84 protein-coding genes, 2 tRNA genes and 1 riboswitch are annotated in these 91,448 nt (G+C 60.6%); of the genes, 45 read left to right on the top strand and 41 right to left on the bottom strand.

Annotation, left to right across the window (positions count from 1 at the left end; all coding sequences use genetic code 11):
* Positions 1–128 precede the first annotated feature (128 nt).
* From HX792_RS28695 to HX792_RS28660, 8 genes are all read left to right on the top strand, one after another.
* Positions 129–1,208: a serine hydrolase gene (locus HX792_RS28695; protein WP_176999246.1), complete on the top strand. Its 1,080-nt coding sequence runs from the start codon at positions 129–131 to the stop codon at positions 1,206–1,208.
* Positions 1,205–1,519, top strand: coding sequence for an amidase (locus HX792_RS28690; RefSeq protein ID WP_176999245.1), 315 nt, complete (start codon positions 1,205–1,207; stop codon positions 1,517–1,519). Before HX792_RS28695 ends, HX792_RS28690 begins: the two co-directional genes overlap by 4 nt.
* 238 nt (positions 1,520–1,757) lie before the next feature.
* Positions 1,758–2,933, top strand: a complete 1,176-nt coding sequence (locus HX792_RS28685) for a M20 aminoacylase family protein (protein WP_176999244.1) — start codon at positions 1,758–1,760, stop codon at positions 2,931–2,933.
* 62 nt (positions 2,934–2,995) lie between these two features.
* Entirely contained in the window at positions 2,996–4,306 is a 1,311-nt protein-coding gene (locus HX792_RS28680) for a citrate-proton symporter (RefSeq protein ID WP_176999243.1), read from the top strand.
* Entirely contained in the window at positions 4,303–5,745 is a 1,443-nt protein-coding gene (locus tag HX792_RS28675; protein WP_176999242.1) for an amidase, read from the top strand. Before HX792_RS28680 ends, HX792_RS28675 begins: the two co-directional genes overlap by 4 nt.
* 64 nt (positions 5,746–5,809) lie before the next feature.
* Positions 5,810–6,568, top strand: coding sequence for an IclR family transcriptional regulator (locus tag HX792_RS28670; protein WP_176999241.1), 759 nt, complete (start codon positions 5,810–5,812; stop codon positions 6,566–6,568).
* Positions 6,569–6,758: 190 nt separating this feature from the next.
* Positions 6,759–7,337: a YceI family protein gene (locus HX792_RS28665; protein WP_176999240.1), complete on the top strand. Its 579-nt coding sequence runs from the start codon at positions 6,759–6,761 to the stop codon at positions 7,335–7,337.
* 1 nt (position 7,338) lies between these two features.
* Entirely contained in the window at positions 7,339–8,496 is a 1,158-nt protein-coding gene (locus HX792_RS28660; protein ID WP_176999239.1) for a phosphatidylserine/phosphatidylglycerophosphate/cardiolipin synthase family protein, read from the top strand.
* Between the two features lie 147 nt (positions 8,497–8,643).
* Here the strand turns inward: HX792_RS28660 and bglX are convergent, their stop codons facing one another.
* Positions 8,644–10,935, bottom strand: a complete 2,292-nt coding sequence (bglX, locus tag HX792_RS28655) for a beta-glucosidase BglX (RefSeq protein ID WP_176999238.1) — start codon at positions 10,933–10,935, stop codon at positions 8,644–8,646.
* A gap of 244 nt (positions 10,936–11,179) precedes the next feature.
* Between bglX and HX792_RS28650 the strand changes: the two genes are divergently transcribed.
* The 5 genes from HX792_RS28650 to HX792_RS28630 all read left to right on the top strand — a co-directional run bounded on the left by HX792_RS28650 (position 11,180) and on the right by HX792_RS28630 (position 15,344).
* Positions 11,180–11,788: a LemA family protein gene (locus tag HX792_RS28650; RefSeq protein ID WP_176999237.1), complete on the top strand. Its 609-nt coding sequence runs from the start codon at positions 11,180–11,182 to the stop codon at positions 11,786–11,788.
* The gene (locus tag HX792_RS28645) at positions 11,788–12,519 is read left to right on the top strand and encodes a YgcG family protein (RefSeq protein ID WP_176999236.1); all 732 of its coding nucleotides are present in this window, start codon (positions 11,788–11,790) and stop codon (positions 12,517–12,519) included. Before HX792_RS28650 ends, HX792_RS28645 begins: the two co-directional genes overlap by 1 nt.
* A gap of 28 nt (positions 12,520–12,547) precedes the next feature.
* Positions 12,548–13,276, top strand: a complete 729-nt coding sequence (locus HX792_RS28640; RefSeq protein WP_176999235.1) for a YgcG family protein — start codon at positions 12,548–12,550, stop codon at positions 13,274–13,276.
* A 31-nt stretch (positions 13,277–13,307) separates the two neighbouring features.
* Complete coding sequence (locus tag HX792_RS28635; RefSeq protein ID WP_176999234.1) at positions 13,308–13,925, top strand: TPM domain-containing protein; 618 nt, start codon at positions 13,308–13,310, stop codon at positions 13,923–13,925.
* Between the two features lie 216 nt (positions 13,926–14,141).
* Positions 14,142–15,344, top strand: a complete 1,203-nt coding sequence (locus HX792_RS28630; protein ID WP_176999233.1) for an SAM-dependent methyltransferase — start codon at positions 14,142–14,144, stop codon at positions 15,342–15,344.
* 82 nt (positions 15,345–15,426) lie between these two features.
* On the opposite strand, the gene HX792_RS28625 is transcribed toward HX792_RS28630, so the two are convergent.
* The 6 genes from HX792_RS28625 to HX792_RS28600 form a co-directional block, all read right to left on the bottom strand.
* A complete protein-coding gene (locus HX792_RS28625) occupies positions 15,427–16,326 on the bottom strand; it encodes a DMT family transporter (protein ID WP_176999232.1) in 900 nt (299 codons plus the stop codon).
* Positions 16,327–16,563: 237 nt separating this feature from the next.
* Positions 16,564–19,122: a TonB-dependent receptor gene (locus tag HX792_RS28620; protein ID WP_176999231.1), complete on the bottom strand. Its 2,559-nt coding sequence runs from the start codon at positions 19,120–19,122 to the stop codon at positions 16,564–16,566.
* Positions 19,123–19,252: 130 nt separating this feature from the next.
* Positions 19,253–20,221 (bottom strand): FecR domain-containing protein, encoded by a 969-nt coding sequence (locus HX792_RS28615; protein ID WP_176999230.1) that lies wholly within the window; start codon positions 20,219–20,221, stop codon positions 19,253–19,255.
* Positions 20,218–20,757: an RNA polymerase sigma factor gene (locus HX792_RS28610; protein ID WP_176999229.1), complete on the bottom strand. Its 540-nt coding sequence runs from the start codon at positions 20,755–20,757 to the stop codon at positions 20,218–20,220. The genes HX792_RS28615 and HX792_RS28610 overlap by 4 nt, the downstream gene beginning before the upstream one ends.
* A gap of 203 nt (positions 20,758–20,960) precedes the next feature.
* Positions 20,961–21,833: a dihydrodipicolinate synthase family protein gene (locus tag HX792_RS28605; protein WP_176999228.1), complete on the bottom strand. Its 873-nt coding sequence runs from the start codon at positions 21,831–21,833 to the stop codon at positions 20,961–20,963.
* A 27-nt stretch (positions 21,834–21,860) separates the two neighbouring features.
* Positions 21,861–22,643, bottom strand: coding sequence for an aldolase (locus HX792_RS28600; protein ID WP_176999227.1), 783 nt, complete (start codon positions 22,641–22,643; stop codon positions 21,861–21,863).
* 105 nt (positions 22,644–22,748) lie between these two features.
* Here HX792_RS28600 and HX792_RS28595 point away from each other — a divergent pair, with 105 nt between their 5' ends.
* Positions 22,749–23,276, top strand: a complete 528-nt coding sequence (locus HX792_RS28595) for a helix-turn-helix domain-containing protein (protein ID WP_176999226.1) — start codon at positions 22,749–22,751, stop codon at positions 23,274–23,276.
* Between the two features lie 141 nt (positions 23,277–23,417).
* On the opposite strand, the gene HX792_RS28590 is transcribed toward HX792_RS28595, so the two are convergent.
* On the bottom strand, positions 23,418–24,434 hold the full coding sequence (locus HX792_RS28590; RefSeq protein ID WP_176999225.1) for a DUF4917 family protein: 1,017 nt from the start codon (positions 24,432–24,434) through the stop codon (positions 23,418–23,420).
* Between the two features lie 123 nt (positions 24,435–24,557).
* Here HX792_RS28590 and yiaY point away from each other — a divergent pair, with 123 nt between their 5' ends.
* Positions 24,558–25,706 carry an L-threonine dehydrogenase gene (yiaY, locus tag HX792_RS28585; protein ID WP_176999224.1) on the top strand — a complete coding sequence of 383 codons (1,149 nt, stop codon included), beginning with the start codon at positions 24,558–24,560 and terminating at the stop codon, positions 25,704–25,706.
* Here the strand turns inward: yiaY and HX792_RS28580 are convergent.
* Entirely contained in the window at positions 25,673–26,860 is a 1,188-nt protein-coding gene (locus tag HX792_RS28580) for an MFS transporter (protein ID WP_176999223.1), read from the bottom strand. The genes yiaY and HX792_RS28580 overlap by 34 nt on opposite strands.
* 103 nt (positions 26,861–26,963) lie before the next feature.
* Positions 26,964–28,190 carry an aminotransferase class I/II-fold pyridoxal phosphate-dependent enzyme gene (locus HX792_RS28575; RefSeq protein ID WP_176999222.1) on the bottom strand — a complete coding sequence of 409 codons (1,227 nt, stop codon included), beginning with the start codon at positions 28,188–28,190 and terminating at the stop codon, positions 26,964–26,966.
* Between the two features lie 340 nt (positions 28,191–28,530).
* Here HX792_RS28575 and HX792_RS28570 point away from each other — a divergent pair, with 340 nt between their 5' ends.
* The 5 genes from HX792_RS28570 to HX792_RS28550 all read left to right on the top strand — a co-directional run bounded on the left by HX792_RS28570 (position 28,531) and on the right by HX792_RS28550 (position 33,900).
* Positions 28,531–29,205 (top strand): NAD(P)H-binding protein, encoded by a 675-nt coding sequence (locus tag HX792_RS28570; RefSeq protein WP_176999221.1) that lies wholly within the window; start codon positions 28,531–28,533, stop codon positions 29,203–29,205.
* The gene (locus tag HX792_RS28565) at positions 29,205–30,116 is read left to right on the top strand and encodes a LysR family transcriptional regulator (RefSeq protein ID WP_176999220.1); all 912 of its coding nucleotides are present in this window, start codon (positions 29,205–29,207) and stop codon (positions 30,114–30,116) included. Before HX792_RS28570 ends, HX792_RS28565 begins: the two co-directional genes overlap by 1 nt.
* 261 nt (positions 30,117–30,377) lie before the next feature.
* Entirely contained in the window at positions 30,378–31,571 is a 1,194-nt protein-coding gene (locus tag HX792_RS28560) for a CaiB/BaiF CoA-transferase family protein (protein ID WP_176999219.1), read from the top strand.
* A complete protein-coding gene (locus HX792_RS28555; protein ID WP_176999218.1) occupies positions 31,568–32,509 on the top strand; it encodes a hydroxymethylglutaryl-CoA lyase in 942 nt (313 codons plus the stop codon). Before HX792_RS28560 ends, HX792_RS28555 begins: the two co-directional genes overlap by 4 nt.
* 59 nt (positions 32,510–32,568) lie before the next feature.
* Complete coding sequence (locus HX792_RS28550; protein WP_176999217.1) at positions 32,569–33,900, top strand: MFS transporter; 1,332 nt, start codon at positions 32,569–32,571, stop codon at positions 33,898–33,900.
* Here HX792_RS28550 and HX792_RS28545 read toward each other — a convergent pair whose 3' ends face one another.
* Positions 33,901–34,389 carry a DMT family transporter gene (locus HX792_RS28545; protein WP_176999216.1) on the bottom strand — a complete coding sequence of 163 codons (489 nt, stop codon included), beginning with the start codon at positions 34,387–34,389 and terminating at the stop codon, positions 33,901–33,903.
* 68 nt (positions 34,390–34,457) lie between these two features.
* On the opposite strand from HX792_RS28545, the gene HX792_RS28540 reads away from it, so the two are divergent.
* From HX792_RS28540 to HX792_RS28530, 3 genes are all read left to right on the top strand, one after another.
* Positions 34,458–35,381 (top strand): LysR family transcriptional regulator, encoded by a 924-nt coding sequence (locus HX792_RS28540; protein WP_176999215.1) that lies wholly within the window; start codon positions 34,458–34,460, stop codon positions 35,379–35,381.
* 178 nt (positions 35,382–35,559) lie between these two features.
* The gene (locus HX792_RS28535; protein ID WP_176999214.1) at positions 35,560–36,201 is read left to right on the top strand and encodes a LysE family translocator; all 642 of its coding nucleotides are present in this window, start codon (positions 35,560–35,562) and stop codon (positions 36,199–36,201) included.
* 120 nt (positions 36,202–36,321) lie between these two features.
* The gene (locus tag HX792_RS28530; protein WP_016975135.1) at positions 36,322–36,849 is read left to right on the top strand and encodes a DUF4142 domain-containing protein; all 528 of its coding nucleotides are present in this window, start codon (positions 36,322–36,324) and stop codon (positions 36,847–36,849) included.
* Positions 36,850–36,903: 54 nt separating this feature from the next.
* On the opposite strand, the gene HX792_RS28525 is transcribed toward HX792_RS28530, so the two are convergent.
* The 5 genes from HX792_RS28525 to HX792_RS28505 all read right to left on the bottom strand — a co-directional run bounded on the left by HX792_RS28525 (position 36,904) and on the right by HX792_RS28505 (position 39,684).
* Entirely contained in the window at positions 36,904–37,329 is a 426-nt protein-coding gene (locus tag HX792_RS28525; RefSeq protein WP_176999213.1) for a low affinity iron permease family protein, read from the bottom strand.
* An 89-nt stretch (positions 37,330–37,418) separates the two neighbouring features.
* Entirely contained in the window at positions 37,419–37,919 is a 501-nt protein-coding gene (locus HX792_RS28520) for a methylated-DNA--[protein]-cysteine S-methyltransferase (RefSeq protein ID WP_176999212.1), read from the bottom strand.
* An 87-nt stretch (positions 37,920–38,006) separates the two neighbouring features.
* Positions 38,007–38,417 (bottom strand): type II toxin-antitoxin system HicB family antitoxin, encoded by a 411-nt coding sequence (locus HX792_RS28515; RefSeq protein ID WP_176999211.1) that lies wholly within the window; start codon positions 38,415–38,417, stop codon positions 38,007–38,009.
* A gap of 22 nt (positions 38,418–38,439) precedes the next feature.
* Entirely contained in the window at positions 38,440–38,622 is a 183-nt protein-coding gene (locus HX792_RS28510; protein ID WP_003189411.1) for a type II toxin-antitoxin system HicA family toxin, read from the bottom strand.
* A gap of 168 nt (positions 38,623–38,790) precedes the next feature.
* The gene (locus HX792_RS28505) at positions 38,791–39,684 is read right to left on the bottom strand and encodes a LysR family transcriptional regulator (protein WP_176999210.1); all 894 of its coding nucleotides are present in this window, start codon (positions 39,682–39,684) and stop codon (positions 38,791–38,793) included.
* Positions 39,685–39,779: 95 nt separating this feature from the next.
* On the opposite strand from HX792_RS28505, the gene HX792_RS28500 reads away from it, so the two are divergent.
* Positions 39,780–40,943 carry an MFS transporter gene (locus tag HX792_RS28500; RefSeq protein ID WP_176999209.1) on the top strand — a complete coding sequence of 388 codons (1,164 nt, stop codon included), beginning with the start codon at positions 39,780–39,782 and terminating at the stop codon, positions 40,941–40,943.
* Positions 40,940–42,121, top strand: coding sequence for an MFS transporter (locus HX792_RS28495; protein ID WP_176999208.1), 1,182 nt, complete (start codon positions 40,940–40,942; stop codon positions 42,119–42,121). The genes HX792_RS28500 and HX792_RS28495 overlap by 4 nt, the downstream gene beginning before the upstream one ends.
* A 72-nt stretch (positions 42,122–42,193) precedes the next feature.
* Here HX792_RS28495 and HX792_RS28490 read toward each other — a convergent pair whose 3' ends face one another.
* The 12 genes from HX792_RS28490 to HX792_RS28435 form a co-directional block, all read right to left on the bottom strand.
* Complete coding sequence (locus tag HX792_RS28490; RefSeq protein WP_176999207.1) at positions 42,194–42,562, bottom strand: BrnA antitoxin family protein; 369 nt, start codon at positions 42,560–42,562, stop codon at positions 42,194–42,196.
* 3 nt (positions 42,563–42,565) lie between these two features.
* On the bottom strand, positions 42,566–42,847 hold the full coding sequence (locus tag HX792_RS28485) for a BrnT family toxin (protein ID WP_176999206.1): 282 nt from the start codon (positions 42,845–42,847) through the stop codon (positions 42,566–42,568).
* Positions 42,848–43,076: 229 nt separating this feature from the next.
* Positions 43,077–43,150: transfer RNA gene (locus HX792_RS28480), tRNA-Gly, on the bottom strand.
* 205 nt (positions 43,151–43,355) lie between these two features.
* Complete coding sequence (locus HX792_RS28475) at positions 43,356–44,240, bottom strand: alpha/beta fold hydrolase (RefSeq protein ID WP_176999205.1); 885 nt, start codon at positions 44,238–44,240, stop codon at positions 43,356–43,358.
* 304 nt (positions 44,241–44,544) lie between these two features.
* A complete protein-coding gene (locus HX792_RS28470) occupies positions 44,545–45,237 on the bottom strand; it encodes a pseudouridine synthase (protein ID WP_176999204.1) in 693 nt (230 codons plus the stop codon).
* Complete coding sequence (locus tag HX792_RS28465; protein ID WP_176999203.1) at positions 45,237–45,449, bottom strand: cysteine-rich CWC family protein; 213 nt, start codon at positions 45,447–45,449, stop codon at positions 45,237–45,239. The genes HX792_RS28470 and HX792_RS28465 overlap by 1 nt, the downstream gene beginning before the upstream one ends.
* 47 nt (positions 45,450–45,496) lie before the next feature.
* Entirely contained in the window at positions 45,497–49,090 is a 3,594-nt protein-coding gene (gene uca / locus HX792_RS28460; RefSeq protein ID WP_176999202.1) for an urea carboxylase, read from the bottom strand.
* A 245-nt stretch (positions 49,091–49,335) separates the two neighbouring features.
* Positions 49,336–49,971 (bottom strand): urea amidolyase associated protein UAAP2, encoded by a 636-nt coding sequence (locus tag HX792_RS28455; RefSeq protein WP_176999201.1) that lies wholly within the window; start codon positions 49,969–49,971, stop codon positions 49,336–49,338.
* 9 nt (positions 49,972–49,980) lie between these two features.
* Complete coding sequence (locus HX792_RS28450; RefSeq protein ID WP_176999200.1) at positions 49,981–50,706, bottom strand: urea amidolyase associated protein UAAP1; 726 nt, start codon at positions 50,704–50,706, stop codon at positions 49,981–49,983.
* Positions 50,703–51,467 (bottom strand): ABC transporter ATP-binding protein, encoded by a 765-nt coding sequence (locus tag HX792_RS28445; protein WP_176999199.1) that lies wholly within the window; start codon positions 51,465–51,467, stop codon positions 50,703–50,705. The genes HX792_RS28450 and HX792_RS28445 overlap by 4 nt, the downstream gene beginning before the upstream one ends.
* A complete protein-coding gene (locus HX792_RS28440) occupies positions 51,464–52,279 on the bottom strand; it encodes an ABC transporter permease (protein ID WP_176999198.1) in 816 nt (271 codons plus the stop codon). Before HX792_RS28440 ends, HX792_RS28445 begins: the two co-directional genes overlap by 4 nt.
* Positions 52,280–52,291: 12 nt before the next feature.
* Complete coding sequence (locus HX792_RS28435; protein WP_176999197.1) at positions 52,292–53,359, bottom strand: putative urea ABC transporter substrate-binding protein; 1,068 nt, start codon at positions 53,357–53,359, stop codon at positions 52,292–52,294.
* 60 nt (positions 53,360–53,419) lie between these two features.
* A riboswitch (guanidine-I (ykkC/yxkD leader) is annotated at positions 53,420–53,521 on the bottom strand.
* Between the two features lie 313 nt (positions 53,522–53,834).
* Here HX792_RS28435 and HX792_RS28430 point away from each other — a divergent pair.
* The gene (locus HX792_RS28430) at positions 53,835–54,197 is read left to right on the top strand and encodes a hypothetical protein (protein ID WP_176999196.1); all 363 of its coding nucleotides are present in this window, start codon (positions 53,835–53,837) and stop codon (positions 54,195–54,197) included.
* On the opposite strand, the gene HX792_RS28425 is transcribed toward HX792_RS28430, so the two are convergent.
* Positions 54,194–55,306, bottom strand: coding sequence for an enoyl-CoA hydratase/isomerase family protein (locus HX792_RS28425; protein ID WP_176999195.1), 1,113 nt, complete (start codon positions 55,304–55,306; stop codon positions 54,194–54,196). The two genes, HX792_RS28430 and HX792_RS28425, sit on opposite strands and share 4 nt — an antisense overlap.
* Positions 55,307–55,442: 136 nt before the next feature.
* Here HX792_RS28425 and ung point away from each other — a divergent pair, with 136 nt between their 5' ends.
* The 4 genes from ung (at position 55,443) to HX792_RS28405 (ending at position 63,091) form a co-directional block, all read left to right on the top strand.
* Positions 55,443–56,135 (top strand): uracil-DNA glycosylase, encoded by a 693-nt coding sequence (ung, locus tag HX792_RS28420; protein ID WP_176999194.1) that lies wholly within the window; start codon positions 55,443–55,445, stop codon positions 56,133–56,135.
* 170 nt (positions 56,136–56,305) lie between these two features.
* Positions 56,306–58,309 carry a hypothetical protein gene (locus tag HX792_RS28415; RefSeq protein WP_176999193.1) on the top strand — a complete coding sequence of 668 codons (2,004 nt, stop codon included), beginning with the start codon at positions 56,306–56,308 and terminating at the stop codon, positions 58,307–58,309.
* A gap of 199 nt (positions 58,310–58,508) precedes the next feature.
* Positions 58,509–60,581 (top strand): hypothetical protein, encoded by a 2,073-nt coding sequence (locus tag HX792_RS28410; RefSeq protein ID WP_176999192.1) that lies wholly within the window; start codon positions 58,509–58,511, stop codon positions 60,579–60,581.
* Positions 60,582–60,832: 251 nt separating this feature from the next.
* Positions 60,833–63,091: an autotransporter outer membrane beta-barrel domain-containing protein gene (locus HX792_RS28405; protein WP_176999191.1), complete on the top strand. Its 2,259-nt coding sequence runs from the start codon at positions 60,833–60,835 to the stop codon at positions 63,089–63,091.
* A gap of 75 nt (positions 63,092–63,166) precedes the next feature.
* On the opposite strand, the gene HX792_RS28400 is transcribed toward HX792_RS28405, so the two are convergent.
* The 6 genes from HX792_RS28400 to HX792_RS28375 all read right to left on the bottom strand — a co-directional run bounded on the left by HX792_RS28400 (position 63,167) and on the right by HX792_RS28375 (position 72,104).
* On the bottom strand, positions 63,167–66,502 hold the full coding sequence (locus tag HX792_RS28400; RefSeq protein ID WP_176999190.1) for a hypothetical protein: 3,336 nt from the start codon (positions 66,500–66,502) through the stop codon (positions 63,167–63,169).
* Positions 66,503–66,665: 163 nt separating this feature from the next.
* Entirely contained in the window at positions 66,666–67,694 is a 1,029-nt protein-coding gene (locus tag HX792_RS28395; protein ID WP_176999189.1) for an AbrB family transcriptional regulator, read from the bottom strand.
* Positions 67,687–69,201, bottom strand: coding sequence for a tripartite tricarboxylate transporter permease (locus tag HX792_RS28390; protein ID WP_176999188.1), 1,515 nt, complete (start codon positions 69,199–69,201; stop codon positions 67,687–67,689). Before HX792_RS28390 ends, HX792_RS28395 begins: the two co-directional genes overlap by 8 nt.
* Before the next feature lies 1 nt (position 69,202).
* Positions 69,203–69,661, bottom strand: a complete 459-nt coding sequence (locus HX792_RS28385; RefSeq protein WP_176999187.1) for a tripartite tricarboxylate transporter TctB family protein — start codon at positions 69,659–69,661, stop codon at positions 69,203–69,205.
* A 130-nt stretch (positions 69,662–69,791) separates the two neighbouring features.
* Complete coding sequence (locus HX792_RS28380) at positions 69,792–70,775, bottom strand: tripartite tricarboxylate transporter substrate binding protein (RefSeq protein WP_176999186.1); 984 nt, start codon at positions 70,773–70,775, stop codon at positions 69,792–69,794.
* 36 nt (positions 70,776–70,811) lie between these two features.
* Positions 70,812–72,104, bottom strand: coding sequence for an OprD family porin (locus tag HX792_RS28375; RefSeq protein WP_176999185.1), 1,293 nt, complete (start codon positions 72,102–72,104; stop codon positions 70,812–70,814).
* A 236-nt stretch (positions 72,105–72,340) separates the two neighbouring features.
* Here HX792_RS28375 and HX792_RS28370 point away from each other — a divergent pair, with 236 nt between their 5' ends.
* Both HX792_RS28370 and HX792_RS28365 read left to right on the top strand, forming a co-directional pair.
* Complete coding sequence (locus HX792_RS28370) at positions 72,341–73,012, top strand: response regulator (protein ID WP_010212220.1); 672 nt, start codon at positions 72,341–72,343, stop codon at positions 73,010–73,012.
* On the top strand, positions 73,005–74,396 hold the full coding sequence (locus HX792_RS28365; RefSeq protein WP_176999184.1) for a sensor histidine kinase: 1,392 nt from the start codon (positions 73,005–73,007) through the stop codon (positions 74,394–74,396). The genes HX792_RS28370 and HX792_RS28365 overlap by 8 nt, the downstream gene beginning before the upstream one ends.
* Here HX792_RS28365 and HX792_RS28360 read toward each other — a convergent pair.
* Together HX792_RS28360 and HX792_RS28355 are read right to left on the bottom strand one after the other, a co-directional pair.
* Positions 74,390–75,211 carry an HDOD domain-containing protein gene (locus tag HX792_RS28360; RefSeq protein ID WP_176999183.1) on the bottom strand — a complete coding sequence of 274 codons (822 nt, stop codon included), beginning with the start codon at positions 75,209–75,211 and terminating at the stop codon, positions 74,390–74,392. The genes HX792_RS28365 and HX792_RS28360 overlap by 7 nt on opposite strands.
* A 36-nt stretch (positions 75,212–75,247) precedes the next feature.
* The gene (locus tag HX792_RS28355; RefSeq protein ID WP_176999182.1) at positions 75,248–76,189 is read right to left on the bottom strand and encodes a folate-binding protein YgfZ; all 942 of its coding nucleotides are present in this window, start codon (positions 76,187–76,189) and stop codon (positions 75,248–75,250) included.
* A 140-nt stretch (positions 76,190–76,329) separates the two neighbouring features.
* Here HX792_RS28355 and HX792_RS28350 point away from each other — a divergent pair, with 140 nt between their 5' ends.
* Both HX792_RS28350 and HX792_RS28345 read left to right on the top strand, forming a co-directional pair.
* The gene (locus tag HX792_RS28350; RefSeq protein ID WP_176999181.1) at positions 76,330–76,584 is read left to right on the top strand and encodes a succinate dehydrogenase assembly factor 2; all 255 of its coding nucleotides are present in this window, start codon (positions 76,330–76,332) and stop codon (positions 76,582–76,584) included.
* Entirely contained in the window at positions 76,568–77,014 is a 447-nt protein-coding gene (locus HX792_RS28345; protein WP_176999180.1) for a protein YgfX, read from the top strand. Before HX792_RS28350 ends, HX792_RS28345 begins: the two co-directional genes overlap by 17 nt.
* On the opposite strand, the gene nadB is transcribed toward HX792_RS28345, so the two are convergent.
* Complete coding sequence (nadB, locus tag HX792_RS28340; protein ID WP_176999179.1) at positions 76,983–78,599, bottom strand: L-aspartate oxidase; 1,617 nt, start codon at positions 78,597–78,599, stop codon at positions 76,983–76,985. The two genes, HX792_RS28345 and nadB, sit on opposite strands and share 32 nt — an antisense overlap.
* Before the next feature lie 462 nt (positions 78,600–79,061).
* On the opposite strand from nadB, the gene rpoE reads away from it, so the two are divergent.
* The 4 genes from rpoE (at position 79,062) to HX792_RS28320 (ending at position 82,913) form a co-directional block, all read left to right on the top strand.
* Positions 79,062–79,643: an RNA polymerase sigma factor RpoE gene (gene rpoE / locus HX792_RS28335; protein ID WP_003172477.1), complete on the top strand. Its 582-nt coding sequence runs from the start codon at positions 79,062–79,064 to the stop codon at positions 79,641–79,643.
* Positions 79,644–79,675: 32 nt separating this feature from the next.
* Positions 79,676–80,263: a sigma-E factor negative regulatory protein gene (locus HX792_RS28330; RefSeq protein WP_065882095.1), complete on the top strand. Its 588-nt coding sequence runs from the start codon at positions 79,676–79,678 to the stop codon at positions 80,261–80,263.
* Between the two features lie 15 nt (positions 80,264–80,278).
* The gene (locus HX792_RS28325) at positions 80,279–81,238 is read left to right on the top strand and encodes a MucB/RseB C-terminal domain-containing protein (RefSeq protein ID WP_176999178.1); all 960 of its coding nucleotides are present in this window, start codon (positions 80,279–80,281) and stop codon (positions 81,236–81,238) included.
* Between the two features lie 235 nt (positions 81,239–81,473).
* Positions 81,474–82,913 carry a DegQ family serine endoprotease gene (locus HX792_RS28320; RefSeq protein WP_176999177.1) on the top strand — a complete coding sequence of 480 codons (1,440 nt, stop codon included), beginning with the start codon at positions 81,474–81,476 and terminating at the stop codon, positions 82,911–82,913.
* Between the two features lie 66 nt (positions 82,914–82,979).
* Here HX792_RS28320 and HX792_RS28315 read toward each other — a convergent pair whose 3' ends face one another.
* Positions 82,980–84,413 carry a M48 family metalloprotease gene (locus tag HX792_RS28315; RefSeq protein ID WP_176999176.1) on the bottom strand — a complete coding sequence of 478 codons (1,434 nt, stop codon included), beginning with the start codon at positions 84,411–84,413 and terminating at the stop codon, positions 82,980–82,982.
* A 95-nt stretch (positions 84,414–84,508) separates the two neighbouring features.
* Between HX792_RS28315 and HX792_RS28310 the strand changes: the two genes are divergently transcribed.
* Both HX792_RS28310 and HX792_RS28305 read left to right on the top strand, forming a co-directional pair.
* A complete protein-coding gene (locus HX792_RS28310) occupies positions 84,509–84,748 on the top strand; it encodes a sulfurtransferase TusA family protein (RefSeq protein ID WP_176999175.1) in 240 nt (79 codons plus the stop codon).
* Between the two features lie 31 nt (positions 84,749–84,779).
* Positions 84,780–85,850, top strand: a complete 1,071-nt coding sequence (locus tag HX792_RS28305) for an AI-2E family transporter (protein WP_176999174.1) — start codon at positions 84,780–84,782, stop codon at positions 85,848–85,850.
* A gap of 114 nt (positions 85,851–85,964) precedes the next feature.
* Here the strand turns inward: HX792_RS28305 and HX792_RS28300 are convergent, their stop codons facing one another.
* Complete coding sequence (locus tag HX792_RS28300; RefSeq protein WP_176999173.1) at positions 85,965–86,438, bottom strand: peroxiredoxin; 474 nt, start codon at positions 86,436–86,438, stop codon at positions 85,965–85,967.
* A gap of 10 nt (positions 86,439–86,448) precedes the next feature.
* On the bottom strand, positions 86,449–87,009 hold the full coding sequence (locus HX792_RS28295; protein ID WP_176999172.1) for a glycine cleavage system protein R: 561 nt from the start codon (positions 87,007–87,009) through the stop codon (positions 86,449–86,451).
* Positions 87,010–87,282: 273 nt separating this feature from the next.
* Here HX792_RS28295 and dapA point away from each other — a divergent pair, with 273 nt between their 5' ends.
* From dapA to HX792_RS28270, 5 genes are all read left to right on the top strand, one after another.
* A complete protein-coding gene (gene dapA / locus HX792_RS28290) occupies positions 87,283–88,161 on the top strand; it encodes a 4-hydroxy-tetrahydrodipicolinate synthase (RefSeq protein ID WP_176999171.1) in 879 nt (292 codons plus the stop codon).
* 17 nt (positions 88,162–88,178) lie between these two features.
* The gene (gene bamC / locus HX792_RS28285) at positions 88,179–89,294 is read left to right on the top strand and encodes an outer membrane protein assembly factor BamC (RefSeq protein WP_176999170.1); all 1,116 of its coding nucleotides are present in this window, start codon (positions 88,179–88,181) and stop codon (positions 89,292–89,294) included.
* Positions 89,295–89,298: 4 nt separating this feature from the next.
* A complete protein-coding gene (locus HX792_RS28280) occupies positions 89,299–90,057 on the top strand; it encodes an MBL fold metallo-hydrolase (protein ID WP_176999169.1) in 759 nt (252 codons plus the stop codon).
* Positions 90,058–90,084: 27 nt separating this feature from the next.
* Positions 90,085–90,798 (top strand): phosphoribosylaminoimidazolesuccinocarboxamide synthase, encoded by a 714-nt coding sequence (gene purC / locus HX792_RS28275; protein WP_010212191.1) that lies wholly within the window; start codon positions 90,085–90,087, stop codon positions 90,796–90,798.
* An 83-nt stretch (positions 90,799–90,881) separates the two neighbouring features.
* Positions 90,882–90,971 (top strand) — tRNA-Ser (locus HX792_RS28270).
* Positions 90,972–91,448: the final 477 nt, after the last annotated feature.

Genomic DNA, 91,448 nt, shown 5'->3' with positions numbered 1-91,448 from the left:
CGCTGTAAGAGCGGAACCAATACCAGCCATCACCCAAATAACGGATATGCCCCCAACCCCCGGTCACAAAACCGTCATCCCCCTCATCTAGCCTCGCGACCACGAATGCCCCCCGTGAGTCCGTATCCATGTTCAGAGGCCTGCTATCCGTCGCCCTCCTGCTAGTCACCGTCACCGTTACCGCCCACGCCGAAACCTGGCCAGACAAGGACTGGGCCAAGGGCACGCCGCTCGCAGGCCCCGCTGTCGACGCCCTGAATGCCTACGCTTTTCCCCCTCGTGACGACACCACCCGCCAGGGCATCCGCACCGACGCGCTGTTGGTGATCCGCGACGGCGAAGTCATCTACGAACGCTACGCCGCGCCCACCACCGTCAGCACGCCGCACCTGACCTGGTCCGTCAGCAAGAGCCTGATGGCGACTGTATTGGGCGTGGCCTACGGCGAAAATCGCTTCAAACTGACCGACCCCGCCGCACGCTTTTACCCGCCGATGAAGCAGCATCCCAAAGTCACCATGGCCGACTTGCTGCACTGGGCGTCGGGCCTGGACTGGCAGGAAGACTATGAATTCGCCCCGCTGAAATCCTCGGTGGTGGCGATGCTTTACACCCGCGGCCGCGCCGACATGGCCGACTTCGCCGCCGATACGGACGCCGCCAGCGCGCCCGGCCAGGTGTTCCGCTATTCCAGCGGTGACACCAACATCCTGTCCGCCACGCTTAAAGGCATGCTCGGCCACAAGGCGTATATGAGCTACCCGTGGGACGCGCTGTTCAAACCATTGGGCATTCGTAGCGCCACCTGGGAAACCGATGCCGACGAGACGTTCGTGGCCTCGTCCTACGCCTACCTCACCGCCCGCGACCTGGCCCGCGTCGGCCTGCTGATGGCGCGCGATGGTCGCTGGGGCGAGCAGCAATTGCTGCCCAAGGACTGGGTCGCCTTCAATCGCCAACCCTTCACCAATTACCGGGCGGGCCAGGATGAGGCCGTGCCGGGTGGCCATTGGTGGCTCAATAAAGGTGCGCCGCGGCCTTGGCCGGATGCTCCCGGTGACACGCTCGCCGCCCTCGGCCACTGGGGACAGGCGTTATACGTGATGCCCGCCGAACACTTGGTGATCGTGCGCTACGGCGATGACCGCGACGGCAGCTACCGCCACAACGACCTGCTCAAGCACGTGCTCGCGGCGGTGCAACCATGATCCGTCGCCGGCCGTTTACCAGCGTGTTTCTGTTGCTGGTGCTCGCTTTGCTGGGCTGGATCTGGCACGAGCGCGTCAACCTGCAAGCCTTCCCGGACATCATCGCGGCGTACACGGCCAAGGAGTACTGCTCGTGCCGCTACGTCGAGAACAACCCGGCTGACTATTGCCGGGGCTACGTGAAGCAATACGTGCCCACCAGCGCGTTCAGCGACAACCCCGAGCGCAGCGAAGTCACCGCCAGCGGACTGGGCCGCACCCACACCGCCCGCTGGCTCGGCGACCGCCACGGCTGCCGCCTGACCCCCTGACCCCACTTTCCTGTGGGAGCGGGCTTGCCCGCGATGAGGCCAGTTCAGACGCTGCATGCGGTGACTGACCCACCGCCATCGCGGGCAAGCCCGCTCCCACAGGGTTCAGTGACCCACAGTAAAACACTGAGGTTCCACAGGGTGGAACCACCTTTGATTGTCCTCCTGCGCACATCGCGGTTAGCTGGCGGTGTGCAGCAAACAAGAACGGGAATACCCGCCTGTGAGGAGAATCACCATGCGCCCACACCAGCACATCCTGGATTGGCTCAGCGACGTTGCCGGCGACTTGCACGCCGTGCGCCACGACATCCACGCCCATCCTGAACTCGGCTTCGAAGAGAATCGCACCAGCGCACTGGTCGCCCGATCCTTAAAGGAATGGGGCTACGAAGTGCACACCGGCATCGGCAAGACCGGTGTGGTCGGTGTGCTGCGTAACGGCAGCAGCCCTCGTACCCTGGGCATTCGCGCCGACATGGACGCCTTGCCCATCATCGAAAACACCGGCGCGGCCTACACCAGCCAGCACGCCGGTTGCATGCACGCCTGCGGCCACGACGGCCACACCACCATGCTGCTCGGTGCCGCCCGTTACCTGGCCGCCACGCGGCAGTTCGACGGCACGTTGAACCTGATCTTCCAGCCCGCCGAAGAAGGCCAGGGCGGTGCCGAAGCCATGCTCGCCGACGGCTTGCTGGAGCGCTTCCCCTGTGACGGGCTGTTCGGCATGCACAACATGCCGGGCTTGCCGGCGGGGCATCTGGGCCTGCGAGTGGGGCCGATGATGGCGTCCCAGGATTTGCTCACCGTGACCCTTGAAGGCGTCGGCGGCCACGGTTCCATGCCGCACCTCACGGTGGACCCGCTGGTGGCGGCCGCGAGCATGGTCATGGCGTTGCAGACGGTGGTGGCGCGCAATATCGACACCCAGGAAGCTGCTGTGGTGACCGTCGGCGCCCTGCAGGCGGGCCAGGCGGCCAACGTGATTCCGCAGCAAGCGCTGTTGCGTTTGAGCCTGCGCGCACTCAACCCGACGATCCGCGAGCAGATGCTGGAGCGCGTGTTCGCCATCATCCACACCCAGGCCGCCAGCTTCGGCTGCACCGTGCAGATCGAGCATCGCCCGGCCTACCCGGTGCTGGTCAACCACCCCGAAGAAACCGAGTTCGCGCGCCAGGTCGGCGTGGCTTTGCTCGGCGCCGACGCGGTGGACGGCCACACCCGCACGCTGATGGGCAGTGAAGACTTTGCCTGGATGCTGCAACGCTGCCCCGGCAGTTACCTGTTTATCGGCAACGGCGTGTCGCGGCCGATGGTGCATAACCCCGCCTATGACTTCAACGACGACATCCTGCTGACCGGCGCCGCCTACTGGGGCGCGCTGGCCGAGAGCTGGCTCAAGCCTGCCTGACGTCCCTCACTTTTTTCTGCCGCTGGACCCTTTCCCACGTTCGGTTGAATGGAGTGTTCCTCATGCAGACTTCACACACAGGCGTCTCCCGCACCCGCCAGGTCGTGGCGGCCGTGATCGGCAATGCGCTGGAATGGTATGACTTCATCGTTTATGGCTTTCTGGCCAGCATCATCGCCCGGCAGTTTTTCCCCTCGGACGATGAGTACGCGTCGCTGTTGATGGCCCTGGCCACCTTTGGCGTGGGCTTTTTCATGCGCCCGGTGGGCGGCATCCTGCTGGGCATCTACGCCGACCGCAAAGGCCGCAAGGCCGCGATGCAGTTGATTATCCGGCTGATGACGGTGTCCATCGCGTTGATCGCCTTTGCACCTAACTACGCGGCCATCGGCATGGGCGCGCCGCTGTTGATCGTGGTGGCGCGCATGCTGCAAGGCTTTGCCACCGGCGGTGAGTACGCCAGCGCCACAGCGTTTCTGGTGGAAAGTGCACCGGCCCATCGCAAGGGCTTGTATGGCTCCTGGCAATTGGTGGGGCAGTGCCTGGCGGTGTTTGGCGGCGCGGCCATGGTGGCAGCGGTTACGCACTTCTTCTCGCCGGCAACGCTTGACCTGTGGGGCTGGCGCCTACCGTTCGTGTTCGGCTTGCTGATCGGCCCGGTGGGGCTGTGGATTCGCCGGCACATGGAAGACCCGGAGGCATTCATCGAAGCCCGCAAGCAAGCCACCGGCCCCGCGCCGAGCCTCATGCAGGTGGTGCGCGAACACCGGCGCAGCATTCTCGTATCGATGGGCCTGGCCTGTGGCGCAACGGTGTCGTTCTACGTAGTGCTGGTGAACATGCCGACCTTCGCCCACAAGAACCTCGGCCTGCCGCTGGACCAGGTATTGATGGTGCAGATGTTCGCGGTGGCGCTGATGACCGTGGTGATCCCGCTGTCGGGCCTGGCGTCCGATCGCTTTGGACGGCGGCCGGTGTTGATGGCGTTCACCCTGGCGTTTTTTGTGATGGTCTACCCGCTGTATGTGTGGGTGGCCGCCGCGCCATCCATCGAGCGCTTGCTGGTGATGCAGGTGCTGCTGTGCACGGCCATTGGCGGGTTCTTCGGCCCGGCGCCGACCGCGCTGGCCGAGCAGTTCCCCATCGAAGTGCGCTCGACGGGCGTGTCGGTGGCCTATAACGTGGCGGTCATGGTGTTTGGCGGGTTTGCACCGCTGATCGTCACCTGGTTGAGCAAGGTGCTGGGCACACCGGTGGCGCCAGCCTTCTATGTGTTGTTCGCGTGTGTGCTCACGCTGCTGGGCACTTACTGCATGCATGAAGCACCGCGAGCCAAGCAGCCGCAGCCGTTTTCGAAAGAGGTGAAGCCTTGAGTATTGTCGATTGGGATGCCACGCAACTGTCGCAGGCGATCCACGCGCGGCAGGTGTCGTGTGAAGAGGTGATGCAGGCGTATCTGGCACAGATCCAACGCTTCAACCCCGGCGTGAATGCACTGGTGTCGCTACGCGATGCCGATGAGGTACTGGCCGAAGCCCGGGCCTGTGACCTTGAGTTGGATCAGGGCCAGTCACGCGGCTGGATGCACGGCATGCCCCAGGCGATCAAGGACCTGGCGGCCACCCGAGGTTTGCGCACCACCTTGGGCTCGCCGCTGTTCGCCGAGCAGGTGCCGAGCGAAGACGCCATCAGCGTGGCGCGGGTGCGGGCCAGTGGCGCCATCATCATCGGCAAGACCAACGTGCCGGAATTCGGCCTGGGCTCGCACACCTACAACAGCCTGTTTGGCACCACCGGCAACGCCTATGATCCGCGCTTGAGCGCCGGTGGCAGCAGCGGCGGGGCGGCGGTCGCGTTGGCGTTGCGCATGCTGCCGGTGGCCGATGGCAGCGACATGATGGGCTCGTTGCGCAATCCCGCTGCATTCAACAACGTGTTCGGCCTGCGCCCGTCCCAAGGGCGCGTGCCCCACGGGCCGATGCCGGAACTGTTCGTGCAGCAACTGGGCACCGAAGGCCCGATGGGGCGCAGCGTGACGGATGTGGCGCGGCTGCTGAGCATCCAGGCGGGTTACGACCCTCGGGTGCCGCTGTCCTCCAGGGACGACGCCACTGTGCTGGGCCAGCCGTTGCAGCGTGACTTCAAGGGTGCGCGCCTGGGCTGGCTGGGGGATTACAACGGCTACCTGCCGATGGATGACGGCGTGATGAGCCTGTGCGAATCGGCCCTCGGCGACTTCACCGCGCTGGGCTGTGAAGTTGAAAGCTGCCAACCGGATTTCTCCCTGGCGCGCCTGTGGCGCTGCTGGTTGGTGCATCGTCACTGGCTGGTGCACGGCAACCTCGGCGCGGCCTACGCCAACCCGCAAAAACGCGCGCTGCTCAAACCCGAGGCGCAGTGGGAAGTGGAGGGCGGCCAGGGCTTGAGTGCCCAGCAGGTGTACCAGGCGTCGGTGGACCGTAGCGAGTGGTATCGCGCCCTGGCCAAACTGTTCGAGCGTTACGATTTCCTGCTGTTGCCCACCGCCCAAGTGTTCCCTTTCGATGCACAACAACCCTGGCCGCGCCTCGTCGGTGGGCGCGAAATGGACACCTACCATCGCTGGATGGAAGTGGTGATCGGCCCCACCCTGGCCGGTTTGCCCAGCATGAGCGTGCCGGTGGGCTTCAACCCACAAGGCTTGCCCATGGGCCTGCAGATCATCGGCCCGGCCCAGGCGGACCGGGCAGTGTTGCAGTTGGCCTACGCCCATGAGCAACTGACGCAATGGGTGCAGCGTCGCCCGCCGACCTGCCTTGAATCGACGCGTTGAGGCACGACCGGGCCTGTATCTTGCTGTGAACAATGATCATCCACCGGCATCAGGGAGATCGAACATGGAGACAGGCACGGTACGCTCGGTTGAACGCGCACTGGCAATCGTCGAGCTGCTGGGCGAACACCAGGCTCTGGGGCTGGAGGAATTGCACTACCTCACGCGCCTGCCCAAGGCCACGGTGTCGCGCATGTTGCTGACCTTGCAGGACCAGGGCTGGGTCTACCGCGGCTTGAGCGACCGGCGCTACCGCCTGCGGGCCCAGCGGCTGTTCGGTGACAGCCAGCAGCGCTTCAAGCGCCGGGTGGTGGAAAGCGCTGCGCCGTGGCTGCTGGAACTCAGCGAACGCACCGGGTTGGTGGTGGACCTGTCATGCTTTGATGGTGAGCGCCTCGAAGTCATGGAAAGCGCGATTCCCGGTGTGCTGCGCAAGCTGTATCCCAACAACTGCCAAATCGTCGGCCAGCACGCCAGCCTGTTTCATTCGGCCATGGGAAAGGCATGCCTCACGCAATTGCCGGCCGAGGAAGTGCAGCGCCTGGCGGGCCGTGACCATGTGGCGGCGCACGAACAGTACGATGCCTGCGAGAGAACCCAGCACCAGGGGTTTGGCCAGCGTACCGAAGGCTACTGGGAATACCCGGTGCGCCTGCCGTTCCTGATCCGCGCCGTGGCCTTGCCGGTACAGGCCAACGGCCGCCTGGTAGGCAGCATGGCGCTGCATTGGCCGATGCACCAGGCGCCGGTGGAGCGGGTGTTGAACCTGCACATGGCCAGCCTGGAGCAGACCGTGCGGGAAGTGCAGCGGGCGTTGGCCTGACAGTCACCGCCTCCTCACTGAAGGAATGGTGGTTTATGTGGGAGCCGGGCTTGCCCGCGATGCAGGCAACTCGGTCTGTCAGTGATACCCAGTCGATGCCATCGCAGGCAAGCCAGCTCCCACATTGGGTTTGCGTCGCTTGTGACATGCGCTTAAGGTTCGTTCAGGTTTTTCGTCCCACGAGTCTTCAATGTCCATCAAACCCCTGGCCTTCGCCCTGCTGGCCGCCGCTGCGGCGCCTGCCCAGGCCGACTGGTACCTGGATAACGAATCGTCACGCCTGTCGTTCGTCACCACCAAGAACACCGAAATCGCCGAAGTGCAGCGCTTCCTGGTGTTGCACGGCAAGGTCGACAGCAAAGGTGCTGCGCAGTTGGAAGTCGAGCTGGAGTCGGTCAACAGCGGCGTTCCCTTGCGCGACGAGCGCATGCGCAATCAACTGTTCGAGATCAAGACATTCCCCGACGCGCTGATCAACGCGCAGATCAACCTGCAGCCGATCAATGATTTGGCGCCCGGCGCGCAACTGGAGTTGCGCCTGCCGTTGGCCGTGACCCTGCACGGCAAGACCCAGACCTACAACGCCGAGCTGCTGGCCACGCGCCTGGATGACCGACGTTTCCAGGTGGTGACCCTGGAACCGCTGGTGGTGCACGCCGAGGACTTCGACCTGGTGCCAGGCGTGGCGGCGTTGCGCCAGGCCGCTGGGCTCGAATCGATCAGCCTGTCGGTGCCGGTGGGTGCGGTACTGATTTTCACGGCGCGCTGACATGAGCGGCGCAGTGTTCCCCTGGCGCAGCGCCAACCGTTTCGAGTTGTTGATCGACGGGCCACAGTTCTTTCCGCAGATGCTGGTGGGCATTGCCCGGGCCGAGCGCCAAGTCGATCTGGAGTTGTACCTGGTGGAAGCCGGCGCCTGCGCCGACGCCATGGTCAGCGCCCTGGTGCAGGCCGCTGAACGCGGTGTGCGCGTGCGTTGCCTGTTTGATGATTACGGCAGTCTGGCCTTTACCCTCGGCTTGCGAAAACGCCTGACCGACGCCGGTGTGGAGCTGCGCTTTTACAACCGCCTGAGCTGGCGTCGCTGGATGCGCAACCTGTACCGCGACCATCGCAAGGTGTTGCTGATCGATCAGGACGTCACGTTTGTCGGTGGCACTGGCGTCACCGATGAGTTCTGGACACCGGGGCAAGATCCCGCCGACTGGCATGAAGTGATGGTGCAGATCAGCGGCCCGCTGGTGATGGATTGGCAGGCGTTGTTCGACCGTCAATGGCATGCCAACGCGGCCCGCCGTGAGTGGAAACCTGCCACCCATTTTGGTTTGCCACGGTTGCCCAAGCTGCCGGCGACCGGTCCGGGTCTGGGCCGTGTCGCCTATGCCGACGCCCGTCAGCATCGCGACATTTTGCAGTCGCTGATTCGCGCCCTGAACAGCAGCCAGATCCGTATCTGGCTGGCCACGCCGTATTTCCTGCCCACCTGGAGCGTGCGCCGGGCCCTGCGCCGTGCGGCCGGGCGCGGGGTGGATGTGCGTTTGTTGCTCACCGGCCCGCGCACCGATCACCCGTCCGTGCGCTACGCCGGGCATCGCTATTACCCGCGCCTGCTGCGCTCGGGCGTGCAGATCTTTGAATACCAGCCGTGCTTCCTGCACCTGAAGATGGTGCTAGTGGACGATTGGGTCAGCGTGGGCTCGTGCAACTTCGATCACTGGAACCTGCGTTTTAACCTGGATGCCAACCTGGAAGCGCTGGACCCGGAATTGACGCTGGCCGTGGCGGGCAGTTTCGAGCGGGATTTCGAGCAGAGCCAGGCGGTGAGCCTGGAGGCGTGGAAGGCGCGACCGTTATGGCGGCGGGTGAAGCAGCGGGTGTGGGGGTGGATTGACCGGTTGGTGGTCAATTTGCTCGACCGACGCGGCTAAGAAGCACACCGCAAAACAAATGTGGGAGCGGGCTTTTGTGGGAGCCGGGCTTGCCCGCGATGCAGGCACCTCAGTGTGTCAGTCATACCGAGGTGATGCCATCGCAGGCAAGCCAGCTCCCACACAAGCCGGATTTACAGCCTTGGGTTACAGCAGTTCAAAGGTCTGCTGCTGCACATCCTGGGAATCCAGCCCGATCTGCACATTGAACTCGCCCGGCTCTGCCGCGTACTTGAGCTGGGTGTTGTAGAACTTCAAGTCGTCCTCGGTGATGGTGAAGTGCAACGTGCGTTCTTCACCGGCCTTGAGCATGACTTTCTGGAAGTTCTTCAACTCCTTGATCGGGCGGATCATCGAGCCCGCCACGTCCTGGATGTACAACTGCACCACGGTTTCGCCATCCACCTTGCCGGTGTTCTTGACGGTGACGCTGGCGTCGAGCTTGCCGGTCTTGTTCAGGGTGGTGGACGACAGCGCCATGTCCGACAGGCTGAAGCGGGTGTAGCTCAGGCCATAACCGAACGGAAACAGCGGCCCGGTGATGTCATCGAAGTACTGCGAGGTGTAGTTGCCCGGCTTGCCAGGGGTGAACGGGCGGCCGATGGTCAGGTGGTTGTAGTAGGTCGGAATCTGCCCCACCGAACGTGGGAAGGTGATCGGCAGCTTGCCCGACGGGTTGTAGTCACCGAACAGCACGTCGGCGATGGCGTTGCCGCCTTCGGTGCCGGCGAACCAGGTTTCCAGGATCGCGTCGGCCTGTTGGTTTTCTTCCAGGATCGACAGCGGACGGCCGTTCATCAGCACCAGCACCAATGGCTTGCCGGTGGCCTTCAGGGCCTTGATCAGGTCGCGCTGGCTTTGCGGGATGTTCAGGTCGGTGCGGCTGGACGACTCGTGGGACATGCCACGGGACTCACCCACGGCCGCCACGACCACGTCGGCGTTTTTGGCCGCCTTGACCGCTTCGTCGATCAACGCTTGCGGCGAGCGAGGGTCATCCACCACTTCCGGGGTGTCGAAGTTGAGGAAGTTGAGGTAGTCGACCACCGCCTTGTCATTGGTAATGTTGGCACCGCGTGCGTACACCAGCTTGCCTTTGCCGGCGAGGGCGTCGGTCATGCCTTTGAGCAGGGTCACCGATTGTGCAGGGCGACCGGCGGCGGCCCAACTGCCCATGATGTCGATCGGGGCATCGGCCAGTGGGCCGACCAGCGCGACGGTCGCGGACTTCTTCAGCGGCAGGGCGTCGTTCTGGTTTTTCAGCAACACCAGGCTGCGGCGCGCGATATCACGGGCATCGGCGCGGTGCAGTCGGTCTTCGGAATAGGTATCGGCCGGGTCATCCTCGGCCTTGCCGATGCGCAGGTACGGGTCCTTGAACAGGCCCATGTCGTACTTGGCAGCGAGCACCTCACGCACGGCGTTGTCGATGTCGCTCTGTTCGATTTCGCCGGATTTGAGCAAGCCTGGCAATTCCTTGCCGTACAGCGAGTCGTTCATGCTCATGTCGATGCCGGCCTTGATTGCCAGCTTCGCCGCTTCACGCCCGTCCTTGGCCACGCCGTGCTTGATCAGCTCGACGATTGCACCGTGGTCGCTTACGGCCAGGCCCTTGAAGCCCCAGTCCTTGCGCAGCAGGTCATTCATCAGCCAGGTGTTGGCGGTGGCGGGCACGCCGTTGATCGAGTTCAACGCCACCATTACGCCGCCCGAGCCGGCCTTGATTGCCGCGTGGTACGGCGGCAGGTAGTCCTGGTACATCTTGACCGGGCTCATGTCGACCACGTTGTAGTCGCGACCGCCCTCCACCGCGCCGTACAGGGCGAAGTGCTTGACGCTGGCCATGATGCTGTCGGCGTTGGCCGGGCTGACACCCTGGAAGGCCTTGACCATCACTTCGGCAATGCGTGAAACGAGGTAGGTGTCTTCACCAAAGCCTTCGGAGGTGCGGCCCCAGCGCGGGTCGCGGGAGATATCGACCATCGGCGCAAAGGTGATGTCGAGGCTGTCGGCGGCGGCTTCCTGGGCAGCAATGCGCCCGGAGCGGCCGATGGCGTCCATGTCCCAACTGGAGGCGAGCGCCAGGCTGATCGGGAAAATGGTGCGGTGGCCGTGGATCACGTCGTAGGCGAAGAACATCGGGATCTTCAACCGGCTGCGCATGGCCGCGTCCTGCATCGGACGGTTTTCCGGGCGAGTGATAGAGTTGAACGTGCCGCCGATGCGACCGGCGGCGATTTCCTTGCGGATCATCTCGCGGGGCATCTCGGGGCCGATGCTGATCAGGCGTAATTGGCCTATCTTTTCATCGAGGGTCATCTGCTTGAGCAGGTCGTTGACGAACGCGTCCTTGTCCTTTGGCGCGGCGGACCCTGTTTCGGCCCAGGCGGGGTGGCAGGCCAACGTGGCCACAAGGCCGAGCAAACACAGCTTCTTCATGAATATCCTTTCGTGGCGTACTGCGCAGCGACAAAAGGAACGCTGCTCGGCCAAAGTGTTTGGAACATATGTTGTTGTTCGAGTGTTATGTCAGACGAATGCAGCACACATCTGAACTCTGATTCGCGCAGGGCATCTTTTTAGCTGATTGGGTCGATGCATGCCAGTCGTGGTGGCGGATTATGCCCCAGGCGCACGATGTACAGGGTTATCAAATTTCACAGCAATGGTTGCGGAGAGACTTATGTCAGTTATTCAAGGATATCGCTGGGGCTTCAAGGCGGCGGCGATGCTGCTGATCGGTGCGGTGTTGAGCGGTTGCGGCATCAACAAGATCCCCACACTCGACGAACAGGCCAAGGCGGCCTGGGCCCAGGTGCAGAACCAGTACCAACGGCGTGCCGACCTGATTCCCAACCTGGTGGAAGTGGTGAAGGGCTACGCGGCCCATGAACAGGACACCCTCACCGCTGTGATCGAGGCGCGGGCCAAGGCCACGTCGATCCAGGTGGACGCTGGCACCCTGGACAACCCCGAGAAACTCAAGCAGTTCCAGCAAGCCCAGGATGGCCTGAGCGGTGCACTCAACCGGTTGATGGTGGTGTCCGAGCGCTACCCGGACCTCAAGGCCAACCAGAACTTCCTCGCCTTGCAATCGCAGCTTGAAGGCACCGAAAACCGGATTGCCGTGGCCCGTCGCGACTTTATCCAGGCGGTGCAGGCCTACAACACTGAAATCCGCACCTTCCCGGGCCGCCTGTGGCACAGCGTGATGTACAGCGACTTGCCGATCCGCGCCAACTTCGAAGCCACCAGCGCCGATGCTGATAAAGCACCGCAAGTGAAGTTCTGATGGGCGCACGGGGCTGGTTGTTCGCCGCCGTGCTGCTGTGCGGTCAGGTGATGGCGGCTGACACCCCGGTGTCGGTCGAGGCCTTGATCGCCGAGCAGTTTGCCCAGCTGGACGGTCGCATCGTCGACCGCGCCGGCCTGCTCGACGCCGCCAGTACGGCGGCGCTCAAGCGCACGCTGGATAGCCACGAGCAGCAGACCGGCGAGCAGATTGTGGTGGTCACCCTGGACAGCCTGCACGGCAACACCCTGGAAGACTTCGGCTATCAGCTGGGGCGTCACTGGGGCGTGGGCGAAAAGGGCAAGAACAGCGGCGCGTTGTTGATCGTGGTGCCCAAGGCACATCAAGTGCGGATCGAAGTGGGTTATGGCCTGGAAGATCGCCTGACCGATGCCCAGAGTTCAGTGATCATCAATCAGGTGATCATTCCCTCGTTCAAGCAGAACCGCTTTGCCCAGGGGATCACGGCGGGCGTGAACGCCATGGTCCAGGTGCTGGGCGGCAAGCCGGTGCACGCCAAGGCTTCGCACAAGGGCTGGGTGGGTTGGATCTTCGGGTTGGCGGCGTTGTTTGTGCTGGTGATCGGTTTTGTGGTGATCAAGTACGGACGCCGGACCACGCCCTCCGACGATGACGATGACGCCCCGCGCCCAGGCGACAGCGACAAGCGTTTCGATTCTGGCGGTGGCGGCGGCAGCTTCGGTGGCGCAGGGGCGACCGGCAATTGGTAGCCAGGCATTCACAGGCCAAGGGGGCATGATGCGAATAGTACGAATGGGCCTGGCGCTGCTGCTGTTGCTCGGCGCCATGATGGCCCAGGCGGCGCTCACCTTTCCGGCGTTGACCGGGCGGGTGGTGGACGATGCCCAGATGATCAACCCGGCCACGCGCCAGCAACTGACCCAGCAGTTGCAGGCGCTGGAGCAGGCCTCGGGCGACCAGATCGTGGTGGTCACCGTGCCCAACCTGCAAGGTGTGCCCATTGAAGACTTCGGTTACCAGTTGGGCCGCCAGTGGGGCATCGGCCAGAAGGGCAAGGACAACGGCGCGCTGTTGATCGTCGCCCGGGATGAGCGCAAGTTGCGCATCGAAGTCGGCTATGGCCTTGAAGGCGTGCTGACGGATGCGCAGTCGTGGGTCATCATCAACCAGGTGATCGCGCCCAAGTTCAAGGCCGGCAACTACAGCCAGGGCATCAGCGACGGCGTGGCGGCGATGCTGCAGGTGGTGGGCGGTGACCCGTTGGCGGTGCCGGCGCATGTAGCCGACGCGAACTTTGCCAAGGATAATCCCGGGTTTTCCATCGGCCTGTTCATTCTGCTGATCGGCGTCTTGTGGTTGTGCCATCGCATGGGCCTGCCAGTGGGCGCCATTCTCCTGGCCATCCTCAGCAACAGCGGGCGTGGCGGTAGTGGGGGGGGAGGCGGTGGCGGCTTCCGGGGCGGCGGCGGTGGTTTTGGCGGCGGCGGGGCTTCAGGCGGGTGGTAATGACAATAACTAAAAAAGAGCATCGACAACCATGGCATTACTGACTGAACACGAGCAGCGCCAAGTCGCCGAAGCGATCGCCCGCGTCGAGAAAACCACCGACGCCGAACTGGTGACCGTGCTGGCGGCGCGTGCCGACGACTACGCCTACATTCCGTTGTTGTGGGCCAGCCTGATCGCCCTGGTGGTGCCGGGCGTGGTGCATTACCTGTCCGGCTATTTGACCATGTACACCCTGCTGCTGGCGCAATGGGCGACGTTCATCGTGTTGTGCCTGGTGTTCCGATTGCCAAAAGTCACCACGCGGTTGATCCCCCGTTCGGTTCGTCACTGGCGCGCGTCCAACCTGGCGCGGCGCCAGTTCCTGGAGCAGAACCTGCACCACACGCTGGGCAGCACCGGGGTGCTGATTTTCGTCAGCGAGGCCGAGCGGTACGTGGAGATTTTGGTGGATGACGGGATTTCCCAGCGCCTGGATGACAGCCGCTGGGAGGTGATCGTCAAGGCGTTTACCCAGCAGGTGAAGCAGGGGCAGACGCTGGCCGGGTTCATCGCGTGCATCGAGGCCTGTGGCGAGTTGCTCAAGGTGCATGTGCCGTTGACGCAGACGCGCAATGAGTTGCCTAACCGGTTAATCGTGTTGGAGTGACCCTGACACACTGATCTCTCTGTGGGAGCTGGCTTGCCTGCGATGCGGGCAACTCGGTCTGTCAGTTAAACCGAGGTGATGCCATCGCAGGCAAGCCAGCTCCCACACAAGCCCGCTCCAAGGTGTGCTAATCGACCGTTGATCAAATAACCCCGTGCCCTCAAGCCCCATCCCCCCTAAAATGCCCGGCATTCCCTGCCCGAGGCGTTTTTGTTCATGTCTGTCACTGTTCAACCGGATCATCACGCCCAGTTCATCGCACTGCTGAGCGACAGCCTTGCGCAGAATGCTTTCATCAAGCTGGTGCTGGCCAAGTACGTCGGTGCCGAAGCCGAATTGCAGCGGCTGATCATCAAGCAGGTGGTGGTCAAGGAGCAGGCCTGCCTGTCGTTCGTGTACCGCTACAAGACCCGCGACATCACCAAGAACCTGCCCCTGGCCGACGGCGTGGCGGCGATTGCCGAGCTGTTGCCGGCCCAGTTCAAGAACGCGCACCTGTTGTCGCTGACCGATGAAGCCCAGCTGGAATACAGCAAGAAGAACAAAAGCTCACTGTTCAAAAGCAAGCCGCAGCAGTTGCGCGAGGCGCCGTCGGCAGAGCACAACCGTGAGAAGAACCGCTACCTCGACCTGAGCCGGCCGTTTCTCGCCGACCTGGGCGTGACCGACGCCAAGCAGGCGCTGATCCCGTCGATGTCGCGCAAGTGGAAGCAGATCAACAAGTTCATCGAAGTGTTCAGCCATGCGCTGACCTCGTCACCGTTGAAGCTGGACCAGCCGGTGCGCGTGGCCGATTTTGGTTCGGGCAAGGGTTACCTGACGTTTGCCATCCACGATTACCTGCGCAACACCCTCAAGGCCGAGGGCGAAGTCACCGGTGTGGAGTTGCGCGAAGACATGGTGACCCTGTGCAACACCGCTGCTGCGCGCCTGGAGCACCCGGGGCTGGTGTTCAAGTGTGGTGATGTGCGCAGCGTGGCGCCGAGTGAGCTGGACGTGATGATCGCGCTGCACGCCTGTGACATCGCCACCGACTACGCGATCCATACCGGCATTCGTTCCGGTGCGTCGATCATCATGTGCTCGCCATGCTGCCACAAACAGATCCGCCTGCAGATCCAGAGCCCGGTGCTGCTCAAGCCGATGCTGCAATACGGTTTGCACCTGGGCCAGCAAGCCGAGATGGTTACCGACAGCCTGCGCGCGTTGTTTTTGGAAGCCTGTGGGTATGAGACCAAGGTGTTCGAGTTCATCTCGCTGGAGCACACCAACAAGAACAAGATGATCCTGGCGGTGAAACGCGCGGAGCCTGTGGACAACGCGCAGTTGCTGGAGAAGATCCAGGAACTGAAGGCCTTCTACCACATCAGCGAACACTGCCTGGAAACCCTGCTGCGCGCCGACGGTTTCTTAAGCTGAACACACCCCCTGTAGGAGCCGGCTTGCCGGCGATGGCGGTGGTTCAGTCAGCACCGCTATCGCAGGCAAGCCAGCTCCCACATTAGATTGTGTTCGGCCTTGGAATTGGCGCGGGTTGTACGGCGGTTTTGCGCCCCAACATCACCGTCACGATCACCCCACACGCAAACAGCCAGGTAATTGGCTCGATATGCTCACCAAAGAACAACGCCGAAAACGCGATGGTGAAGAAGATCTGCAACAGCTGGATCTGGCTGACCCGTGCAATGCCGCCCATGGCCAGCCCGGCGTACCAGGCGAAGAACCCCAGGAACTGCGAGAACAACGACACATAGCCGAACGCCCACCAGGCACGCATCGAGATTGCACCTTGATGCTGCGCCGCCAGGTACCACACCGGGCCGATCAACACGGGTGTTGAGAGCACCAGCGCCCAGCAGATCACCTGCCAGCCACCCATTTCCTTGGCCAATCGGCCGCCTTCGGCATAACCCAGGCCACCCACGGCAATCGCGCCAAGCATCAGCAAGTCGCCGGCCTGGATACTGCCGGCGCCGGTGATCAACGCATAACTGAGCACCAACGCACTGCCGAGCGCGGCACAGGCCCAAAAGGCTTTGGACGGCCGCTCATGGGACAGCCAGGCGGCATACAGCGCCACGCACAGCGGTTGCAGACCGTTGACCAACGCGCCATGGGACGCCGGCAGGGTTTGCATGGCCCAGGCCGACAGCACTGGAAAGCCCAGGATCACACCGGCAATCACCAGGCACAGCCCGCGCACCTGGCGCCAGGTCGGCCAGCGTTCACGGCGCCACAGCAATAGCGCCGCCGCCGGGACCGCCGCGAACAGCGCACGGCCCAGGCCGTTGAGCAACGGGTGGATTTCCTGCACGACGATGCGCGTGAACGGCAGGGTCAGGCTGAAGATGATGACGCCCAGCAGGCCGAGGGCCATGCCGGTGTTTTCGCGCGAACTCATGGTGAGGGGACCGGGATCAAGAGGGCTTCAAGGGAAGCCCATCTAGCCACAACCCCCGGCAAATCAGGGCCTACAGCTGGGTGCGGATTTATCCGTACAGTTTCAAAAACTGCTGGGTGTGTGCAACGACAAAGATCCACTGTAGGAGCCGGCTTGCCGGCGATGCAGGCAACTCGGTTTTCAATTGGACCGAGGGGATGCCATCGCTGGCAAGCCAGCTCCTACAGGTGTGCGGGTTTAGAAGAAGCGCGTGACGCTGATCTTCGCATCGCGGCCCTTGGTGTAGGCGCGGTCGCCGCTCAGGGCCGGGCGGAAGTTGTTGTTGAACAGGTTGTCCACGGTGAAGTTCACCTCGGTGCCCTTGAGGTAGGCCTGCTGCGGTTTCCATTTGGCGAACAAGCCTTGGGTGTTGTAGCGCTTATTGCCGTACTGGTCATAGAACAGGTCGCCGACGCTGCTGCCCGGGCCACCGGAATAGCTGTCGCTGGGCAGGCGTTTGGTGGCGCCGATGAACTGGCCCATCCAGCCTACCTGCGCGTCCAGCGCCGGGATGTTGGTGCCGAGCACCAGCACCCATTTGGTCGGAGGAATATCCCGCGCGGCCACATCCGGCCCCCATGGGTTGGTGTAGGCGCCTTCGTGATCGCCCTTGGCATAGGCGAACGAAGCGGAGCCGAACAGGTAGGTGGAGTTGTAGAACGTTTCCAGCTCAAAGCCCTTGATCGTCAGCCCGCCGATGTTGCGGTAGTTGGACATCGCGCCGGGTGGGCAGGCGCTGGAGATGGTGCCGCCGTTGATGGCCTGGTTTTGGCAGCCGACGCCGGTAGCTTTGAAGATTTCGTCTTCGACCTTGTTGTGGAAGAAGGTGGTGCGCACTTGCAGGTTGTCGTCCCGGGCGATCAGGTTGTCGAAGCTGCTGACGCTGCCCACGCTGATCGAGGTGATGCGTTTCGGGTCGAGGTCGACGCTGGTGGCGGTGCGACTGCCCAGGCCCTGCACTTCGTATTGCTCGTCGATCACCGGGGCGCGCCAGGTCTGGCTCCAGTTGGCGAACAGCCCCAGGTTCGGGTTGACGGTCCAGAACAGCGCCAGGCGTGGCGACCAGCCGGTGTAGGTGCGGTCGCTGTAGTCGTGGCCGACGGCCGGGTCCGGGTTGTTGTAGTACGGCGCGTCGTTGCCTTCGCCACGGTTGCGCACGTGGTCGTAGCGCAGGGACGGTGTGATGGTCACATCGCCGATAGTCACCGCGTCCAGGATAAAGAAGCTGTTGGTATCGACCTTGCCGTGGGGCATGAAGCCCGGCTGGAAGTGCCCGTAGTTGTAGCGTGGGGTGTTGTAGGTGGCGCCGGGCATCCACATCTCGGTTTCGCGGATGTGCTTGCGGATCTGCCCGCCGACAGTGAGGGCGTGTTGCAACGGGCCGGTGTCGAACAGGCTGACGTTACGGACATCGAGGTTCTTGTCGGTGTAGGACGTGTCCATCTTGCGCCCACCGGTGGCCAGCTGAAAAAACGCGGTGGCGTCGCGCTCGTCCGTCTGCTCGGTGTTGGACTGCGAATATTTGACGGTCAGGTCCACCAGCGGGTTGTCCACCGGGGTGAACTCATACTTGCCCGACCACGTGGTGTCGACGGTGTCGCGATGGGCCAGAAAACGCTTCAACGCCCCTTCGTAGCCGTAGCGGTCGATGTTGGCCTGGGTTGGCGGCGTCGGGTAGCTGGCGGCGGAGAACGGCGTCCAGCGGTTGCTATGGGAGCGTGAATAGGAAAGGCCGACGCTGTGTTCCTCGCTGAGGTGCGCGTTGACCTTGAACAGCTTGCCGTCCACATCCTGGGCGGTGTTGGGCAGGCGCTTGGGGTTGATCGGGTACTGGTTGTTCTCGTTGGGCAGTTCGGCGGCCACCTTCATGTCGCCGCCGTCGCGTTGGGTCAGGTAGGCGAGGGCGTCAAAACGGCCGTCGTCGGTACGGCCATACACTGCGCCGCTGTAGACCTGTTCGTGGTCGTTGCTGGAGTAACCGTATTTGAGCATGGCGCCACTGTTGCGGCCGTCCTTGAGCAAGTCGGGGGCGTCCTTGGTGGTCATGTTGACCGTGCCGCCAAACCCGCCATTGCCGGTGAAGGGCGAGTTGGGGCCTTTCTCCACTTCAATGCTCTTGATCAGCTCGGGCTCGATAAACACCGTGCCTTGCTGGTAGCGCTCGAAGCCGCTCTTGGTGGCGCCGTCGACGGTCAGCGGTACGTCTTCGGCATCGCCGAAACCGCGGATGTTGATGGTCTGGCCACCGGGCTTGAGCGAGCCGCCCTGGCTGACACCGGGCAGGGTCTGCAACAGGCTGGGAATGTTGTTGGACTGGTAGCGGTCGATGTCTTCCTGGGTCAGGGTGGAACGGCCGACGGTGCTGGAGTTCACTTCCGTGCCGGTGCCGATCACGCTGAGGGTTTCCAACTGGATCGCACCGCTGTTGGTGGTTTTGCCTTCATCGGGGCGTACCACGTAGGTGGTGCCGACTTTGATCAAGGTGAACTCGCCGTTTTTCAGCAGGGTGCGGATCGCCACTTCCGGGGTGAAGTCACCGTTGAGTGCCGGCGCCTGCACGTTCTTGAGCAGGGTCTCATCGAACAGCAACTGGATTTTTGCCTGTTGCGCCACTTGGCTCAAGGACGTCGCCAGCGGCTGGGCGGGCAGTTGCAGCGTGAGCGACTCGGCATGGGCGCTGAGGCTGAATGCCAGGCAGGTGGCGATGATCGACGGTCGAAGAAACAGGTGCGAAACGTGGCAAGGCGCGCGAAACATGAAATCCCCCGGAGTGGCCAAACGGCCAAAAAGGCGTGCGTATCAAACGCAGACAGGGGGAAGACGGGGCAGGCAAAAAAATCCACACATGCGAATGCAAAATATTCTCAAGTGTGGGTTTTTTGCGGGGTTATTTGCTCGGTTCGATCCGCACGATGCCATCCGCTGACGGCACGGTTTTCACCGGAAGCAGGGCCGGCAGGGCGTTGAGCAGGGCGTCTGGGTCATTCACGTCCAGGTTGCCCGACACCTTCAACTGCGCCACCGCACGGCTCACCTGCAGCGGCGCCTGGGGGCGGTAAAGGCTCAATTCGTCGATCAGGCTGGCCAGTTCGCGATTGCGAAACGTGAGGTGCCCGCTCCGCCAGTCGGCGACTTCTTCGGCGTTCAGGCTTTGCTGCTGCAACGTGCCCTTGGCATAGCTGTAGGTGGCGCGCTGCTGGGCGCCGAGCAGGGCTACCGGGCTCTTGGGGTCCGGCTCGAAGGCCACCTGGCCGTGGGCCACGCTCACCACCAGTTGCTGCTGGCTGCGGCGCACATCGAAACCGGTGCCCACCACCCGCACATTCGCCTCGCCCGCCTGCACGTAGAGGGGCCGTTCCTTGTCGGCGGCCACTTCGATATAGACCTGGCCTTTGTCGAGATGAACGATGCGTTGGTGCGCGGTGAAGTCGATTCGCACGCGGGTATTGGCATTCACATACAAGGTGCTGCCATCGGGCAGGTTCAAGGTGCGCATGCCTTTGGCATGGGCGGCTACCTGGCTGTGGTAGAGCGCACGTGGGGCGTCGATAGCGCTGGCCATCACGGCGCAGACCAGGGCAGCAGCCACGGCCAGGGCAGGGCGCCACACCGACGGTTTGCGCTTGGGCAGCGCCACAGGTTTGTTCAGTTGCTGCAACTGGGCGAGGTCGGCCCACAGTTGTTCGAATTCGGCATAGGCGCGGGCATGGGCAGGCTCCGCTTGCCAGGCGGCAAAGGCTTTGCGGTCGGCACGCCCCGCCTCGTTGCGGTTGCGGGCAAACCAGCTGGCGGCTTGGGCATCGATGGAGTCGCTCTGCTCGATGTCCAGGGCGTCGATGTCGCTCAGGCGGTTCATTCTGGCTGCTCCGTGCCGGGTTCGTTGTGAAGGCGTCGCTTGCAGTGCAGCAGGGCAAAGGCGATGTGCTTTTCCACCATGCTGGTCGAAATGCCCATGCGCTCGGCGATCTGCGCCTGGCTCAAGCCTTCGAAGCGGTGCAGCATAAGGGCTTCTCGCCTTCGGGGCGAGAGTTCGGCGAGGACTTCTTTCAACTGTTCCAGGCGTTGCAAGCGCTGCGCGGCGGCCATGGGATCGTTTTGCTCATCGGTGACCGGCTCGGCGTCCATGTCGGCCGGATCTGAGTGGACGGTCTGCCGTACCTTCTGCTTGCGCCAGTGATCACGCAGCAGGTTGCGCGCCATCTGGAACAGAAACGCCCGTGGCTGCTCGACCTTGGCCCGGTCGCGGTAGTCCAGCCATTGGGTGAAGACATCCTGGGTCATGTCCGCGGCGTCGCTGGCGTTGTCCGTGCGTTTGCGCAGGAAATACAGGATATCTGTATAGAACCCGCGAAAGGCATCGGCCGACAACGGGTCGGGCTTGGGACGAGACATGGAGACCCTTCTTGAGGAAGCACGACGTAGAAAAGTCGTGAATGGTATCGAGAACCATTGTCATTTGTCTCTATGAATCGGATATCCCCTTCCAAAATTGTGCACGGGTTCCCTGTAGGGGCCGGCTTGCCGGCGATGCAAACACCTCGGTGTAATCGTTAACCGAGGTGATGCCATCGCCGGCAAGCCAGCGCCTACAAGGGTTAGCGCAGCAATGTTTTCAGCTGTTCGATCGCCGCTTCACCCAGCGGGAAAACCGGCAATCGAGGATCACCCGCTTCCAGCCCGGTCAACCGCAACCCCGCCTTGATCGTCGCCGGCAACCCACCTTTGAGGATGAACTCCAGCAACGGCAACTGGCGATAAAACAGCTCTCGCGCCTTGACCAGGTCATTGGCCAATACCGCCTCATACAAATCCAGATTGAGTTGCGGAATGAGGTTCGGCGCCGCCGTGCACCAGCCCTTTGCACCTGCCGCGAAGGCTTCCAGCGCCAGCGGGTTGCAGCCGTTGTAGAACGGCACCTCCGTCTGGCGATGCAGCTGATGCATGCGCTGAACATCCCCGGTGCTTTCCTTGACCATGGTTACGTTGGCCACCTGCTTGATGATGCGCAGGATCAGCGCCACCGACATGTCCGTACCACTGGTGGCCGGGTTATTGTAGAGCATGATTGGCACGCCGATGCTGTCGCCAATGGCGGCGTAGTGGGCGAGGATTTCCGCTTCACTGAGCTTCCAGTACGACGCCGGCAACACCATCACCACGTCGGCGCCGTTGGCTTCGGCGTAACGGGCGCGGCGCACGGCCTTGGCGGTGGTCAGGTCGGACACGCTGACGATGGTCGGCACGCGCCGGGCAATCTTTGCCAGGCTGAAGGCGCTCACTTCGTCCCACTCGGCGTCGCTCAAGTAGGCGCCTTCGCCGGTGCTGCCCAGGGGCGCGATGGCGTGTACGCCGCTGTCGATCAAGCGGTCGATGGAGCGGCCCAGGGCGTCAAGGTCGATGCGCTGGCCGTCGGCGCTGAACGGGGTGATGGTGTAGCCGATGATGCCGTGAATCGTTGGGCTGGACATAAACAGTCTCCGGTCAAAAAGGGGCAATCAGTTCAGGCAATCGGCGTGTTGGCGCAGGTTCTGCCGGGCGTAGTAATTGAACGCGGCGCCAAAGCGCTTGGGCTTGGAGATCCAGTCATGGGCCTCGCGCCCGAGTTCCGGCAGGATCGGCTTGATCGTACCCGCGGCCATCGCCAGCAACTGCAACCTGGCTGCGCGTTCGATCAACTGCGCGATCACGCAGGCCTCCTCGATGCTCGCCCCGGTGGACAACTGGCCGTGGTGCGAAAGCAGAATCGCGCGTTTGTCCCCCAGTGCCGCCGTGATGATTTCCCCCTCTTCATTGCCCACCGGCACGCCGGGCCAGGCTTCCAGGAACGCGCAATCCTCGTACAGCGGGCAGAGGTCCATGTGGGACACCTGCAGCGGCACTTCCAGCATCGACAGCGCCGCGATATGGGTAGGGTGGGTGTGGATGATGCAATTCACATCCGGCCGTCCACGGTACACCCAGGTGTGAAAACGGTTGGCCGGGTTGGGAATGCCATGGCCTTCCAGCACTTCCAGGTCTTCGTTGACCAGCAACAGGTTGCTCGCCGTGATCTCATCAAACCCCAGGCCCAGTTGCTGGGTGTAATAGGTGCCAGGCTGTGGCCCGCGTGCAGTGATCTGCCCGGCCAGGCCGGAATCGTGACCGTGCTCGAACAGGATGCGACACGTGAGCGCCAGCTTTTGCCGGTCGGTCCACGTATTATCCGCCAGGGTGTTTTGCATCTGGATCAGTGCTTGCTTGACCAGTTGGTCTTTGGGGAGTGCTAATGTCTTGGCCATATCGGGTGCCCTCGGTGGCTGCAAATGACACTAACGATGCTATATGACACTTTGTATCATTGGCAAGCATGGCTCTTGCCTTTCTGCAGGGATTAACCGCAGCACATGTCTATCCGTTTGAAACTATTGAGAAAAAAACTTGGCGTGACCCTGGAAGCCCTGGCTGAAAAATCCGGGATGACCAAGAGTTACCTGTCCAAGGTCGAACGCGGGCTCAATACGCCGTCGATTGCCGCCGCGCTGAAGCTGGCCAAGGCCTTGAACGTGAAGGTGGAGGAGCTGTTCAGCGAAGACAGTGTCAGCCTCGACAGCTACAGCCTGGTGCGCAGCCACGAACGCCCCGACACCTCGCCGGGTTACGCAGTGCTCGCCCACCAGGTCAGCGAGCGCAGCCTGCTGCCGTTCATCATCTACCCGCCGGCGGAGTTCACCGACAAGACCTTCAAGGAGCACGTGGGGGAAGAGTTTCTGTTCGTGCATGAAGGCCGGGTGGAGGTGGACTTCATGAACGAACGGGTGATTCTGGAACGCGGTGATGCGCTGCATTTCAATGCGCAGAAGCCTCATCGCCTGCGTTCGGTGGGCGATGTTCAGGCGCAGCTGCTAGTCGTAGTCCACAGCTCGGAAGACTGACTACGCCAATGACCTGAAATGCAATCCACTGTGGGAGCTGGCTTGCCTGCGATAGCGGTGGGCCAGCTTGCACATGGTTAACTGACAGATCGCTATCGCAGGCAAGCCAGCTCCCACAGTTGAGCGAAATCGCCCGTGAGATCAGCGTTCGACAGGGACGGACAGTGCAGGGTTGCCCAGCGCATGGGTGCGTGCTGCAAAGAACCTCAGTTCCACCCCCGTACCCTCGAACAACGCCGAATACCGCCGCTTCTGCTGACGAATAAACCCGTCACTGCGCCCCGACACCGAGATCGCCAAGGTCGATACATTCGCCTGGCGAATCGCGTCCACCAGGTGCTTGTCCTGCGCGCCCAGCTCATGGCCAAAAATGCACAGCGCCCCCTCATGGGTCAGCAACTGCTCATAACAGAACGACAGGTAATCCGAACTGCGGATGGTCTTGAGCTTCTCTTCAACCTTGCCCTCGCTGACAAACAGCGGCACATCGTCCAGGGTCTTGAGCGTGTTGTTGATGGCAAAACTGCTGAGCAGGGTGCTGTCGGTGGACGGCAATTTGCGTGCGGTGCCGTCGAGGTTGCGCACCAGGTGCAGGCCACCGTGCAGGTAGAGGATGCGCGTTGCTTCGGTGCGGGTATTGCGCAGGTCGAAGCTGGTGTCGGCGCTGCGGAACAGGTCGTCAATGCCCGGGGTATGCAGGATCGCCCAGTAGTTGAGCAAGTCGTAGTTGCTGGTGAATACCGTAGCGTAGCGCGCCAGTTCAGCGTTGATCGTCGCCAATGTCGACGGCTGCACCAGGCGCCAGGGAATGTGCACGCTGTGGATGGTGTTGATCAGCGCTTCCTTGATCGCGTAGTAGCGATTACGCGGCGCCGCCGAGCTGACGGCCAGGGCCTTGTTGACCCGGCTGGTGGTTTTCAACGCGCCCAAAGCCTGCTCGAAACTGCGGGTTTGCAGGGCGTCGAACACACTCAGCTCGGACTGGCTCAGGGGTTTTTCTTCGACGGTGCGCGCGTTTTCGAACAGCGAGTCGTAGGCGAAGTCTTCCCAAATCGTACGGCTGGCACCGTTGCCGATCAAAATCGCGCTGAAGTCGACGGCGCTGCGCAGCGCATTCCAGTCTTCTAGGTGGGCGTCACTATCCTGGAAATCCTTCATTGCGGCGGGTCTACTCGAAATCGGCTGGGCGGTGACTTTATCACGAGCGGGCGTTGATCCTGATCAAGATACGCCGCGCGGTAGAGGTGGATTCTGTTGGCATAACGCCTCTGAGGATTGACCATGAGCAGCACCTTCTTCATCCCCGCCGTGAACATCATGGGCATCGACTGCCTCGACGAAGCCATGACCGCCATCCGCAACTATGGTTTTCGCAAGGCGCTGATCGTCACCGACGCCGGCCTGGCCAAGGCCGGCGTGGCGGCCATGATCGCCGAGAAACTGGCCATGCAGGACATCGACTCGGTGATCTACGACGGCGCCAAACCCAACCCCACGGTTGAGAACGTCGAGAACGGCCTGGCGCTGTTGCAGCAAAGCGCCTGTGATTTCGTGGTGTCCCTGGGCGGCGGTTCGCCCCATGACTGCGCCAAGGGTATCGCCCTGTGTGCCACCAACGGCGGGCACATCGGCGACTACGAGGGCGTCGATCAATCGAGTAAGCCGCAACTGCCGCTGGTGGCCATCAACACCACGGCCGGCACCGCCAGCGAGATGACCCGCTTCTGCATCATCACCGACCAGACCCGCCACGTGAAAATGGCCATTGTCGACCGCAACGTCACGCCGCTGCTGTCGGTCAACGACCCGGCGCTGATGGTCGGCATGCCCAAAGGCCTCACCGCCGCCAGCGGCATGGACGCCCTGACCCACGCCATCGAAGCCTACGTGTCCACCGCCGCCACGCCGATCACCGATGCTTGTGCGATCAAGGCCATCGAACTGATCAGCGCCAACCTGCGCCTGGCGGTCCGCGACGGCAGCGACAAGGCCGCGCGGGAAAACATGGCCTACGCGCAATTCCTCGCCGGCATGGCCTTCAACAACGCGTCCCTGGGTTTCGTGCACGCCATGGCCCACCAACTCGGCGGCCTGTATGACCTGCCCCACGGCGTGTGCAACGCCGTGTTGCTGCCCCATGTGCAGAGCTTCAATGCCAGCGTCAGCGCCAAACGCCTGAGCGACGTGGCGCGCGCATTGGGCGCCGACATCAAGGGCCGTACCCCGGAAGAGGGCGCGCAAGCCGCCATCGCCGCGATCCGCAGCTTGTCCCACGACGTCGAGATCCCGGCCGGCCTGCGGGAACTGGGGGCCAAATTGCAGGACATTCCCCTGCTGGCCACCAATGCCTTGAAGGACGCATGTGGGCTGACTAACCCGCGGCGCGCGGATCAACGTCAGATCGAGGAGATCTTTCGCAGCGCGTTCTGATCGGACCTGCATCGGGCGGCGCACGCGAATGCGCCGCCCGCCAGCGCCATGCACATCAGCGCCAACGGCCAGGCCTGCGCGGTTACCAGCAGGCTTGCCAGGCCACCAATCAGCGCGGCCATCATTTGATGCATAAAACCACTGAGTGCCATCGCATAAGAGCCACCTACCGGCGACTCATCGTTGGCCAGTGACAAACTGATCGGGTAACTCATCGACTGGCCCAGCACGGCGAGGCAATACGGCAGCCATAGCAATACTGCGAGCCCGCTGGCAAACACACTGCCCAGCAGCATCACCGCGGTGCCCAGAAACACCAGCGTCACACCCCAGTTCATCATCGTCGACCGCCCCGTGCGGGCAACGAAACGATTGACCATCAACGCCCCCGCCAAATACGCCCCGCTGATCGGCCACCCCAGCCAGCCATATTGCGTCGCACTCCATTCGAAATGCCCCTGCAAGATAAGCGGCGCGCAGGTGTTAAACGCAATGATCACCCCATAACCCAGCCCACCGGCCAACGCCGCGTGCAGAAAGGGCGGATGTTGCACAATCTTGGTATAGATGCGCCACGTAGACTCTGGCGAGTCAGCCTTCACCAAGGTCGGGAACGTGACCCGCTGCAACACCACCATCAACGCCAAAGCCCCGGTCGTCAACGCATAAAAGATCGCTTTCCAGCCAAACGCCAGCTGCAATATCGACCCCATGAACTGGCCGATACCCAGCGCGATCACAAACGTCATCCCCAGCCACGACAAACCCTTGGCCAGCAAGGCGCCGCTGAAACTGTCCCGCACCAGGACGCGCGCCATCACTGAAACGCCCCCGGCGCCCAGGCCTTGGATCAGCCGTAAACACAGAAAGGACTCAATGTTGAATGCCGATGGAATCGCCACACTCGCCAACGCATACAGCGCCAGTGCGGCGAGCAGTACGGGCTTCCTGCCAAATCGTTCACCCAGGCTTCCCCATAACAGCATTGGCAATGCCATGCCCGCCAAATAGATCGCGAGTGCGAGCGCCACCTGATCCTCTGCAGCGGGCAGAGAATGGGCGATGGCCGGGACTGCGGGCAAGTAGCTACTGATGCCCACTTGGCCGAGGAAGGCGGCGCAGCAGGCGAGGGTGAGGATCGCGGTTTTTTTCAACGAAAGTCATCCATCACTGAAAATGTTGAGTGGATAAAATTAAACCAGACTATCGGATAATCCATAGAGCACGTAATTTTTCTGAGTGCGTGAAAGCCTCAGGCTAGTTTGTGATTTTGTTTTCCTCTATCAGACTCAATAGTTTTGAGCAAAATGAATATATCGTTTCGTATTCCATGTCTGCTCGGAGCGTTATTCGAATGGCAGCTTTGTTTTTTGGAACCACAGGGAAAAATACGGCCGAAGTGAAAAAGCCGCTGTCTGCGAGTTGTATGGCAAGCGCGTTCGCTTTTTCAGCCGTTCCGCAGTTCATTAAGCGAACTGCGGTGTTGGTGTTGTGTTGCTCCGTGTGTATGAGGCTGTCAAATAACTGGATGTTGGCGAGGAGCTTTTCTTGGAGTGCGGGTAGTTCTGCCGATCGATGGATTTTTATTGACGCTAAGCCAGCGCCGATAGCTGCTGAATTTAGGCTTTGGGACCAGTTGCTGGGGCCGCCGTATCGATACATTAAGTTTTTTTGTTTTTCATTTCCGAACATTATCAAACCACCGCTTGCGCCAAATGCTTTTCCGAGAGAGGCTACGATTAATGTTCGATCATCTAGCTCTTTCAGTTGTGGTCGTATAAACCCGCTTCCTTGCTCGCCGAATGCCGATAGCGCGTGTGAGTCGTCGAGGTAAAGAAATAACCCATAGCGAGACTTGAGATGGAGCAGCCCATCAATATCTGCCTTACCGCCCATGCTGTAGAGGCCGTCCGCAATGTACGCGACATTTTTGCGCTTTTTACAAATTTCTTCAATGAAGGAGATGTCGTTGTGAGGAGCTGTTACTACCTCAGATTCATCTGCGCAAGAAGCTTTGATATGGTTCATTGAGTAGTGAGAGTGTTTGTCGAATATCATAATAGGTGGGCAGTCATTGGTCAGCGCTCCACTGGCAAGTAGAGGCAGTAATCCTGAACTAGCAGCGCTGCAGGATAAAGTGCTTAGGCAGGTCGATTTGAAAAGACTCGATAGTTCGACTTCATACTGTTCAAGCATTTGAAGCTTGCATCGATTTTTTGAATTGGCAATGCGAAGTGTCTTTGCTGTTATTAATCCGTTTATGGCGCCTTCCAATATGTCTTGGTGGTAATCAAGGCCAAGGTATGAAGTGGTGCAGAAGTGATGGAGTTCACGTCCAAATTGATCTGTAAGGTAGTTGCATTTTTTTACGACGACATTTAGTTCGCTAATTCGACCTGTTTTAGCCGAATGCCAATCATTGTCGGAGATGCCGATTATTTTTTTATAGTTGGAAAATTTATTAAGTTGTCGGGTGTTTTCCATTTTTTATTCGTCCTTGGGGAGAGATGGAAAACAGTAGCGGGAATTTTTTATAAAATAAGTCAGGCGTTTCCCATGCAAACTACTCAGGATGATGGTTTCGGCGTGAGTAGGTTCCTACATTTCTGATGGCTAATGGGTATTGTTTTGATATTGTTTGATGGGGTTTACGCAAGGACGCACCTGACTGTGTTGTGGATAAATAGTGCAAGCGTCACGCTATTTACTGAGGTCGAACTGCACCAGATTGAGTAAGGTGTCAACTGAATGGCCGAATGTGATGATGGCCTTCAAAGATCTGACTGTTGGGTAGTCAAAACTGGCTGGATGAAGGAAGTACTTGATGAGAGTTCTATTATTCGGCGCCACCGGCATGGTCGGCCAAGGCGTGCTGCGTGAGTGCCTGTTGGCTGCCGATGTCCAGGAAGTCGTCGCCGTCGGCCGCACGCCGTTGACCCAGGAGCACGGCAAGCTGCATCAGGTGTTGCACAGCGACATGCTGGATTTCCAGCCACTGGAAAACCTGCTGCAAGGCTTCGACGCCTGCTTCTTCTGCCTCGGCGTTTCTTCGGCCGGGATGAACGAGATCAAGTACACCCACCTCACCTACGACCTCACGCTGGTCGCGGCCAGCACGCTGGCGCGGCTCAATCCGCAGATGACGTTTATCTACGTGTCAGGCGCTGGCACCGACAGTTCCGAAGCCGGCAAGTCGATGTGGGCACGGGTCAAAGGCAAGACTGAAAACGCCTTGCTGCGCCTGCCGTTCAAGGCGGTATACCTGTTCCGGCCGGGGGTGATCCAGCCGTTGCATGGCGTGCGTTCGAAGACGCCGTTGTATCAGTCGTTCTATACCGTGCTCGGGCCGTTGCTGTCGTTCTTTCGCCGGATCAAACCGGATTGGGTGGTGAGCACCGAGACCGTCGGCCGGGCGATGTTGCAGGCGGCGAGCGTGGGCGCGCCGCAGCCGGTGGTGGAACAGGCCGGGATTAATCGCTTGGCTGACGAGCGTCACTGATGTTGCACAAGAGCCTGGTGCGCCGTCTTGATTTGATTACGCTGCAATTGTTCGTCGCGGTGTATGAAGAAGGCACGCTGACCCGTGCCGCCAACCGCGAAGCCATTGCCGTGTCGGCGGCCAGCAAGCGCTTGATGGAGTTGGAGCAAGTGCTCGGCGTGAGCCTGTTCGTGCGCCGTGCCAAGGGCATGGACCTGACCGCCGCCGGGGAAACCCTGTTGCATCACGCCCGGCAGATGTTGTTCAACGTCGAAAAAATGGGCCTGGAGCTGGGCGAGCACAGCCACGGCGTACGTGGTTATGTGCGGATGCTGGCCAACTTGTCGGCGATCATTCAGTTTCTGCCCGAAGACCTGCGGGACTTTTCCCAACTGCACCCCGAAGTGAAAACCGATCTGGAAGAGCGCCCCAGCAACGGCGTGGTGCAAGGGGTGCTTGATGGCGTGGCCGACTTGGGCATCTGCTCCAGTGACACCGACACCAAAGGCTTACCCGGCGTGACCTACCGTCTCGACAAACTGGTGGTGCTGATGCCCGCCGATCATCCGCTGGCCACGCGCGACAGCCTGGCGTTCGACGAGACTCTGGACAGCGATTACGTCGGCTTGCACGCCGCCAGTTCGATCAACATGCGCACCCACGCGGCCGCGCGCGAGGCAGGCAAGATGCTGCGCCTGCGCATTCATGTGCCGGGGTTTGATGCGATGTGCCGGATGGTCCAGGCGAACATGGGTATCGGTATCCTGCCGCAAAAAGCCTATGAGCTGTTCGGCCGGGCGCTGGGCCTGCACGCGGTGCCGTTGACGGATGCCTGGTCGGACCGCAGCCTGATCCTGGTGGTGCGCGATGAGGCGCAATTGTCGCCGGTGAGCCGCCTGCTCTTCGACTACCTGCGCAACGCGCAGGTGTAATTGAAACCCTGTCGGCCTCATCGCGGGCAAGCCCGGCTCCCACAGGGGAATGCGGTCATCTGTAGGAGCCCGGCTTGCCGGCGATGGCGGCCTCGAAATCGGCGCAAAGCTTGAGGCTGCCATCGCCGGTAAGTCGTCTCCTACGGATGATTCCCTGATCGTTCGTGTTTGGCGAACGCTCGTTGCCAACTGACGGTTGGATTTCTCCTGGCACTGCCCTCTAGTCTTGGCCCCACATTCCAAGAACAAGAGGTACACCCCATGACGGCTCCCCTGAGCGGTATCAAGGTGATCGAGATCGGCACCCTGATTGCCGCGCCGTTCGCCGCCCGGCTGATGGCCGAGTTTGGCGCCGAGGTGATCAAGATCGAAGCCATGGGCCAGGGCGACCCGCTTCGCAAATGGCGAAAGCTGCACGAAGGCACGTCGCTGTGGTGGTACCTGCAATCGCGCAACAAGAAGTCCCTGGCCCTGGACCTCAAGTCCCCGGAAGGCCTGGACCTGATCAAGCAACTGCTCGGCGACGCCGATGTACTGATTGAAAACCTGCGTCCCGGTGGCCTGGAAAAGCTCGGCCTGGGCTGGGATGTGCTGCAGGCCATCAACCCCAAGCTGACCCTGGTGCGCATCTCCGGCTACGGCCAGACCGGCCCTTACCGCGACCGTCCTGGCTTCGGCGCCATCGGCGAGGCCATGGGCGGCATTCGCTACACCACCGGCAACCCGGATTCACCGCCTGCGCGGGTTGGCGTGAGCCTGGGTGATTCCCTGGCTTCATTGCACGGCGTGATCGGCGCGCTGATGTCGCTGCTGCGGGTCAAGACCGGGCAGGGCGACGGGCAGGTGGTCGATGTGTCCCTGGCTGAAAGCGTGTTCAACCTGATGGAAAGCCTGGTGCCCGAATACGACATGCTCGGCCATGTGCGTGAGCGCAGCGGCGGGGCGTTGCCCGGCATTGCGCCGTCCAACACCTACCTCACCGCCGACGGCGCCTATGTGGTGATCGCCGGCAACAGCGACCCGATCTACAAGCGCCTGATGACCACCATCGGCCGCGCCGACCTGGCCGACGCGCCCGAGTTCGCCCACAACGATGGCCGCGCCGCCAAGAGCGGTCTGCTCGACGCGGCGATCACCCACTGGACCAGCAGCTTGCCCATCGACCAGGTGCTCAGCGCCCTGGAAGCTGCCGAAGTGCCGGCCGGGCGCATTTACTCCGTGGCTGATATCGTCAGCGACCCGCACTACCAGGCGCGCGACATGTTGCTCACTGCCGAGCTGCCGGGTGGTGTGTCGGTGAAAATGCCGGGCATCGTGCCCAAGCTGTCCGAAACTCCGGGTGGCGTGAACTGGCAAGGGCCGACCCTGGGCCAGCACACCGACGATATCCTCGGCAGCCTGGGCCTGACCGGCGCCGATATCCAACGCCTGAAAACCGCGGGAGTGGTGCAATGATTACTGATTATTCCGACGCGCTGATCGTGCAGGAAGTGTCCCCGCGTGACGGCCTGCAGATCGAACCGACCTGGGTTGAAACCGCTGACAAGATCGCCCTGATCGACGGGCTGTCCCAGGCCGGATTTTCGCGGATCGAAGCCGGCTCGTTCGTTTCGCCCAAGGCCATCCCGGCGCTGCGCGATGGCGAGCAGGTGTTCCAGGGCATCACGCGCACGCCGGGTGTGATCTACGTGGCGCTGATTCCCAACCTCAAGGGCGCTCAGCGCGCCATCGAGTCCCGCGCCGATGAACTGAACCTGGTGATGTCCGCCAGCCAGGCCCACAACCTGGCGAACATGCGCATGCGTTGCGAAGCGTCGTTGGCGGCGTTTGGCGACATTGTCAGCTTTGCCGCCGAGCATCCGGTGAGCCTCAACGGCAGCATCGCCACCACCTTCGGTTGCCCGTTCGAAGGCAAGATTGATGAAGACCGCGTGCTGCACATTGTCGACGCTTACCTGGCGTTGGGAATACCGGGCATCAGCCTCGCTGACACCACCGGCATGGCCAACCCGCGTCAGGTAGCGCGCTTGGTAAAACGCGTGCTGGAGCGTGTGCCCGCCAGCGACCTGACCCTGCATTTCCATAACACCCGGGGCCTGGGTCTATGCAATGTGCTGGCCGCCTATGAAGCCGGTGCCCGCCGTTTTGACGCGGCCCTTGGCGGCCTGGGTGGCTGCCCGTTTGCACCGGGTGCGTCGGGCAATATCTGCACCGAAGACTTGGTGAACCTCTGCGACGAAGTCGGCATTCCCACCGGCATCGACCTGCCGCACCTGCTGGACATGTCTCGCCGCTTGCCGGCCCTGCTGGGCCATGAATTACCCGGCCAGGTGGCCAAGGCCGGGCGCAACTGCGACCTGCATCCGCCACCGGCGTACATCGCCACGTTGTAACGCCGCACCAGACAACAAAAACAATCGGGCGCCTGTGAGCAGCCCGCTGGAGAGAAACCATGAGCACTAATACGTTAGAGGCCGGCGCGCGCACGGCTGATGAGATTGACGCGGAAAAAACCCTGGTCAGCAAGGTCGCCTGGCGCCTGATGCCACTGATCATGGTGTGCTACCTGTTCGCGTTTTTTGACCGGATCAACATCAGCTTCGCCAAGTTCCAGCTGCAGGCCGACCTGAGCCTGAGCGACACCGCCTACGGCCTGGGGGCCGGGTTGTTTGTGGTGGGCTATGTGATCTTCGAAGTGCCCAGCAACATGATGCTGTACAAGGTCGGCGCCCGGCGCTGGATTGCGCGGATCATGATGTCCTGGGGGCTGGCCACGGCGGCCATGGTGTTTGTCACTGCCGAGTGGCAGTTCTATGCGCTGCGTTTTCTGATCGGTGCCATGGAGGCGGGTTTCGCGCCGGGCGTGCTGTATTACCTGACGCTGTGGTTTCCCCAACACTTCCGTGGACGCATCACCTCGATGCTGTTCCTGGCCTCGGCCTTTGCCGGGCTGGTAGGCGCACCGTTTTCCGGCCTGGTGCTGGAGCACCTCGACGGCGTGCTGCAAATGCGTGGCTGGCACTGGTTGTTCCTGCTTGGCGGCTTGCCGTGCATCGGCCTGGGCTTGATGGTGTTGACCCTGCTCAAGGACCGCATCGAAGACGCCCATTGGCTGACAACGGCGGAGAAGGCCTTGCTGTCGAGCCGTATCGCCAAGCATGAGCCGAACTCGCACGGCGGTTCGCTGCTGTCGGCGATCCGTATTCCCGGTTTCCTGATGCTTGGTTTTATCTACTTCCTGATCCAGGTCGCGTCCTACGGTCTCAACTTCTGGGCACCGCAGTTGATCCGCAGCGCCGGCACCCAGAGCCCGGTGATGATTGGTTTGCTCACGGCCATTCCCTATGTATGTGGTGCGATCAGCATGGTAGTGATCGGGCGCTTGTCGGACGCTACCGGCGAGCGACGCAAGTTTGTCAGCGGCCTGGTGTTGCTCGGTGCCGTGGGCTTTTTCAGCGCCGGCATCTTTGCCGACCACACCACCTTCCTGATCATCGCCCTGGGCATGTTGGGAGCCGGCATCATCGCCTCGATCCCAACCTTCTGGACCTTGCCACCCAAGCTGCTGGCCGGTGCCGGAGCAGGTGCGGCGGGCGGCATCGCGGTGATCAATACGCTGGGGCAATTCGGCGGCATCGTCAGCCCGGTGATGGTGGGGCGCATCAAGGACCTGACCGGCAGTACCACACCAGCGCTGTACGTGATCGGTGTGTGTGCGCTGTTGGCGGCGGCCCTCTTGTTGTGGGGCTTGCCGCAAAAATTGCGCACCCTCGACAAGGGCTGATCAGCCCGCCGTTGCCAAGGTCCGGGCCGGTGTGGCGCTGAACTGAATCAACGCCACACCGCCGATCAACAACAACGCCCCCAACACGCGGGGCGTTGTCAGTTGGCGCTCCACCAGGCCGAACAGGCCGAAGTGATCGAGCAGCAGCGAGGCGAGAATCTGCCCGGCCATGGCCAGCGCGATAAACCCCGATGCGCCCAGCTTGGGCAGCAGCATCAACGCCAGTGAAATGAAGCACACGCCAAACGCACCACCGGCCCACATCCACAGCGGCGCTTTGCTGATAAAGGCCAGGCTTGGCAACGGCAGGCGCAGCGCCAGGATCACCGGTAGCAGCACGATGATGCTCACCAGCAACGAGGCCAGGGTGGCCCACAACGGGTGGCCAAGCCCGCGCCCGAGGTTGGCGTTGATCGCGCTCTGAAACGGCACCACCGCGCCGGCGATCACCGCCAGCACCAGCAAACCCACCCAATGCAACGTCGTCATGTCGAATCTCCCAGAGGTTTTGCTGGACTCTAAGGTATTCGTCACGCACATTTAAATTCCAAGTTCTTATGGTGAGCATGCAGCTGATGAATGATCTGCGTCGCATCGACCTCAACCTGCTGGTGATCCTCGACGCGTTGCTGACTGAGCAACATGTCACCCGCGCGGCCGAGCGTTTACACCTGAGCCAGCCGGCCGTGAGCCATGCGCTGGCGCGCTTGAGGGACTTGCTGGGCGACCCGCTGCTGGTCCGCCAGGGCGGCAGCCTGGTGCCCACGGCCCGTGCCTTGGAGCTGGCAAACCCACTGGCCGAGGCGTTGGCGCAGGTGCAGGCGCTGCTGGCGCCGAACCGGTTTGATCCGGCGTCGGCCAAGCGCCGGTTTCGGGTGGCCATGTCGGACTACAGCGCGGCGATTTTCCTGCCTGGCCTGGTGCGTACCTTGCGCCGCGAAGCACCGGGTATCGACTTGCAGATTGTCCAGGCCAGCCGTGAAGGCATGGTCGATGGCGTGCTCAATGGCGACCTTGATTTGGCCGCCGGGGTGTTCCCCGACATGCCCGCCGAATTACGCACCACGCCCTTGTTCGAAGAGCACTACACCTGCCTGGTGGACCGCAGCAGCTTGCCGGAGGATGGCTCGCTGGACTTGGCCACTTACCTGTCGCGGCCCCATGTACTGCTGGAAATGCGCGGCAGCGGCACGCCGGAAATCGAGCGCGCCCTGAGCGCCATTCGTGAGCGGCGACATGTGGCAATCAGCCTGCCGCATTGGGGTGTGGCGCCCCAGCTGATCCAGGGCACGGACCTGATCTTGACGGTGTCGTCCCGGGGCTTGCTCAGCATCGATCACCCGGCGCTGGTGAGCGTGCCGCCGCCGTTTCATATTCCTTCGTTTGCCGTTGAACTGGCGTGGCATGCGCGGCGGGGCGGGGATTCGGGGTTGCAGTGGTTGATCGAGCAGGTGCAAGGCGTCTTGTCTTACACCCCCTAACTGTAGGAGCTGGCTTGCCAGCGATTGCGCCGGGTCAGCTTGCCCACGTATTGCCTGACAGTCCCCAATCGCCGGCAAGCCGGCTCCTACAGGAGGGCAGGGTTTTTTTCAGGATTGCGCTCCTCGGCAGAACGTGCAGAATCCCATCACCTTCCAACTGTTTGTTTGAGTCGCGCCCATGACCCCATCCTTGCTGCTCGCCGTCCTTGCTTCGGGTTTTATCTACGGTATTACACCCGGCCCGGGAGTACTGGCCGTATTCGGTATTGGCGCCGCTCGTGGCCGTCGTGCCGGTGCGGGTTTTCTGTGCGGGCACTTGCTGGGGGATGTGGTGTGGTGCAGTACGGCGCTGATCGCCATTGTTGGCGCGCGGGAAGTCGGCAGCAGTGCGTTTGATGTGCTGGGCGTACTCAGTGGCCTGTACCTGTTCTGGCTCGGCTGGCGCGCGATCCGCACCCAGCGTCGCAGCAGCGATGCGCCCCAGGGGGCGGCCCGCCATCCGTTCTGGCACGGCATTCTGTTTGGCCTGACCAACCCCAAGGCTTACCCGGTGGCAGTGGCAACCTTCACGGCATTGCTGTCCAGCCGCGCCGAATTGTTGACCTGGGCGATGCTGCCTTCGCTGATCTTCCTGAGCTTTGTCGGCGGTCTGCTGGCCTACGCCATCCTCATCGGCGTAGTCGGTGCCCAGCGCGTGCGCACGGTGTACCAGCGTCATGAAATCCTGATCACCAAGCTCTGCGGCGTGATGTTCATCGGTTTCGCCATCAATGCCCTGGCACACGCGTTGCCGGGCCTGTTTGGCAGTAAACCGGCCTGATAGACCGACGACCGTTCGTCGCACTGGCGAGTTTTTTCTAAACCTTTGCCGCCCTGAAAATTCGAATTCAGGGCGGGGCGTATTCTCCCCGCACCTATTTTTGCCCTGGAGGAACCCATCATGAGCCGCATGGCTATCCGGTTACGCACCGCCAGTTTCGCGATGCTGCTGGGCCTCGGCGCCAGCAATGCTTTCGCCCAGTCGCCTGCCGAATTCATCGAGCAGGCTTCGGCCAAAGGTATGGCCGATATCGAAACCAGTCGCATGGCCCACGCCAAAACCTCGTCCCAGGAAATCAAGGACTACACCATCGAGGTGATCAACGAACGCACCCTGGCCAACCAGCATTTGGCCGCGATCGCCAAGAAGCTCGACTTGCCTGTGGCGCCCCGGGAAAAGATCGTCGACAAGGCCGAGACTTTGATGCCTGAACTCAAGGACGGTGATTCCTTCGATGCCGCCTACACCGCCCAGCAGGTCAAGGAAAACGAAGACGCCATTGCCCTGTTCAAACAGGAAGGCGCGGCGTCGGATGTACCCGAAATAAAAGCACTGGTGGATGAGACGCTGCCCAAGCTGGAAGAGCGTCTGCAAAAGGCCCGTGCCCTCGCGTCGACCTATGGCAAAGGTCATCAGGGCGACGGTTGATCACGCCACGTGAAATGAACAACGGCGGTTGGAGCTTCTCCAACCGCCGTTTTTTTACGCCTGGTTCAAATCGGTTTTGCTCGGCGCCGCATCATCGGCAGCCTGCCCGCAACTGCTGTTGAGGTTCACGGTGCCGGTGTTGCCGATGCTGCGGTATTCCTGGCGCAGTTTTTCCAGCTCCTTGCGGTCCAGGCCGTCCAGGCTCAACACGGCATTCTGTGCATCCTTGGAGACCCGCAGCAGCTCGTCGATCTTGATGTGCAGGATGTCGTTGTCGCGGTTCTGCGTGTTCTGGATCAGGAACACCATCAGGAAGGTGATGATGGTGGTCGAGGTGTTGATGATCAACTGCCAGGTGTCGTTGTAATGGAAATACGGCCCGCTCAGGCTCCACGCCAAAATCAACACCACCGCCGCGTAGAACGTGCGGGGGCTGCCTGCCCAGCGGGACAGGGATTGCGACACTGCGGAGAATTTCATGACCGTGATTCCTTGAACAAGGGGGTGATGAAAGTATGGACCGCAGGGTCGTTCTGAAATTTCTTTTTACATTTGGGTCGGAGGGTTTCTCAGAACGCCCACCGCGCCTGGCCTGTACCTTCCAGCGCGAGTAGATATTGCTTGGCTTCCAGCCCTCCGGCAAAACCGGTGAGTTCGCCTGAAGCACCGATAACCCGATGGCAGGGCGCGATGATCGAGATGGGGTTGCGCCCATTGGCCGCGCCGACCGCACGCACGGCCTTCGGGTTGCCGATCTGCCGGGCGATGTCGCTGTAGCTGCGGGTTTCGCCAAAGGGAATGGTCAACAACGCCTGCCAGACCTGCTTTTGAAAATCGGTGCCGGTGAAGTCCAGTTCGAGTTCGAAATGGTTGCGCGTGCCGGCGAAGTACTCCTTCAACTGACGCTGGGTTTCCAGCAGCACCGGGCTGTCATTGGCTTCGTGCAAATCCCCCAGGCGAACGCGGTTGGGCCGGTCTTTTTCCCACAGGATGGCGTTGAGTTTGCCGTCGCGTGCCACCAGGGTGAGCTGGCCGACGGGGGAGGGCATGAGCGTGTAGTGGAATAGCATGGTCGGGCTCCTGGGTGAGGTGTCGTTGCAGTCTAGGGCGACGGGCACATCGGCAAACTACGTTTCTTGCGGTTGAATTCGGCCCGGTCAGTTGGCCTGCTGGAGCACCTTGAGCGCAGCCGAAGCGAGGAAGCCCGAGCGGCTTTTTTCTTCGGGGTGGTGCAGTACATATTCATCAATGCGGTTGAGCAGATAACCCGGCAGCGTGATGTTGAGCTTCTGTGCCTTGCCCAGGTACTTGGTGACATCAATGTCTACGACAGCCCAAGTGCATCCCGCGTATTGCGGGTTGGCGGCATGCAAGGTGACTTTTTGCGCGGTGGGAATCGGTGCGCCATCTTCGGCAAGGATTTCGAAGTGCCCTTCGATTGCTTCGCGAGCCATGGCCATGGCGTCGTCCAGGTCGTCACCCGCCGAGTAGCAGCCAGGGATGTCCGGTACTTCCACGCCCCAGGCGTGGTCGTCGTCGCCGGTTGAAATTGCGATGGGGTAAAGCATGTCTGTTGTCCTCCAGGGACGCTCAACTCAATAGCGCCTGTTTCAAAATACTCTTGGCGGTCTTGTCCAGCAGGTCCTTCTTTGGATGAGGGATCGTCACCAGCCCCGGTTTTGTCGGGTGCTTGAAGTGGTGATGACTGCCTCGTATGCGCACCAAATACCAGCCGTCTGCAACGATGTGACCTATCAAATATCGGCTATCCACAACACCTCCTTGTGGTGTGTGTTGGTGGTGACTATAACCACTGAAATTAATTTATCAACACTCTACCTACCGGCGGTCGATGGCCCGTATTTCGGTAGGGGGTCAATGCAGTGTATGAGCGCGCAGGAATGGCGCCGGAAAGAGGTATTGCGAGGTTTTTCGAAGGTATTAGCGGATGTGTAAGGCGTCGGTGATCACGTTGAGAAACGCATCGACTAACACACTTTTAGTCTTGGCAGGCGTCAGCACCAACAACTGCGCACACGCATCCACCTCCACCAACGGCCTGTATGTCACGCCCTTGTTCATCAAGCTCTGCGTACAGGCCGGCACCAGTGCCACGCCTTGCTCAGCCGCCACCAGCGCAATGATCGAGGTGATCTGCCGCCCGGTCGGCCCTGGGTGCAGGGGCTGGCCGTGATGGCGGTAAAGCTGTTCGATGGACTGGTTCAGCCCAGAGCCATAATCGGCAGGAAACAGGATCAAGGGATAGGCACTGAGTTGCGCCAGGCTGACTGCATCAAGATCGGCCAGCGGGCTGTCCTTGGACACTGCCGCTACCAGGCGTTCCTCACCCAGGGACAACGCCTGGACCTCGTCGCCCTGGGGCAGCAGGCGGCTCAAGCCAATGTCCAATCGGCCATCTGCGACCTGAGCACCCAGGCTGCCGGAGGCGCACTCCACCAGGGTCAGTTGCACGTCCGGGAAGCGCTGGGCAAACGCCTGGATGGCGTGGCTGAACAGGTCCGACAAGGCGATCGAGCTGACATAGCCCAACGCCAACTGCCCGGCTGTGCCTGCCGCGAGCTTGCCGGCGATCACTTGCGCCAGCTCCACTTGCTCCAGCACACCGCGCGCGTAGGGCAGAAATGATCGGCCTTGCGCGGTGAGGGTCACCGTGCGGCTGGTGCGATCAAACAGTTTGAAACCCAGCTCGGTTTCCAGCGCGGAAATCTGTCGCGTCAGCGGCGGCTGGGCGAGGTGCAGGCGAAGGGCGGCGCGGCCGAAGTGCAATTCTTCGGCGACCGTCAGAAAGTACCGCAGCTTGCGTAGGTCGAGCATCCTGGCCCCAGGGTATTGATCGGTCCGAATTCGGTATTGGTTCAGCACCTGCCCGCCATTCTATAAAGACCTCACAAAATAAAACGAGAGGTTTCATGAAACTGCGCCTGCATTGTGCCCGTCTGGCCCTGTTCCTCTGTGGCTGCGCGGCGTTTCTCAATCTCTATGCCACCCAGAGCATCCTCCAAGTGTTTGCTGCACAGTTTGATATCGGCGCCAGGGCGGCGGGGTGGAGCATCACCGTCACCACCTTGGCCGTGGCAATCACCGCGCCCTTTGTCAGCCGCCTGACCGGACGTTTCGAGCAGCGAACGGTGATCAGTGTGGCGGCGTTGCTACTGGCGGTGCCAGCCTTGATGACCGCCAGGGCCGACAGCTTTACCGAGGTGCTGGTGTGGCGATTTGTCGAAGGCATGCTGATTCCAGTGGTGTTTGCCACCAGCGTGGCTTACATCGGCGACCGCTGGAGCGGCGGCACTGTGACGGAGGTCACCAGCCTGTATGTGGCGGGCACCGTATTGGGTGGGTTTGCCGGGCGTTTCGTGACCGGCGTGATGACTGAATACGTGGGCTGGCGCGAGGCTTTTGAATGGCTGGCAGTGCTGAGCCTGATGGTGAGCGGGTTCATTCAGTTCCTGCTGCCGCCCAGTCGTTCTCGGCCTGTGCAGGTCAACGCGTCGGTTTCGAGTGTTTTTCGCAGGCCGCTGCTGGCTGCCTATGCCGTCGGTTTTTGCGTGCTGTTCTCCCAAGTTGCCGCCTTTACCTACGCAGGTCTGTACCTTGGCCTACCGCCGTTCAACCTGGGGCCTGCCGCATTGGGCACGCTTTACATGGTGTTCTTGCTGGCGCTGATCGTGATCCCCATCGCCGGCCGTCTCAGCAAGGCCCGGCCCCATGCTGAACTGCTGAGCATCGCCGCCGTGCTGGGCGTCGTCGGCTCAGCCCTGACCCTGGCGCCATCCTTGTGGTGCATCGTGTTGGGCCTGGCCCTCAGTTCGACCGGTGTGTTCCTGGCGCAGGCGGCGGCGAATGCCTTTACCACCGCCACTGCGCGCGACAACAAGGCCGGCGCGGTGGGCGTGTACCTGACCTGCTATTACCTGGGCGGCAGTTGCGGCGCCATCGTCCCGGCGTTGATCTGGGAGCGTTGGGGTTGGGTTGGCTGCGTGGTGCTGATCATCACTTTTCAACTGTTGATCCTGCTGATCGCCCTGACCGGCTGGAAGCCCCTCAAACCTGAACCGATTCCAACACCATGACCCTGACTGCCCGCGAAACAATCACCCGCCGTCGCCACCTGGTCGCCGGCTGCGGCGCCCATGCCGTGCACGATGGTCTTACCGATGTGATCTACGTGCTGCTGCCGATCTGGCAAGCGCAGTTCGCCTTGTCCTACGCTCAGATCGGGCTATTACGCGGCGCCTATTCCGGGATGATGGCGGTGTTCCAATTGATGGCGAGCCGAGCCGCCAGGCGCTGGGGCCGCGTACCATTGCTGGTGGGTGGGACTGGGCTCGCCGGGGTTGCCTACTTGCTCGTTGGGCAAGCTACGGGACTGGTCATGCTGCTCCTGGCGTTGCTGTTGGGCGGCCTGGGCGCCAGTACCCAACATCCACTGGCTTCCTCGATGGTCACCGACGCCTATGAAGATGGCGGGGGCGTGAAGCAAGCCTTGTCCCAGTACAATTTTTCCGGTGATATCGGCAAGACCTTGGTGCCCGGCCTGGTTGGCCTGCTGCTGACGGTGATCAGTTGGCGCGCCAGCGCCACGTTGCTGGGCGTGCTGGGGCTCGCATCGGCCGGGTTACTGTGGTGGTTGATTCCCCGCCAGTTGCGCACCGCCACGGCCCCGGTGGTCGCCAGGCTTCATGCTGGAACCGGCTCTGTTACGGGCCTGCGGGCCTTGATTGTCCTGGGCACCCTCGACAGCGCAGTGCGCATGGGCTTCCTCACGTTCTTGCCGTTCCTGTTGCAAACCAAAGGCGCTGGCACCGCCGGCATCGGCCTGGCCCTGACCCTGCTGTTTATCGGCGGTGCGTTCGGCAAGTTGTTCTGTGGTTACCTGGGCGCGCGCATCGGCATGATGAGGACCGTGTGGCTGACGGAAACCAGCACGGCCGCGCTGATCGTTATGGCGGTGTACCTGCCGCTGGAGGGCTTGATGCTGATGCTGCCGCTGCTCGGCCTGGTGCTCAATGGCACGTCTTCGGTGCTGTACGGCGCCGTGCCCGACCTGGCCGGCGCGGGTAAGCGGGAGCAGGCGTTTGCGCTGTTCTACACCGGCACCATCGGCGGCGGAGCGCTGGCGCCGGTGGTGTTTGGTGGCGTGGGGGATGCGCTGGGCGTGCCGGTGGCGGTGATGGTGTTGGCGGGGGTGTTGTCGGTGACATTGCCGTTGGCGTGGGGGGTGGAGAAGGAGTCGCGTGCTAACGCATGAGTTGGAGCGACCCCTTGTCTTTCAGTTTTGCCCTTCAGTCAGTGGCGGATAAAGCGCGCAAAATGTTAGAAATTACAACGTGGGCTTGGGTTTTTGTCTGCCCGGCTTGGGTGTTCCCAGTACACGATTGAGCTCTCCGGCAACGGCGATCAATTGCTGTTCCAGTGCCTCTACTTCTGAATGACTGATCCCGTTATTAATGACTTGAAGCGTTTTTGCTTTCTTTTTAGGCGCAGGGGCCAGGTCATGGACTTCCTGAGAAATAAGCGCCTGACGAAGGATATTGTTGATAACAGTCTGGTAGCCCGTACCCGCGTTTTCGGCACGTTCCCGAGCGGCTTCGATCACGGCGTCATCGAGCATAATGGTGATCCGGGTTTTGCCTTTGCTACTGGCCACAGCGCCACGTTTGGCGTTGTCGAGGTCGTATTCGTCTTTCATGGTTCAAGCCTCCAGATACTTCCTTCGTTCATTTTTGGATGCGAGCCTTGCGCTGATGGGCCTTACAAAATTCGGGTCACGGTAGGTATAGGCGACCAACAGTATTCTTCCTGTTGCGTCTTTGCCGATGATGCACCAGCGTTGCTCTTCATGATCATGGGTTTGCCATACCAACGCGGCTTCGTCATAGAACACCGGTTCTGTGTCTGCAAGGCTTACACCGCTATGCTTCATTTTGTTCAGTGTGTTTTTTGTGGCGTCATACTGGATTCTGAAGGTTTTCATTATGCATATTTTATATGTATAAAAAAGCGGTTGATGGGACCGCTGATCTTCAGAGCTAAGAGTGGGTATGTCTGTCCGTACGCACGGATAGCGTACGTCGGGGAGGGCGGTTAAGTGTGTAGGGAAAGTTGGTGTCTCAAATTTCAGGCATAAAAAAACCGGCCACCAAGGACCGGTTTTTTCATGCATCCCCCGCCAAAACCAACCTGGCGCGAGAGCAGAATCTGAGTGGAGCGGGTAGAGGGAATCGAACCCTCGTCGGAAGCTTGGGAAGCTACTGTTCTACCATTAAACTATACCCGCTCAGAGCGGCTGACTTTGTACCAGATGTTTGCCTGGATTTGAAGTTTTTCTTCAAAAATGTGTGGGTTACAGGTGCAGAGGCTGACTTGTCTGCGATACCGGCACTTCTGTGTGTCAGTCACACTTCGGTGATGCTATCGCAGGCAAGCCAGCTCCCACATGAGCCCAGTTCCTGCATAACCAGGTAACTCTCCGATACTGCATTTCAGATTGCAAAGGCATGCTGCGTCTGGCCCTGGTGGTAGCGCAGGCGACTGACCGGGCGCTGCTGTTTCAGGAAACCGACGACTGCGTCCCGGCTGTCCCGGCACGCCGCCTTGTGCTCCATGTCCAGGAAATGCCCGGTGGCCTGGATGGTGCTGAAGCTGCTGTTGGCCACATGCTGGCCAAACAGCTTGGCGTCCTGGGCGCTGGTGTACTCGTCCCATTCACCGTTCAGGAACAGCACCGGGATGTCGATCTGCTTGGCCGCCCTGAGGTAGCACAGGCGATCGCTGTTGAGCACGTGGCTGATGTGAAAGTGCATCTGCCCATACTCATGTTCGGCCAGGCTGCTCACGTGTTTGTAGTTGAACCGCTTGAACAGCGACGGCAAGTGTTTGCCGATGGTGCTGTTGACCAGGTGGCCGACGCGGTCGCGGTCGAGGTTGCCGAGGTAGTCGACCCCACGCTCCAGATAGTCGCGCATGGGCGCGTTGATCACTGGGGAGAACGAGCTGATCACCGCCTTCTCGACGCGGCGCGGCCGGTGGGCGAGGGCGACCAGGGTGGCGGCGCCCCCCCAGGAAAATGACAGTACGTGTTCAGCGGCGAAGTGGTCGATGAGTTCCAGCAAAATCTGGCCTTCGACTTCCTTCGTCAGCATCTGCTCATGACGGTTATGGATCTTGGAGCGGCCAGCGTAGGGCTGATCGTACAAAACCACATTGAACTGCGGGTACAGGCTTTTCACGGTTTGGGCGAAGGATGCCGTGGTGGCCATCGAGCCGTTGACCAGGATGATGGTCTTTTCAGCAGCGTCCGCGCGATAGAACTCCGTGTAAACCCGATACTGACCCTGTATATCCAACACAGCGATTTCTGGCCTCATGTCGTAAGACTCCTGGCAAGCGGGTAGGGCGCGCAGATCACTCTGCACGAGCTTTGTGACAGGTAGGCATACGCCTGGAAAAGGTGGGCCCATGTCGATCCGATGACGGCTGGCCGACGGGTGTTGTTATGGCGGGCTGTTTGCCTGAGAGGCCCGTAGATCAAGCGCGGGCGGGGCAAGGTGTTTCTTGGAGGTTATGGGTGACTCGCCAGTCATCATTTGGCTGACGGTTTGATTCAAGCAGCAGACCCGGGATGTCGCAAGTCACACAAATGGGTTTTTGCCATCACCGGCCGAACGGTCATCAGACCTGTCGGATTTCGTCGTCGGTCAGTGCCCGGTACTCGCCTGGCGCCAGGGCGGCGTCCAGTTCCAGCGGCCCCATGCGCTCACGGTGCAGGCCGATCACCTTGTTATCAAAGTGCCCGAACATGCGCTTCACCTGGTGATACCTGCCTTCGATAATGCTGAGCCGCGCTGTGGTCGGCCCCAGCACCTCCAGCTCGGCGGGCTGGGTGGTGAGGTCTTCGAAGGCGAAATACAGGCCTTTGACGAATGTCTCAGCGTACTCGGCGCCGATGGTCTGTTCGGTCTCGACGAGGTAGACCTTGGGCAGCTTGGTGTGGGGCTGGGTCAGGCGGCGCGACCATTGGCCGTCATTGGTGATGACCATCAGACCGGTGGTGTTGAAATCCAGACGACCGGCAATGTGCAGCTCATCCTTATCCGGCTCATCGAGCCAATCCAGCACCGTCGGGTGTTGCGGGTCCGACGTGGCGCTCACACAGCCCTGGGGTTTGTGCAGCATGAAATACCGCGCTGGCTTACCCGCCTGCAGCACTTCATCGCCCACGCACACCCGGCTGAATGCCCGCACCTCATGGTGAGGATCGCTGACCACTGCGCCATCCACCGTCACCCGCCGTTCCACCAACAGCAGGCGGACTTGCTTGCGATTGAAACGCGGCAGATTGCTGAGGAACCGATCAACGCGCATTAGGAACGCTCGGCCCCACGTAACTGTGCGTCCACCTGGGCACAGCGCGGGCACAGGCACGCTTTATTGCGCAGTTCGTCGGGCAACGCTTCAAGCACCGCAGGGTCGATGGTGACGCTGTAGCACCAGCACGCCTGGTCGGCCGTGCGTGGGTCGGCCAGGGTGCAATCGTTGCGGGCGCCGCAGGCGGGGCAGAGGGTTGGCGTGGTCATGGGGGTATCGTGCAGGACGGTTCAGAGCCTGCACGATACAGCGCCGGTCAGTCCCGTTCCAGCACCACGACCCGTTGGCCGGCGCCGATGCCACTGCCCGGTTGCACCGGGATTTCCCGTACCACGCCGGCAAACGGCGCCAGCACCGGGATCTCCATTTTCATCGACTCCAGAATCACCAGCACATCCCCCGCCGACACGCGTTCACCTGTCACCACCTGAACCTGCCAGAGGTTGCCCGCGATAGGGCTGTCGATGCTGTGCTCGTTGGCCTGCAACGGTGTGTCCGCAGCCTGCGGTGCCGCCAGTTCCTCGCTGTCGAAATGCGCCTGGCCGCTGGCGATCCAGCGTTCGCGCTCGGCGTTGAACGCCTGCTGCTGTTGCGTGCGGAACGCGTCAATGCCCGAGGCTTCGCGCGTCAAAAAGGTCTGGTAATCCGCCAGGTTCAACTGGCTCTGCTCGATAGTCAGGTCATAGCGCCCCAGCGGGAAGTCGCGACGAATACGCAGCAACTCCTCAGCACTCACCGGGTGGAACCGGATCTGGTCAAAGAAGCGCAACAACCACGGCTTGCCGTCGAACGCCGCCACTTCGCGATAGCGGTTCCACATCTGCAAGGTGCGCCCCACAAACTGATACCCCCCCGGACCTTCCATGCCATACACACACAAGTAAGCGCCGCCGATGCCCACCGAGTTTTCCGCGGTCCAGGTGCGCGCCGGGTTGTACTTGGTGGTCACCAGGCGATGACGCGGGTCCAGCGGCGTGGCCACCGGGGCGCCAAGGTAGACGTCGCCCAGGCCCATCACCAGGTAGCTGGCATCGAACACCGTGTGGCGCACTTCATCGAGAGTGGCCAGGTCATTGATGCGGCGGATGAACTCCAGGTTGCTCGGGCACCACGGCGCGTCCTTGCGCACGGTGGTCATGTATTTTTCGATGGCCAGCTGGCACGCCGGGTCGTCCCACGACAGTGGCAGGTGCACGATGCGCGATGGCACTTGCAGGTTTGGCGTGGCGCACACGGCGGTCCATTCGCTGGCGATTAGCGTGAGCAACTCGGCCAGGGGCAGTTGCTCGGGTTGGTAGTGGATTTGCAGCGAGCGGATGCCGGGCGTCAGGTCGATCACGCCATGCAGGGCACGGGCTTCCAGCGCTTGCATCAAGGCGTGGGCGCGGAAGCGCAGCACCAGGTCCAGTTCGGGCGCGCCGATTTCCAGCAGCAGGTGCGTGTCGCCGGCGAGGCGCGCGACCAGGCGAGTGCTGCCTTCACCCCTATCGAGCACCACAGGAGACCTGTAGGAGCCCGGCTTGCCGGCGATGGCGCCCTTGAGAATGTCATCGCCGGCAAGCCGGCTCCTACAGGTGGTCCATTCCAAGGCGAAGTGGCGGGCGGTGGGTAGATCGACCGGCTCGAAGCGGATTTTATCGCCGGCCTTGAGCTGGCCCAATTGCCAGAGGTCGGCCTCGATCACCGTGACCGGGCACACGAAGCCGCCCAGGCTTGGGCCATCCGGCCCGAGGATCACCGGCATGTCCCCGGTGAAATCCACCGCGCCGATGGCGTAGGGGTTGTCATGGATATTCGACGGGTGCAGGCCGGCTTCACCGCCATCCGTGCGTGCCCACAATGGCTTGGGCCCAATCAACCGCACGCCGGTGCGGCTGGAGTTGAAATGCACTTCCCATTGAGTGGCGAAGAAGGTGTCGATGTACGCGGGCAGGAAGTATTCCGGCGCGCCGTGTGGGCCGTAGATCACCCGGATCCGGCGCACGTCTGGCAAGGGCTCTGGGACAATCTGTTGCCCGGCACTGGTGTCCTGCAACGGCAGCAGGTGCAGCACATCCCCGGCCCGCAACGCCCGTCCGCCGTGCCCACCAAACTGCCCGAGGGTGAAGGTGCTCTTGCTGCCCAGGTAGTCCGGCACCTGCAACCCGCCGCGCAGGCACAGGTAGCTGCGCGCACCGGCACCGGCGATCGTGCCGAGGCTCAACACCGACCCGGCCGGGATCAGCAATGCGGTGTTCATCGGCACCGCTTGATCATCCAGCAACAGCGGGATTTCAGCCCCGGTGACGGCAACCACCGCCGCACAGTTGAAGCGCAGCAGTGGCCCGCTCATGGTAATTTCCAAGGCGGCGGCGCCTTCGCTGTTGCCCAGCAGGCGGTTGCCCAGGCGCAGTGCACGGCTGTCCATCGGCCCCGATGGCGGCACGCCCACGGCCCAGTAACCGAGACGACCGGGGTAGTCCTGCACGCTGGTCTGGGTACCGGCGCTGAGTACCTCGAACGTGTCGGCGGTGTAGACCAAACCTTCCAGGCAACGTGTCCATGGCCGGCCACTGGCGAAGGGCGCCGCGAGCAGGATCTGGCGCAGGTAGTCGCGGTTGGTTTCCACGCCGTACAGCTGGCTGTCGTTGAGTGCCTGATGCAGGGCCAGGCGCGCCTGTTCGCGGGTGGGCGCCCAGGTGATGAGCTTGGCGATCATCGGATCGAAGTAGGGCGGGATCTCGCAACCGGCCTCGACCCAAGTGTCGATTCGCAAACACTCGGCCACCGGAAACTCTACCTGGGTCAACAAGCCAGGGCTGGGCTGGAAATCCCGGCCGGGGTCTTCTGCGTACAGGCGCGCCTGAATGGCATGGCCCTGAGGCGTTAACTCCAACTCACTCAGCGGCGGCATTTCTCCCGCCGCCAGTTGCACCATCCAGCGCACCAGGTCCACGCCCCACACCTGTTCGGTGACGCCGTGTTCCACCTGCAGGCGCGTGTTCACTTCGAGGAAATAGAAGCGTCCGTCGGCACTGTCGAAGATAAATTCCACGGTGCCGGCACTGCGGTAGTTCACGGCTTTTGCCAGGGTGATAGCCGCCGCGCACAAGGCGTCTGCCATGCCGTCAGGCAAGTTCGGTGCAGGGGTTTCTTCGAGGACTTTCTGGTTGCGCCGCTGCACCGAACAGTCGCGCACGCCAAGGGCAATGACCTCACCGGCGCCATCGCCGAATACCTGCACTTCCAGGTGGCGTGCGTGCTCGATGTACTTCTCGATAAACACACCGGCATCGCTGAAGTTGTTCTGCCCCAGACGCTTGACCGCCTCGAAGGACTCGCTCAATTCCATTGCACTGCGGCACACGCGCATGCCAATCCCGCCACCGCCGGCGGTGCTCTTGAGCATCACCGGGTAGCCCACGTTGTCGGCGGCCAGCAAGGCGGCTTCAAGGCTGTCCAGCAGTTCGGTGCCTTCCAGCAGCGGGATCTGATGCCTCTTGGCCAAGGCCCGCGCCGTGTGCTTGAGGCCGAACACTCGCAGTTGCTCCGGTGTTGGACCGATGAAGGCAATGCCGGCGTTTTCGCAGGCTTCGGCGAACGCCGCGTTTTCCGAAAGAAACCCGTAGCCCGGATGAATTGCCCGGGCACCCGTGGCCTTGGCAGCGGCGAGGATTTTCTCCACCGCCAGGTAAGTGTTCGCCGCCGCGCCTTCACCAAGGCTATAGGCTTCGTCGGCCTGCTGGATATGCAGGCTGGCCGCGTCGGCTTCGGCATACACGGCGACGCCTGTGACGTGCAGCTCGCGCAAGGTGCGCAGGATGCGGCAGGCGATGGCGCCACGGTTGGCGATCAAGACTTTTTCGAACATGGCAAAACCCTGCGGGCCGTCCCGCAAAATGGTTCAAGCGCCAAGGTCGTCCGTGGCGCAAATCTCTGGAATGAACGCGATCCACCGTAGGAGCCGGCTTGCCGGCGATGAGGGCCTTGAACCAGGCGGCGACTTTGAGGCCGCCATCGCCGGCAAGCCGGGCTCCTACAAGGGTTAGCGGTGTTTTTTAAGGCACTGCCCGGCGCGGGCCTGGCACAGGGTGAACAGCCATTGGCGCAGTTGCTTTAATCTCTGTTCCATACCAGCAGCTCCGCAGGGGTGGGGTTGTACGCATTGCACGGGTTGTTCAGTTGCGGGCAGTTGGAGATCAGCACGATCACGTCCATTTCCGCACGCAGGTCGACGTACTTGCCGGGGGCGGAAATCCCGTCTTCGAAGGTCAGCCCGCCGTCGGCCGTCACCGGCACATTCATGAAGAAATTGATGTTCGGCCCGATGTCGCCTTTACCCAGCCGGCCGTCGTGGGCACAGGCGCGCAGGTAGTTGTCGCGGCAGCTGTGCATGTAGCGTTTTTCCAGGGCGTAGCGCACGGTGTTGCTCTCCTGGGCGCAGGCGCCGCCGAGGGTGTCGTGGCGCCCGCAGGTGTCGTCGACGATGGTCAGCATCGGCTGGCCGAGGTTGGAATACAGCACGCTGCCGGTGCCCAGGTACACGCTGTTCTGCCGACGCAACGTGCGTTGCACGTCGTAGCGTTCGCGCGGGTTCTTGACGCTGTAGAACAGCGTGTCGACGGCCTGGTTGCCTTCCAGGTCGAGGATGCGCAGGGTCTGCCCGGCCTTGACCTCCATCAGCCAGGGTTCACCGGCGGGAATGGTGGCGCGGTACACGGCCGCATCCGGTTGTTTCAGTGCGATAGACATGGCAGCTCCTCAGGCGAACAGACGGTCGGTGTTGATAAAGCCGCGCTCGTTTTCCGGGCGCGAGGTGCGGCAGTGTTCGGCGACACTGGGGTCAGCGTTCATCCAACTGAGTTTCAGCGGTTGGGGCGCGTAGTCGGGGTTGGGGTCCATCGGGTGTTGCAGGGCGGTGAGCACCACCAGGGTGTCCATCGGCGCATAGAGTTCGATGCAGTCGCCGGCCTTGGAATTACCCGGCACGAAATGCAAACCGCCCTCGCTGTCCACGTTGACGCGACTGAACAGGTTGAGGGTCATCAGCAGGTCGGACAGCCCCAGGCCCCATTTGCCCAGCTCCACCAGCAGGTTGTCGGTGCCGTTGCGAAAGAAGCCGTTGCGCAGTTCCTGATAGCGGCCCTTGCCGTACTTTTCGGCGACTTCGGCGGCGCACAGCACGCCGCCAATGCTGTCACTCCAGCCGCAGGTGTCGGCGGTAATGGCAGCCAGTACGCGGCCCATGTCCGAGTACAGGCAGTGGCCCGCGGTGAGCTTGGCGGTGTGTTGGCATTTGAGGCTGTCGGGCAGGTTCAGGCGCTCGGTTTTTTCGTTGGCGTTGAGCAACGTCAGGCTGACGTTGGCGCCACCGCGCAGGTCGGTAAGGCGCAACAGTTGGCCGCGCTTGAGCACGAAGGAACGGTGGCCGCCACCGGGGAGCATTTCCTCGGCGAAGGGGGTGAACAGGTGGGTGGATTCGGTCATTTGGAAGTCGCTCCAAGTTCAGCGGCGAGCGCATTGCGGCGGTCGCTGTTCAAAGGGATGTCGTAGGTGATGCGGGCGCCATAGGCGCCGGGGGCGTGCGGGTCGACGCGGACCTTGTCGAATACCAGCAGGCGGGTGCCCAGGCTGAAACCTTCGCTGAGGTCGTGGGTGACCATGAACACGGTCAGTCGGGTTTCGCGCCACAGTTCCAACAGCAGTTGGTGCATGTCTTTGCGAATGCCCGGGTCGAGGGCGCCGAAGGGTTCATCCAGCAGCAAGACGCGGGGTTTCATGATCAGTGCCTGTGCGATTGCCAGGCGCTGTTGCATGCCGCCGGAGAGTTGCGCCGGGTACTTGTCGAACGCATGGCCGAGGCCGACTTTTTGCAGCAGGATGGCGGCCTGTTCGCGGGCGTCTTTCTTGGCCTTGCCCAATAGCCGCCCGAGGACGCGTGAGCGCGGCAGTTCAAGGCCCAGGACAACGTTGTCGAGTACGCTCAAGTGCGGGAACACCGAGTAGCGCTGGAACACCACGCCACGGCTGGCGTCCGGTTCGGCGGCAAGGGTGTTGCCGTCGAGCAGGATCTGGCCCTTGCTCGCGGTTTCCTGGCCCAGCAGCAGGCGCAGGAAGGTGGACTTGCCACACCCGGAGGTGCCGACCAAGGTGCAGAACTCGCCTTCGTTGACGTGCAGGTTGAGCCCTTCGAGCACCACCTGGTCGCCATAGCGCTGCCACACATTGTTGACGCTGATAAAGCTCATGAGCGCGCTCCTTCGTACCAGGGGAACGCACGTCGGGTCAGGGCCTTGAGGCCCCAGTCCATCACCCAGGCGAGCAGGGTGATCCACACCACGTAGGGCAAGATCACGTCCATCGCCAGGTAGCGGCGCACCAGGAAGATCCGGTAGCCCAAACCGTCGGTGGAAGCGATGGCCTCGGCCGCAATCAGGAACAACCACGCCGAGCCCAGCATCAGCCGCAGCGAGATCAGCAGGCGTGGCAGCAGTTGTGGCAAGACCACGCGCAGCATCAGGGTCCAGGTGGAGGCACCGAGTGTCTGCGCTTTCACCAGCAGCTCGACGGGAATTTCCCGTGCACGTTGTTCCAGGTCGCGGGCCAGCGCCGGGGTGATGCCGATCACGATCAGCATCACTTTGGACAACTCCCCCAGCCCGAACACGATGAATAGAATCGGCAGGATCGCCAGCGGCGGCACCATCGACAGCACCGTCAGCAACGGTGACAGCGGCGCGCCGAACAGCGGCAAGGTGCCGGCCGCGATGCCCAGGCACAGGCCAGCGAGGGCGCTGATGCCCAGGCCAATGCCCAGGCGGCGCAGGCTTGACGCGCTGTCTTGCCACAGCACGTATTCACCGGTGCGCGCGTCGGCACTGAATGCCAGGCGTTTTATGGCGTCGCCCATTTGCACGGCGCTGGGCAGCAGCTTGTCGTTGGGGTTGTCCGCCAGTCGCTCGGCCGAGCCCACGAAGTAGGCGAACAGCAGCAGGGCGAACGGCAGCAGCACCAACAACAGGCGGCTGGAGCGTTCCGGGTGACGGTTGATCAGGCGCATGGCCGGGTCCTCTTACAGCGTGCCGTCGGCGGCCATCTGCACGTAGCGGGGGTCGAAATGCAGCTTGAGGTTGGCGGTGTCGCCGCTGGTCACGCCGTTGGCAAAGCTCATGCCCACGGCGCTGGTGTCCTTGGCGCCTTCGCCGAGCAGGCCGTGCTCAAACGAGAACTCGGCGACCTTGCGCATGGTGGCCGGCAGTTGCGCGCTGGTGGCAAACGCCAGGGCTTCCTTGGGCGTGGCGAACAGCTTGGTGGTGTCCAGTTGTGCCTGGAACCCTTTGAGGTCGGTGCCGGAGGCCTTGGCCATATGTTCGAGGGCTTCGGTGCTGGCGGCGCCCTTGGCGTTCATCAGCGCGACGGTTTCAAACCAGGCGCCGGTGAGGGCCTTGCCCAGGGCCGGGTTGTCCTTCAGGACCTGGGTGTTGACCACCATCATGTCCATGATTTCGCCAGGCACTTTGCTGGAGTCGAACACCTGGGTGACACCGGGCTTGGCCTTGATCTCGGAGAGCATCGGGTTCCAGGTGGTCACGGCTTGCACCTGATCGGTATTGAAGGCGGCGGCAATGTCGGCGTCGGAGGTGTTGACCACCTTCAGGTCTTTTTCCGTGAGGTCAGCCGACTCCAGGGCGCGGGCCAGCAGGTAGTGGGACACGGAGAGCTCCACCAGGTTGACGTTCATGCCCTTGAGGTCGGCCACGGTCTTGCCGGTGCCCTTGATCACCACGCCATCGTTGCCGTTGGAAAAGTCACTGACTACCAGCGCGGTGCTGTCCACACCGCCTGCGGCGGGAATGGTCAGCGCATCCATGTTGGTCATGGTGCAGCCGTCGAACTGGCCGGCGGTGTACTGGTTGATGGACTCGACATAGTCATTGAGCTGCACCATGTCGATCTTGATGCCGTACTTCTTGGCCCACTTGTCGAGGATGCCCTGGCTGCCGGCATACTCCCACGGCATCCAACCGGCGTAGATGGTCCAGCACACGCTGAAGTGGTCTTTGGCGGCGGCTTGGGTTTGGACACTCAGCACGGCGGCAAACGCGGCGGCGAGCAAGGCGGGTAAACGCAGTGAGGGCATGGGGCTTCTCCAGTTGATCAAGGGCGAGCAGGAGCAACGCGGCACCGTGAACGGTGACTTGTCTCCCGGGCTTTTATCCCGCCGTGTAACCTCAACTGGAGGTCGCCAACTCTCGGACCAGCCACTCGCTTTTGGCGAGCCGGAACCCTAGTCGGCCATTGCAAATTGTGGTGCCGCGAACCTGTTTTCAATCCTGCACGCCAGAGGCAAAGCGAGAGTCGTGCCAAGTGGCAGGCGCGCCTGTAGATCGCGGGTTTGCGCGATACACGAGAACAGGCAGGGCAGGCTGGTGCGTTGTGCTGGTGCGCTGACGCACTGAGTTGAAGCATCCGTTTCGTCTGAAACAGATGTTTCAACCTGTGTCTGAAGCGCACCAGATTCGGTTTTTGATGTCAGATATTTCGTCATTCAGTGAAAGACGAATGCCGCCCTCCAGCGTCGCTGGAGGTGCTCTTCCGCGGTCCAGGAGGCCGCCATGTATCGACGATTGCTTCTCAGCGCTTTACTCGGTCTAACCCTTTCTGCCTGTGTGCCCTATTACGAGGGCGGGCAGAGCTATTACCGTTCCGAGGTCTACACCGCACCGGCGCCGGCGTATTACTACGGCGGCGGCACGGCGTATCAATACGGGCGCAGTTACTACCCGGCGCCGCGTTACTACGCGCCGCAACCGCGCTATTACTCGGCACCGCGCTACTACCAACCGGCACCGCGCTATTACCCTCGGCCCGATTACCGACCCTACCCGAACCAGGGCTGGGGCAACCGTTGGGGCAATGGCGGTGGTCACAACGGCGGCGGTGGGCATGGCGGCCATGGCGGGCATGGAGGCCGCTAAACGTCGGACAAGTCCGCCAGTGGGTGCCGGCCTTCCCAGGCTTTGTGGAAGTGCGCGTGCACCACGGCGTCGGGAATCGCGTTGATGTCCGGCCAATGCCAGTGAGGTTTCTGGTCTTTATCGATCAAGCGTGCCCGCACGCCCTCGGCGAATTCCGGATGGCGGCAGCAATTGAGGCTCAAGGTGTATTCCATCTGGAACACCTGGGATAACGACAGGTGACGGGCGCGCTGGATCTGTTCCCACACCAGGTGCGCGGTCAGCGGGCAGCCCTCGCTCAAGGTGGTGCCGGCACGCTTGAACAGTGGGTCGGCGTGATCTCGCAGCAGGCTCAAGGCTCGCCAAGCGCAGCGCACATCGCCCACGTCCAGCCATTCGTCGATCTGTGCCCGGCGCGGTAGCCACTGGGCTTCGGGTTGCTGGCCGACCGCTTCCTGGGCCAGGGCCTTGAGCAGGCTGTTGATCTGCATCGCGGTCTGTTCCTGCCAGTTCAGTTGCAGCAAGCCTTCGATCAGTTCGTCTTGCTGGTCATCGCGCAGGAAGCGGTCGGCCAGGCCCAGGTCCAAGGCATCACGGCCATTGATATGGGCGCCGGTCAGGCCGAGGAACAGACCGAGCTTGCCGGGCAGGCGTGACAGAAACCAGCTGGCGCCCACGTCCGGGTACAGGCCGATGCTGATCTCCGGCATCGCCAGGCGGCTGGTCGGCGTGACGATGCGCACCGCCGCACTCTGCAACAAGCCCATGCCACCGCCCAACACGTAGCCGTGGCCCCAGCAGATCACGGGCTTGGGGTAGGTGTGCAAGCGGTAGTCGAGGCGGTACTCCGCAGCAAAGAACTGTGCGGCCAACGCCGGCACTTCACTAGGCTGTTCACGGCAGGCCAGGGCCAGGCTGCGCACTTCGCCACCGGCGCAAAACGCCTTGGCGCCATTGCCGCGCAACAGCACACAGACAATGTTGGGGTCTTTGGCCCAGGCGTCCAGGCGTTCGCCCAGCGCCAGGATCATCGGCAGGGACAAGGCATTCAGGGATTTTTCAGCGTCCAGGCTGGCGATGCCCAGGCGGGCACCGTCGCTGCCGCTCAGCTCTTCGAAGTGCAGGTTCATCATGACCTCATTCGGGGGAGTGAAGGTTCAGTATGCTCGCATCCCAGGAAAGTGCCGCAGGTGTGTCAGATCAATTGACAAGCGGGGGCGGCTTTCCTAGGGTTCGCCTCATTCTTTTTTACAAGACCATTCAAACATGACCGACGGCGACCGTATCAAACTCGAACCCAGCTGGAAGCACGCCCTGCGTGATGAGTTCGAAAAGCCCTACATGGCCGAGCTGCGCGAGTTCCTGCGCCTGGAGCACGCGGCCGGCAAAGAGATCTACCCGCCGGGCCCGCTGATTTTCAATGCGCTCAATTCCACGCCGCTGGACAAGGTCAAGGTGGTGATCCTCGGCCAGGACCCGTACCACGGCCCCGGCCAGGCCCACGGCCTGTGCTTCTCGGTGCAACCGGGCGTGCCGACGCCGCCGTCACTGGTCAACATCTACAAAGAACTCAAGCGCGACCTGAACATCGACATCCCCAATCACGGTTGCCTGCAGAGCTGGGCTGACCAGGGCGTGCTGTTGCTCAACACCACCATGACCGTCGAGCGCGCCAACGCCAATGCCCACGCAGGCAAGGGCTGGCAGTTCTTTACCGATCGCATTATCGAGGTGGTCAGCGAGCACCAACCCCACCTGGTGTTCCTGCTGTGGGGCGCCCATGCCCAGGGCAAGCAGAAACTGGTCGATGCCACCAAGCACCTGGTGCTGACTTCGGTGCACCCGTCGCCGTTGTCGGCGTATCGCGGGTTTCTGGGATGCGGGCATTTCAGCCGCACCAACAAGTTTCTTGAGCAAAATGGCGAGACGCCGATTGAGTGGTGTTTGCCGCCGCTTTAAGCACGCGTGGGTACAACGCAAGCAAGCGTTGCACCGTAGGCACCTGTGAGTTCTGACAGTATTCAACCTGTCGATTTACGTTTTAACTGTTCTCCTGACCGTAGGCGGAGGGTTCGCACCAGCGCAGTAGCCCATGGTCGCCACATCATGGGTTGCGTTGGGAGAATGAGATGACTGACTCGAAGGTGCGCCAACAGAAAAAAACCGTCGCCCAAAAGGCCCGTCCCAACAAAAGAAAAAAGAGCTCTCCTGTTGAGCCTGCCGCACCATCGCCCGGGGTGGTGGGCCCACTACCGGAAGACAGCCTTCCACTGTTATGGGACGAAGCCGCACACAAAATCCCCCTGTCAGTTCGGGGCCAGCCTTTCAAAGTCACCATTCCAAGCGTGTGGACGCCCAATAACGCAGCCACAAACGTGCGCACCAACATTGAATACTTCTGGAAGGGCGACCACGTGTGGACCGAGGAGATCCTCGGCCCCTATGATCCCGCCGTCTTGTTCCCGTACACCAAAGCGCTGCCGGCATGGTTGCTGGATACGCCCGGTGTCAGCCAGATGTATTACAAGATCAGTGGGGTATTGTTGCCGACGGGCGAGTCGGAGCGAACGCTGATTGATGTCGACGATCTTGCCCCCAACCAGGATAACCCGGGTGCCGAACTTATATTCGGCCCCGACACACTTGACGGCGTGAGTGATGCCGAGCTCACCGCCGACGCAGGTATCCCCTGTGAAGTTCCACGTTACCTGGTCATGCGCACCGAAGACGTGGTCATGGTGTTCTTTGGGACCATCCCCAATATCGACTATGTCGGCAGTTTTACGGTTGAACGGCGTCACATTGAAGACGGTGACCCACTGCTGTACCTGATTCCCGAGGCAGTTGTTCGCACCAGTGGTGGTGGTGAAAGGTGGGCGTCCTATCGGTTGATGGACCGTGTCGGCAACATCGGACCTTTTTCCGATCCGGTCAAACTCGATATCAACCTGGTTTCCTTGCCCGATTTGCTCCGGCCTTTGGTGCCTCGGGCAGAAACCGATGGCCTGATTGACCTGGATGATATCCGCCAAGGCGTGAGTGTCTCCCTGCAGGAGGTGATAGGGGCGGAGGAGGGCGATACCCTGACTCTGCGCTGGAACACCCATATTCTGGCGACGATTACCGTAGGTGCGACGCAGATCTGGCCCATTTCCGTGGACGTCACGTGGCCGATATTCCTGGTTGGCGGGTTTGACGCTCGATACCCGGTAAGGGTGTGGTACGCGTTTGCGCGGGGTTCGCTCACCAAGAACTCACCGGACACCTTCATTGAAGTCGATGCTACGGTGGCAGGTGATCCCCCGGTCAGCCCCGATCCGATCAACCCCGCGTTGCCGATTGTAACGGTCAAAGGGGTCACCGCGGATAACGTGGTCACTCCTGCAGACTCACCCGGCCCTGTTTTGGTTGAGGTGCCTTTGTTCTTCAATCCGCAGGTGGGGGAAAACCTGCGTCTGTTCTGGGGCAATGACGCCACATTTGCCGATATAAAAGTGGTCGACCCCGGAGATGTCGCCGGGCAGACCGTGCAGCTGTATGTGCCGTGGGCCTTGATCGTCGCGGGGGGTGGGCTGGTAGAGGTTTATTACTGGACCTATAACGGCGTCAATTATCAACGAAGCCGTGCCACCCAGGTTCGTGTTGAGTTGGATACCTTGACGGGGCTGGCAGCGGCAAGCTTGCTGAACAATCACCCGTCTAAAATGATCGCGTGCGATACCGTCCCTCAGCCCTATGAGGCGGTCATCCTGGGGATTCCCTGGAGCACGACTCACTTTGAAGTCGGCGATAGGGTCAGGTTGTTCTGGAGCAGTCACCGCACGACCAATGGAGGGGGGGCGCCTATTGCGGGGTCTCAGGTCTGGTTTGAACTGGAACTGACGGACGCCCACAGGACTGCTGGAGTGGCAGAGGTCTACATAGAACCCTTCGACCCGTTGATCACAGTGCCTGGGCTGATTCCAACCAATGGTTCCGGGTTGTTTTACTACCGTCTCTACAAAATGTCGGGCCCAACCGGCAAGTCAGCTGCCAATTTCGCACGGATTGATCTGATTCGGCCCGGTGGAACGACATGCCTCGCGCCTCCTGCAGGTAAGCCGTCGAAACCCGGCAAAGCAAAAACCCAGTAGAAAACAGGTTGAATGTCAGGGGGGGCCTTAGGCCCCCTTGTTGTTTTGATTCAAGCGGGCACTGGCAGGGTTTGATCACATTAAATCAATCGTGCATGTCCTTATTGTCGTCAGCGATGTGCGTAGGGGCGCGACGATAAAACAACGACGACGCAGAAGTGGATAACACGCAAAACTGTCAATGTTGACAGGTGTGCGAATGTTTTTTGGGGCGCTTAATACAAGTGGCTACCTGTCTGTTTTTGAAGCGGGCACGTTATCTAAACTTCCGGAGTCAACCAAGATGGCAAGTTTAAAGAAACCCAAAAATATCAAGGAACCCAAAGCGCCCAAGAAAGCCAAGAAAAAAGCCAAAGCTTCCGGTCGCTCGGTTTTGACAGAGCCTCGATCCACGCGAAGAGCCCCCCGTGCAGGTTTACTTGTTCCCATAGACGTGGTGAATGCACTGCCAGATGTGCCCGGTGGCCAGCCTGGTTTGATGAGTATCGAGACGCTTTATCTGGAGGGTTTGATGATTGAGATCCCCAGATGGTCCCCAGGGGGAGGCGGCCCGTTTGCGAGCTACGGTCTGGAAATCAGGATCAATAATTCGCTCGTGGGGCCCCGTGAGGACCTTGGCCCCAACCTGAATGCCCCCGAGCTGGTATGGCCTCGTCCTTACACGTTCAATCAAGCGCAATTGGGTGATCATGGTCTCAAAAACCTGACCTACGAAGTGTTTCATGGTACGACGTCTGATAGTTCGAGTGGGCCCGCGGTCGTTACGGTTGACCGATACGACACGCACGCCAGGATCCGGCCGGCCAGAGCAACGCTTCCGGCTTGGGTGGTCAATGGCAAAGTGACGGTGGAGTTGCTCAACGTTCCGACCAACATTTTCACCGTCACCTGCAGCCCTCGGTTTGATCCTCAGGTAGGGGACCGACTCAGTATTTTCTGGCATTACACGGATCCGACGCCGATTGCCACAGTCACCGGTTTGCCCGTCAATAATTTACCGGTGAGCGTTACCTTGGACAAGGCGGACATATTGGCCATGGGATCAGACGTCTACCAACTGGCGTATATCTACTACGACCGCGCCGGTAATGAAACGACCTTCCCCCCGTATTTGACGGAGATAACGCTTACACTTGAACCCAGTCCTTCAAACCTGCAACCGCCTGTCGTGCCCGAAGCGCCGCTGGATCGGGAAGATGCTCAGTTGAATCGCGCCTATGTTCGAATCACGGGCTACGACAACGTTGAAATTGGCCAACAAATCGTTGTCAATTTTAACGGGCGAATGATCTATGCACCGGTTAACAACTTAACGTTCCCTAAAGACATTCCAATACCGTGGGCCGATTTGGCGTCTGGAGGTGAGGGTGCCCCTTATTCTGCCACCGTCTTTTACTCGATTATTGCAAACGGTACTGCCTCCCCGACTTCCACCTCGATCAGCGTTCCCGTGGATCTGACTGCTCCGGGCCTGACACCAGATCCGGGTGGCCCCGGTCCGGTCAATCCTAATCTTGGGCTGCTCACAATCACCTCGGCTGGCGGTTTGACCAACGAGATCGGCCCGGGCGATACAGGTAATGCCACGGCCACTTTTGCGGTCTATACCGGCGCTGTGGCAGGTGACCGAATCCAGATTTACTGGAACGGCTCTCCGGCGCTTTTACCACCCTACACCGTTACGCTGGCGGATGAGACGGCTTCACAATTCAGTATCCCGGTTCCTGCGTCAGTCATTGCCCTGGTGGGTAACGGAGTCCACGATGTTTATTACAGCCTCAACAATGGAACCAACAACAATTTCATTGATTCCCTGCCAACCCCAGTCGATGTAAAAGCGTTCGTGATTGGAGATTTGGAACTGCTGCAATATCCAGATGCGCAGGGGACTGGGGCTGACGACGATCCGTTCTTCATTAACTGTGATGATGGCATTACGTCAGGCATCAAAACCAAAATCATCAGCCCGGGCAAATTGAAAGCTGGCGATCAAGTGACCCTGGTATGGGTGATCTATGGGCCTGATGACTTCTTCTCGTCAGTCGTGGTGCTCGAACATGAGTTCCCTCCGGTGACCGTCACGTTGGATCACTTTGCCGGACACCCTGGCGAAATATTCACGGTGCCCTACGCCACTTACATCTCCCCCGTCACACAGGGGCGTGTCGAGGCTTATTACAAAGTACTCACGCTGGGGGGGACTCCGGGAGAGTCCGACCCTAGTGCCTTGTACGTCAGTCGGTATCAGCTGGGCGGAGGCGTTTGCGGTTAAAGCGCTGTTTCAAATGCATTGAGTGACGCCCATTAACCCTTGGGGGCAAGCCCCAAGGGTTATCGATGCTGGCTTGAGGGTTCACCTCAAAATTTCGCCCACTCACCATTAAGGAAAGTCCTACAGGGTCGTTGATTCGGCCTACATGAAGTTCCCCTTCGGGTACGTAACCTCGGCGCCTCTGAAAGCCTGAGTCGATGAGTCCTGTAATCGATTGGCTTGTTCAGTCATCCGACTAGAGGTTCTACCCTATGAATACCCAAGTACTCTTCAAGCGCTCGCGCTTGTCTACCGCGATCAAAATCCTGGCGATTGCACCTTTTTCACTGGCGGCAACTCACGTGTCTGCCGTAGACCTGGGCGCAGGTCAGCAACTCGTCATTGATGCCGAGAGCCCGTTTGATCGCTACACCCTGAAAGACGGTGCCAAGCTGACTTCCAACGGTGGTTCGATTCTCAGCGTGCTGTCGCAGAATTCGATCTTTGAAATGAATGGCGGCCAAGTGGTTGCGGGCTCCGAAGACGGCGTTCGGTTGTTCGGCAGCCAGGCAGCCATTCGCGACGCTCACATTTCCAGTGCAAGCGGCATGGGGCTGGTCGTGGGCGAGCAGGATGGTGTGGGCAGTCACGCGGTGGTGTCCAACAGCCTGATTGAAGGGGCCACCTATGGCGTCAACCTGGGGCGGGAAAGCACGCTGCAGATGATGAACACCGATGTCGTCGGTGGAGAGTTCGGTGTGTTGGCGATCGACGGTAACCTGGCCGCCCAAGGCGGCAGTCTGACCGGCGGCACCAATGGTCTTTACGTCTATCGCAGCGGTGGAGAAACCGCACCCACCCGCTTTCACCTTGATGGCACCCGCGTCGTCGGTCAAACCGGTGCCGCCATTGTGGTGGATGGGCCGGGGACGGGAGTTACACCGATTACCCTCAGCAATGGCACCACACTGGAAGGTGGCAACGGCAACATGCTGGAACTGATCAACGGCGGCTCCGCTGACGTACTGGTCAACAACAGCAACCTGGTCGGCAACATCCAGGTCGGCAGCGGCAGTGCGCTGGACCTGAACCTGGATTTCGCCTCGATGACCGGCGACATCATCAACAACGGCGGCACTGCCAATGTGGGCCTGAACAACGGCGCGATCCTCACCGGCCGCCTGGAGAACGTCGACAAGTTGTCGGTCAACAGCGACGCCACCTGGGTGCTGGTCGATGGCCAGGATGAACTCAAGGAACTGTCGATGAATGGCGGTAACGTCAAGTTCGGCGACTCGGGCGCGTTCTACCAACTGGACGTGACCAATCTCAATGGCACGGGCGGCACCTTTATCATGAAGGCGGATTTCTCCACCTTGACGGGTGACTTCCTCAACGTGACAGGGACTTCGTCCGGCGCCCACCAGTTGCTGATCTCCAGCACCGGTGCCGACCCGATGTCCGATGACCGTTTGCATGTGGTCCACACCGCCGACGGCGGTGCCACATTCAGTCTGGTCGGTGATCGTGTTGATGTGGGTACCTATTCGTACGGCCTGGTCAGCGATAACCGTGACCAGGACTGGTACCTGGACCCGAACAACAAAGTGATCAGCCCGAGCACCAATTCGGTACTGGCGCTGTTCAACGCGGCACCAAGTGTGTTGTTGGGCGAAATGACCACCCTGCGTACCCGCATGGGTGAGTTGCGCTTCAACGATGGCAAATCCGCCGGGTTGTGGAGCCGTGCCTACGGCAACAAGTATGAAGTGTCCAACGACAAGACCGGTCTGGGTTACAACCAATCCCAACGCGGTTTCACCATCGGTGCCGATGCACCGCTGCAAGCCGGTGATGGCCAGTGGTTGATCGGTGCGATGGCCGGCCACAGTACTTCGGACCTGGACCTCAACCGTGGCAGCAAGGCTGAGATCAAAAGCTACTACGTGGGTGGTTATGCCACTTGGCTGGATGCCGAAAGCGGCTTCTACTTCGACGGCGTGCTCAAGCTCAACCGCTTGCACAGCGATTCTGACGTGGCGATGAGCGACGGCAAGAAAGCCAAGGGCAACTACACGCAAAACGCTGTGGGTGCTTCGGCAGAAGTGGGCCGTCACATCAAGTTGGACGATGGCTATTTCGTTGAGCCGTATGGACAAATCGCGGCAGTGATCACCCAGGCTCAGAGCTACACCCTGGACAACGGCCTGCAGGCTAAGGGCGATCGTTCGAGCACGGTGATCGGTGAAGTCGGCGTGACCGCTGGCCGCAACTTCCAACTGGAAAGTGGCAGTGTGTTGCAGCCGTACCTCAAGGCCGCAGTGGCCCATGAGTTCGACCAGAGCAACAAGGTGTTCGTCAATGACAACGCGTTCAATAACGACCTGTCGGGTTCACGCTTGAAGCTGGGCGCGGGCGTGGCGATGTCGGTGTCGCAGAACCTGAAGCTGCATGCGGATCTGGAGCGCAGTGTAGGGCAGAATATCAAGCAGCCGCTGGGGGTTAATGTGGGGGTGCGTTGGGAGTTTTGAGGTTGCTGGTTAACAAAACCGCATCCTAAGATGCGGTTTTTTTGCCTGTGAAAAAGGCTTTTGCTAAGGTCACCATTAAGTCCAGTTGATAGGGTAGTTATTCGAAGCGGTGAAAGGCTCCTCCTCTTCGTTTAGGTAATAATCTTTAAACATAATTACGGCTTGTGACGACTTGGCCGACCATGTAGTTTGATTTGCGTAGATTGTAAAGTTAAGGAATCCTCCTGATGGAGAACCTAAACTAACCGCTCTGCTTACGGGGAATGCACTGCAAGTTCCTTCAAATGCGATGACGGAGTACCTCACTGCGCTGCCTCCCGGAGGAACATAAACACCACCCAGGTTTTCATTTACGGCTCTTGTAATTGTTCCGGCAGCCAGGGGTTGCGTAATAGTGAATTGATGGGGCGCAGACACCGGATTATCTCCATATACACCTCGTGCGGTAATGCTATGACTTGTTCTGCTGAGTGAGCTTAGAGGGTGGGTTGATATACCATTGGCATCAGCCATTTTTTTACTTTTTAAAATGCCTCCATCGAGCACCTCAACTTCTTTGTTAGGTTCGGACTCTATAACCACGGTCACACTTGTCCAAGAGGTGTATCCAGAGAGCGAAATTGCTTTTTTGGGTGTGTTTATTTTCGTGACGCTTGGCGTGATAAATACGGGCGCACTGACGATGTAAGTGACTTCTTTCAACGCAATTGCCGCTGAAATATCTTGGGTGCCATCTAAAGATAAGTATCCCTTAATCGTCAATGTGCTTCCATCTTCAAGACTGTTGAGAAAACTCTGCGGAATTGGATTTGAGGTGTACCCCACCGTGTACTCAGAGGGGCTGACGACTGTGCCATCGCGCAGTGTTAAGTTGCCTGAGGTATTTTCAAGGAAAATAAACACTGCTTGTCCAGCTTTGAAAAATGGCCACTGCGTAACGCGCACATTGTTGGTGCCACTGGCAGTAATAACCCCCCCCACCGCTTCAGGTACGCTCACTAATTCAAGTGTTTGTTCCGACAGCGCATCCACGTTAACGGTCAGCTTAGGAGACTCAATAACGTTTCCGTTGCGCTGCACTTCAGCATGCGCGGTGAAGGGCTCACCCAAATAAGCTGCGACAAAGTCACTGCCGTAGGCAAACGTGATGTAGTCATGGCCTGCATCCGGAACGCCGGGTTTAGACGGGATAGAGGGCATTCCCAGACCTGGCTTGCCCTGCACCACCAGTGTCACAAGATCTGTAGGCTGCATCAGATATTTGACCCTGAATGTGACGATACGAGGCGAGGGCGTCCAGACGTTCAGCGGATTAAGTTGCGTGACGCAAGGTGACACAAAGGTGCTTTCGAGCAGGCTTGGGCAGTCGGTGATTTGCAGCATCGCGCCTACGTTGACGATCAACGGTAGAGATTTGAGCGGTGTGTCTGTAGGCAGTGTCCTGACTTCCCAGTGCAGTGTCATGGTGCCTTCTTTGTTCGCCAGCACAATCGCGCGCGCAATCGTGAAAGGCAGCGGTGAGTTAAACCAGGTGGACGTCACTTTCAACCACGCGGTGGTGATACTGCCACCTGGTTTGCTGCCAATGGCAACAACCCGGACCTCATCGTTCAGGGCGATGCTCGAATGTGGATGGACGAGTGCCTTCAGGTTGCCTTTGCTGACGAGTTCATCAAATACATGGTCAGGCGGTGGTGCTTCTGGCGAAGTAGGAGGCGGCAGTGTCACCGCAATGTCGCCCACCTGAACGACTACCGATTTCGACGGACGAGTGGTGTCGTCATTGACCACATAGTACGCCTTGAAAGATGAACCCTCCAGAGGGGCGAATACGCTGGAGTAGTCCAGAAAGTAGTCGAGGTCTCCCGTGCCTGCGATCTCAGTGTATTTCGCATACACAGGGGTGCCGTCCAGGGCCTTGCCTTCGATGATCAGGTCGACCTTGTCACTGGGGTCTTGTCCGAAGAAGGGCACGGTAATTTCCACTGGATCAGTATCTACCGGCAGGACACCGCCTACGAGCCCTTTGACCACGGGGGCTGGCCGGCTGTTGTCAACAGGCGTGCCGCGCATGCTGTAAACGACGGCATTGGAGGGCGTATTCGCCTCACCCACTCGCACGCGTTCGTAAGTAATCAACAAGCGGCCCCCCGCAAGTTTTTTGGCAAACTCCAATGGTAGGGGAACGTAAATTCGCAACGCGTTGGGCTGTGGTATGTCAGCGGTTTCGATATGCTTGAGAGGCTCACCTGTCGAGGTAAGCCCTAGATAGGTGACAAGTACTTGGTCGTTGAGGGCCCAGCCATAATTTCTGATTGATATTTCAGTGTTCAGGTCGCTCAATTGTGCATCAGTGTCAATGAAGTCTTCGTCTGAACCCCCGTCGTAATCGGATTCAAGCACATACGGTTCAGGCAACAACGGGCCGGTACCCCCGCCCACGTTGCTTTGTATAAGCCTTGGAATCGAAAAGCCGTGGGATTGATTGCCAGCCTTATCCCGCACGTACCATTCAAGAATGTTTACCCCGGGCGTCACCTGCAACCAAATGCCGTAGTTGATGGTAATAACGATGGGCGCGTTGCCGGAGGCCTCAAAACTGGTGACTGTGTGGGTGACGATCACCCCGCCAATACTGATGAAGATCACATCACCTTCTTTGCGGTGGTAGACCTGATCCACCAGCGGGTTCACCGGGTAATCATCAATGATCACCTTGATGCCGAGTTGAGCGGCCGCCTGGGTGATGATGCCGAAGGCTTCGATGGTGGGATCTTCGAAGCGGGGACGCGCCAGGTTTTCATTGATGGTGGGGGTACTGGCCTGTGGGTCTAGGCCCCCGGGCGCTTTGGTGTCCACCCAGACGTTCAAAAGGGTGGTCTCCTCGACGACACCGCTCAAGCGCCTGACGAAGCCTTGCAGTGTGTTGTTTGCCTGGTCGATAAACCGAACGGACTCAATGTTCAGCGTAATATCCTTGCCAAGGGCGGCGTCAGTCTCGGAGACGGTGTAGCTTTTGACCTCTAAACCATTGAGTTCAACCCAGACGAAGTCATTCTCAGCCTGCTCGAGCCAGGCGTAGAGGATGTAGATGACGCCGAGGGCGCTGACTGTCAGGGCGGCGTTATTGAGGGCTCCGTCGGTGCCGACGATGGGAGTGAGATTCGGAATATAGGGGTACAGCGCAGCGAAGGGCTGTCGGGATGACGGTGGCCTGTGAAAGCCTGGGGGGCAGCCTCCAGGATCAGGCCTGTCAGGTAGGCGCCCCCCAGGTTTTCTACCAGGTTTTCTGCGTTGCACTATGGGTACGCAGCCGCAGGGCACGGCTGGCGGCTGGGTTTGATCAGATGTCAAATCCGTCGATGTGCAGCTACAGGTGGTAGCTGGTAGGGAGTTTTGATCATGTGTCATGACGGGATACCTGTCTGAGTATTAATCAAGAGCACGACCCGTGATTCATCGTTGAATTGAGTCGAGGCCTTGATTCAGCGCTCCGCCTCACGGCCTGACCAGCTGTGAGAATTGACAGTTCAGACCAGCGGCCGTAGCTCGTTGCGAGCCACGCCCGTCCAGGTCAAGGTTGGCGGTTCCAGTGCCGGAACAACGGCTCCGCCAGAAACAACACAAACAACAAGCGCATCACCTGCATCGCCGTCACCAACGGCACCGACAGTTGCAGGGTTTCGGCGGTGAGGCTCATCTCGGCAATGCCGCCGGGCATCATGCCCAGGGTCAGCGAGCGCAAGTCCAAATGAGTCAGCGCACTCAACCCCACCGCCGCCAACGTCGCCAGTGCCATGGTCAGCGCGGTGCCGATCAAGGTGCGGCCCATGAACGAAGGCGCGCGGCGAAAGAACTGCCGGTTGAAGTGGCAACCCAGGCCGCTGCCGATCAACCATTGGCCGATCTGGCTGCCGCCATCGGGCAAGCCGATGTGCAGATCCCACACAACGCTGGCAGTCGCACTCACCAGTAAGGGCCCGAACAGCCACGGGTTCGGCTGGCGTAAACGTTGCCAACCCCAGGCCACCAGTGCGCCCATCGGAAACAATGCGAACAGCCAAGGCCAACTGACCGGCGCCGGATGAAACTGTGGCGTGCCGCCTTCAAGCAGGTACTTGAAGATCGCCGGCACACACAGCACCACCACCAACACCCGCAGACTCTGCCCCGCCGCGACACGGCTGAGCACCGCGCCGTTGCGTGCGCCGAGGTTGACCATCTCACCGGAACCGCCCGGCATGCTGGAGAAAAACGCCGTGGCGCGGTCTTCACCGCTGCGGCGCATCAACCACACGCCGACAATGCTCGACAGGCTGGTGACCAGTGCGCCGAAGAAGATCAGCCCGAAGTGGCTCATCACCTGCTCGATCACCACCGGGGTGAAGTGCAGGCCAATGCCGATGCCCACCACCCATTGGCCGCATTTGCGCCCGCCGGGAATCTCCGCCAACTGCCACGGCGTGAGGCAACGCACCAGAATGATCGCCAGCAACGAGCCGACCATGTACGGCAAAGGCCAGCCGACCAGGCTGGCCAGGTAACCGCCGGCCAGGCCGACCAGCGGTGTTCCCCACCAATGTTTAAAGGTGACCTCAGACATCGGCCAGGGCACGACGCTGCAGGGCACGTTTGCGGTAGATGCGCACCAGCGGGAAGGCCAGCATCAGCGCGGTCAGTACCCACACACCAAAGGTGATCGGGCTCGACCAGAGGATGTCCAGCGCTCCGTTGGAGATCGACAGCGCACGGCGCAGGTTCTGCTCCATCAGGCCGCCGAGGATAAAGCCCAGCAGCACCGGCGACAGCGGGAAGTCGAGCTTGCGCAGGATATAACCGAAGATGCCGATACCGACCATCAGGAACAGGTCGAAGGTGGTGGCGTGAACCGCGTACACACCGATCGCGGTGATGATGGCGATCACGGGTACCAGCGCCCAGTTCGGTACGGCGAGGATGCGGGTGAAGATGCGGATCATCGGGATGTTGAGGATCACCAGCATGATGTTGGCGATGAACAACGAGGCGATCAGGCCCCAGACGATGTCGGGTTGCTGTTGGAACAGCAGCGGGCCCGGGGTGATGTTGTACAGCGACAGGGCGCCGATCATCACCGCCGTGGTGCCCGAACCGGGTACGCCGAGGGTCAGCATCGGCACCAGGGCGCCGCAGGCAGAAGCACCAATGGCGGTTTCTGGGGCGGCGAGGCCGCGCATGTCGCCCTGGCCGAATTTGCCGCTGGCACCGGCCAGGCGTTTTTCGGTCATGTAGGCAACGGCCGAGGCCAGGGTGGCGCCGGCGCCGGGCAACACGCCCATGATGAAACCCAGCAGGCCGCAGCGGATGTTCACCACGAAGACCGCCGAGGCTTCCTTGAAGTTGAACAGCATGCGCCCGGTGGCTTTGACCGCTTCCTGGCCGCGGTGGGTTTTTTCCAGTAGCAGCAGAATTTCGCTGATGGAAAACAGGCCCAAGACCAGCACGACAAATTGAATGCCGTCGGTGAGGTGGATGTTATCGCCGGTAAAACGGTACACGCCGCTATTCGCGTCGATACCGACCGCCGACAGGAACAGGCCGATCAGCGCCGCCACGAAGGTCTTCAGCGGTTTGTCACCGGCCATGCCACCGAGGCAGACAATCGCGAACACCATCAGGACGAAATATTCCGCCGGGCCGAAGGCAATCGCCCATTTGGCCAGCAGCGGCGCAAACAGCACCATGCCGCAGGTGGCGATAAAGGCTCCGATGAACGAACTCCACGCCGACAACGACAGCGCCACACCGGCCAGGCCTTTGCGGGCCATCGGGTAGCCGTCGAGGGTGGTCATCACGGTGGAGGCTTCGCCCGGGATGTTCAACAGGATCGAGCTGATACGGCCGCCGTATTCGCAGCCCAGGTACACGGCTGCCAGCAGGATCAACGCCGACTCTGGCGGCAGGCCCAAGGCAAACGCGATGGGGATCAACAGCGCAACGCCGTTGATCGGGCCCAAACCCGGCAACAGGCCGACCACGGTGCCGATCAAGGTGCCGCACAGCGCGGTCACCAGGTTGTAGGGGGACAGTGCAACGCCGAAGCCCTGACCCAAATAGCTGAAAGTATCCATGTCAGTTCTCCAGAACGTCGAGCAGGCCGAGGGGCAGCGGTACATCCATGGCTTTGTCGAACAGCAGGTACAAGCCGATGGCCATCAACGTGACGATCACCACGCTCGGCAACCAGCGGCCACCGTACAGGCGGGCCATGGGGATGCCGATCAGCATGCTGCTGAGGATGAAACCCAGGGGTTCGAAGGTGCCGGCAAACACGATCAGCAGCGCCACGCAGATGCCGATCTTGATCAGGGTCTCGCGGTCCAGCGCCGGTTCGTCTTCGGTGTGCTTGGTGGGCTGTGGGCGAAACAGCATGTAGATCAGGCCCAGGCTCATCAGCCCAAGCATCAGCAGCGGGTAGGCGCGCGGCCCCACCGGCTCGTAGGAAAACGCGGCCTGATAAGGCCAAGCCATCAGCGCGAGACCGGCACAGACCAGCAGCATCACGCTGGCGAAAATGCGTTGTAAAAGCATAGGAAGCTCCTAGGCCGCTTTTGTGGGAGCGGGCTTGCCCGCGAAAAATCCAAGGACGCTGCGCGTGTCCAGGCAGCACGCGTCATCGTTGATGTCTTTCGCGGGCAAGCCCGCTCCCACAGAAGGGCGTTTACTGGATCAGGCCGAACTCTTTGGCCAGCACTTTGTAGTCAGCCACCTGTTTCTTCACGTAGGTGTCCAGCTCGGGGCCGGTCATGGCGAACGGGAACAGCTCGCGCTGGTCACGCAGCTTGGCGAACTCGTCGGACGCCAGCAGTTTGTCGAACGCGTCTTTCCACCAGGCGTAGTCGGCATCGCTGACTTTTGGCCCGAGGTAGAAGCCGCGCACTACTGGCCAGACGATGTCGTAGCCTTGCTCTTTGGCCGTCGGAATGTTCTTCATTTCTGGCTCGTCCAGGCGCTGCTCGGAGAACACCGCCAGCAGGCGCATGTCACCGCTGAGGATGTGCGGCATGGAGTCGGAGATGTCGGTACTGCCGACCTGGATGTGACCTCCGAGCAGGGCAGTGGCGATTTCACCGCCGCCTTCGAGGGCCACGTAGCGCAGCTCGCGCGGATTGATCCCGGCGGCCTTGGCGATCAGGGCGGTTTGCATCCAGTCCTGGCTGCCGACGGTGCCACCGGAACCGATCACCACGCTGCCCGGATCTTTCTTCAGGGCTTTGACCAGGTCGTCGAGGGTCTTGTAGGGCGAATCGTTTTTCACCGCGATGGCACCGTAGCTGGTGCCGACGGCTGCCAGCCATCGCACGGCGCTTTCATCGAAGCGGCCGAACTTGCCCTGGGCCAGGTTCAACAACGAACCGCTGGACCATGCCACCAGGGTGCCGGCGTCCGCAGGGCGCTGTGCGACCACCGCGTTGTAGGCCACCGCGCCCACGCCACCCGGCATGTAGGTCACGCGCATTGGCTTGCTCAGCAGCTTTTCGTTGACCAGCGCGCTTTGCGCCAGCTTGCAGGTCAGGTCAAAACCACCGCCTGGCGAGGCCGGGGCGATGCACTCCGGGCGCTTGGGCTCGTCGGCGGCCAACAGTTGGCCGGCGAACATCATGCAGCCGGCGGCGAGGGCCAGTTTACGCAGTGAAAAGGTCATCTGTTTATCTCCGTCTTTGTTGTTATGAGGGGCTACTTACCAGAGAACGACGCTGTAGCTGACCAGCAAGCGCACTTCATCCGCATCACGGGCCGAGTAGTTGGTGCGGTAGGTGGCATTGCGCAGGCGCACGGCCACATCCTTGAATGTGCCGCTCTGCACCACGTAGCGGATCTCGCTGTTGCGTTCCCATTCCTTGCCGGTCTCGCCGTTCTTGAGCTTGATGTTGTCACCCGACAGGTAACGGCTCATGAAACTCAGGCCGGGAATGCCCAGCTTGGCGAAGTCATAGTCGTAGCGGGCTTGCCAGGAGCGCTCTTCGGCGCCGGCAAAGTCGTTGATCTGCACGAAGTTGACCAGGTACGGGTCGCTGCCATCCACATACGGAAACGCGCTGTCACCGAACATGCGCTGGTAGCCGGCGCTGAGCTTATGGCCATTGAGGCCATAGCTGAACAGGCTGCTGAAGGATTTGTTGTCGATCTTGCCGCCACGGGCGTTGCCGGTGTCATCACTGATGGCCAGGCGCAGGTCGGTGCCAAAGGTGCCGGGGCCCATCGGGCGTGCGGCGACCAGGCCGAGGAAGTGCTGGCGGTACACGTTGTCGAGCTGGGCGAAGTGGTAGCTGCCGGTGATCTTGTCGGCGAATTTGTAGTCGGCGCCACCGAAGTTGAAGTGCTTGCCGGTGGCTGCGGTCAGGAAGCGGCTGTTCTTGTTGTTGAGGGCGATGTCTTCGTAGTTGGTGTCGTCGCGGTCCTTGGCTTTGTCCAGGCGGCCAGCGGTGAACACCAGGTTCTTGAACTCTTTGGAGGTCAGCAGGCCGCCGTTGAAGGTCTGCGGCAGGATGCGGCCATCGTTGGGCTTGAGAATCGGCAGCTCCGGGATCAGGGCACCGATCTTCAACTCGGTGGCGGAGATCTTCACTTTGCCGGTCAGGCCCAGCTTGGAGTATTCATTGGCGGCACGGCCGTCGTCGTGGGTCGGCAACAGGCCGGTGCCGGTGCGGTCGGGGCTGGAGTCGAGCTTGACCCCGAGCATGCCCAGCGCGTCCACGCCAAAACCGACGGTGCCGTCGGTGTAGCCCGATTGCAGGTTGAGCATGAAGCCCTGGGCCCATTCGTCGCGCTTGGATTGCTGTGCGCTGGTGCCGTCGCGAAAGTCGCGGTTGAAGTACATGTTGCGGGTTTCGAGGGTGGCGCTGCTGTCTTCGAAAAAGGCAGCCTGGCTGAGCGGCGAGAAGCCGGCAAAGGCAGCGGCACTGGCGAGGGCGGTTTGGGTCAGGCGGGAAAAACGAACAGGCGAGGACGCCTGGGGCTGTGTCGACAGCATCGTTGTGTACTCCGTTATTGTTCTTATTTTGGCGAAAACGCTTCGAGGCGTTTTTCGGGCGCTACGGATCAGGTAGCTGGGCGGGCAGAACCCACCGTTGCCCGATGCTAAAGGGCGAAGCTTTCACTAACCTTTCAGTTGCCTTTCAATGTTTTCGGGCTTCACAGGGCAGGTAGCGCCTGTAAACTGCCCGGCAAAGCGTGGCGTCGACCATGCCCGAATGAGGTAAAAAAACCATGCGTGTCCTCCTGGTTGAAGACCATTTGCAGCTCGCCGAAAGTGTCGCCCAAGCGCTCAAGAGCACGGGGTTGACCGTCGACGTGTTGCACGATGGGGTGGCCGCGGACCTGGCCTTGAGCAGCGAGGAATACGCGGCGGCGATCCTCGACGTGGGGCTGCCGCGCATGGACGGTTTCGAGGTATTGGCACGCTTGCGCGCCCGTGGAAAAAACTTGCCGGTGCTGATGCTGACGGCTCGCAGCGATGTGAAAGACCGCGTGCACGGCTTGAACCTGGGCGCCGACGACTACTTGGCCAAGCCGTTTGAACTGACGGAACTGGAGGCGCGGGTCAAGGCGCTGTTGCGACGCAGCGTGTTGGGAGGCGAGCGTCAGCAGGCCTGTGGGGTGCTGGTCTATGACCTGGATACGAGGCGCTTCACCGTCGGCGGCGAGCTGATGACGTTGACCTCTCGCGAGCAGGCGGTACTGGAGGCGTTGATCGCTCGCCCGGGCCGCGTGATGAGCAAGGAACAACTGGCCTCCCAGGTGTTTGGCCTGGACGAAGAAGCCAGCCCTGACGCGATTGAGATCTACGTGCACCGCCTGCGCAAGAAACTCGATGGCCAGCCCATCGCCATCGTGACATTCCGCGGTCTCGGCTATCTGCTGGAAGCCCGCGATGCATAAGCCCAGCAGCCTGCGCTGGCGGCTGCTGTGGAACCTGGCGCTGTTGCTGGTGCTGTTGATGCTGGCCAGTGGCATGAGTGCTTACTGGAATGGTCGCGAGGCGGCCGATACGGCCTACGACCGCACGTTGCTGGCCTCGGCGCGCACCATCGCAGCGGGCCTGACCCAGGTGGACGGCACCCTAAGCGCCAATGTGCCGTATGTGGCCTTGGATACGTTTGCCTACGACAGCGCCGGGCGTATTTATTACCAGGTCAATGACATCGATCAGAAGCTGATCTCGGGTTACGAGCACCTGCCCGGCCCACCGCCCGGCACGCCGCGCACCGATGATTATCCGGCGCTGGCACGCTTTTACGACGCCGTGTATCAGGGCCAGCCAGTGCGCGTGGTGAGCCTGCTCAAGGCCGTCTCCGAGCCGAACATGAACGGCATGGCGGAAATCCGCGTGGCGGAAACCGACGAAGCACGGGTGGCCATGGCTCGCAGCCTGATGGCCGACACCTTGCTGCGCTTGGGCATGCTGGCCATTGGTGCGTTGATGTTGGTGTGGTTCGCCGTAAGTGCGGCGCTGCGCCCGTTGGAGCGCCTGCGAACGGCGGTAGAAGAGCGCCAGCCCGATGACCTGCGCCCACTGCCGCTGGTGGAAGTGCAGCATGAGTTCGGCCCGTTGGTGCGTTCCCTCAACCACTTCACCGAGCGCCTGCGCGGGCAGTTTGAGCGCCAGGCGCAATTCATTGCCGATGCGGCCCACGAGTTGCGCACGCCGCTGGCGGCGCTCAAGGCTCGGCTCGAATTGGGCCTGCGTGCCGAAGAACCGGCGACCTGGCGCAGTACCCTGGAAACAGCGGCCCAGGGCACTGATCGCCTGACGCACCTGGCCAATCAGTTGCTGTCCCTGGCGCGCATCGAAAATGGCGCCCGGGCGATTGCCGAAGGTGGCGCGCAATTGCTCGACCTCAGCCAATTGGCCCGTGAGCTGGGCATGGCCATGGCGCCTTTGGCCCACGCACGAGGTGTTGCGCTGGCCCTGGAGGCGGATGAACCGGTGTGGTTGCGCGGGGAGCCGACGCTGCTCAATGAACTGCTGAGTAACCTGGTGGATAACGCCCTGGCCCACACGCCACCGGGTGGTAATGTGATTTTGCGCGTGACGACGCCGGCGGTGCTGGAAGTGGAAGACGATGGCCCGGGCATCCCGCTGGACGAGCGGGACCGGGTATTCGAACGTTTCTACCGACGCAACCAGCAAGGCATGGGGTCTGGCCTGGGGCTGGCGATTGTCGGGGAGATCTGTCGGGCCCACCTGGCTCAGATCAGCTTGCATGATGGCGAGTTGGCGGGGTTGAAGGTGCGGGTGAGTTTTATCGCGGGTGATCAATAAAACATCGAACGCGCCTCATCCAGCTCGGCGCGCAGCGCGTCGCTGTAAGGGTCTACGCGCAGCTTCTTGATCGCCGGAAGACTGGAGACAGCCACACTCGCCAGCGGGTGTTGGGTGCCACGATGGCAATACAGCACGGCGACCTGCACCAGGTCGATGTAATCCAGGGTCGCCGAGTCGCGTTCCAGGTCCAGGTACTGGCCCGGCAGGTTCGCCAGCATTTCCGGGAAGTCCCAGCCACGCAGCAGTTTGTCGCCCAGTACGGGATGGATGCTGTCGATCACATGGTTGAGGCTGACCGGGTCGGACAGCAGCTCGTAGTGGTCTTCGGCGTAGGTGAGGATCGGTAGCACACCGATCTGGTGCACCAACCCGCCGAGCGCAGCCTGATCCGGCTTGAGCTGGCTGTGGCTGCGGCACAGGGCATAGCTCACGCCCGCCACTTCCAGGCTGCGGCGCCAGACGTCGCGCATCTTCTGCTCGACCGCTTCGGAGCGGGCGTGAAAGATCTGTTCCATCACCAGCCCGATCGCCAGGTTGCTGCTGTAGTTGGTGCCCAGCCGGGTGATCGCAGTGTGCAGGTCGGTGACTTCCTGGGACGCGCGCAGCAGCGGGCTGTTGACCACTTTGATCAGGCGCGCCGACAGCGCGGTATCGCGACCGATCACTTTGCTCAAGTGGCTGATGCTGATATCCGGGTCTTCTGCGGCCTGACGGATGTTCAGGGCCACTTCCGGTAATGTCGGCAGAACCAGGTCATCGTTATCGATGGCCGTCACCAAAGCCTGTTGGACTTTTTCCGCCAGCTTGTTCATTCATGATCTCTAGGGTGTTGCAAAAAGGTACGGCGATTAACGCTGGATCTCTCGGTCACGGTCGAGCGTGTAAGGCAGGTCGTGCAGTTGCAGGCTGGGGCCTTCCGGTGTGCCTAAGTGCACATCGCCACTATCGGCAGCTTCGGCTTGCAGCACGGCAAGAAGTTCAATCGTCTGGTCAGCTTTTGCTGCCAGCACCACTTCGCCGATCGAGCTGTTATGGCTAGGGGAAAACAGCGGGGTGCCTGGCTCGGGCATTTGCGGCGCATCGAGGCTCAAGCGGTACAGGCGACGTTTGAGTTTGCCAAGGTACTGCATGCGCGCGACGATTTCCTGGCCGGTGTAGCAGCCTTTCTTGAAGCTGACGCCGCCTACGGCTTGCAGGTTGAGCATCTGCGGGATGAACAGTTCGCGGGTTTGCGGCATGACCTGGCCGATGCCGGCACGCACTTGGCCGAGCAGCCAGTCATTCAAGTCGGCTTCTTTCAATTGGGCAGCCAATTGGCCGCGCACGGTATCGGCCTGTTCGGCTGGCACCCAGAGCTCGGCGCGTCCAGGGGAAACGCGGATAGCGATCAGGGCATCGGTGCGTGCGACGCTGTCGGTTTCAGCCGGCAGCTCAAGGCCGAGGCTGGCCAGGGCTTGATCCGCATCGACCAGACCGAAGCGTGCCCAGGCGGCGCTTTCGTCGGTGAGCTTGGATTTGGAGAACACGGCGTATTTTTTCAGGTCGGCCAGTTGCGGTTCGAGCAGCTCGATGGCCATGGCCAGGAGTACGCCATCACCTTGCAACAGGATGCGAAAGCTCGACTGCATGCGGCCTTTTTGCGTGCAGCGCGCGCCGAGGCTGGCCTGGGTATCGCTCAGGTAATTGAGGTTGCAGGTCAGTTGCCCTTGCAGGAACTTGGCAGCGTCGGCGCCGCGGACGGCGAGAACGCCTTCGTGGGACAGGGGGCAGAAGAAAGCAGAGTCAGCCATGGGTCATCGCAGGTCAAAAAGTCATGGGTGCATCATAGAGGGGCGCCCGGCAAATGGATAGTTTCCGTATGGGGCGACCAAAGCCGACTGTTCCAGTGCCGTCGGGGCTGTATACTTGCCGCCTATTTGAGGAGCGCTCCATGGTCGAAGATGTAGAAATCAATCGTCTCTTCTGGCACAGCCGTCGTGGCATGCTGGAGTTGGACGTGTTGCTGGTGCCTTTCACCAAAGAGGTCTACGCGACCCTCAACCAGGTCGATCGCGACCTCTACGTCCGGTTGCTGACCTGCGAAGATCAGGACATGTTCGGCTGGTTCATGGAACGTTCCGAATCCGAAGACCCAGAGCTGCAGCGCATGGTCCGGATGATCCTGGACCGTGTCCAGCCCAAGTAACCGATTCGAATGCCGCTGGCAGGCCTCACGGTTATTGCTGGCGGCGTATCTTTTTGCCCAGCTGTTCGCGCTGGGCGCCTGTTTACTTGTTGATTTACCTTATTCGAGCCTCGGCCTGCTGGTGTGCTTGGCGCATGCCGCCTGGGTTTTACCGCGACACATCCTGCTGACTCACCGTTCGTCGGTTTCTGGCCTGCGTCGCGACGAGGACGGCTGGCAGTTGTTCAGTGCCGAGCGTGGTTGGCACGGCGTGCAATTGCGCCCCGACAGCCTTGCGTTGCCGTTGATCGTGGTGCTGCGCTATCGGGTGCCGGGAAAGGGGTGGGTGCGCTCGATCTGTGTGCCGAGGGATTCACAGGTCGCCGATGTGCACCGGCGCCTGCGGGTACGCCTGAAGTTCAGCCGCCGTAGGTGGTTGGCACCAGGATAGTGTCCCGGGCTTCGGGCAGCATCTGCGGGTAGTCGAGGGTGTAATGCAGGCCCCGGCTTTCCTTGCGCTCCATGGCCGAGCGGATCATCAACTCCGCCACCTGGGCCAGGTTGCGCAGCTCGATCAGGTCGCGGCTGACTTTATAGTTGCTGTAGAACTCGTCAATTTCATCAAGTAGCAAGCGCACGCGATGCTGTGCGCGTTGCAGGCGTTTGTTGGTGCGCACGATCCCTACGTAGTCCCACATGAAGCGTCGCAGCTCGTCCCAGTTGTGGGCGATGATTACGTCTTCATCCGAATCGGTCACTTGGCTGGCGTCCCAGCGGGGCAGGGCGGCGTGCACCGTAATGCGTGGCAGTTGTTCGAGGATGTCGGCCGCCGCTGAGCGGGCGTAGACGAAGCATTCGAGCAAGGAATTGCTGGCCATGCGGTTGGCGCCGTGCAGGCCGGTGAAGCTGGTTTCGCCAATGGCATACAGGCCCGGCACGTCGGTGCGGCCGTGCTGGTCGACCATCACGCCACCGCAGGTGTAGTGCGCGGCCGGCACCACGGGGATCGGGCCTTTGGTGATGTCGATATTGAAGGCCAGGCAGCGTTCATAAACGGTGGGAAAGTGGGTCTTGATGAAGGCTTCGGGCTTGTGGCTGATGTCGAGGTAGACGCAGTCGATGCCTAGGCGCTTCATTTCGTGGTCAATGGCGCGGGCGACGATATCGCGCGGGGCCAGTTCGGCGCGCGGGTCGAAGCGCTGCATGAAGCGCTCGCCGTTGGGGAGTTTCAGGTGGGCGCCTTCGCCGCGCAGGGCTTCGGTAATCAGGAAACTCTTGGCTTGCGGGTGATACAGGCAGGTGGGGTGGAACTGGTTGAATTCCAGGTTGGCCACCCGGCAGCCCGAACGCCAGGCCATGGCAATGCCATCGCCGCAGGCCCCGTCGGGGTTGCTGGTATAGAGGTAGACCTTGGCGGCGCCGCCTGAGGCAAGAATAGTGAAGCGTGCGCCATAGGTGTCGACTTCACCACTGGCGCGGTTGAGCACGTAGGCGCCGAGGCAGCGCTCGCCTTCCAGGCCCAGGCGTTTTTCGGTGATCAGGTCGACGGCGACACGCTGTTCCAGCAGCTCGATGTTGGGGCGCTGGCGGGCCTGGTCGAGCAGGGTCTTGAAGATGGCAGCGCCGGTGGCGTCGGCCGCGTGGATGATGCGGCGGTGGCTGTGGCCGCCTTCGCGGGTCAGGTGGAATTCAAAGCCGCCGTCGTCACTGCTGGCGTGTTCGTCGCGGGTAAAGGGCACGCCTTGGTCGATCAGCCATTGGATGGCTTCGCGACTATGCTCGACGGTGAAGCGCACGGCCTCTTCATTGCACAGGCCGCCGCCGGCGTTGAGGGTGTCTTCGACGTGGGATTGCACGGTGTCGGTGTCGTCCAGCACGGCAGCGACACCGCCCTGGGCCCAGAATGTCGAGCCATTGGCCAGATCGCCTTTGCTCAGTACTGCAATCCGCAGGTGGCTCGGGAGGGTCAGTGCGAGGCTCAAACCGGCCGCGCCGCTACCAATCACCAGGACATCGTGTTGAAACTGTTGGCTCATTTGAAGGATTCCGCAAAAAGCGATCCGAAGGGGGGCGCAAACAGGACGCCTGGATCGGCGAATCAAAGGGTCACACGGGCCACTAGTATATAGAGGGGGGGAGCGGCACAATAGCCGGGCATTCGTGGCAATGTGAGATTACGGTGCACGGCTTGGGTCAGATCGGCCAGTTATTGAAACGGGAACTTTTTGCATAGCCCCGAACTCAATAGCAGGTTGCCCGAAAGCTGGGAAAACGTTGAGTTTATTGGCCCGTCGGGAGCATTGGACGCGTCAGAAAACCGGCGACAAGATTATTCGCGCAGCCGGCGATGCCCGCGCTGCGTTTTTCGTGTGTGCCAAATCAGTGCGTGCCGGAAACTTGCTTGAAGGGGGAGAACTTTTGCGAAAAGTCCGAGTCTATGTTTGCAAGCCTGATCGTTTAGTTATGCAAGCCTCCTTCAAGTACAACGAGGAGTGTTCATGCTAACCCAGGAAGAGGATCAGCAGCTTGTCGAGCGCGTTCAGCGCGGCGATAAGCGGGCATTTGATCTGCTAGTGCTGAAATACCAGCACAAAATTCTCGGGTTGATCGTGCGGTTTGTGCACGACACCCATGAAGCGCAGGACGTTGCACAGGAAGCCTTTATCAAGGCCTATCGTGCACTTGGTAATTTCCGCGGTGACAGTGCGTTTTATACGTGGCTGTATCGCATCGCCATCAACACGGCGAAGAACTATCTGGTGTCTCGCGGACGCCGCCCGCCAGATAGTGATGTGAGTTCAGAAGATGCAGAATTTTACGATGGTGATCACGGCCTCAAAGATCTCGAGTCGCCGGAGCGTGCATTGCTGCGCGACGAGATCGAAGGAACCGTTCATCGCACAATTCAGCAACTGCCAGAAGATTTACGTACGGCGTTAACTTTGCGTGAATTCGATGGTCTGAGTTACGAAGACATTGCGAGCGTCATGCAGTGTCCGGTGGGGACTGTAAGGTCACGGATCTTCCGGGCCCGGGAAGCCATCGATAAAGCCTTGCAACCGTTGTTGCAGGAAAACTAAAGACAGCGGCGACAGCCAAGAGAGGAACCGCCATGAGTCGTGATGCCCTGCAGGAATCGCTGTCCGCAGTGATGGATAACGAAGCGGATGAACTGGAACTTCGTCGAGTGCTCAATGCATTTGATGACGCCGAAACCCGTGATACCTGGTCTCGTTACCAAGTCGCTCGGGCGGTGATGCACAAGGATCTTCTAATCCCTCGTCTGGATATTGCTGCGGCCGTTTCTGCCGCGTTGGCCGATGAAGCCGTTCCGGCAAAAGCTGCTCGTGGACCTTGGCGTAGCCTGGGTCGCCTGGCAGTTGCTGCCTCGGTAACTGTTGCAGTATTGGCGGGTGTTCGCCTGTATAACCAGGACGAAATTGCTGGTGCCGAACTGGCCCAACAGACCCAGCAGCCGGTGATGGCTGGACCTCAGGTCAAAGGCCCTGCGGTATTGGCCGGCTACAAGGAAAGCTCTGACAGCACCGGCCCGATGGCCAATGGTGTACTGCAAGGGCAATCCGGCTGGCAGGACCAGCGTCTTCCAGGCTACCTGCGCCAACATGCACAGGAATCGGCTCTGAAAGGCACTGAAAGCGCTCTGCCTTATGCGCGTGCCGCAAGCCTGGAAAACCGCTGATTCGTAAGGAGCTCTATGCGCGCCATACCGCTCCTTACGCTTTTGCTCAGTGGTTGGTTTGCACTCCCCGCCCACGCCGATGAAGCCCAAGACTGGCTGACTCGACTTGGGCGTGCAGAGCAGCAGCAAAGCTTCGAAGGTTCGTTCGTCTATGAACGTAATGGCAATTTTTCTACCCATGACATCTGGCATCGTGTCCAGGACGGTCAGGTCCGAGAGCGGCTTTTGCAGCTCGATGGTTCCGCCCAGGAAATTGTGCGGGTAGATGGCCGAACCCAATGTGTCAGCGGCACGCTCGTGGCCGGCCTTGGCAACTCGCGGGAGGGTTCTTCCCCTGCGCTTGATCCGCAAAAACTCACTCAATTCTATGATCTGGCTGTCATCGGTAAATCCCGAGTGGCCGGTCGCAATGCCGTGATTGTTTCAATCACGCCCCGCGACCAATACCGCTATGGGTTTGAGTTGCATCTGGATCGCGAAACAGCGCTGCCGCTCAAGTCGTTGCTACTCAATGATCAAGGACAGTTGCTGGAGCGCTTCCAGTTCACGCGCTTGAACACTTCGGTGACCCCGGACGATCGCAACCTGCAGCCCAGCAGTGAATGCACGCCTGTGGCGGTTTCCGACAGTAAGGCCCCGCAAGTGCCTGCCACTCAGGCCTGGCATCTTGATTGGTTGCCCCCTGGTTTCCAGCTCACCAACAGTAGTGCACGCAAAGACTTCGAGACAAAATCCACCGTCGACAGCCTTATGTATGACGATGGGCTTGCGCGTTTTTCGGTGTTTCTTGAGTCGACCGATGGTGCTAGCGTCATCGAGACCCGCACTCAGCTGGGTCCGACGGTCGCGGTGTCTCGCCGTCTGAATACGGTTGAGGGTGAGGTGATGGTGACGGTTGTCGGCGAAGTGCCCATTGGCACGGCCGAGCGCATTGCGCTGTCGGTACGCGGTGAAAAGTCCGCTGCAAAACCATGAGCCGTTAATCCTATGTTCATCCTGATCTTTCAATGTCGTTGCATGCCAGGTCTGTTGCCGAGAGCATGAAATGTCCGGATCAGTATTTTCACTTGCAAAAACCCCCTATGTTTTTTATAGGTCAGGGCCTAATTGGCTCTGGCCTTGTTTTGTTCGCGGAACAAAGATGTCGGTGGCAGTTTCCGGCGTTTCTTGAACCCTGTCGCTCAACCCTGCTCGTCGTAACGGGAGCTGTATGTCGATACCACGTTTGAAGTCTTACCTATCCATAATTGCCACGGTATTGGTGCTGGGTCAGGCCGTGTCTGCGCAAGCAGCCGAACTGCCTGACTTCACCCAACTGGTTGAGCAGGCCTCGCCCGCCGTGGTGAACATCAGCACCACACAGAAATTGCCGGATCGCAAAGTGTCGAACCAGCAGATGCCAGACCTGGAAGGACTGCCTCCGATGCTGCGCGAGTTCTTCGAGCGTGGCATGCCGCCGCAACAGCGCTCTCCTCGCAGTGGCGGTGGCCAGCGTGAAGCGCAGTCCCTGGGTTCGGGCTTCATCATTTCGCCGGATGGCTACATCCTCACCAATAACCATGTGATTGCCGATGCGGACGAGATCCTCGTCCGCCTGGCCGATCGCAGCGAGCTGAAAGCCAAGTTGGTGGGCACAGACCCACGTTCTGACGTGGCCTTGCTAAAAATTGACGGCAAGGACCTGCCCGTGCTGAAGCTGGGTAAATCCCAGGACCTGAAGGCCGGTCAGTGGGTTGTCGCGATCGGTTCGCCATTTGGCTTTGACCATACCGTCACCCAAGGTATCGTCAGCGCCATCGGCCGTAGCTTGCCAAACGAAAACTACGTGCCATTCATCCAGACCGACGTGCCGATCAACCCGGGCAACTCCGGTGGCCCGCTGTTCAACCTGGCCGGTGAAGTCGTGGGGATCAACTCGCAGATCTACACCCGTTCCGGTGGTTTCATGGGCGTATCCTTTGCGATCCCGATTGACGTGGCCATGGACGTTTCCAACCAGCTGAAAAGCGGTGGCAAGGTCAGCCGCGGCTGGTTGGGCGTTGTGATCCAGGAAGTGAACAAAGACCTGGCTGAGTCCTTCGGCCTCGACAAGCCAGCCGGTGCCTTGGTTGCGCAGATCCAGGACGATGGTCCGGCTGCCAAGGGTGGCCTGCAAGTGGGTGACGTGATCCTGAGCATGAACGGCCAGCCCATCGTCATGTCGGCTGACTTGCCGCACTTGGTCGGCGCACTCAAGGCGGGTAGCAAGGCCAAGCTTGAAGTGATCCGCGACGGCAAGCGTCAGACTGTTGAACTGACCGTCGGTGCGATTCCTGAAGAGGGTGCAACCCTGGATGCTCTGGGCAACGCCAAGCCCGGCGCGGAGCGCAGCAGCAATCGCTTGGGTATTGCCGTGGTCGAACTGACCGACGAGCAGAAGAAGAGCTTCGACCTCAAGAGCGGCGTCGTGATCAAGGAAGTCCAGGACGGCCCGGCCGCCCTGATCGGCCTGCAGCCTGGTGATGTGATCACTCACCTGAACAACCAGGCGATCAACTCCACCAAGGAATTCACCGATATCGCCAAGGCGTTGCCGAAGAATCGTTCGGTGTCGATGCGTGTCCTGCGTCAGGGCCGCGCCAGCTTCATTACCTTCAAATTAGCCGAATAATCCGGCAGTAAAAGAAAAGCCCCGCCTTCGTTAAGCGAAGACGGGGCTTTTTTGTGGGCGATGGGTTTAGCTCATCATCCCTTTGACCAGGCGTTCCTGTTCGATCAACTCACGCTGACGTGCGTCGATACGCGAAGACAGAGGAAAGTTGTTGCCGGCCCGGCGCTTGGCGAAATCCAGTTGCTGAATGGCCTGTTGGAAGTCGCCCACCAAGGCGAAGTATTCGGCGCGCGCCTGGTGCAGGCCGATGATATTGCCGGACAAGCCACGCGTCTCGGCGACCTGGTACCAGACGTCCGGGTCATCAGGGCGGGACTTGAGCAAACCATCCAGCGCCTTCTCCGCATCGGCCGTGCGATTCTGTTTAAGCAGCAGGTCCACCCGCACCTGGTTCAGCGGATAGTTACCGGGGTATTGGGTGAGCATGCGATCAGTGCGTTGCTGGGCATCCGGAAAGCGGCTGTTGGCAATGTCCAGTTCGATCTGCGCCAAGTTATACGTGATGTCGTTGGGGGCTTTCGCCAGCAGGGGGGCCAGGCTTTCCCGCGCTTCTTTGTACTGGGTGCCTTTGATCTGGGCGATGGCCAGGCCATAACGCGCCACATCGTTTTTCGGGTTTTCATCCAACTGCGCCTGGAAGCGTTTGGCTGCCAAGCCAGGCGTGTCTTCGTATTGCAACTGCACCCGAGCGCGAATCAACTGGTAGCGCAGGCTGTCTTCCTTGCCACCGGGCTTGGCCTGTTCCGCGCGGTTGCGGGTGTCGGCGATACGGGACTCGGTCACCGGGTGTGTCAACAGGAATTCCGGTGGCTTGGCGTCGAAACGGTACTGACGCATCAGGCGTTCGAACATGGTGGGCATGGAGCGGGGGTCGTAGCCGGCCTTTTCCAGGTTGAGGATACCGATACGGTCTGCCTCCTGTTCGTTTTGACGGGAAAAGCGGCGCTGCTCCTGGATCGCTGCAGCCTGGCTGCCGGCAATGGCGGCAATCCCGGCATCACCTGCACCGGCTGCCGCCGCAATGATGCCGCCGAGCAAGGCCGCCATCATCGGGATCTGCATGCGCGATTGTGCTTCTACGCCCCGGGCGAAGTGACGCTGGGACAAGTGGGCCAATTCGTGGGCGAGTACCGAAGCATATTCACCCTCGGTCTGGGCATTGAGAAACAGGCCGCCGTTGACGCCCACGATCCCGCCAGGTGCGGCAAAGGCGTTGAGCTGCGGGCTGTTGATCAGGATGAACTCCAGGCGCCGGTCATTGACCTGGCTGGTCTCTACCAGTTTATACACGCTGGTTTCGACGTAGTCCTTGAGCTGAGGGTCATTGAGTTGCGAGACCTGGCCGCGCAGGTAAGCGAGCCATGCGCGACCCAGTTGGTATTCCTGTTGTGGCGAGACAATGGCAGAACTGGCGTCGCCAAGTGACGGCAGGTCGTCAGCAAAGCCTGGAGAGGCCAGCAGGCAAGCCAGCGTCAGCAGGGTAGGGCGCAAAAAAGTCATGCACAAAGCCTTTCGACAAAGAGCTTACTGTAGCCGGACACTGAGCTTCGGACCAGATATTCTAAGCAGCCCGAACCCATGCCCGGAGTAAATTCATGACCGACGCTGTAGCCTTTGACGCCGAGCTTGATGCCAGTGGACTCAATTGCCCGTTGCCTTTGCTGAAGGCCAAGCTGGAACTCAATCGACTGGCCAGTGGTGCGGTGCTCAAGGTAACCGCCACGGACGCTGGCTCCCAGCGGGATTTCCGGACGTTTGCCAGGCTGGCTGGGCATACGCTGTTGCACGAAGAAGATGTCGCCGGCGTGTACCGCTACTGGTTGCGCAAGGCCTGAACCGTTTGCCCACACCCTCCGAGGTTGATTGATGTTCAAAGTGTTACGAGACTGGATACAGCGCTACTTCTCCGATGAGGAGGCCGTGGTGCTGGCCGTCCTGCTGTTCCTGGCCTTTACCGCAGTCCTCACCCTCGGCGGCATGTTGGCGCCGGTTCTGGCGGGAATGGTGCTGGCGTACCTGATGCAAGGCCTGGTCACTACGCTGGAGCGTTTGCGCCTGCCAGGTGGTGCCGCAGTGGGGCTGGTGTTTGCGTTGTTCATGGGCGTGTTACTGGTCTTCATCGTGGTGGTCGTGCCGTTGTTGTGGCATCAGTTGATCACCTTGTTCAACGAACTGCCGGGCATGCTCGCCAAATGGCAATCGCTGTTGTTGTTGCTACCTGAGCGCTACCCGCACTTGGTGTCGGATGAACAGGTATTACAGGCCATCGAAGTGGCGCGCGGCGAGATCGGAAAGTTCGGGCAATGGGCGTTGACCTTTTCCCTGTCCAGCTTGCCGTTGCTGGTCAACATTATGATCTACCTGGTGCTGGTGCCGATCCTGGTGTTTTTCTTCCTCAAGGATCGCGCCATGATCGGCCGCTGGGTGCGTGGCTACTTGCCGCGTGAGCGGGCGCTGATCACGCGGGTGGCCGAGGAAATGAACCGGCAGATTGCCAACTACATCCGTGGCAAGGTCATCGAGATCGTGATTTGCGGGGGCGTCACCTACATCGCCTTTGTCGCGCTTGGACTGAACTATGCAGCACTGCTGGCATTGCTGGTGGGGGTATCGGTGGTGGTGCCGTATGTGGGGGCGGTGGTGGTGACCGTGCCGGTGATGTTGATCGCGTTGTTCCAGTGGGGTTGGAGCGACCAGTTCATCTACCTGATGGCGGTATACGGCATTATTCAGACCCTGGACGGCAACGTGCTGGTGCCGCTGCTGTTTTCGGAGGCCGTCAATCTGCATCCAGTGGCAATTATCTGTGCGGTGTTGTTGTTTGGTGGGCTGTGGGGATTCTGGGGGGTGTTCTTTGCGATCCCCCTGGCGACGCTGTTCAAGGCCGTACTGGATGCGTGGCCGCGGCAAGAACCGGTGGTTGCGCCGCTGCTTTAAACGTTGTGGGGGAATTTAAGATGCTATCGCCGGCAAGCCAGCTCCTACAGGAGAATGCGTTCCACCTGTAGGAGCCGGCTTGCCGGCGATGCGATCAAACGGTTGCCGCAGCAATCATGCCTTGTTCAAGGCTTGTGCCGCTGCCAAAACGGCATCCACATGCCCCGGCACTTTCACGCCGCGCCATTCCTGACGCAGCACGCCATCCTTGTCGATGAGGAAAGTGCTGCGGTCCACGCCCAGGTATTCCTTGCCGTACAGCTTCTTCAGCTTGATCACGTCAAACAGCTGGCAAACCGCTTCGTCCTTGTCACTGATCAGCTCGAAGGGGAACGCCTGCTTGCCCTTGAAATTTTCGTGAGATTTCACGCTGTCGCGCGAAACGCCGAACACTTCGGTGTTGGCCGCCTTGAAGGCTGCGTACTGGTCACGAAAACCCTGGCCCTCGGTGGTGCAACCCGGGGTGTTGTCCTTGGGGTAGAAGTAGATCACCACTTGCTTGCCCTTGAGGGCTGCGAGGCTGAAGGTCTGGCCGCTGGTGGCCTGGGCTTCGAAATCGGCCACAGGTGTATCGAGAGCTACCGGCATGGGATCTTCCTTACATTGGGTTCTGTGGGCGCCATGGTTCGATCAGGGCGTCGAGGTTCAAGGCGTCGGCGAAGTCCAGGAACTGGTCGCGCAGCCAACTGATCTGCACACCGGGCGGCAAGGTCACGGTGAAAGTGGCGTTGAGCATGGTGCCGCCGGTCTGCGGTGCCTGGTAAGTGTCGCAGGTCAGGTTTTCCAGTTCGACGTTGTGGTCGATGAAGAACTGGCACAGCTCGTTGACGATGTCCGAGCGGTAGGCCGAACTGACGTAGGCAACATAAGGCAGCGCCTGCGGGCGGTTCTCCAGTGCGGCGCTGCGCACGACATTCACGGTGAAGTCGTGCTTCTTGGCAAGGCCCGGCAAGCCGGTTTCCAGGCGCGCCAGGGCGTCCCAGGTGCCGGAGATCTGCAGGACCAGTGCACTGCACTCGCCATGGCGGGTCAGGCGGGAGGTCACGACGGCGCAGCGGTTCTCATGGCTGGCGCGGCACAGGACGTTGGTCAGCTCCATGGGGTTGGCGCCGAGGGCACTGATAACAAGGAATTGTTCGCGAACTGTGGGGGTGGACATGCAGCCTTCCTAAAGCGATGAGCGGTCGATACCGTGTGGGCCGTATCGATCAAAGGATGAAGGGTAGCGAAAAGCGTCGCCAAGGGCTAGGAGGTGGCGTTTTCATTACGTGACCGATTGGATTTCATCCTGTGTGAAGTGATGCATTGGCCCAATGATGGCATTGCCTGTCGTTTAGTTACGTCAGAACGCATCCTCACGTGGTACTTCGCTTGTACAAGCATCTTGGCGCCAGTACCATTACGGCTCTCTTTTTCCGGCAGGAGCGGTTGCATGATTGCGGGCAGTATGGTGGCACTGGTCACACCCATGGATGCACAAGGTCATCTCGACTGGGACAGCCTGGGCAAACTGGTGGACTTCCACCTGCAAGAAGGCACCAACGCCATCGTGGCGGTCGGCACCACAGGTGAGTCGGCCACCCTCGATGTGGAAGAACACATCCAGGTCATCGAATTTGTCGTCAAGCGTGTTGCGGGCCGCATCGCCGTGATCGCTGGTACGGGCGCCAACTCGACGCGCGAAGCGATCGAGCTGACCAAAAACGCCAAGAAGGCCGGCGCCGATGCCTGCCTGCTGGTGACCCCGTACTACAATAAGCCGACCCAGGAAGGGTTGTACCAGCACTTCCGCGCTATTGCCGAAGCGGTCGATATCCCGCAGATCCTCTACAACGTACCTGGCCGCACCGCATGCGACATGCAGGCTGCTACTGTGATCCGTCTGTCTACCGTGCCGAACATCATCGGTATCAAGGAAGCCACGGGCGACCTGCAGCGCGCCAAGGACATCCTGGCCGGTGTGAGCAGCGACTTCCTGGTCTACTCCGGTGACGACGCCACCGCGGTCGAGCTGATCCTGCTGGGCGGCAAGGGCAACATTTCCGTGACTGCCAACGTGGCTCCGCGTGCCATGAGCGAAATGTGCGCTGCCGCCATCGCCGGTGACGCAGTGACCGCGCGTGCTATCCACGAGAAGTTGATGCCGCTCAACAAGACACTGTTTATCGAATCCAATCCTATTCCCGTGAAATGGGCGCTGACTGAAATGGGCCTGATGCCGGACGGTATCCGTCTGCCGCTCACCCGCCTCAGCGAAGCCTGTCACGAACCGCTGCGACAGGCCCTGCGCCAGTCCGGCGTCCTGGTTTAATTGAGGAAGCACTACGCATGAAGCGATTGGCCGGACTTTCCGCACTTGCCTTGATTATCTCCAGCACCAGTGGTTGCGGTTGGATCTGGGGCCCGGAAGGCTACTTCCGTGACCGCGGTAGCGATTACCTGGAAGCCCAAGCAACCAAACCGATGCAATTGCCACCGGATGTCAACGTCGCCAAGCGCCTTGACCCGTTGCTGCCGATTCCCCGTAACGTTGCCGACGACACCACCAAGGGTGAGTACGTGGTGCCGCGTCCGCAGCCGATCTCGGCCGTGGCAGATGCCAGCGACTACAGCCTGCAAAAGAGTGGCGACAACCGCTGGATCATGGCCCAGCGTCCACCTGCCGAAGTCTGGCCGGTGGCCCTGCAGTTCTTCCAGGACAACGGTTTTCGCATTGACGAGCAGCGCCCGCAGACTGGTGAGTTCACCACCGCCTGGCAGCAGGGCAGCGAGCTGTCCGCCAGCATGGCCAAGCGCCTGCAGGCAGGTGGTGTAGCCGCCGACAGTGAAGCCCGTGTGCGTGTGCGCATCGAGCCTGGCGTGCAGCGCAATACCAGTGAAGTCTACGTGGTCAGCGCCGAGCGTCCTGCTGGCAGCACTGCTAACGTCGACTTCACCAACCGCTCGATCAACACTGGTGTGGACTCCGCGCTGGTCGACGAGATGCTGGCCAGCATGAGCCGTATTTCCGAGAAGGGCGGTTCCGTTTCCCTGCTCGCCGCACGTGACTACGACACGCCTAACCGTGTCAGCCTCACCGAAGACGGCAGCGGCAACGTGGTGCTGAACCTCGGTGAAGACCTGGATCGTGCCTGGGCCAGTGTCGGTCGTGCGTTGGAGCAAGGTCCTTGGCGTGTTGAAGACATCAACCGTAGCCTGGGCCTGTACTACATCAACGTGGCTGAAAAGGCCGAGAAGAAAGATGAAGAGCCAGGTTTCTTCGGCAAGTTGTTCGGCAGCAAGCCGACCAAGGAAGAGATCGAGACCCGTGCCGAGCGTTACCAGGTTCGTTTGAGCAAGGTGGGCGACAGCGTACAAGTGACCGTCGAGAAGAACATCAATACCGTTGCGCCAGCTGAAACAGCGCGCAAAGTGTTGGGCGTGATTCAGGACAACCTGGGCTGATCCAATGCGTTTTGCCGTTCTCGGCAGCGGTAGCCAAGGGAACGGCACGCTGGTCGCACATGACGACACGTATGTGCTGGTGGATTGTGGTTTCTCGTTAAAAGAAACCGAGCGGCGCCTGCTGCGCCTGGGGGTTCGCCCCGCGCAGCTGAGCGCGATTCTGGTGACGCACGAACATGCTGATCACGTGCATGGCGTGGGTTTGCTGTCTCGGCGCTACAATCTGCCGGTGTACCTTAGTCGTGGCACGTTGCGCGGGATGCGCAAGCCCATTGAGCCTACTGGTTTCCTGGCCGGTGGCGAGAATCTGCAAATCGGTGCGCTAAGCATCGATGTAATTGCGGTAGCGCACGATGCCCATGAGCCGACGCAATACGTATTCAGTGGGGGAGAGCGGCGCTTTGGCGTGCTCACCGACCTGGGGTCGTACTGCGCCAAGGTGCTGGAAGGGTATCGCGACCTCGATGCGTTGATGATCGAGTCCAATCACTGCCGAGACATGCTGGCTCGCGGTCATTACCCCTACTTTCTCAAGCAGCGGGTGGGCGGCGAGCTGGGGCATTTGAACAACCACCAGGCGGCGTACCTGGTGTATGAGTTGGGCTGGCAAGACCTGCAACACCTGGTCCTGGCCCACCTGAGCAGCAAGAACAACCTGCCGCAGCTTGCCCGGCAATGTTTTGTCGACACCCTTGGGTGCGACCCGGACTGGCTGCAACTGGCCGATCAAGATTCAGGGCTCGATTGGCGACACATCGCCTAGCCCACCCTTTAGTAAGCGGAGCCCATCATGGAAAAGCGTGAAGAACTCTACCGCGGTAAAGCCAAGTCGGTGTACAAGACCGACGATGCCAACCGCCTGATCCTGCTGTTTCGCAACGACACCTCGGCGTTCGACGGCAAGCGGATCGAACAACTTGATCGCAAAGGCATGGTGAACAACAAGTTCAACGCCTTCATCATGCAAAAACTCGAAGCGGCCGGTATTCCGACCCAGTTCGACAAACTGCTGGGCGACAACGAGTGCCTGGTCAAGAAGCTGGACATGATTCCAGTTGAATGCGTCGTGCGTAATTACGCGGCTGGCAGTCTGGTTAAGCGCCTGGGCGTGGAAGAGGGGCTCAAGCTTAATCCTTACACGTTTGAACTGTTCCTGAAGGACGACGCCAAGGGCGATCCGTTCATCAACGAATCCCACGTTGTGGCTTTCGGCTGGGGTACTGCTGAGCAACTGGCGCGCATGAAGGAGTTGTCCCTCAAGGTCAACGACGTGCTGAGCAAGTTGTTCGACGATGCGGGTCTGCTGCTGGTCGACTTTAAGCTTGAGTTCGGCGTGTTCCACGACGGCTCCATCGTCTTGGGCGATGAATTCAGTCCGGACGGCTGCCGCCTGTGGGACAAGGACACTAAGAAGAAGATGGACAAAGACCGCTTCCGCCAGGGCCTCGGTGATGTGATCGAAGCCTACGAAGAAGTCGCCAATCGTCTGGGTGTACCGCTTTAATCGACGCAAGCATCTGATAGCACGGAAAAAAATCGCTTTTGGGGTTTGCTTCTGCGAAACACGCTGTTATGATGCGCGCCGTTGGAGAGATGCCAGAGTGGCCGAATGGGACGGATTCGAAATCCGTTGTACCTTCACCGGTACCTAGGGTTCGAATCCCTATCTCTCCGCCATATAAGTACAGAAAGGCCCCATTTTATGGGGCCTTTTTGCATTCTGCGGTTTCTGTTTCCCTTCGCCCTTTATTTACGTGCTTTTGCTCTGCTGTTCTTTAAGAGGGCTTTCGCGTTTTTGGAGCTTTTCTGACCTATATGACAGAAATGTGAAGAAAGGCGTTGACGGCAGATTATATCTGTCTATAATTCGCCCCACTTCCGGCGCAGTCTAAACGGAAAACTCCTTGATAAACAATGGGTTATGTAGGTTTTGACGGTAAGTTGCTTCAGTTCATCGGAGCCAAAAGGAAGTTGAAAAAGAGGTGTTGACAGCAGCGTGTAACGCTGTAGAATTCGCCTCCCGCTGACGAGAGATCGGAAGCGCAAGTGGTTGAAGTTGTTGAAGAAATCTTCGAAAACTTCTGAAAATAATCACTTGACAGCAAATGAGGCTGCTGTAGAATGCGCGCCTCGGTTGAGACGAAAGATCTTAAC

The sequence above is a fragment of the Pseudomonas sp. B6002 genome (assembly GCF_013385985.1).
In the GTDB taxonomy this organism is placed as follows: domain Bacteria; phylum Pseudomonadota; class Gammaproteobacteria; order Pseudomonadales; family Pseudomonadaceae; genus Aquipseudomonas.
The sequence above is the reverse complement of the archived record's forward strand: the minus strand, read 5'-3'. Positions and strand labels throughout refer to the sequence as shown.

Coding starts and splice junctions, on each gene's coding strand:
- HX792_RS28595 (WP_176999226.1), top strand. CDS start 22,749: ATGTCTATCCGTTTGAAACTATTGAGAAAAAAACTTGGCGTGACCCTG.
- HX792_RS28530 (WP_016975135.1), top strand. CDS start 36,322: ATGAGCCGCATGGCTATCCGGTTACGCACCGCCAGTTTCGCGATGCTG.
- HX792_RS28300 (WP_176999173.1), bottom strand. CDS start 86,438: ATGCCGGTAGCTCTCGATACACCTGTGGCCGATTTCGAAGCCCAGGCC.
- HX792_RS28425 (WP_176999195.1), bottom strand. CDS start 55,306: ATGAACCTGCACTTCGAAGAGCTGAGCGGCAGCGACGGTGCCCGCCTG.
- HX792_RS28690 (WP_176999245.1), top strand. CDS start 1,205: ATGATCCGTCGCCGGCCGTTTACCAGCGTGTTTCTGTTGCTGGTGCTC.
- rpoE (WP_003172477.1), top strand. CDS start 79,062: ATGCTAACCCAGGAAGAGGATCAGCAGCTTGTCGAGCGCGTTCAGCGC.
- bglX (WP_176999238.1), bottom strand. CDS start 10,935: ATGAAGAAGCTGTGTTTGCTCGGCCTTGTGGCCACGTTGGCCTGCCAC.
- HX792_RS28395 (WP_176999189.1), bottom strand. CDS start 67,694: ATGTCTGAGGTCACCTTTAAACATTGGTGGGGAACACCGCTGGTCGGC.
- HX792_RS28630 (WP_176999233.1), top strand. CDS start 14,142: ATGTCTGTCACTGTTCAACCGGATCATCACGCCCAGTTCATCGCACTG.
- HX792_RS28555 (WP_176999218.1), top strand. CDS start 31,568: ATGATTACTGATTATTCCGACGCGCTGATCGTGCAGGAAGTGTCCCCG.
- HX792_RS28605 (WP_176999228.1), bottom strand. CDS start 21,833: ATGTCCAGCCCAACGATTCACGGCATCATCGGCTACACCATCACCCCG.
- HX792_RS28470 (WP_176999204.1), bottom strand. CDS start 45,237: ATGCGCGTTGATCGGTTCCTCAGCAATCTGCCGCGTTTCAATCGCAAG.
- HX792_RS28560 (WP_176999219.1), top strand. CDS start 30,378: ATGACGGCTCCCCTGAGCGGTATCAAGGTGATCGAGATCGGCACCCTG.
- HX792_RS28680 (WP_176999243.1), top strand. CDS start 2,996: ATGCAGACTTCACACACAGGCGTCTCCCGCACCCGCCAGGTCGTGGCG.
- HX792_RS28350 (WP_176999181.1), top strand. CDS start 76,330: ATGGTCGAAGATGTAGAAATCAATCGTCTCTTCTGGCACAGCCGTCGT.
- HX792_RS28610 (WP_176999229.1), bottom strand. CDS start 20,757: ATGTCTCGTCCCAAGCCCGACCCGTTGTCGGCCGATGCCTTTCGCGGG.
- HX792_RS28465 (WP_176999203.1), bottom strand. CDS start 45,449: ATGACCACGCCAACCCTCTGCCCCGCCTGCGGCGCCCGCAACGATTGC.
- HX792_RS28650 (WP_176999237.1), top strand. CDS start 11,180: ATGTCAGTTATTCAAGGATATCGCTGGGGCTTCAAGGCGGCGGCGATG.
- HX792_RS28325 (WP_176999178.1), top strand. CDS start 80,279: ATGCGCGCCATACCGCTCCTTACGCTTTTGCTCAGTGGTTGGTTTGCA.
- HX792_RS28635 (WP_176999234.1), top strand. CDS start 13,308: ATGGCATTACTGACTGAACACGAGCAGCGCCAAGTCGCCGAAGCGATC.
- HX792_RS28440 (WP_176999198.1), bottom strand. CDS start 52,279: ATGCGCCTGATCAACCGTCACCCGGAACGCTCCAGCCGCCTGTTGTTG.
- HX792_RS28600 (WP_176999227.1), bottom strand. CDS start 22,643: ATGGCCAAGACATTAGCACTCCCCAAAGACCAACTGGTCAAGCAAGCA.
- HX792_RS28495 (WP_176999208.1), top strand. CDS start 40,940: ATGACCCTGACTGCCCGCGAAACAATCACCCGCCGTCGCCACCTGGTC.
- HX792_RS28565 (WP_176999220.1), top strand. CDS start 29,205: ATGTTGCACAAGAGCCTGGTGCGCCGTCTTGATTTGATTACGCTGCAA.
- HX792_RS28405 (WP_176999191.1), top strand. CDS start 60,833: ATGAATACCCAAGTACTCTTCAAGCGCTCGCGCTTGTCTACCGCGATC.
- HX792_RS28695 (WP_176999246.1), top strand. CDS start 129: ATGTTCAGAGGCCTGCTATCCGTCGCCCTCCTGCTAGTCACCGTCACC.
- HX792_RS28400 (WP_176999190.1), bottom strand. CDS start 66,502: ATGACACATGATCAAAACTCCCTACCAGCTACCACCTGTAGCTGCACA.
- HX792_RS28645 (WP_176999236.1), top strand. CDS start 11,788: ATGGGCGCACGGGGCTGGTTGTTCGCCGCCGTGCTGCTGTGCGGTCAG.
- HX792_RS28540 (WP_176999215.1), top strand. CDS start 34,458: ATGGTGAGCATGCAGCTGATGAATGATCTGCGTCGCATCGACCTCAAC.
- HX792_RS28330 (WP_065882095.1), top strand. CDS start 79,676: ATGAGTCGTGATGCCCTGCAGGAATCGCTGTCCGCAGTGATGGATAAC.
- HX792_RS28315 (WP_176999176.1), bottom strand. CDS start 84,413: ATGACTTTTTTGCGCCCTACCCTGCTGACGCTGGCTTGCCTGCTGGCC.
- HX792_RS28665 (WP_176999240.1), top strand. CDS start 6,759: ATGTCCATCAAACCCCTGGCCTTCGCCCTGCTGGCCGCCGCTGCGGCG.
- HX792_RS28670 (WP_176999241.1), top strand. CDS start 5,810: ATGGAGACAGGCACGGTACGCTCGGTTGAACGCGCACTGGCAATCGTC.
- HX792_RS28475 (WP_176999205.1), bottom strand. CDS start 44,240: ATGAGGCCAGAAATCGCTGTGTTGGATATACAGGGTCAGTATCGGGTT.
- HX792_RS28685 (WP_176999244.1), top strand. CDS start 1,758: ATGCGCCCACACCAGCACATCCTGGATTGGCTCAGCGACGTTGCCGGC.
- HX792_RS28310 (WP_176999175.1), top strand. CDS start 84,509: ATGACCGACGCTGTAGCCTTTGACGCCGAGCTTGATGCCAGTGGACTC.
- HX792_RS28575 (WP_176999222.1), bottom strand. CDS start 28,190: ATGGAAAACACCCGACAACTTAATAAATTTTCCAACTATAAAAAAATA.
- HX792_RS28455 (WP_176999201.1), bottom strand. CDS start 49,971: ATGTCTATCGCACTGAAACAACCGGATGCGGCCGTGTACCGCGCCACC.
- HX792_RS28615 (WP_176999230.1), bottom strand. CDS start 20,221: ATGAACCGCCTGAGCGACATCGACGCCCTGGACATCGAGCAGAGCGAC.
- nadB (WP_176999179.1), bottom strand. CDS start 78,599: ATGAGCCAACAGTTTCAACACGATGTCCTGGTGATTGGTAGCGGCGCG.
- HX792_RS28355 (WP_176999182.1), bottom strand. CDS start 76,189: ATGGCTGACTCTGCTTTCTTCTGCCCCCTGTCCCACGAAGGCGTTCTC.
- HX792_RS28445 (WP_176999199.1), bottom strand. CDS start 51,467: ATGAGCTTTATCAGCGTCAACAATGTGTGGCAGCGCTATGGCGACCAG.
- HX792_RS28360 (WP_176999183.1), bottom strand. CDS start 75,211: ATGAACAAGCTGGCGGAAAAAGTCCAACAGGCTTTGGTGACGGCCATC.
- HX792_RS28505 (WP_176999210.1), bottom strand. CDS start 39,684: ATGCTCGACCTACGCAAGCTGCGGTACTTTCTGACGGTCGCCGAAGAA.
- HX792_RS28590 (WP_176999225.1), bottom strand. CDS start 24,434: ATGAAGGATTTCCAGGATAGTGACGCCCACCTAGAAGACTGGAATGCG.
- HX792_RS28410 (WP_176999192.1), top strand. CDS start 58,509: ATGTTTTTTGGGGCGCTTAATACAAGTGGCTACCTGTCTGTTTTTGAA.
- HX792_RS28660 (WP_176999239.1), top strand. CDS start 7,339: ATGAGCGGCGCAGTGTTCCCCTGGCGCAGCGCCAACCGTTTCGAGTTG.
- ung (WP_176999194.1), top strand. CDS start 55,443: ATGACCGACGGCGACCGTATCAAACTCGAACCCAGCTGGAAGCACGCC.
- HX792_RS28370 (WP_010212220.1), top strand. CDS start 72,341: ATGCGTGTCCTCCTGGTTGAAGACCATTTGCAGCTCGCCGAAAGTGTC.
- uca (WP_176999202.1), bottom strand. CDS start 49,090: ATGTTCGAAAAAGTCTTGATCGCCAACCGTGGCGCCATCGCCTGCCGC.
- bamC (WP_176999170.1), top strand. CDS start 88,179: ATGAAGCGATTGGCCGGACTTTCCGCACTTGCCTTGATTATCTCCAGC.
- HX792_RS28390 (WP_176999188.1), bottom strand. CDS start 69,201: ATGGATACTTTCAGCTATTTGGGTCAGGGCTTCGGCGTTGCACTGTCC.
- HX792_RS28430 (WP_176999196.1), top strand. CDS start 53,835: ATGTATCGACGATTGCTTCTCAGCGCTTTACTCGGTCTAACCCTTTCT.
- dapA (WP_176999171.1), top strand. CDS start 87,283: ATGATTGCGGGCAGTATGGTGGCACTGGTCACACCCATGGATGCACAA.
- HX792_RS28280 (WP_176999169.1), top strand. CDS start 89,299: ATGCGTTTTGCCGTTCTCGGCAGCGGTAGCCAAGGGAACGGCACGCTG.
- HX792_RS28570 (WP_176999221.1), top strand. CDS start 28,531: ATGAGAGTTCTATTATTCGGCGCCACCGGCATGGTCGGCCAAGGCGTG.
- HX792_RS28625 (WP_176999232.1), bottom strand. CDS start 16,326: ATGAGTTCGCGCGAAAACACCGGCATGGCCCTCGGCCTGCTGGGCGTC.
- purC (WP_010212191.1), top strand. CDS start 90,085: ATGGAAAAGCGTGAAGAACTCTACCGCGGTAAAGCCAAGTCGGTGTAC.
- HX792_RS28305 (WP_176999174.1), top strand. CDS start 84,780: ATGTTCAAAGTGTTACGAGACTGGATACAGCGCTACTTCTCCGATGAG.
- HX792_RS28490 (WP_176999207.1), bottom strand. CDS start 42,562: ATGAAAGACGAATACGACCTCGACAACGCCAAACGTGGCGCTGTGGCC.
- HX792_RS28640 (WP_176999235.1), top strand. CDS start 12,548: ATGCGAATAGTACGAATGGGCCTGGCGCTGCTGCTGTTGCTCGGCGCC.
- HX792_RS28545 (WP_176999216.1), bottom strand. CDS start 34,389: ATGACGACGTTGCATTGGGTGGGTTTGCTGGTGCTGGCGGTGATCGCC.
- HX792_RS28415 (WP_176999193.1), top strand. CDS start 56,306: ATGACTGACTCGAAGGTGCGCCAACAGAAAAAAACCGTCGCCCAAAAG.
- HX792_RS28520 (WP_176999212.1), bottom strand. CDS start 37,919: ATGCTATTCCACTACACGCTCATGCCCTCCCCCGTCGGCCAGCTCACC.
- HX792_RS28295 (WP_176999172.1), bottom strand. CDS start 87,009: ATGTCCACCCCCACAGTTCGCGAACAATTCCTTGTTATCAGTGCCCTC.
- HX792_RS28550 (WP_176999217.1), top strand. CDS start 32,569: ATGAGCACTAATACGTTAGAGGCCGGCGCGCGCACGGCTGATGAGATT.
- HX792_RS28365 (WP_176999184.1), top strand. CDS start 73,005: ATGCATAAGCCCAGCAGCCTGCGCTGGCGGCTGCTGTGGAACCTGGCG.
- HX792_RS28535 (WP_176999214.1), top strand. CDS start 35,560: ATGACCCCATCCTTGCTGCTCGCCGTCCTTGCTTCGGGTTTTATCTAC.
- HX792_RS28450 (WP_176999200.1), bottom strand. CDS start 50,706: ATGACCGAATCCACCCACCTGTTCACCCCCTTCGCCGAGGAAATGCTC.
- yiaY (WP_176999224.1), top strand. CDS start 24,558: ATGAGCAGCACCTTCTTCATCCCCGCCGTGAACATCATGGGCATCGAC.
- HX792_RS28435 (WP_176999197.1), bottom strand. CDS start 53,359: ATGCCCTCACTGCGTTTACCCGCCTTGCTCGCCGCCGCGTTTGCCGCC.
- HX792_RS28525 (WP_176999213.1), bottom strand. CDS start 37,329: ATGAAATTCTCCGCAGTGTCGCAATCCCTGTCCCGCTGGGCAGGCAGC.
- HX792_RS28515 (WP_176999211.1), bottom strand. CDS start 38,417: ATGCTTTACCCCATCGCAATTTCAACCGGCGACGACGACCACGCCTGG.
- HX792_RS28620 (WP_176999231.1), bottom strand. CDS start 19,122: ATGTTTCGCGCGCCTTGCCACGTTTCGCACCTGTTTCTTCGACCGTCG.
- HX792_RS28500 (WP_176999209.1), top strand. CDS start 39,780: ATGAAACTGCGCCTGCATTGTGCCCGTCTGGCCCTGTTCCTCTGTGGC.
- HX792_RS28485 (WP_176999206.1), bottom strand. CDS start 42,847: ATGAAAACCTTCAGAATCCAGTATGACGCCACAAAAAACACACTGAAC.
- HX792_RS28320 (WP_176999177.1), top strand. CDS start 81,474: ATGTCGATACCACGTTTGAAGTCTTACCTATCCATAATTGCCACGGTA.
- HX792_RS28385 (WP_176999187.1), bottom strand. CDS start 69,661: ATGCTTTTACAACGCATTTTCGCCAGCGTGATGCTGCTGGTCTGTGCC.
- HX792_RS28380 (WP_176999186.1), bottom strand. CDS start 70,775: ATGACCTTTTCACTGCGTAAACTGGCCCTCGCCGCCGGCTGCATGATG.
- HX792_RS28375 (WP_176999185.1), bottom strand. CDS start 72,104: ATGCTGTCGACACAGCCCCAGGCGTCCTCGCCTGTTCGTTTTTCCCGC.